Annotated in this window: 101 protein-coding genes and 2 pseudogenes (2 of these 103 cut by a window edge); 62 read left to right on the forward strand and 41 right to left on the reverse strand. The window is 52.9% G+C overall.

What is annotated here, in order from left to right; translation table 11 throughout:
* Positions 1 to 603, reverse strand: the 5' portion of a protein-coding gene (locus DBZ16_RS05395; RefSeq protein ID WP_107813229.1) for a sugar MFS transporter. It extends 621 nt beyond the left edge of the window; 603 of the gene's 1224 nt are visible here — the first part of the coding sequence; the start codon lies at positions 601 to 603; the stop codon falls past the left edge of the window.
* A gap of 257 nt (positions 604 to 860) precedes the next feature.
* Between DBZ16_RS05395 and DBZ16_RS05400 the strand changes: the two genes are divergently transcribed.
* The 3 genes from DBZ16_RS05400 (at position 861) to DBZ16_RS05410 (ending at position 3481) form a co-directional block, all read left to right on the forward strand.
* Entirely contained in the window at positions 861 to 1277 is a 417-nt protein-coding gene (locus DBZ16_RS05400) for a YqaA family protein (RefSeq protein ID WP_107813230.1), read from the forward strand.
* A gap of 103 nt (positions 1278 to 1380) precedes the next feature.
* On the forward strand, positions 1381 to 2574 hold the full coding sequence (locus DBZ16_RS05405) for an amino acid aminotransferase (RefSeq protein WP_107813231.1): 1194 nt from the start codon (positions 1381 to 1383) through the stop codon (positions 2572 to 2574).
* Positions 2575 to 2677: 103 nt separating this feature from the next.
* Entirely contained in the window at positions 2678 to 3481 is an 804-nt protein-coding gene (locus tag DBZ16_RS05410; protein WP_070514142.1) for a glycosyltransferase, read from the forward strand.
* Between the two features lie 275 nt (positions 3482 to 3756).
* Here the strand turns inward: DBZ16_RS05410 and pip are convergent, their stop codons facing one another.
* The gene (pip, locus tag DBZ16_RS05420; RefSeq protein ID WP_107813232.1) at positions 3757 to 4704 is read right to left on the reverse strand and encodes a prolyl aminopeptidase; all 948 of its coding nucleotides are present in this window, start codon (positions 4702 to 4704) and stop codon (positions 3757 to 3759) included.
* 159 nt (positions 4705 to 4863) lie between these two features.
* Between pip and lptE the strand changes: the two genes are divergently transcribed.
* From lptE to DBZ16_RS05440, 4 genes are all read left to right on the forward strand, one after another.
* Positions 4864 to 5343 (forward strand): LPS assembly lipoprotein LptE, encoded by a 480-nt coding sequence (lptE, locus tag DBZ16_RS05425; RefSeq protein ID WP_107813233.1) that lies wholly within the window; start codon positions 4864 to 4866, stop codon positions 5341 to 5343.
* Entirely contained in the window at positions 5343 to 6344 is a 1002-nt protein-coding gene (gene holA, locus DBZ16_RS05430) for a DNA polymerase III subunit delta (RefSeq protein ID WP_107813234.1), read from the forward strand. The genes lptE and holA overlap by 1 nt, the downstream gene beginning before the upstream one ends.
* 285 nt (positions 6345 to 6629) lie before the next feature.
* On the forward strand, positions 6630 to 7049 hold the full coding sequence (locus DBZ16_RS05435) for a hypothetical protein (protein WP_107813235.1): 420 nt from the start codon (positions 6630 to 6632) through the stop codon (positions 7047 to 7049).
* A gap of 97 nt (positions 7050 to 7146) precedes the next feature.
* Complete coding sequence (locus DBZ16_RS05440) at positions 7147 to 7671, forward strand: RDD family protein (protein ID WP_107813469.1); 525 nt, start codon at positions 7147 to 7149, stop codon at positions 7669 to 7671.
* A gap of 86 nt (positions 7672 to 7757) precedes the next feature.
* On the opposite strand, the gene DBZ16_RS05445 is transcribed toward DBZ16_RS05440, so the two are convergent.
* On the reverse strand, positions 7758 to 9401 hold the full coding sequence (locus DBZ16_RS05445) for a lactate permease LctP family transporter (protein ID WP_107813236.1): 1644 nt from the start codon (positions 9399 to 9401) through the stop codon (positions 7758 to 7760).
* 381 nt (positions 9402 to 9782) lie between these two features.
* Between DBZ16_RS05445 and DBZ16_RS05450 the strand changes: the two genes are divergently transcribed.
* A complete protein-coding gene (locus tag DBZ16_RS05450) occupies positions 9783 to 10562 on the forward strand; it encodes a FadR/GntR family transcriptional regulator (protein WP_107813237.1) in 780 nt (259 codons plus the stop codon).
* Between the two features lie 118 nt (positions 10563 to 10680).
* On the forward strand, positions 10681 to 13533 hold the full coding sequence (gene gcvP / locus DBZ16_RS05455) for an aminomethyl-transferring glycine dehydrogenase (protein ID WP_107813238.1): 2853 nt from the start codon (positions 10681 to 10683) through the stop codon (positions 13531 to 13533).
* Positions 13534 to 13636: 103 nt separating this feature from the next.
* Here gcvP and DBZ16_RS05460 read toward each other — a convergent pair whose 3' ends face one another.
* Positions 13637 to 13795, reverse strand: a complete 159-nt coding sequence (locus tag DBZ16_RS05460) for a DUF1328 domain-containing protein (RefSeq protein WP_003744611.1) — start codon at positions 13793 to 13795, stop codon at positions 13637 to 13639.
* A 517-nt stretch (positions 13796 to 14312) separates the two neighbouring features.
* On the opposite strand from DBZ16_RS05460, the gene DBZ16_RS05465 reads away from it, so the two are divergent.
* From DBZ16_RS05465 to DBZ16_RS05485, 4 genes are all read left to right on the forward strand, one after another.
* On the forward strand, positions 14313 to 15143 hold the full coding sequence (locus DBZ16_RS05465) for a carbon-nitrogen hydrolase family protein (RefSeq protein WP_107813239.1): 831 nt from the start codon (positions 14313 to 14315) through the stop codon (positions 15141 to 15143).
* A gap of 242 nt (positions 15144 to 15385) precedes the next feature.
* Positions 15386 to 16288, forward strand: coding sequence for a ribokinase (gene rbsK, locus DBZ16_RS05470; RefSeq protein WP_107813240.1), 903 nt, complete (start codon positions 15386 to 15388; stop codon positions 16286 to 16288).
* Between the two features lie 388 nt (positions 16289 to 16676).
* Entirely contained in the window at positions 16677 to 17237 is a 561-nt protein-coding gene (locus DBZ16_RS05480) for an adenine phosphoribosyltransferase (protein ID WP_107813470.1), read from the forward strand.
* A 170-nt stretch (positions 17238 to 17407) separates the two neighbouring features.
* The gene (locus DBZ16_RS05485) at positions 17408 to 19255 is read left to right on the forward strand and encodes a lytic transglycosylase domain-containing protein (protein ID WP_107813241.1); all 1848 of its coding nucleotides are present in this window, start codon (positions 17408 to 17410) and stop codon (positions 19253 to 19255) included.
* Between the two features lie 317 nt (positions 19256 to 19572).
* Here the strand turns inward: DBZ16_RS05485 and accD are convergent, their stop codons facing one another.
* The 7 genes from accD to pmbA all read right to left on the reverse strand — a co-directional run bounded on the left by accD (position 19573) and on the right by pmbA (position 25293).
* A complete protein-coding gene (gene accD, locus DBZ16_RS05490) occupies positions 19573 to 20448 on the reverse strand; it encodes an acetyl-CoA carboxylase, carboxyltransferase subunit beta (protein WP_107813242.1) in 876 nt (291 codons plus the stop codon).
* Between the two features lie 59 nt (positions 20449 to 20507).
* On the reverse strand, positions 20508 to 21293 hold the full coding sequence (gene trpA / locus DBZ16_RS05495) for a tryptophan synthase subunit alpha (RefSeq protein ID WP_070540385.1): 786 nt from the start codon (positions 21291 to 21293) through the stop codon (positions 20508 to 20510).
* Positions 21294 to 21503: 210 nt separating this feature from the next.
* Positions 21504 to 21974 (reverse strand): FxsA family protein, encoded by a 471-nt coding sequence (locus DBZ16_RS05500; protein ID WP_107813243.1) that lies wholly within the window; start codon positions 21972 to 21974, stop codon positions 21504 to 21506.
* 240 nt (positions 21975 to 22214) lie between these two features.
* Positions 22215 to 22748: a glutathione peroxidase gene (locus tag DBZ16_RS05505; protein WP_205836781.1), complete on the reverse strand. Its 534-nt coding sequence runs from the start codon at positions 22746 to 22748 to the stop codon at positions 22215 to 22217.
* Positions 22749 to 22814: 66 nt separating this feature from the next.
* Positions 22815 to 23216 (reverse strand): ankyrin repeat domain-containing protein, encoded by a 402-nt coding sequence (locus DBZ16_RS05510; RefSeq protein WP_107813245.1) that lies wholly within the window; start codon positions 23214 to 23216, stop codon positions 22815 to 22817.
* Positions 23217 to 23477: 261 nt separating this feature from the next.
* The gene (gene rpsO / locus DBZ16_RS05515; protein WP_003679932.1) at positions 23478 to 23747 is read right to left on the reverse strand and encodes a 30S ribosomal protein S15; all 270 of its coding nucleotides are present in this window, start codon (positions 23745 to 23747) and stop codon (positions 23478 to 23480) included.
* A 214-nt stretch (positions 23748 to 23961) separates the two neighbouring features.
* Positions 23962 to 25293, reverse strand: a complete 1332-nt coding sequence (gene pmbA, locus DBZ16_RS05520; RefSeq protein WP_107813246.1) for a metalloprotease PmbA — start codon at positions 25291 to 25293, stop codon at positions 23962 to 23964.
* Positions 25294 to 25621: 328 nt separating this feature from the next.
* Here pmbA and yjgA point away from each other — a divergent pair, with 328 nt between their 5' ends.
* From yjgA to DBZ16_RS05545, 4 genes are all read left to right on the forward strand, one after another.
* Positions 25622 to 26155 (forward strand): ribosome biogenesis factor YjgA, encoded by a 534-nt coding sequence (yjgA, locus tag DBZ16_RS05530; protein ID WP_107813247.1) that lies wholly within the window; start codon positions 25622 to 25624, stop codon positions 26153 to 26155.
* A gap of 160 nt (positions 26156 to 26315) precedes the next feature.
* Positions 26316 to 27020 (forward strand): hypothetical protein, encoded by a 705-nt coding sequence (locus DBZ16_RS05535; RefSeq protein ID WP_107813248.1) that lies wholly within the window; start codon positions 26316 to 26318, stop codon positions 27018 to 27020.
* A gap of 68 nt (positions 27021 to 27088) precedes the next feature.
* A complete protein-coding gene (gene recJ, locus DBZ16_RS05540; protein ID WP_107813249.1) occupies positions 27089 to 28789 on the forward strand; it encodes a single-stranded-DNA-specific exonuclease RecJ in 1701 nt (566 codons plus the stop codon).
* Between the two features lie 408 nt (positions 28790 to 29197).
* A complete protein-coding gene (locus DBZ16_RS05545; protein WP_107813250.1) occupies positions 29198 to 30079 on the forward strand; it encodes a carbohydrate kinase family protein in 882 nt (293 codons plus the stop codon).
* A gap of 130 nt (positions 30080 to 30209) precedes the next feature.
* Here DBZ16_RS05545 and DBZ16_RS05550 read toward each other — a convergent pair whose 3' ends face one another.
* The 4 genes from DBZ16_RS05550 to yajC all read right to left on the reverse strand — a co-directional run bounded on the left by DBZ16_RS05550 (position 30210) and on the right by yajC (position 34216).
* On the reverse strand, positions 30210 to 30767 hold the full coding sequence (locus tag DBZ16_RS05550) for a nitroreductase family protein (protein ID WP_107813251.1): 558 nt from the start codon (positions 30765 to 30767) through the stop codon (positions 30210 to 30212).
* Between the two features lie 314 nt (positions 30768 to 31081).
* Positions 31082 to 32017 (reverse strand): protein translocase subunit SecF, encoded by a 936-nt coding sequence (secF, locus tag DBZ16_RS05555; RefSeq protein WP_049231119.1) that lies wholly within the window; start codon positions 32015 to 32017, stop codon positions 31082 to 31084.
* A gap of 3 nt (positions 32018 to 32020) precedes the next feature.
* Positions 32021 to 33874, reverse strand: coding sequence for a protein translocase subunit SecD (secD, locus tag DBZ16_RS05560; RefSeq protein ID WP_107813252.1), 1854 nt, complete (start codon positions 33872 to 33874; stop codon positions 32021 to 32023).
* A 75-nt stretch (positions 33875 to 33949) separates the two neighbouring features.
* Positions 33950 to 34216, reverse strand: coding sequence for a preprotein translocase subunit YajC (gene yajC, locus DBZ16_RS05565; protein WP_049228571.1), 267 nt, complete (start codon positions 34214 to 34216; stop codon positions 33950 to 33952).
* Between the two features lie 231 nt (positions 34217 to 34447).
* On the opposite strand from yajC, the gene DBZ16_RS05570 reads away from it, so the two are divergent.
* Positions 34448 to 35545, forward strand: coding sequence for a histone deacetylase family protein (locus tag DBZ16_RS05570; RefSeq protein ID WP_107813253.1), 1098 nt, complete (start codon positions 34448 to 34450; stop codon positions 35543 to 35545).
* 150 nt (positions 35546 to 35695) lie between these two features.
* Here DBZ16_RS05570 and rpmG read toward each other — a convergent pair whose 3' ends face one another.
* The 3 genes from rpmG to DBZ16_RS05590 all read right to left on the reverse strand — a co-directional run bounded on the left by rpmG (position 35696) and on the right by DBZ16_RS05590 (position 37771).
* A complete protein-coding gene (gene rpmG, locus DBZ16_RS05575; protein WP_003684373.1) occupies positions 35696 to 35851 on the reverse strand; it encodes a 50S ribosomal protein L33 in 156 nt (51 codons plus the stop codon).
* Between the two features lie 28 nt (positions 35852 to 35879).
* On the reverse strand, positions 35880 to 36113 hold the full coding sequence (rpmB, locus tag DBZ16_RS05580) for a 50S ribosomal protein L28 (RefSeq protein ID WP_002216391.1): 234 nt from the start codon (positions 36111 to 36113) through the stop codon (positions 35880 to 35882).
* Between the two features lie 335 nt (positions 36114 to 36448).
* Positions 36449 to 37771, reverse strand: coding sequence for a M23 family metallopeptidase (locus DBZ16_RS05590; RefSeq protein WP_003776564.1), 1323 nt, complete (start codon positions 37769 to 37771; stop codon positions 36449 to 36451).
* A 354-nt stretch (positions 37772 to 38125) separates the two neighbouring features.
* On the opposite strand from DBZ16_RS05590, the gene DBZ16_RS05595 reads away from it, so the two are divergent.
* Positions 38126 to 39106 (forward strand): hypothetical protein, encoded by a 981-nt coding sequence (locus DBZ16_RS05595; RefSeq protein ID WP_107813255.1) that lies wholly within the window; start codon positions 38126 to 38128, stop codon positions 39104 to 39106.
* An 88-nt stretch (positions 39107 to 39194) separates the two neighbouring features.
* Positions 39195 to 40127 (forward strand): bifunctional riboflavin kinase/FAD synthetase, encoded by a 933-nt coding sequence (gene ribF / locus DBZ16_RS05600; protein ID WP_107813256.1) that lies wholly within the window; start codon positions 39195 to 39197, stop codon positions 40125 to 40127.
* A 294-nt stretch (positions 40128 to 40421) separates the two neighbouring features.
* Here the strand turns inward: ribF and DBZ16_RS05605 are convergent, their stop codons facing one another.
* Positions 40422 to 40709 (reverse strand): late embryogeneis abundant protein, encoded by a 288-nt coding sequence (locus DBZ16_RS05605; protein WP_167390266.1) that lies wholly within the window; start codon positions 40707 to 40709, stop codon positions 40422 to 40424.
* Positions 40710 to 40964: 255 nt separating this feature from the next.
* Here DBZ16_RS05605 and DBZ16_RS05610 point away from each other — a divergent pair, with 255 nt between their 5' ends.
* Both DBZ16_RS05610 and DBZ16_RS14865 read left to right on the forward strand, forming a co-directional pair.
* Positions 40965 to 42023 (forward strand): AI-2E family transporter, encoded by a 1059-nt coding sequence (locus DBZ16_RS05610; RefSeq protein ID WP_107813257.1) that lies wholly within the window; start codon positions 40965 to 40967, stop codon positions 42021 to 42023.
* Positions 42024 to 42814: 791 nt separating this feature from the next.
* Positions 42815 to 42958 (forward strand): hypothetical protein, encoded by a 144-nt coding sequence (locus tag DBZ16_RS14865; protein WP_159070304.1) that lies wholly within the window; start codon positions 42815 to 42817, stop codon positions 42956 to 42958.
* A 146-nt stretch (positions 42959 to 43104) separates the two neighbouring features.
* Here the strand turns inward: DBZ16_RS14865 and DBZ16_RS05620 are convergent, their stop codons facing one another.
* Both DBZ16_RS05620 and DBZ16_RS05625 read right to left on the reverse strand, forming a co-directional pair.
* Positions 43105 to 44670 (reverse strand): SulP family inorganic anion transporter, encoded by a 1566-nt coding sequence (locus DBZ16_RS05620; protein WP_107813258.1) that lies wholly within the window; start codon positions 44668 to 44670, stop codon positions 43105 to 43107.
* Between the two features lie 117 nt (positions 44671 to 44787).
* Complete coding sequence (locus DBZ16_RS05625) at positions 44788 to 45462, reverse strand: carbonic anhydrase (protein ID WP_107813259.1); 675 nt, start codon at positions 45460 to 45462, stop codon at positions 44788 to 44790.
* Between the two features lie 381 nt (positions 45463 to 45843).
* Between DBZ16_RS05625 and DBZ16_RS05630 the strand changes: the two genes are divergently transcribed.
* The 6 genes from DBZ16_RS05630 to DBZ16_RS05660 all read left to right on the forward strand — a co-directional run bounded on the left by DBZ16_RS05630 (position 45844) and on the right by DBZ16_RS05660 (position 51726).
* Positions 45844 to 47085, forward strand: a complete 1242-nt coding sequence (locus DBZ16_RS05630) for an aromatic amino acid transporter (protein ID WP_107813260.1) — start codon at positions 45844 to 45846, stop codon at positions 47083 to 47085.
* A gap of 101 nt (positions 47086 to 47186) precedes the next feature.
* The gene (locus DBZ16_RS05635) at positions 47187 to 47651 is read left to right on the forward strand and encodes a cell surface protein (RefSeq protein WP_107813261.1); all 465 of its coding nucleotides are present in this window, start codon (positions 47187 to 47189) and stop codon (positions 47649 to 47651) included.
* On the forward strand, positions 47648 to 48226 hold the full coding sequence (gene gmhB / locus DBZ16_RS05640) for a D-glycero-beta-D-manno-heptose 1,7-bisphosphate 7-phosphatase (RefSeq protein ID WP_049230207.1): 579 nt from the start codon (positions 47648 to 47650) through the stop codon (positions 48224 to 48226). Before DBZ16_RS05635 ends, gmhB begins: the two co-directional genes overlap by 4 nt.
* An 83-nt stretch (positions 48227 to 48309) precedes the next feature.
* Complete coding sequence (locus DBZ16_RS05645; protein WP_107813262.1) at positions 48310 to 49044, forward strand: lysophospholipid acyltransferase family protein; 735 nt, start codon at positions 48310 to 48312, stop codon at positions 49042 to 49044.
* 30 nt (positions 49045 to 49074) lie between these two features.
* Positions 49075 to 49770 carry a M48 family metallopeptidase gene (locus DBZ16_RS05650; RefSeq protein ID WP_107813263.1) on the forward strand — a complete coding sequence of 232 codons (696 nt, stop codon included), beginning with the start codon at positions 49075 to 49077 and terminating at the stop codon, positions 49768 to 49770.
* Positions 49771 to 50325: 555 nt separating this feature from the next.
* Positions 50326 to 51726, forward strand: coding sequence for an L-serine ammonia-lyase (locus DBZ16_RS05660; RefSeq protein WP_049222663.1), 1401 nt, complete (start codon positions 50326 to 50328; stop codon positions 51724 to 51726).
* 339 nt (positions 51727 to 52065) lie between these two features.
* Here the strand turns inward: DBZ16_RS05660 and DBZ16_RS05665 are convergent, their stop codons facing one another.
* Entirely contained in the window at positions 52066 to 52497 is a 432-nt protein-coding gene (locus DBZ16_RS05665) for an EamA family transporter (protein WP_003776540.1), read from the reverse strand.
* Positions 52498 to 52692: 195 nt separating this feature from the next.
* On the opposite strand from DBZ16_RS05665, the gene DBZ16_RS05670 reads away from it, so the two are divergent.
* The 3 genes from DBZ16_RS05670 to DBZ16_RS05685 all read left to right on the forward strand — a co-directional run bounded on the left by DBZ16_RS05670 (position 52693) and on the right by DBZ16_RS05685 (position 56302).
* A complete protein-coding gene (locus tag DBZ16_RS05670; protein ID WP_107813264.1) occupies positions 52693 to 54369 on the forward strand; it encodes a formate--tetrahydrofolate ligase in 1677 nt (558 codons plus the stop codon).
* Positions 54370 to 54653: 284 nt separating this feature from the next.
* A complete protein-coding gene (gene orn / locus DBZ16_RS05680; protein ID WP_107813265.1) occupies positions 54654 to 55211 on the forward strand; it encodes an oligoribonuclease in 558 nt (185 codons plus the stop codon).
* 41 nt (positions 55212 to 55252) lie between these two features.
* Positions 55253 to 56302, forward strand: coding sequence for a metallophosphoesterase (locus tag DBZ16_RS05685; RefSeq protein ID WP_107813266.1), 1050 nt, complete (start codon positions 55253 to 55255; stop codon positions 56300 to 56302).
* Between the two features lie 172 nt (positions 56303 to 56474).
* Here the strand turns inward: DBZ16_RS05685 and DBZ16_RS05690 are convergent, their stop codons facing one another.
* Both DBZ16_RS05690 and aroG read right to left on the reverse strand, forming a co-directional pair.
* Entirely contained in the window at positions 56475 to 56690 is a 216-nt protein-coding gene (locus DBZ16_RS05690; RefSeq protein WP_003761681.1) for a glycine zipper 2TM domain-containing protein, read from the reverse strand.
* 233 nt (positions 56691 to 56923) lie between these two features.
* Positions 56924 to 57973: a 3-deoxy-7-phosphoheptulonate synthase AroG gene (gene aroG, locus DBZ16_RS05695; RefSeq protein WP_107813267.1), complete on the reverse strand. Its 1050-nt coding sequence runs from the start codon at positions 57971 to 57973 to the stop codon at positions 56924 to 56926.
* Positions 57974 to 58513: 540 nt separating this feature from the next.
* On the opposite strand from aroG, the gene DBZ16_RS05705 reads away from it, so the two are divergent.
* The 6 genes from DBZ16_RS05705 (at position 58514) to asd (ending at position 66513) form a co-directional block, all read left to right on the forward strand.
* The gene (locus tag DBZ16_RS05705) at positions 58514 to 59578 is read left to right on the forward strand and encodes a 2,3-butanediol dehydrogenase (RefSeq protein ID WP_107813269.1); all 1065 of its coding nucleotides are present in this window, start codon (positions 58514 to 58516) and stop codon (positions 59576 to 59578) included.
* A gap of 536 nt (positions 59579 to 60114) precedes the next feature.
* Positions 60115 to 60756 (forward strand): spore coat protein U domain-containing protein, encoded by a 642-nt coding sequence (locus tag DBZ16_RS05710; RefSeq protein ID WP_107813270.1) that lies wholly within the window; start codon positions 60115 to 60117, stop codon positions 60754 to 60756.
* 41 nt (positions 60757 to 60797) lie between these two features.
* Complete coding sequence (locus tag DBZ16_RS05715) at positions 60798 to 61523, forward strand: fimbrial biogenesis chaperone (RefSeq protein ID WP_107813271.1); 726 nt, start codon at positions 60798 to 60800, stop codon at positions 61521 to 61523.
* A 37-nt stretch (positions 61524 to 61560) separates the two neighbouring features.
* Entirely contained in the window at positions 61561 to 63978 is a 2418-nt protein-coding gene (locus DBZ16_RS05720; protein WP_107813272.1) for a fimbria/pilus outer membrane usher protein, read from the forward strand.
* On the forward strand, positions 63969 to 65096 hold the full coding sequence (locus tag DBZ16_RS05725; RefSeq protein WP_107813273.1) for a Csu type fimbrial protein: 1128 nt from the start codon (positions 63969 to 63971) through the stop codon (positions 65094 to 65096). The genes DBZ16_RS05720 and DBZ16_RS05725 overlap by 10 nt, the downstream gene beginning before the upstream one ends.
* Positions 65097 to 65397: 301 nt before the next feature.
* Entirely contained in the window at positions 65398 to 66513 is a 1116-nt protein-coding gene (gene asd / locus DBZ16_RS05730) for an aspartate-semialdehyde dehydrogenase (protein WP_107813274.1), read from the forward strand.
* A gap of 242 nt (positions 66514 to 66755) precedes the next feature.
* On the opposite strand, the gene dapD is transcribed toward asd, so the two are convergent.
* The 4 genes from dapD to DBZ16_RS05750 all read right to left on the reverse strand — a co-directional run bounded on the left by dapD (position 66756) and on the right by DBZ16_RS05750 (position 71318).
* On the reverse strand, positions 66756 to 67577 hold the full coding sequence (gene dapD / locus DBZ16_RS05735) for a 2,3,4,5-tetrahydropyridine-2,6-dicarboxylate N-succinyltransferase (RefSeq protein ID WP_107813275.1): 822 nt from the start codon (positions 67575 to 67577) through the stop codon (positions 66756 to 66758).
* Between the two features lie 271 nt (positions 67578 to 67848).
* Positions 67849 to 68379 carry a DUF4189 domain-containing protein gene (locus DBZ16_RS05740; RefSeq protein ID WP_107813276.1) on the reverse strand — a complete coding sequence of 177 codons (531 nt, stop codon included), beginning with the start codon at positions 68377 to 68379 and terminating at the stop codon, positions 67849 to 67851.
* Positions 68380 to 68729: 350 nt separating this feature from the next.
* Entirely contained in the window at positions 68730 to 70061 is a 1332-nt protein-coding gene (locus DBZ16_RS05745; protein WP_107813277.1) for an MFS transporter, read from the reverse strand.
* A 219-nt stretch (positions 70062 to 70280) separates the two neighbouring features.
* Positions 70281 to 71318 (reverse strand): LacI family DNA-binding transcriptional regulator, encoded by a 1038-nt coding sequence (locus DBZ16_RS05750; protein WP_107813278.1) that lies wholly within the window; start codon positions 71316 to 71318, stop codon positions 70281 to 70283.
* A gap of 291 nt (positions 71319 to 71609) precedes the next feature.
* Here DBZ16_RS05750 and pgi point away from each other — a divergent pair, with 291 nt between their 5' ends.
* Positions 71610 to 73238 carry a glucose-6-phosphate isomerase gene (gene pgi, locus DBZ16_RS05755; protein WP_107813279.1) on the forward strand — a complete coding sequence of 543 codons (1629 nt, stop codon included), beginning with the start codon at positions 71610 to 71612 and terminating at the stop codon, positions 73236 to 73238.
* 221 nt (positions 73239 to 73459) lie between these two features.
* On the opposite strand, the gene DBZ16_RS05760 is transcribed toward pgi, so the two are convergent.
* Positions 73460 to 74188: a YebC/PmpR family DNA-binding transcriptional regulator gene (locus DBZ16_RS05760; protein WP_107813280.1), complete on the reverse strand. Its 729-nt coding sequence runs from the start codon at positions 74186 to 74188 to the stop codon at positions 73460 to 73462.
* Between the two features lie 371 nt (positions 74189 to 74559).
* Here DBZ16_RS05760 and DBZ16_RS05765 point away from each other — a divergent pair, with 371 nt between their 5' ends.
* Both DBZ16_RS05765 and DBZ16_RS05770 read left to right on the forward strand, forming a co-directional pair.
* A complete protein-coding gene (locus tag DBZ16_RS05765; RefSeq protein ID WP_107813281.1) occupies positions 74560 to 75978 on the forward strand; it encodes an alanine/glycine:cation symporter family protein in 1419 nt (472 codons plus the stop codon).
* A gap of 155 nt (positions 75979 to 76133) precedes the next feature.
* Positions 76134 to 77729 (forward strand): peptide chain release factor 3, encoded by a 1596-nt coding sequence (locus DBZ16_RS05770; RefSeq protein WP_107813282.1) that lies wholly within the window; start codon positions 76134 to 76136, stop codon positions 77727 to 77729.
* Between the two features lie 68 nt (positions 77730 to 77797).
* Here DBZ16_RS05770 and gap read toward each other — a convergent pair whose 3' ends face one another.
* Positions 77798 to 78829 (reverse strand): type I glyceraldehyde-3-phosphate dehydrogenase, encoded by a 1032-nt coding sequence (gene gap / locus DBZ16_RS05775; protein ID WP_107813283.1) that lies wholly within the window; start codon positions 78827 to 78829, stop codon positions 77798 to 77800.
* Positions 78830 to 79364: 535 nt separating this feature from the next.
* Between gap and DBZ16_RS05780 the strand changes: the two genes are divergently transcribed.
* The gene (locus DBZ16_RS05780; RefSeq protein WP_107813284.1) at positions 79365 to 80264 is read left to right on the forward strand and encodes a metal ABC transporter solute-binding protein, Zn/Mn family; all 900 of its coding nucleotides are present in this window, start codon (positions 79365 to 79367) and stop codon (positions 80262 to 80264) included.
* Between the two features lie 211 nt (positions 80265 to 80475).
* Here the strand turns inward: DBZ16_RS05780 and DBZ16_RS05785 are convergent, their stop codons facing one another.
* A complete protein-coding gene (locus DBZ16_RS05785; RefSeq protein ID WP_107813285.1) occupies positions 80476 to 80637 on the reverse strand; it encodes a cell division protein in 162 nt (53 codons plus the stop codon).
* A 463-nt stretch (positions 80638 to 81100) separates the two neighbouring features.
* Here DBZ16_RS05785 and DBZ16_RS05795 point away from each other — a divergent pair, with 463 nt between their 5' ends.
* The 3 genes from DBZ16_RS05795 (at position 81101) to DBZ16_RS05805 (ending at position 83420) form a co-directional block, all read left to right on the forward strand.
* Complete coding sequence (locus DBZ16_RS05795; protein WP_070496431.1) at positions 81101 to 82636, forward strand: sodium-dependent transporter; 1536 nt, start codon at positions 81101 to 81103, stop codon at positions 82634 to 82636.
* Positions 82633 to 82725, forward strand: a complete 93-nt coding sequence (locus DBZ16_RS05800) for a methionine/alanine import family NSS transporter small subunit (protein WP_016687493.1) — start codon at positions 82633 to 82635, stop codon at positions 82723 to 82725. The genes DBZ16_RS05795 and DBZ16_RS05800 overlap by 4 nt, the downstream gene beginning before the upstream one ends.
* Positions 82726 to 82985: 260 nt before the next feature.
* Positions 82986 to 83420 (forward strand): YMGG-like glycine zipper-containing protein, encoded by a 435-nt coding sequence (locus tag DBZ16_RS05805; RefSeq protein ID WP_107813287.1) that lies wholly within the window; start codon positions 82986 to 82988, stop codon positions 83418 to 83420.
* A 126-nt stretch (positions 83421 to 83546) separates the two neighbouring features.
* On the opposite strand, the pseudogene DBZ16_RS05810 reads toward DBZ16_RS05805, so the two are convergent.
* Positions 83547 to 83709 (reverse strand): annotated as a pseudogene (locus DBZ16_RS05810) (IS30 family transposase); the annotation flags it as partial.
* A gap of 228 nt (positions 83710 to 83937) precedes the next feature.
* On the opposite strand from DBZ16_RS05810, the gene DBZ16_RS05820 reads away from it, so the two are divergent.
* The 9 genes from DBZ16_RS05820 to DBZ16_RS05860 all read left to right on the forward strand — a co-directional run bounded on the left by DBZ16_RS05820 (position 83938) and on the right by DBZ16_RS05860 (position 92106).
* Positions 83938 to 85200: a putative DNA modification/repair radical SAM protein gene (locus DBZ16_RS05820; protein WP_107813288.1), complete on the forward strand. Its 1263-nt coding sequence runs from the start codon at positions 83938 to 83940 to the stop codon at positions 85198 to 85200.
* Between the two features lie 19 nt (positions 85201 to 85219).
* Positions 85220 to 85990, forward strand: a complete 771-nt coding sequence (locus tag DBZ16_RS05825) for a TIGR03915 family putative DNA repair protein (protein ID WP_107813289.1) — start codon at positions 85220 to 85222, stop codon at positions 85988 to 85990.
* A 176-nt stretch (positions 85991 to 86166) separates the two neighbouring features.
* A complete protein-coding gene (gene rfaE2 / locus DBZ16_RS05830; protein ID WP_070514307.1) occupies positions 86167 to 86670 on the forward strand; it encodes a D-glycero-beta-D-manno-heptose 1-phosphate adenylyltransferase in 504 nt (167 codons plus the stop codon).
* Positions 86667 to 88466, forward strand: coding sequence for a bifunctional biotin--[acetyl-CoA-carboxylase] ligase/type III pantothenate kinase (locus DBZ16_RS05835; protein WP_107813291.1), 1800 nt, complete (start codon positions 86667 to 86669; stop codon positions 88464 to 88466). Before rfaE2 ends, DBZ16_RS05835 begins: the two co-directional genes overlap by 4 nt.
* A gap of 182 nt (positions 88467 to 88648) precedes the next feature.
* The gene (locus DBZ16_RS05840) at positions 88649 to 89536 is read left to right on the forward strand and encodes a cell division protein (RefSeq protein ID WP_107813292.1); all 888 of its coding nucleotides are present in this window, start codon (positions 88649 to 88651) and stop codon (positions 89534 to 89536) included.
* A 172-nt stretch (positions 89537 to 89708) separates the two neighbouring features.
* The gene (locus tag DBZ16_RS05845; RefSeq protein ID WP_107813293.1) at positions 89709 to 90206 is read left to right on the forward strand and encodes a sel1 repeat family protein; all 498 of its coding nucleotides are present in this window, start codon (positions 89709 to 89711) and stop codon (positions 90204 to 90206) included.
* A 242-nt stretch (positions 90207 to 90448) separates the two neighbouring features.
* Positions 90449 to 90682 carry an RNA-binding S4 domain-containing protein gene (locus DBZ16_RS05850; RefSeq protein ID WP_002221492.1) on the forward strand — a complete coding sequence of 78 codons (234 nt, stop codon included), beginning with the start codon at positions 90449 to 90451 and terminating at the stop codon, positions 90680 to 90682.
* Positions 90660 to 90878, forward strand: coding sequence for a hypothetical protein (locus DBZ16_RS05855; RefSeq protein WP_107813294.1), 219 nt, complete (start codon positions 90660 to 90662; stop codon positions 90876 to 90878). The genes DBZ16_RS05850 and DBZ16_RS05855 overlap by 23 nt, the downstream gene beginning before the upstream one ends.
* A 391-nt stretch (positions 90879 to 91269) precedes the next feature.
* The gene (locus DBZ16_RS05860) at positions 91270 to 92106 is read left to right on the forward strand and encodes a PHP domain-containing protein (RefSeq protein WP_107813295.1); all 837 of its coding nucleotides are present in this window, start codon (positions 91270 to 91272) and stop codon (positions 92104 to 92106) included.
* A 200-nt stretch (positions 92107 to 92306) separates the two neighbouring features.
* Here DBZ16_RS05860 and DBZ16_RS05865 read toward each other — a convergent pair whose 3' ends face one another.
* Positions 92307 to 93881, reverse strand: coding sequence for an inorganic phosphate transporter (locus DBZ16_RS05865; RefSeq protein WP_107813296.1), 1575 nt, complete (start codon positions 93879 to 93881; stop codon positions 92307 to 92309).
* A gap of 161 nt (positions 93882 to 94042) precedes the next feature.
* Here DBZ16_RS05865 and DBZ16_RS05870 point away from each other — a divergent pair, with 161 nt between their 5' ends.
* The gene (locus tag DBZ16_RS05870; RefSeq protein ID WP_107813297.1) at positions 94043 to 95143 is read left to right on the forward strand and encodes an anhydro-N-acetylmuramic acid kinase; all 1101 of its coding nucleotides are present in this window, start codon (positions 94043 to 94045) and stop codon (positions 95141 to 95143) included.
* Between the two features lie 273 nt (positions 95144 to 95416).
* On the opposite strand, the gene DBZ16_RS05880 is transcribed toward DBZ16_RS05870, so the two are convergent.
* Entirely contained in the window at positions 95417 to 96217 is an 801-nt protein-coding gene (locus tag DBZ16_RS05880; RefSeq protein ID WP_107813299.1) for a factor H-binding protein, read from the reverse strand.
* Positions 96218 to 96556: 339 nt separating this feature from the next.
* On the opposite strand from DBZ16_RS05880, the gene dnaE reads away from it, so the two are divergent.
* Entirely contained in the window at positions 96557 to 99991 is a 3435-nt protein-coding gene (dnaE, locus tag DBZ16_RS05890) for a DNA polymerase III subunit alpha (RefSeq protein WP_107813300.1), read from the forward strand.
* A 184-nt stretch (positions 99992 to 100175) separates the two neighbouring features.
* Positions 100176 to 100721, forward strand: coding sequence for a cytosine permease (locus DBZ16_RS05895; protein ID WP_107813301.1), 546 nt, complete (start codon positions 100176 to 100178; stop codon positions 100719 to 100721).
* Between the two features lie 213 nt (positions 100722 to 100934).
* Here DBZ16_RS05895 and DBZ16_RS05900 read toward each other — a convergent pair whose 3' ends face one another.
* Both DBZ16_RS05900 and DBZ16_RS05905 read right to left on the reverse strand, forming a co-directional pair.
* Positions 100935 to 101645: an SAM-dependent methyltransferase gene (locus DBZ16_RS05900; protein ID WP_107813302.1), complete on the reverse strand. Its 711-nt coding sequence runs from the start codon at positions 101643 to 101645 to the stop codon at positions 100935 to 100937.
* Between the two features lie 57 nt (positions 101646 to 101702).
* Complete coding sequence (locus DBZ16_RS05905; protein ID WP_107813303.1) at positions 101703 to 102293, reverse strand: Maf family protein; 591 nt, start codon at positions 102291 to 102293, stop codon at positions 101703 to 101705.
* Positions 102294 to 102347: 54 nt separating this feature from the next.
* Between DBZ16_RS05905 and DBZ16_RS05910 the strand changes: the two genes are divergently transcribed.
* The 5 genes and pseudogenes from DBZ16_RS05910 to DBZ16_RS16705 form a co-directional block, all read left to right on the forward strand.
* On the forward strand, positions 102348 to 102848 hold the full coding sequence (locus tag DBZ16_RS05910) for a YceD family protein (RefSeq protein ID WP_070682498.1): 501 nt from the start codon (positions 102348 to 102350) through the stop codon (positions 102846 to 102848).
* Positions 102849 to 102882: 34 nt separating this feature from the next.
* Complete coding sequence (gene rpmF / locus DBZ16_RS05915; protein WP_003744026.1) at positions 102883 to 103062, forward strand: 50S ribosomal protein L32; 180 nt, start codon at positions 102883 to 102885, stop codon at positions 103060 to 103062.
* Between the two features lie 159 nt (positions 103063 to 103221).
* Complete coding sequence (locus tag DBZ16_RS05920) at positions 103222 to 103749, forward strand: phosphoribosyltransferase (RefSeq protein ID WP_107813473.1); 528 nt, start codon at positions 103222 to 103224, stop codon at positions 103747 to 103749.
* A gap of 289 nt (positions 103750 to 104038) precedes the next feature.
* Positions 104039 to 105112, forward strand: a complete 1074-nt coding sequence (gene plsX, locus DBZ16_RS05930) for a phosphate acyltransferase PlsX (RefSeq protein ID WP_107813304.1) — start codon at positions 104039 to 104041, stop codon at positions 105110 to 105112.
* A gap of 178 nt (positions 105113 to 105290) precedes the next feature.
* Positions 105291 to 105541, forward strand: a pseudogene (locus tag DBZ16_RS16705) (hypothetical protein); the annotation flags it as partial.
* A 584-nt stretch (positions 105542 to 106125) separates the two neighbouring features.
* Here DBZ16_RS16705 and DBZ16_RS05945 read toward each other — a convergent pair.
* The 3 genes from DBZ16_RS05945 to DBZ16_RS05955 are packed head-to-tail and all read right to left on the reverse strand — an operon-like array spanning position 106126 to position 112119.
* Positions 106126 to 107544, reverse strand: coding sequence for an efflux transporter outer membrane subunit (locus DBZ16_RS05945; protein ID WP_107813306.1), 1419 nt, complete (start codon positions 107542 to 107544; stop codon positions 106126 to 106128).
* Between the two features lie 58 nt (positions 107545 to 107602).
* Positions 107603 to 110818, reverse strand: coding sequence for an efflux RND transporter permease subunit (locus DBZ16_RS05950; RefSeq protein WP_049230399.1), 3216 nt, complete (start codon positions 110816 to 110818; stop codon positions 107603 to 107605).
* An 11-nt stretch (positions 110819 to 110829) separates the two neighbouring features.
* Positions 110830 to 112119 carry an efflux RND transporter periplasmic adaptor subunit gene (locus DBZ16_RS05955; RefSeq protein WP_060975499.1) on the reverse strand — a complete coding sequence of 430 codons (1290 nt, stop codon included), beginning with the start codon at positions 112117 to 112119 and terminating at the stop codon, positions 110830 to 110832.
* 237 nt (positions 112120 to 112356) lie between these two features.
* On the opposite strand from DBZ16_RS05955, the gene DBZ16_RS05960 reads away from it, so the two are divergent.
* Positions 112357 to 112992, forward strand: coding sequence for a TetR family transcriptional regulator (locus tag DBZ16_RS05960; protein WP_107813307.1), 636 nt, complete (start codon positions 112357 to 112359; stop codon positions 112990 to 112992).
* 195 nt (positions 112993 to 113187) lie between these two features.
* On the opposite strand, the gene ettA is transcribed toward DBZ16_RS05960, so the two are convergent.
* Positions 113188 to 114864: an energy-dependent translational throttle protein EttA gene (gene ettA, locus DBZ16_RS05965; protein ID WP_002260074.1), complete on the reverse strand. Its 1677-nt coding sequence runs from the start codon at positions 114862 to 114864 to the stop codon at positions 113188 to 113190.
* A 202-nt stretch (positions 114865 to 115066) separates the two neighbouring features.
* Positions 115067 to 115343: the end of a DUF4209 domain-containing protein gene (locus DBZ16_RS05970; RefSeq protein ID WP_107813308.1), read on the reverse strand. 1514 nt of this gene lie beyond the right edge of the window; 277 of the gene's 1791 nt are visible here — the last part of the coding sequence; its start codon lies beyond the right edge, outside the window; the stop codon is at positions 115067 to 115069.

Here is a 115343-nt window from a genome sequence, read left to right on the forward strand (position 1 = left end):
GCGGATCATCTTCACGAAGACGGCAAGGATAATCAACAGGCCTGCCAAACCCAAGTAAGGGATTTGAACGGAGGAAATCTGTTCGGCTTTGCTGGCGGTCTGCGTTGCATCTGCCAGAATCAGGAATGCGCCGATTTGCGGGGCAATGGTCGTACCCAGTGAGTTGAACGCCTGCACCAAAGTCAGCGTAGCGGATTCTTTGCCCGGTTTCGCCAACAAGGTTACATACGGGTTGCCTGCAACCTGCAATAGGGTTACGCCTGAAGCAAGAATGAAGAGCGCGCCCAAGAAAGTCGGGTAAGAGTGACTGCCCGCAGCGGGATAAAACAGCAAGCATCCGACGGCGGTCAGCAAGAAGCCGCCGATGACGCCGTTTTTATAGCCGATTTTACCGACGAGATGCCCCATCGGAATCGACATGATGGCATAGGCGGTAAAAAAACAGAATTGAATCAGCATCGCCTGAACATAAGTCAGCTCGAAAATTTCTTTCAGATGCGGAATCAGGATGTCGTTCATGCAGGTGATGAAACCCATCATGAAGAAGAGCGTGGTCAGGACAACCAGCGCGGGATTATGGTTTTGTTGTGATGGCGTAGACATGATTTGCCTTTCGATTTAGATTTATTGGAATTGACCGTACAAACAGTTAATATCCGTTAATAACGGGCTGAATCATACTGGCTTTTGCTATTCTTGCAAACACTGAAAACACGTCGACTACATAGCGTTTCAGCAAGATTCTGTCCGATAAAGCATTTTATAGACAGAATCAGTCTGAATTTCACAAAAAAACCTACCCGCAAACGACTTAAAATCTTATTTCAGACGACCTTTAACCTGACGCAAACTTCTCCGCCATGCCCCTCATTTACGCCTACCTCGGACTCGCCGCCTCCGCCTTCACCTCCGCCACCATCCTGCCGGGCACATCCGAAGCCGCCTTCGCCGCGTTCATCTATACCTATCCCGAACAGGCATACGGCGCGTGGTTGTGCGCCGGACTGGCAAACGGCTTGGGCAGCATGGTTTCCTATTGGATGGGGCTGCTGATTCCGTCTAAGAATAAGAAAAGGTCGTCTGAAAAGACCCTGCACCTGCTCCAACGCTGGGGAACCCTGCCCCTTTTGTTTGCCTGGCTGCCCGTTATCGGCGACGCGCTGCCCATTGCCGCAGGCTGGCTCAGGCTCAACCCCTACACCTCCGCACTCATGCTCCTGACCGGAAAAATCCTGCGCTACGGCATCATCCTCGCCTGCATCAAAGGCATGATGTAGCACGTTGCGACAAAACCTGCCGCATTCATTTTCAGACGACCTGAAACAGCGTAAAATCCCAAAGGAAATATCCCGTCCCTTCATTTTTGCAAAGCGAGAGATCATGTTCTTCAATCACATCGAAGCCGCCCCCGCAGATCCCATCTTAGGCTTGGGCGAAGCATTCAAAGCCGAAACCCGTCCCGAAAAAGTCAACCTCGGCATCGGCGTTTATAAAGACGCATCCGGCGCAACCCCCATCGTCAAAGCCGTCAAAGAAGCCGAAAAACGCCTGCTCGAGAGAGAAACCACCAAAAACTACCTCACCATCGACGGCGTTGCCGACTACAACGAGCAAACCCAAATCCTTCTTTTCGGCGCAGACCACGAAATCGTCGCCAGCCGCCGCGCCAAAACCGCCCAAAGCCTCGGCGGCACAGGCGCGTTGCGTATTGCCGCCGAGTTCGCCAAACGCCAGTTGAACGCGCAAACCATCTGGATTTCCAACCCCACATGGCCCAACCACAACGCCATCTTCAAAGCCGTCGGCATCCAAGACAAGCCCTACCGCTACTACGACGCCGCCAAACACAGCCTAGACTGGGACGGCATGATTGAAGACCTCAGCCAAGCGCAAAAAGGCGACGTCGTCCTTTTGCACGGCTGCTGCCACAACCCCACCGGTATCGACCCCACGCCCGAACAATGGGAAACCCTCGCCAAACTCTCCGCCGAAAAAGGCTGGCTGCCCCTGTTTGACTTCGCCTACCAAGGCTTCGGCAACGGCCTCGAAGAAGACGCATACGGCTTGCGCACCTTCCTGAAATACAACAAAGAATTGCTCATCGCCAGCTCCTATTCCAAAAACTTCGGCATGTATAACGAACGCGTCGGCGCATTCACCTTAGTCGCAGAAGACGAAGCCACCGCCGCCCGCGCCCACAGCCAAGTCAAAACCATCATCCGCACCCTCTACTCCAACCCCGCCTCCCACGGCGCGAACACCATCGCCCTCGTGTTGAAAGACGCGGATTTGAAAGCACAATGGATTGCCGAACTCGACGAAATGCGCGGCCGCATCAAAGCCATGCGCCAAAAATTCGTCGAGCTTCTCAAAGCCAAAGGCGCGACTCAAGACTTCGACTTCATCATCGAACAAAACGGCATGTTCTCCTTCAGCGGCCTCACGCCCGAACAAGTCGACCGCCTGAAAAACGAGTTCGCCATCTACGCCGTGCGCTCCGGCCGCATCAACGTCGCCGGCATTACCGATGACAACATCGACTACCTGTGCGAAAGCATCGTGAAAGTGTTGTAATCCGCATCAGGCAATACCAAAAGGTCGTCTGAAAACCCGAAATACCGTTTTCAGACGACCTTTCCCCACCGTTTGACACAACAACCCCTTAAAGCATCACATTATGAGACCCACACTAGACGTCATCATCCCCTGCTACAACTCCGCCGCCACCCTTCAAGCGGCTGTCGAAAGCGCCGTTTCCCAACCCGCCGTCGAAAACGTCTGGCTGATTGACGACGCCTCCTTCGACGACACACGCCTCATCATGAGCGACCTCGCCGCCATCCATCCCAAAGTCCGCTGCGAATACATGCTCGAAAACGGTGGCGCAGCCAAAGCCCGCAACTGGGGCGCCATGCAAAGCCAAGCCGATTTCATCGCCTTCCTCGACGCCGACGACGTCTATGAAAACAACGTCCTCAACGCCGCCTACCTCGGCTTGGAAGCCTATTCCTACCTCAGCCTGGTCCGCCTCAAACTGCGCCCGATCGGCTTTCCCGAACACTACCTCAACCACCCGCAATTCCCTACCGCATGGGAACGGCTTCAAATGACCGTCGGCGGCAACACCGTATTCCGCCGCAGCATCTTTCTCGCCTGCGGCGGCTTTCCGCAAGACGAACTCTTCCGAATCTTCGGCGGCGAAGATGCCGCACTCGGCATCGCACTGACCCGCGACAGCGTCGTCGGCTACCTCTTTGAAGAACGCGACCCCGCCGTCAGACACAACTACCGCCCCGGCATCCACGCCGAGCGCCTGCTCGATGCCGAACTTTTCGGCAAAACCATCCCCGGACTGACCATAGACCACCAAAACGAAGCCGAAGCCGTCACCCGCCGCATCAGCCGCCGCCTGCAAGAAGTCAAAGCACACTCGACCTTCGAAGAAGCCGGCACCATGCCGCTCTACCCCGAGTACGAATAAGCGGGCATAAGCGCAAAGCCCTGCCCGACCGCTTGCATCACATTGCTTGCAGCAAAAAAGGTCGTCTGAAATTTTGTTTTCAGACGACCTTTTCTATATTTATAGTGGATTAACTTTAAACCAGTACGGCGTTGCCTCGCCTTAGCTCAAAGAGAACGATTCTCTAAGGTGCTGAAGCACCAAGTGAATCGGTTCCGTACTATCTGTACTGTCTGCGGCTTCGTCGCCTTGTCCTGATTTAAAGTTAATCCACTATAACGGCAGTATGGCGTCAACTATACCTTATCTTCCCACGCTGCACGTTCCCTCATGTCTTCCACCGCTTCCACCAATGCCGCCGCCAAAGGCGGATCAAACGACGAGTGTCCCGCCTGAATCACGCGCAGTTCGGCATCGGGGAGCGCCTGCGAAAGTTCCCACGCGCTTTGCATGGGGGTGCATAAGTCGTAGCGGCCTTGCACGATGATGGTCGGAATATGGCGGATTTTGTCGGTGTTCGCCAAAATCGCTTTGTCGCCTTTCAGCCAGCCTTCGTTGACGAAATAATGGTTTTCCAAGCGGGCGATGGCGAGCGATTGGTAGGCGTCTTCATCGACGTCTTGCGGCTCGAAGCGGATCAGGTAGCTTTCCCAGTCCGCCCATGCTTTGGCGGCTTTCAGACGACCTGCTTCGTCTTCGCCGAACAGCATTTCGTGATACGCCGCAATCAGGCTGCCGCGTTTTTCTTCGGCGACGGGCGCGAGGAATTTTTGCCATTGTGCGGGATAAATCTGGCTGACGCCGCCCGCTTCGTCGAGCCACGCCATTTCGGACGGACGGCACAGGAATATCCCGCGCAATACGAGTCCGGCAACGCGTTCGGGATGGGTTTCGGCATACGCGAGCGACAAGGTGCTGCCCCACGAGCCGCCGAACACCAGCCATTTCTGGATGCCCAGCATTTCGCGGACTTTTTCGATGTCGGCAACCAAGTCCCAAGTCGTGTTGTCATCGGTGCAGGCGTAAGGCAGTGAACGACCGCAGCCGCGCTGGTCGATGATGACGATGCGGAACACGTCGGGATTGAAAAAGCCGCGGCAGGCAGGCGATGCGCCCGCGCCCGGGCCGCCGTGCAGGAAGATGACGGGCAGGCCGTCGGGATTGCCGGATTCTTCCCAATAGATTTGATGGATGTCCGATACGGGCAGCAGGCCGCTGCGGATGGATTCGCGGATGGGGTGCATGATGTTTCTCTCCTGTTGTCTGACGTTTGGATTGTACCCATCGTGCCGGTAAACGACAAACGGCAAGGGGTCGTCTGAAATCCCCTTCTGCCGCCGCGTTTCCCGACCGCCCGACTATCCGCTATAATTCCCCGATACCCGCGCAACAGAAAGAATGAAATGAACAAAATCCTGATGACCGCCGCCGTACTGCTTCTGTCCGCCTGCGGCTTCCACCTCAAAGGCATGGGCGACCCCGCACGCACGCTGCCGTATCCCGCTTGGCACATCCAAAACGCCTCCGTCATGCAAAAGGCTTTGGAAAACGCCCTGCGCCGCGCCGACGGCAAACCCGTTTCCGCCGCCGAAGCGCAAATGACTTTGCACATCAAGAACATTGAAACCCGTCAGGACATCTACACCATCACCCGCGCCGCGCTGGTCAACGAATACCTGCTGACGCTGCGCGTCGAAGCCCAAGCCATGCGCAACGGCGAGCCTGTGGGCGAACCGATGACCATCCTCGTCAACCGCACGATGGACTACAACGACAGCGAAGTGTTGGGCAAACAGGAAGAAAGCGAAACCATCTGGGCGGAAATGCGCGCCGACGCTGCCGACCAAATCGTCCGCCGCCTGACGTTCCTGAAAGCATATTGATGGCGGTCATGAATATCGAACAGATCAACGCGGATATGCCGCTTTCGCCATTGTACATCATTCATGGTGAAGAAGACCTGTTGCGCATCGAAGCCCTCGACACCCTGCGCGCCGCCGCCAAAAAACAAGGCTATCTCAACCGCGAAGTCTTTACGGCGGACAACGGCGCCGACTGGGACGAACTGCTGCAAAGCGCAGGCAGCGCGGGGCTTTTCGCTGATTTGAAACTTTTGGAAATCCACATTCCGAACGGCAAGCCCGGCAAAAACGGCGGCGATGCACTGCAAACCTTCGCCGAACGCCTGCCCGAAGACACCGTTTCCCTGATTCTGCTGCCCAAGCTCGAAAAAGCCCAAACGCAGGCAAAATGGTTCACCGCGCTCGCCGCCAAAGGCACGGTACTCGAAGCCAAAGCCATTAGCACGCAAGCCTTGCCGCAGTGGATAAAGGGTCGTCTGAAAAAGGTCGGACTCGACATCGAACCCGACGCGCTCGCCCTGTTTGCCGAACGCGTCGAAGGCAACCTGCTCGCCGCCCGCCAAGAAATCGACAAACTCGCCCTGCTGCACCCGCAAAACCATACCGTCAACATCGCCGATGCCGAAGCCGCCGTCGCCAACGTCGCCCGTTTCGACGTATTCCAGCTCTCCGGCGCATGGATGAAAGGCGATGCCCTGCGCGTCGCCCGCCTTCTGGACGGACTCGAAGAAGAAGGCGAAGAACCCGTCTTGCTGCTGTGGGCGGTTGCCGAAGACATCCGCACCCTCATCCGCCTGACCGCCGCGCTCAAACAAGGGCAAAGCGTACAATCCGTCCGCAACAGCCTGCGCCTGTGGGGCGACAAACAAACCCTCGCGCCGATTGCCGTCAAACGCATTCCCGCCGTCCGCCTGATCGAAGCGCTCAAAACCTGCGCCAAAATCGACCGCATCATCAAAGGCACAGAAGACGGCGACGCGTGGACGGAATTTAAGCAGTTGGTGACGGGGCTGGCAGTCTGATTTCATTGGGCATGGATAGGCGCTTTTCGCGACAAGGGCGCGCCTGTTCAAAAAGCGTGGAAGTTTGTATGCCGCATCGCTTCTGTACGCGCCCAAACGGCAAAAATACTGTAAAATACCGTTAAACATAAAGTTATGATATTTGAGGTCGTCTGAAATCCGTCCACAACCCGATGCAGCGGATAGACAAGTATTCGGCGCGTTCAGAGATGCACCGCCGCTTGCCCGTCCACTGCAAACCTTTTTTCAGACGACCTCCCACCCTTAATAAGGAACTGCAACTTCATGGACAACCAAACCAAACTCCGCATCGGCGGTCTGCTTGTGCTGACCACCGCCGTTTTAAGCCTACTCATCGTCTTAATCGTCGATTCATGGCCGCTCGCCATCCTGCTCGCCGTCATCATCGTCGCCGCAGCCGCCGGCGGCTTTGTCTGGTCTTCGCGCCGCCAACAGCGCCAGTTCATCGAGCGTCTGAAAAAATTCGACATCGATCCTGAAAAAGGCCGCATCAACGAAGCCAACCTGCGCCGTATGTACCACAGCGGCGGTCAACACCAAAAAGACGCGATAACGTTGGTCTGTCTGTCGCAAAAATGTTCAGCCGACGAAGCGCACGCCATGTTCAAAAAACGCCCGACCCGTCAGGAAATGAACCAAATGGCAGCCCAGCAGGCGCGCGGACAAAAACGTCCCCACCGCTGATTCCTCCCACACAAAGGTCGTCTGAAAACGGATGCGGCGGTTTCGCCCGAACCAAGCATTCCGTTTTTCAGACGACCTTTTTACCGAGCAGACCGCCATGACCGCCCTTCCCCCCGCCCCCGTCAAACGCCGCCTTGCCGCCCTGATGTACGAATTGCTGCTGACCGGCGCCGTGACCGCCATCGCCGCCCTCCTTGCCGGCATCGCCGCGATTTTCCTCAACCCCGTCTCCCAGCTCCTTTCCAGCTTGGCTACCTGCATTATCTTCGTAGGAGGCTGGTGGCTCTATTTCAAAACCAACTGGACGAAAACCGGCCGTACCCTCGCCATGCAGACTTGGAAAATCGGGCTGCACGGCCGCAACGGCACGCTGCCGCCATTGTCGCAACTGCGCATCCGCTTTATTTGGTCGTGTATCTTCGTCGTCTTCATCCCCCTGCTCGCCTACGCCGGCCTGCGCCACCTGCTCGCCATCCCGCCCATACCCGCCTTCGGCGCCGCCCTTATCTGGCTCATCCTGCCGTGGGGCTTCGCCCTGCTGAACCCCGACCGGCAGTTTTTATATGATTTCTTGGCGGGAACGCGATTGGTCGATTTGAAACAGGAAACATCCGAAAACTGAGTGTTCCACTGTTTCGCCACACAGACAAAAGGTCGTCTGAAACCCAAATTGGATTTCAGACGACCTTTTATTTCAAGCCGATAGGCTTATTTATTGAAGAAAATCAGCGTCCACGGCAAAACGTAGGCTTGCAGCAGGGTCAACAGGCCGACGAAGGTACAGAAAATCAAGCTGTGTTTCACGGTGAAGCGGAACAGGTTGGATTCTTTGCCTTCCAGACCGACCGCCGCGCAGGCGATGGCGATGGATTGCGGCGAAATCATTTTGCCGGTCACGCCGCCGGTGGTGTTGGCAGCAACGGTCAACTCGGGCACGACGCCGATTTGATGCGCGGTGCTGGCTTGCAGCGAGCCAAAGAGCGCGTTGGCGGAGGTGTCCGAACCGGTCAGGAATACGCCCAACCAGCCGAGGAACGGCGAGAAGAACGGGAACACGGCGCCGGTAGCGGCGAGGACGAGTGCCAATGTAGATGACAGCCCTGAATAGTTTGCCACGAATGCGAAGCCGAGTACCAAACCGATAGACAGGATGGACAGGCGTAGTTCTTTAAGCGTTTCAAAGAAAGTGCCGACGGCTTCGGAAGGTTTCATTTTCAGCAAAGCGGCGGAAACGATGGAAGCAAACAAGATTGCCGTACCGACTGCGCCGAGGAAGTCGATTTTGAACACGGCGGCGTATGGTGCCGGTTCGCTGACGATGGGCGCGGCTTTTTGTACCAAGTTGTGCAGCATCGGCCAGTCGAATTTGATGGTGGCAACGCCCAAAGCCTCTTTAACGCCCTTAATCGTCCACACGCTGACGAAAACGGTCAGGATGGCGAAAGGAGACCAGGCTTTGATGATTTGTCCGGCAGTGTATTCACCCGCTTTGCGCTCGGACGGTTTTTTCATGCCGTTGAAGGTGAAGATTTCTTTAGGCTGCCATTTTTTCAGGAAGGCAGACAGGCAGACCAGGCTGACCAATGCGGAGGTCACGTCGGGCAATTCCGGGCCGATGAAGTTGGCGGTAATGAACTGGGTAGTGGCGAAAGATACGCCCGCCACCAATACGGCAGGCCAAGTTTGGCGTATGCCGCGCATACCGTCCATCATGGCGACCAACCAGAAAGGAACGATAATCGACAGAATCGGCAGTTGGCGGCCTGCTACTTGACCGATGTGGTAAGGATCGAGGTTGGACACTTGACCGGCAACCAGGATTGGGATGCCCATCGCACCGAAAGCCACGGGCGCGGTATTGGCAATCAAACACAAACCTGCTGCGTAGAGCGGATTGAAGCCCAAGCCCACCAGCAAAGCGGCGGTAATCGCCACCGGCGCGCCGAAGCCTGCCGCGCCTTCGAGGAATGCGCCGAAAGAGAAGCCGACCAGCAGCATTTGCAGGCGTTGGTCTTCGGTAATCGAAATCACGGAAGCGCGGATGATGTCGAACTGCCCTGTTTTCACGGTAATTTTATACAGGAACACGGCAGTAACGATAATCCATGCAATCGGCCACAAACCGTAAGCAAAGCCGTACAGCGCGGAAGAAACCGCCATGCCCGCAGGCATTCCGAAGCCTAATATGGCAACGCCAAGTGCAATCAGCAGCGTATAAAGCCCCGCCTGATAACCCTTGAGCTTCAGGATGGTCAGTGCAACAAAGAAAAAGATAATGGGCAGGAGGGCGACGGCTGCCGTCAAATACAGGCTGCCGCCCACTGCGGTATAGTTTTGAATCCAAGTATCCATAGGGAAAATCTCCGAATATTTTTCTAATATATTTTCTTAAATTGGTAAAACCAATTTTGAGAACGGAGGACACTTTACGAAACTTTAATATGGCGGTCAATTATTTTTTCAGACGACCTTGCTGCGTCGGCGCAAAATTGTTGTTTAATTTTAAATAAAACAAATCATTATACGAAGTGTAAAAATGTAGCCCGATGTAATTTTGAAACACATTCGGGTAGAACCGTCCATATTGACGGGATAGGGGGCGGTAATTAGAATACGGCGACATTGGTCATGCCAATTTTGACGCAGGTTGCCATTTCAGACGACCTGCCACACCACATTATCGGATTTGAGTCTTCTCCATACAGAAAACATGAGGGAAATGAGGGAATTAAAATGACAAAACTGGTTCGACCACAAAAAATCAGCGACCAAATATTGTCGATATTAGAAGAGAGGATTGCGACGGGCGTTTACGAAGAAGGCGGCAAAATCCCGCCCGAACGCACGCTCGCGGAAGAATTCGGCGTATCGCGCCCGTCGGTCAGGGTCGCGCTGAATATCCTGATTGCGCGGCAGGTTTTGGAAGCGCGACAGGGCGACGGCTATTACGTTTCCGTCAAACCGCAGCAGGATTTCCTCCAAAGCTGGCAGGAATTGCTCGGCAAACATTCCAACTGGGAAACCGATGTTTTCGATTTCAGCTGCCACATCGAAGGCTGCATGGCGTCGCTGGCTGCCGAACGGCGCACCGATGCCGATTTGAAGCGGATTGATTTTTGGCGGCAAAAATTCGAATCCGCCTGCGAAAGCGGTCATTTGGAACACCAAACCGAAGCTGACGTGAGCTTTCACCAAACCATCGCCGACGCCGCACACAACATCCTCTTCAGCCATCTCTCCGGCGGCCTGCTCAAAATGCTCTACCGCCAGACGCGCAGCAGCATCATCTACTTCAACCAAACCGAAGACCCGCGCCCCAAGCTGATTGCCCAACACCGCGCTATCTACGAAGCCATACTCGAACGCCGCCCTGCCGACGCCGCCGAAGCAGCCAAAATACACTTAAACTACGTCGCCAACAGCATCTTGCAAAACAGGGAATACAAAAGCCGCAACGAACACGCCGACACGCTGGCGCAGAACGACTTGAAGCGGGTGCAGGACTGGAAGTAGTTTCCTGCCTGACGGAAATGGTAAGCAGACACAAAACCCGATTATCCGCCCGCAAGGTCGTCTGAAAACCCAAATACCTGCCTTCGCGGCAGATTCCTACAACAAAAAAGGAGTAGAAATGAAACTATCCGAACTGTTCAACCCCAACGAATTTGCCGCGCGTCATTTGAGTTTCGGCGACGAGGCTGCGCTTTTGGAAGCGCTCGGCGAGAAGAGTATGGACGACTTTGTAGGCAACACCGTGCCGCAAAGCATCCGTATGCCGTCCGAACTCGACCTGCCCGCAGCACTGACCGAGGCGGACGCTTTGGCGAAGCTGAAAGCCATTGCGGCAAAAAACGTGATCAACAAATCCTATATCGGCTTGGGCTATTATCCGACCCGCGTGCCGAACGTGATTTTGCGCAACGTGTTGGAAAATCCGGGCTGGTACACCGCCTACACGCCGTATCAGGCGGAAATCGCGCAGGGGCGTTTGGAAGCGTTGTTGAACTTCCAGCAGGTGTGTATCGATTTGACCGGTTTCCCCGTGGCGGGCGCGTCTTTGTTGGACGAAGCGACCGCCGCCGCCGAAGCGATGGCGATGGCGCACCGCGTGGGCAAGGTGAAATCCGAACGCTTCTTCGTGGACGAGCGCGTTTATCCGCAGACTTTGGACGTGATGAAAACCCGCGCCAAATATTTCGGCTTCGAGCTGGTGGTCGGCGATTTTACCAAAGCCGATGACGGCGAATACTTCGGCGCACTGTTCCAATACGTCGGCAAAGACGGCGACGTACAAGACTTGCAGGGCGTCATAGGTCGTCTGAAAACCAAAGGCACGATTGTTGCCGTTGCCGCCGACATCATGAGCTTGGTCTTGCTGAAATCGCCTGCCGAGTTGGGCGCGGACATTGCGTTGGGCAACACCCAACGCTTCGGCGTGCCGATGGGCTTCGGCGGGCCGCACGCCGCTTATTTTGCGTTTAAAGACGAGTTCAAACGCTCCGCCCCGGGCCGCATCATCGGCGTATCCAAGGACGCATCGGGCAAACCCGCGCTGCGCATGGCGTTGTCCACCCGCGAACAACACATCCGCCGCGAAAAAGCCACGTCCAATATTTGTACCGCGCAGGCATTGCTGGCGAACTTAGCGGGCATGTACGCCGTCTATCACGGCCCCGAAGGCGTGAAACGCATCGCCAACCGCATTCACGCGCTGGCTTCCGCCTTTGCCGACGCGCTGGTTTCAGACGGTCTCAAAGTGGTTCACGAAGTCTTCTTCGATACCGTTACCGTCGATTTCGGCAGCAAAGAAAAAGCGGACAAAGCGTTCCAAACCGCTTTGGAACTGGGCTACAACCTGCGCCGCGTCAGCGACACCCAAATCGCCGCCGCCTTCCACGAAACATCTGTGCGCGAAGACCTTGCCGTGTTGTACTATGCCTTCACCGGCAACAACACTTTCACGCTTTCAGACGACGTCAAAGGTCGTCTGAAAACCGAATTCCTGCGCCAAGACAATATCTTGCAACATCCCGTGTTCAACCGTTACCACACCGAACACGAAATGCTGCGCTATCTGAAAAAACTCGAAGACCGCGACTTGGCAATGAACCGCAGCATGATTTCGCTGGGCAGCTGCACCATGAAGCTCAACGCCACCGCCGAAATGCTGCCGATTACTTGGGTGGAGTTCTCCGACATCCACCCCTACGCCCCCGAAACCCAAACCGCAGGCTACCGCGAACTCTTGACCGACATGGAAAACAGCCTGAAAGCCATCACCGGCTTTGACGCGATTTCCTTCCAGCCCAACTCCGGCGCGCAGGGCGAATACAGCGGTATGCTCGCCATCCGCCGTTATCAGGAAGCCCAAGGCGAAGCGCAGCGCAACATCTGCCTGATTCCCAAATCCGCCCACGGCACCAACCCCGCCACCGCCGCCATGCTCGGTTTGAAAGTCGTCGTCGTCGATACCGACGAACACGGCAACGTCAACATCGACGATTTGAAAGCCAAAGCCGAACAACACAGCGACGCCTTGTCCGCCATCATGATTACCTACCCGTCCACCCACGGCGTGTACGAAGAAGGCATCCGCGACATCTGCCGCATCATCCATGAAAACGGCGGACAGGTTTACATGGACGGCGCCAACCTCAACGCCCAAATCGGCATCATGCAGCCTGCCGAAGTCGGCGCGGACGTGTTGCACATGAACCTGCACAAAACCTTCTGTATCCCCCACGGCGGCGGCGGCCCGGGTATGGGTCCCATCGGCCTGAAAGCCCACCTCGCTCCGTTTGCACCGGGACACGCCTTGACCGACACGCACAGCGCCAGTGCCGGGCAAACCGCCGTTTCCTCCGCCGCCTTCGGTTCCGCGTCCATCCTGCCGATTACCTGGATGTACCTGACCATGATGGGCAAACAAGGCATGGAACAGGCAACGCGCTGGGCATTGCTCAACGCCAACTACGTCGCCAAACGCCTGAGCGAAGACTATCCCGTCCTTTACACAGGCAAAAACGGCCGCGTCGCGCACGAATGTATCGTCGATTTGCGCCCGCTCAAAGCCGAAAGCGGCATCACCGAAACCGACATCGCCAAACGCCTGATGGACTACGGCTTCCACGCCCCGACCGTCTCCTTCCCCGTTGCCGGCACGCTGATGATCGAACCGACCGAAAGCGAAAGCAAAGCCGAACTCGACCGCTTCATCGCCGCCCTGAAACAAATCAAACAGGAAGTGCTGAAAGTCGAGAGCGGCGAATGGCCGAAAGACGACAACCCGCTGGTCAACGCCCCGCACACCGCCGCCGACGTAACCGGCGAATGGGCGCATCCGTACTCCCGCGAAGAAGCCGTCTTCCCGCTGCCTTTCGTGCGCGAAAACAAATTCTGGCCGAGCGTCAACCGCGTGGACGACGTGTACGGCGACCGGAATCTGGTCTGCTCCTGCCCGCCGATGGAAGCGTATGAAGATTAAGGTTTGACATGAAGAAAGGTCGTCTGAAAATTTCAGACGACCTTTGTTTTAAAAAACGTTCATTCAGAAGGTAGCGAGGTTACGCCTTATCTGTTTGTCAGTTTTATTTTTTCTTGCCAAAAATCAGGGACAACACTGACAAAATCAGGAAACCGACAAACAGGATTTTAGCGATACCTGCCGCGCTGCCTGCAATACCGCCAAAGCCCAGTACGGCTGCAATAATGGCGATGACGAAGAAAACAACTGCATAATGAAGCATGGTTTTTTCCTTTCTGTTTGGTGTGCAAACGGTTTGATGTGCAAACGGTCGGAGGAGAGCCTTCCGTTTGTTGTGAGATGTAACAGTTTTATATTGGATCAACTATCTTATTGATTAATTTAATACTCACGGATGTAACCGCTTGTAGTACACCTTATCGGATAACTTCCAACTTAGCAAACCGTAACAATACAAATTTTCAAGAAATCTGCCCAATTATGAAATAACCAAACAAAGAATCAACGGCTTATATACAGACGTTAAGTTTTGAAAACATTTATATTTTATCGATTTATTAGCATTTAAAAATTTCTTTTTTAAAATCAACAAAAAATAAAAAATAATATTTACATAAAAAGTAATACTAAATCTGCCGTTTGAATCATCATGAAACGGCTCAGAAAAATAAAAGGTCGTCTGAAACGTTACCTTCCTTATTGATTGTTTTTTTGGAACGATTTCGTTATAAAACTAACCATCCCTTGCCCTTTTCAGACGACCTAACAGAAAAACCGCCATGCAAAACATCCGCGCCGCCGCCGTGCAAATGATTTCGTCCACCGACCCCGATGCCAACATTAACACCATGAAACGCCTTGTGCGCCAAGCTGCCGAGCAAGGTGCGGATTGGGTGCTGCTGCCCGAATATTGGCCGCTAATGGGGCGCAAGGATACCGACAAACTCGCTTTTGCCGAACCTTTAATCAACGGTCGTTTTGACGAAACTCGCTACACTCGTTTTCAGACGACCTTGAGCGAGACGGCGGCGGAATGCGGCGTGGTACTTTTTGGCGGCACGATTCCGCTGCAAAGCCCTGATGCGGGCAAAGTGATGAACACTATGTTGGTGTACGACCGCGACGGCACGCAAATCGGGCTGTACCACAAAATGCACCTGTTCGGTTTCTCAGGCTTGGGCGAACGCTATGCCGAGGCGGACACCATCAGCGCAGGCGGCGATGTGCCGAAATTGACTGCCGACGGCGTGCCGCTTGCCGTGGGCGTGTGCTACGACTTGCGCTTTCCCGAGTTTTTCCGCGCCCAGCAGCCGTTTGACGTTTTACTGCTGCCCGCCGCCTTCACTTACACGACGGGCAAAGCGCATTGGGAGCTGCTGCTGCGCGCTCGCGCGGTGGAAAACCAATGCTACGTCATCGCTTCGGCGCAAGGCGGCGAACACGAAAGCGGCAGGAAGACGTTCGGTCATAGCATGATTATCGACCCGTGGGGAGAAATCTTGGACGTATTGCCCGAAGGCGAAGGCATCGTCATTGCCGACTTGGACGGCACAAGGCTGCAAAGCGTGCGCACCAGACTGCCCGCGTTGCAACACAGATTATTAAAATAAAAACAATTTCTCCCCAAGCACCGCCATTCCCGCCTTAAATCCTATGATATGTTGATTTTATCGCAACAAAATTAATCCAAAGTAATATGAATTTGACAATTAATTTTGCATTTATAATATTAGCAGGTACAATTTCAGACTATCTTGTCCATTATTTCAAACTATGATTGATATTTGGGGACAGCAGACAAAATAAGACCGTTTCAAACGGTCTATTGCATTTCATAAAAGGGATATCAAGGATGCTCCAAGCTAAAATTGTCGTTATCGGCAGTATTAATATGGATTTAGTCACCCGCGCTTCAAAATTTCCCAGAGCGGGTGAAACATTACTGGGAAGCTCGTTTCACCGCTTCATGGGCGGCAAGGGCGCAAACCAAGCGATTGCAGCGGCGCGTTTGGGTGCGGACGTCTGTATGATCGGCGCGGTCGGCGATGACGATTTCGGCTATGAAATGACCACCAACCTCAGCCGCGAAGGCGTCTTTACCGAACACATCCAAACCCTCCCAGGCTTGCCCAGCGGCATGGCAAACATCACCGTCGCCGACGATGAAAACTCCATCATCGTTATCGCCGGAGCCAATATGGGGCTGACGGTTGCCGATGTCGAAAACGCCGAGCAGCAAATCGCCTCCGCCGATGTGGTTTTGAGCCAGCTCGAAATCCCGATGGACTGCGTCATCGCCGCCGCAAAATTGGCGAAGAAATACGGCAAACCCTTTATCCTCAACCCGGCTCCCGCCCAATTCCTGCCTTCGGAATTATGGGAATTGGTCACCCTTCTGACGCCCAACCGCTACGAACTTGCCGACTGTCTCGACCTGTCGCAAGATTTGAATCCCGAAGAGCTGATTCTAAAAGCCCCCTGCCCCGTCCTGATGACCATGGGCGACAAAGGCGCAGTTTATAAAGACGGCAAAGACGGCTTGCGTTATGTTTCCAGCTTTAAAGTGGACACCGCCGATACCACCGGCGCCAGCGACGCATTCAACGGCGCGTTGTCCGTCTTCTGGAATCAAGGCATCGAAACCGCCGTCCGTAAGGCATGCGCTGCTGCCGCGCTTTCCATTACCAAAGATGGCGCGCAAAACGGGATGCCTTTCAAAGAAGAATTGGAACAATTCCTCGCCGCGCACAGCTAAATCCATATTCACGTTATCAAACAGTCAAAAGGTCGTCTGAAAACCATCTTCCGGCGTTTCAGACGACCTTTATTTGCCTTTTATATCTTAAAGACAATTGAGCCGCATTATAGTGGATTAACTTTAAACCAGTACGACGTTACCTCGCCTTAGCTCAAAGAGAACGATTCTCTAAGGTGCTGAAGCACCAAGTGAATCGGTTCCGTGCTATCTGTACTGTCTGCGGCTTCGTCACCTTGTCCTGATTTAAATTCAATCCACTATACCGTGTCGTGCGCCAAGTCATGAATGCGTCGGGGAATGGTTAAACCGCCCTGATGGATTTGGCAACCGGCAGTCTGACGGCTACAATATCATGTTAAAAACTTTTCATTTGGGAACGCGCAAAATGTTGGTTCATCCTGAGGCGATGGGCGTCGCCGCATTGGCGGAAAAAATCCGCAAAATCGAAAACTGGCCGCAAAAAGGTATTTTATTTCACGACATTACACCGGTGCTGCAAAGCGCGGAATATTTCCGTCTTCTGGTGGACTTGCTGGTCTATCGCTATATGGGTCAGAAAATCGATGTCGTGGCAGGTTTGGACGCGCGCGGCTTCATCATCGGCGCGGCGCTGGCGTATCAGTTGAACGTCGGCTTCGTCCCCATCCGCAAAAAGGGCAAGCTGCCTTTTGATACCATCTCGCAAAGCTACGCGCTGGAGTACGGCGAAGCAACGGTCGAAATCCACAAAGATGCGGTCAAACCCGGCGCGCGCGTGCTGCTGGTCGATGACTTGGTCGCAACCGGCGGCACCATGCTGGCGGGTGTGGAATTAATCCGCAAACTCGGCGGCGAAGTCGTTGAAGCGGCTGCGATTTTGGAATTTACGGACTTGATCGGCGGCAGCAAAATCCGCGAAAACGGCGTTCCCCTGTTCACCCTGCTGCAAAACGAAGGCTGCATGTAAACTGTGCTCATGCACCAAAGGTCGTCTGAAACAGCCATCCTGCTTTTCAGACGACTTTTTTGTTGTCCCTGATTACGCGGTTAATGTAAATATCGGCTTCAGATTCGGAGAATGCCGCCAAATCGTTTAAAATGCGGTTCTAATTGATTCTAATAAAGATACGGTACGTAATGAACGCACAACGCATATTTTCTCTCTCACTCAGCCTGATCGCCACCGCGATTTTGTCGGCGTGTGCCTCCGAAAACGACACGACTTCATCCAAAGAGCCTGGCTCTTCCCTGACCGAACCCGCCTCCATCCCCGCCCGCCGCGCGGAAGGCGAATCCAAAGTATTGTCCGATTACGGTCAATATCAAGGCGCGCTGGATGCTGCCAAACGCGGCGACGATATGTGGGTGCAACAATTCTTGGCGCAGGCAGGTGACAGCGCGATGGCTGAAAACGTCCGCAACGAATGGCTCAAAAGCCTCGGCGCACGCGGACAATGGGATACGTTCCGCCAAGAAAACAAAAAGCTGAATGCGGCGGGTCGGGTGCAGGAAGTGCAATGTTATGCCGAATTGAGCAGCGGCAGCTACAACATGGCGGCAGAGCTTGTGCGCGTTACCAATAAACTGCCCGCAGGCTGTACCCGCCTGGTCGAAAGCGCGGCATCGGCAGGTCGTCTGAACAGCAACGACGCATGGCGCCGCGTACGCGGATTGTTGAGCAACAGCCAAACCAGCGACGCACGCAGCTTGGCAGCCGCATTGGGCAGCCCGTTTGAAGGCGGCTCGCAAGGTGCGCGCGAATACAGCCTGTTGAACGTCATCGGCAAAGACGCGCGTAAATCCTCTTCCGCAGCTTCTACCTTGTCCGGCATGGAATCCGGCTTAAGCCGCGAACAAAGCAGCTTCGCATGGGGTGTATTGGGACATCACCACGCACAAAACCAAAACATGTCGACTGCGTTGAGCTACTACAACCGCGTTTCCGACCGCAAGCAACTGACCGACGAGCAGTTTGAATGGTACGCCCGCGCCGCCCTGCGCCTGCAACGCTGGAACGAATTGTCCGGCATCATCCAACAAATGCCCGACAAGCTGCAAAAAGACCCGACTTGGCAATACTGGCTGGGTCGCAGCTACGCCGCACAAGGCAACCAAAGCCGCGCTAAAGACATGTACGAAAAAGCCGCCGCAAGCGGACGCAATTTCTACGCCGTCTTAGCAGGCGAAGAACTCGGCCGCCGCGTCAATACCAAAAACAACGTTTCCGACGCCGATAAAAAAGACGTCCGTCGCATGGCAGAAGACGGCGCCATCAGACGCGCGCTGGTTCTGTTTAAAAACAGCCAAAGCAGCAACGATGCCAAAATGCGCCGTCAGGCACAGGCAGAATGGCGTTTCGCCACCCGCGACTTCAACGAAGACAACCTCCTGACTGCCGCGCAAGTCGCCTTTGAAAACCAGTTCTACGATATGGCGATCAACAGCGCCGACCGTACCGAGCGCAAACTCAACTACAACCTGCGCTACCTCTCTCCGTTTAAAGAGACCACCGTCCGTTACGCCTCACAAGCAGGCGTCGATCCTGCTTGGGTTTACGGCCTGATCCGCCAAGAAAGCCGCTTCGTCATGGGCGCGCAATCCAGCGTCGGCGCGCAAGGCCTGATGCAGGTTATGCCCGCCACCGCCCGCGAAATCGCCGGCAAAATCGGCATGAGCAGCAGCGAACTCTACACCATGGACGGCAACATCCGCATGGGTACTTGGTACATGGCAGATGCCAAACGCCGCCTGCAAAACAACGAAGTGATGGCAACCGCAGGCTACAACGCCGGTCCCGGCCGCGCCCGCAACTGGCAGGCTTCTACACCTCTGGAAGGCGCAATTTACGCCGAAACCATCCCCTTCACCGAAACCCGCGACTACGTCAAAAAAGTCATGACCAACGCAACCTTCTACGCCTCCCTGTTCAACGAGCCGCAAACCTCGTTGAAACAGCGTATGGGAACCGTTCCGGACCGTTATTGATTGGTGCGGCTGTATCTGACCAGATTGTTTGACAGATACGGAAGCCAAACTTGAAAAGGTCGTCTGAAAATGTGTTTTCAGACGACCTTTTTAGTGTGGATGCTGATGAAAACTGCAAATCGAAAGCTTAAATCTTCATCGCCCGCTCGCATTCTTGGCAATAGGTCGGTTGCATTGCCCCACCCCAATCCTTCACTGTTACTTGCTGCCGTGTATCAAGCGTTTAGCCACTGAGCGGGAAACACATCACAAAAGGTCGTCTGAAAACCGAAAAATCAATTTTCAGACGACCTTTTGTTATTTCAAACCTTCTCGGTTTAAGCGGCGTTGACTTTGTCTTGGCGGCGCAGCAGGGTAATCAGGTCGCTGATGCGCTGTTTCATGTTGCGGCGGTCGACGATTTGGTCGATAGCGCCTTTCTCCAGCAGGAATTCTGCGCGTTGGAAGCCTTCGGGTAAGGTTTCGCGGACGGTTTGTTCGATAACGCGAGGGCCGGCAAAGCCGATAAGGGCGTTGGGTTCGGCAAGCACGACATCGCCGAGGAAGGCGAAGCTGGCGGATACGCCGCCCATGGTCGGGTCGGTCAGGACGGAGATGAACGGCAGGTGTTTTTCAGTCAGAAGATGCAATGCCGCGCTGGTTTTGGTCATCTGCATCAATGAGTTGACACCTTCCTGCATACGCGCACCGCCTGATGCGGCGACGCAGATAAAAGAGCAGTTGTCGGCTACGGCACGGCGCACGCCTTGGACGAAGCGTTCGCCGACAACGGAACCCATAGAGCCGCCGATAAAGCGGAATTCGAATGCGGCAATCACGACGGGCAGGCCATTCATAAAGCCTTTCATGACGACCATCGCGTCGTCTTCGCCGGTGGCTTTACGCGCGGCGGTCAGGCGTTCGGGGTATTTTTTGCTGTCTTTGAATTTCAGCGGGTCGGTCGGTTTGATATTGGCGGCGATTTCTTCGCGGCCCTCTTCGTCCAGAAGCAAATTGAGGCGTTCGCGCGCAGAAAGCGGGTTGTGATGGTTACACTTTGGGCAAACTCGGTCGTTTTGTTGAAGCTCGGTCGAGTAGATGGTTGCCGAACAGGACGGGCATTTGTGCCACAAACCTTCTGGGACGTTGGACGAGCCTTCATCTTTGCTGCGGTTTTTGATTTTGGGCGGTAGGATTTTGTCTAACCAACTCATGGATGACTCCTTGAAATTCGGGATTCAGACGACCTTTGCGTATGTTTTCGGAAAAGGTCTTAACGGATTGCGTCTTTTAATTCTTTCGCCAACGCGCCGACGGCTTCTGCTTCGCGGCCTGCGTTGTTTTCAATTTCTTTGACGATACGGCTGCCGACGATGACTGCATCGGCAACGGCACCGATTTTGCGCGCGCTTTCGGCGTTGCTGATGCCGAAGCCGACGCCGATCGGGATGTCGATATACTTGCGCAAAAGCTCTATTTTACGCGAAACTTCTTCGGTATCCAAACTTGCCGCGCCGGTAACGCCTTTGAGCGAAACGTAATAGACAAAGCCGCCGGCAACGCGGGCGATGGTTTGGATACGCTCTTCGGTCGTGGTCGGGGCAATCAGGAAAATGCAGTCGATGCCGCGCGCCTTGAGTGCGTCGTGCAGCGGGGTGATGGTTTCGACAGGGGAATCGACGGTCAGTACGCCGTCCACGCCGGCTTCAGCCGCCGCTTGGGCAAATGCTTGATAACCTATTTTGTGAATCGGGTTCAGGTAACCCATCAGGACGACGGGCGTGTTGCCGTTTGTTTCGCGGAAGCGGCGTACGATATTCAATACGTCGTTGAGGGAAACTTTGTTTGCCAACGCACGCTCGGCGGCGCGCTGGATGGTCGGGCCGTCCGCCATCGGGTCGGAAAAAGGAACGCCCAATTCGAGGATGTCGGCGCCGTTTTCAACCAAACTGTGCATCAGCGCAAGCGTGGTGTCGAGATTGGGATCGCCTACGGTGATATAGGGAATCAGGGCTTTTGCGCCGTCAAGTGCGGCAAAGGTTTGCTGGATTCTGCTCATCTTGATTTCTCGTTTCCGTAACGGCTGCTTCAAGCCGGTTTTCATCGAAATAAGTTGGCAAGTATAGCATTGACTGTCTGTTTCGGGCGAAACTGCATGACATTTTCAGTCATTTTTTCATATAGATAAAAGGTCGTCTGAAAATCTTTTCAGACGACCTTTCAAAAACTGGGCAGTCAGACTGCTGCCGCCATGCCGTTTTTCAACCGTTTAATCGCGTTTGTGCTCGATATAGTCTTGGTGTTTGGTTTGCGGATCGGCGCGGGTCACCGTGTATTCGCCTTCGATAATATCACCGTCGTCCTGAGTATGGCGCGCAAAGGTTTGCTGACGGAAAGACTGCATATCCATTTGAGCCGCCGGACGGCCTTTGATCGGCAAAAGCAACAGCAAGGCGATAATGGTGGACACAAAGCCCGGACTTAACAGCAAAATTGCAGCGACGGTATAGCGTATCGGCCACAGCAGCTGATACATGGAAACGTTTTCACCGCTGCGGATGGTCGCACCCGCCAGCAAAATACCGGACAGCCCCGTATGGCGCAGCATCATCGTGCCGCCGATAAAGCTGACAATCATCAGCAGGAAAGCGAATCCGCCGCCCAGCCAATCCGCCACCCAAACGATAGACATAATTTCCAAAAACAATAATATTAAAAAACCCACACCGAAATACTGCATTTCTGCTCCTTTAAATTCCAAACCCGCTTCATGCCGCGCAAGCCGACACGTTTAGTCGCAATTTCAATATATCTTATTGAATCTTTTTGGATATCACAAACCGACATTTTACGCTTACCGAATAGCCGGTTTCCCTTAACATAAAGATAATGCGCCCTACTTTCAAGGCGGCGGAATGTGAAAAACCGTAAGGTTTCGACACATTTTTTCAGACGAGGTCGTCTGAAACGGCTCGCGCCTTTATAGCAACTTCTTGATATCGTTTTCGATTTCTTTCGGCGCTACGCTGGGTGCAAAACGCGCTGTCACTTCGCCTTCACGATTAATCAGGAATTTGGTGAAATTCCAGCGGATATCGCCCGCTTGATGTTTGCTGCCCAATGCCGCTAGCCGCAACACTGCTTCTTTCAGCATATGCCCGCCCCTGTCCTGCGGCTGCTGCGCTTTCAAATACGCATAAAGCGGCGATGCGGATGCACCGTTTACATCGATTTTTTCAAAGATTTTGAACGCAGTACCAAATTTTGTCTGACAGACGGAAACAATTTCCCGACTGCTCTCCGGCGCCTGTCCGCGAAATTGGTTGCACGGAAAATCCAATATTTCCAAACCTTGCCCGCAGTACCGCTCATAAAGCCGCTGCAATGCCGTATATTGCGGCGTCAATCCGCAGCGCGTGGCGGTATTGACGATCAGCAGCACTTTGCCGCGGTAAACACTCAGGGAAACCGGATTACCCTGCGCATCGTTTAATGTAAAGTCGTAAATATTCATCTTGTCCATTCGATAAGTTCAGGGAAACAAGTCAGGAGACATCATCTGAAATTTGAGCTATATCTTTCATTTTGATCGATGATTTTTATAGTATTTCAATAAAGACATCATTTCTTTTGCCCTCTTTTTTCCATGCCGTTCGTCAGTGACAAAATCTTCTGCCTTATTGCCCAATTCATTTTTGATGTTCGGGTTTGCGCCGTTTGCCAAAAGTATTTCGAGTATCGCTACATTGCCGTTGAAACAGGCGTTTTGGACGGGCGTAAAACCCATTTCGCCCTGTTTGTTGACATCCGCGCCATGTTGAATCAGCAATAAGATATCTTCGTAGGCTTGGTTGATGACTGCCAAATTCAGCAATGTTTCGTCCATAGTACCCACATCATGCACGGAGGCAATACAGGAACGCGAGGAGAAAGCCAAGTGATTTTGATATTTGGCGAACAGATTGGTCAGTTTTTGATCCATTATTTATCCTGAAACGATGTTGCTTGAGATACGGATATATAGTGGATTAAATTTAAATCAGGACAAGGCGACGAAGCCGCAGACAGTACAGATAGTACGGTAAGGCGAGGCAACGCCGTACTGGTTTAAAGTTAATCCACTATATTTTCAGACGACCTTTTTCAGACGACCCCTATAAACCTGCGCTATTGTTTTTATGATTTATCGTCAACCCATATGAAAAAACACCGCTTTCGCAAGCGGTGTCCGGTAAAGCAGCAATTATTTGCGCAGACCCAAGCGGGTGATCAGGGTGCGGTATGTATCAGGTTGAGTACGGCGCAAGTAAGACAACAGACGGCGACGTTGGCTGACCATTTTCAACAGGCCGCGACGGCTGTGGTGGTCTTTAGGGTTGGCTTTGAAGTGGGGAGTCAGGTCGTTGATACGGAAAGTCAACAGAGCGACTTGTACTTCAGAAGAACCGGTATCGCCTTCTTTACGTTGGAAATCTTTAACAATTTGTGCTTTTTGTTCTACGGTCAATGCCATGATGGATAACTCCGAAAAATAAAAGAACCGTCATTCGTAAAAACTCGGGCTCGGACAAGTTTGACGAGCCAAAAACCCGTTCAAACTCCTGAAGTCTTTTTGTAAAGACGGGCGGATTATGCCACAGTTTGGACGGTTTTGCACGATTAAATCCCGCCTTCAGGCTTTGTTTTATCAAGACTGTGGTTTTCAGACGACCTTGCCGCCCTAGAAACTACTCCCCCGCCACGGTCATGCTCTCAATCAGCACCGAACCGATTTTGTTGGAAGAGCGGCGTAGCGCATCGTTGGCAGTGCCGACGATGCCGAGGTACATATCCTGCAAGCGACCGGCGATGGTGATTTCTTGGACGGGGTGGCTGATGATGCCGTTTTCCACCCAAAAACCCGCCGCGCCGCGCGAGTAGTCGCCCGTGATGGTGTTCACGCCCTGCCCCATCAGTTCGGTAACCAACAATCCGGTACCCATTTCTTTCAGCAAATCAGACTGCGTTTCATGTGTATGGTTCAAATAAAGGTTGTGCGCGCCGCCGGCGTTGCCCGTGGTCTGCATACCGAGTTTTCTCGCGCTGTAACTGCTGAGGAAATAGCCTTCAACAATGCCGTCTCGGATGACGAAACGCGGCTGCGTGGCGACGCCTTCGGAGTCGAAATAGGTGCTGCCGAAGGCGCGGGGAATGTGCGGCTCTTCGCGCAGGCTGAGGAAATCGGGCAGGACTTTTCTGCCTATGCTGTCAATCAGGAAACTGCTTTGGCGGTAGAGCGCGCCGCCGCTAAGTGCGCCGACGAGGTGTCCGATAAGGCCGCCTGCGACGGTGGTATCGAAGAGGATGGGATAGCTGCCCGTCGGGATGCTGCGGCTGTTCAGACGACGTAAGGTGCGTTCGGCGGCGGTTTTGCCGATTTGCTCGGGGCTGTCCATATCTTGATGGCGGCAGGCGGCATCGTACCAGTAGTCGCGCTGCATGCCGTTTTCATCGGCAGCGACGATGCTGCACGAAATGCTGTGGCGCGTGCCTTGTTGGTGGGCGGTGAAGCCGTGGGTGTTGCCGTAAACGTATTGGTAATGTCCGGTCTGAACGCCTGCGCCTTCGGAATTTTCGATGCGTTCATCTGCGCTCAGGGCAGCTTGTTCGCATTGTTTTGCCAACTCAATGGCGGCTTCCGTGCTTAAATCCCATTCGTGGTAACGGTCGAGGTCGCCGACGTGTTGCGCCATCAGTGAAGCATCTGCCAGACCTGCACAATCGTCTTCGGCAGTGTAGTGGGCGATGTCGATGGCAGCTTTGACGGTGTCTTGCAGAGCTTGTTCGGAGAAGTCGGCGGTGCTGGCGCGACCTTTGCGCTTGCCGACATAAACGGTAATATCCAGCGATTTGTCTTGCTGGAACTCGATTTGTTCGATTTCGCCCAGCCGTACGCTGACGCTTTGTCCGATGGATTCGCTAAAGTCGGCTTCGGCAGCCGCTGCGCCCATGTTTTTTGCCAAATCCAAGGCGTGTCCGCATAAGCCGGTCAGCTCGGAGGCAGTGTGGTTAAACAGCATAAAAGGTTTCCTGACAGAGGTTTGCGGCATTTTAACCGTTTTCAGACGACCTCGGCAAAAATACCGCCACAGAAGATATAGTGGATTAAATTTAAATCAGGACAAGGCGACGAAGCCGCAGACAGTACAAATAGTACGGAACCGATTCACTTGGTGCTTCAGCACCTTAGAGAATCGTTCTCTTTGAGCTAAGGCGAGGCAACGCCGTACTGGTTTAAATTTAATCCACTATAAAAGGTCGTCTGAAAACGCCGTTTCAACAGGGCGTTGACGTGAAACCTGCTCGAACGTGCTAAAATACCCGAAACAAAATTAAAGGTTTATCAAAATGTTTGAAAACGAAGACGAATGGGTCAGCAAAACCCAAATGAAAAAGCAGATGAACGATTTGCAGGCTTTGGGTATGGAGTTGACCAAACTCTCGACCGATACGCTGAAAAAAATCGGCTTGGACGAAGACTTGTACGAAGCCGTCGTTACCTACAAAAAAATCACCTCCAACGGCGCGCTCAAACGCCAAAGCCAATTCATCGGCAGGCTGATGCGTGACACCGACCCCGCACCCATCGAAGCCTTCCTCGCCAAACTGCGCGGCGAAAATACCGCCCACAACGCCTTCTTGCAACGCGTCGAACAAGCCCGCACGCGCCTCTTGGCAGACGACAACGCGCTTACCCAGTTTATGGCGGACTTCCCCCACGCCGACGCAGGCAAATTGCGCACCTTAATCCGCAACACGAAAAAAGAGCAGGAACAAAACAAACCGCCGAAAAACTTCCGTGCCCTCTTCCAAGAAATCAAATCCGTCATGGAAGGCGGTCAGCCTGACGATTCGGAAGAAATGCAGGACTGGGAAGAATAAATATCGAGGTCGTCTGAAAACAGGGTTTGGGTTCTGCAAATCCTACCGCCTGTTTTCAGACGACCTTTTCAAATTTCATATAATCTTATTAAAATATATCGTCATTTTTCAGACATCCCTTTAACAATAAAACAAACCAACCTTTTCAAGGACTACACTTATGAAACTTCGCCTTACCCTCACTGCCCTCCTCGTCTTATCATTAAACGGCTGCCTAACTGAACAACTGTGGCAAGAGGATAAAAAAGTAGAAAAAATCACTTTTCATCCGATTACTTCCGACCAAGTACATTCTTTCGGTATCGTCAACAAAGACAATGACCAACTTGAAAAAGGCAGCATCGTCATGATGGGCGAAAAATACTGGTTCGTCATTAATGCCAAAGATTCAAAAGACCTGACGCCCATCCTCAATGTCAAACTCGACAAAAAATTCCAAATTGCCGATGCTAAAAAATACAAAAAAGACCTCAAAGCCCTGCCTGTTGTGGTCAACAATGAAAAAGAAGCCGATTTCACTACCGATTTCTGCCTACGCTACGATACTCAAAAAGCTGATGAAATCGCCAAACTGAAAAACCTGTCATTTGAAACCGGCAAAGGTAAAAACAACACTGTCTACCACCGCTGTGTTCACGCCAAAGGCAAATACTACGCCACCCCGAAAAACCTGCCTGCTGACTACAAATTTGAACAAAGCATTCCTGTCTCCATCGGCTATACCACTTCTCGCGTATACACCAGTCCGGTGAAAGTAGTAGGTACTCTGTTGATAACGCCGCTGACGCTCACTGTTGACGCCCTTACCCCAGTACTGTTCATTCCTGCCATGATGACAGGCGGCGGCTTTACCCCAAGCTTTTAATAAACTCGTTACGCCTGTTTTCAGACGACCTTTCCGTCCTTGAATACATAAAATATATTCCACACACCATGCCCGTCAAAATCCAAACCCGCCCCGTCAACCAAAACGTCCTCGATGATTTGCTCACCGCCGGTGCCGATCCTTTAATCGCCCGGCTGTGCGCCTCGCGCGACGTGCAGAGTCCTGCCGAGTTGGACGACAAACTCGCCGGCCTCCTGCCTTATCAATCGCTGACGAATTGCGAAGCCGCCGCCCGCCGTCTGGCGGATGCCATCGAGCGCAAGGAAAAAATTCTGATTGTCGCCGACTATGATGCCGACGGCGCGACCGCGTGTTCCGTCGGCATAAGCGGCTTGGCGGCGATGGGCGCGGCGGTGGATTTCCTCGTACCCAATCGCTTCGAACATGGCTACGGCTTGACGCCCGAGCTTGCCGAAATCGCCGCCGCGCAAGGCGTGGATTTGCTGATTACAGTCGACAACGGCATCGCCAGCATCGCAGGCGTGGCGCGGGCGCAGGAATTGGGTTTGGACGTGATCGTTACCGACCACCACCTGCCCGCTGAAACCGTACCCGACTGCATCATCGTCAATCCGAACCAAAAAGGCTGCGGCTTCCCCAGCAAAAGTCTGGCGGGCGTGGGCGTGATTTTTTATGTATTGATGGCGTTGCGTGCCGAATTGCGCCGCCGCGATTATTTTTCAGACGACCTTAGAGAACCGAATCTGGGCGAACTTTTGGATTTGGTCGCACTCGGCACCGTCGCCGATGTCGTTCCCCTCGACCACAACAACCGTATCCTCGTGTCGCAAGGTTTGAAACGGATGCGTTCCGGCAAAATGCGGCCCGGCATCCGCGCCTTGTTTGAAGTGGCGCGGCGCGACTGGCGCAAAGCGCAGCCTTTCGATATGGGTTTCGCACTGGGTCCGCGCATCAACGCCGCCGGACGGCTCGACGATATGTCGGTCGGCATCGCCTGCCTGTTGGCGCGCGACGACGCAGAAGCGCAGACATTGGCGGCGCAGTTGAACGACCTCAATATCGAACGCCGCGAAATTGAGCAATCCATGCTGCAAGACGCGCTGAACGCCTTTCCCGAAACACTCCCTTCAGGTCAGACGACCCTAGTCGCCTACCGCGACGACTTTCATCAAGGCGTGGTCGGCATCGTCGCCAGCCGCCTCAAAGACCGCTTCTACCGCCCGACCATCGTGTTCGCCCCCGCGGACAACGGCGAAGTGCGCGGTTCGGGGCGTTCCATTCCCAATCTGCACCTGCGCGACGCTTTGGATTTGGTGTCCAAACGCCACCCCGATTTGATTTTAAAATTCGGCGGACACGCGATGGCGGCGGGCTTGAGCATACTCGAACACAACATTCCCGCGTTTCAGACGGCCTTTGAAGAAGCCGTGCGCGAAATGGTGTGCGAAGACGATTTGTCGCAAACTTTCATCACCGACGGCAGCCTGAAAGCCTGCGACATCACGCTGGAACAGGCGCAAAACCTCGCCCGCCACGTTTGGGGACAAGGCTTCGCGCCGCCGAGCTTTACCGACGAGTTTCACGTCATCCGCCAGCAGCCTTTGGGCGCGGAGGGTAAACACAAAAAAGTCTGGCTGCAAAAAGATGGCTACGAATTTGAAGCCATGTTCTGGCGGTGCAGCGAAGACATCCCCGAATACATCCGCACGGTTTACCGCCCCGTGGCAAACGAGTGGCGCAATCAGATGGAATTGCAGCTTTACATCGACTATTGGGAAGCCGCTTAAGGTTTATACAAGCAAAGGTCGTCTGAAACCGAAAATCGGGTTTCAGACGACCTTTTATTTAGGGCAGATAATTGTGCATTAATTTGAAATATTATCCGTTTCCGATGATAGCTCACCCGCACAACTTGTATTTAAATTTCAAAAAAGCAGCTTTATCCGCATGATCAAAACCAGCCGACCGAAAGAAAACAAAATCAAAAATCACCCTTCTATTCAAACACTTTAGACGCAATTTGTGATGAATCAAACTTCCTGACAGATAAACCCGCGATTGCTTGTCAGTCGGTAGATTTTAAAACATAATGCTTACGCGCCTAAGTATTGGAGTTTTACTACAAATAAATGATGGGTAAACCGTACGCAGCGCAGCAGTTCCAACCGATCAACTCAAAGCAAGGAAGGCCTAAAATGAAAGTAACCAGTTTCGGCGAAGTGTTGTGGGACGATTTTCCAAGCGGCAAAGTGTTGGGCGGTGCGCCGCTGAACGTTTTGGTCCGTTTGCAATCCTTCGGAGTCGATACCGCCATCATCAGCCGTCGCGGCGATGATGCCGACGGAGAAGAGCTGCTGCGACAAATCAAAGCGAAAAACGTCAATACCGACCTGCTGCAAGTGTGCAAAGAATGTGATACCAGCCTTGTCAAAGTCATCTTGGACAAATGCGGCAGCGCGTCATACGAAATCGTATATCCCTGCGCTTGGGACCGCATCGTCATCGAAGATGCCGCCTTGCAACGTGTCGCCGAATCCGATGCCTTCGTGTTCGGCAGCCTCGCCACCCGCGACGAGATTTCCCGTGCGGCATTAGACAAACTGATGGAAAAAGCCAAATTCAAAATCTTTGACGTCAATCTGCGCAAACCCCACTACGACACCGACCGCCTGCTTGCCACCATAAAGCGTGCGGATATGCTCAAACTTAATGACGACGAATTGTACGAACTGTCCGCAGTTTACGGCTCGCCCTACCACAGCATCGAACAAAACATTACCTACCTCACTCAGCTGACCGGCGCAAAAATCATCTGCGTCACCTTGGGCGGACACGGCGCGGTTTTATACAAAGACGGCGAACTCTACCGCCACTGCGGCTTCCGCATCAAAGTTGCCGATACAGTCGGCTCAGGCGACAGCTTCTTGGCAGGACTGACTTACAAACTGCTCAACAATGCCGAGCCGCAAGAAGCCATTACCTTCGCCTGCGCACTCGGCGCCCTAGTCGCCTCCAGACACGGCGCGACGCCCGACATTTCCTTACAGGAAATCGAAAGCTTCATGAATCCGGCTTGATGTTTGCCATCAAAGGATGTCACAACGAAAGGTCGTCTGAAAACGGAAAATCTATTTTCAGACGACCTTTTATATAGCCAATTTACTCTTCAAAATAAAGGCTTACGTTTAAGCCTGTTCTTCAGGCTGTTTACCAAACCGTCACAAACTGGTTCAAATCGGTATTCTTTGCGCCGCCACCCTCTTCAGTCGGCGAACCGACCATCATCAGCCCGATGATTTTATCTTTGTCTTCACAACCAAACGCTTCGCGTAAGAGCGGGCTGTTGACCCACATTCCAGTAATCCACACATTGTCAAAGCCTTGTGCGGACGCGGCAAGCTGCAGCCCGTAAGCAGCGCAGCCCGCACTCAGCATTTGTTCCCACTCGGGCTTGGGTTTCGCCACTTCGCGGTTGGGCACAAAAGTCACGCCGATCACCATAGGCGCCATATTGCCGACTTTCTCGGCTTTTTTCATCGCATCATCGCCAAAATTCAACTCGGTAACCGTTTGGCGCAACAATTCGCGGAAACGTTGCAAGCCTGCCTCGCTTTGAATGACGGTAAAACGAAACGGACGCATATTGCCATGGTCGGGAACCTGCGTAGCCGCTTGCAGCATATATTCGAGCTGTTCCGCATTCGGCGCGGGGGCGGTAAGTTTTTTAGACGAGCGACGTGTGGTCAAAAGTTGTAAAGCATCCATATTTTATCTTTCAATTCATTTGAAACAACGGAATCCATCTTATTAAACAGGATTCCTTGTGGAACCATCAAAACGATACAGGCTATATTCGGAAAATACTGCGACAGACGGTGCAAACCGATTGGCTAATACTTAACGCTTTTGCAAGCCATTTTCTTCAACCCGGCACAGAGCAAAGCCGTACCTGCTCGAAACAAACCCTCTATATAGCACAAAGCCGGTTTGAATGCCATGTTTGATGGCTCAACAAAAAGGTCGTCTGAAAACCTGTTGCCAAGTTTTCAGACGACACCTTTAAATCGCAATCATAACCATCAGACCACGACTTCTTCTTTCTTCTTCACTTCCTTCGCGATATTGTCGCGGCTCAGGCCGAACATCAGCAAGAGCGGGCTGGCGACCAATACCGAAGAGTAAATACCGAACACAATACCGATGGTCAATGCCATTGAGAAACCGTGCAACGCTGCGCCGCCGAACACCAGCATGGAAACGACCATTGCTTCGGTAGAGCCGTGGGTGATGATGGTACGGCTCATGGTGGCGGTAATCGCATTGTCGATGACTTGCGGAACGGTGTGTCCGCGCATGCTCGGTTTGCGGAAGTTTTCACGGATACGGTCGAAGACGACGACGGATTCGTTCACGGAATAACCCAATACGGCAAGGATACCCGCCAAGACGGTCAGTGAAAATTCCCATTGGAAGAAGGCGAAGCAGCCCAAAATAATCACGATGTCGTGCATATTCGCGATAATGGCGGATACGGCGAAACGCCATTCAAAGCGCATCGACAGGTAAACGATGATACCCGCCACGACGAAGCCCAATGCCATCAGACCGTTGGTGACCAACTCTTCACCGACCTGCGGGCCGATAAATTCAACTTGGCGCAGAGTAACGTCAGGCTGCTCTTTTTTCAGCAAGTCCATCACTTGATTGGAAAGCTGCGCTGAAGTTACGCCTTCTTTGTTGGGCAGACGAATCATAATGTGTTTGTTCGTACCCAACGCCTGAACTTGAACCTCACCCATTTTCAGGGTATCGAGTTTTTCACGGGTTTTATTGACGTCCACGCCCTGTTGATATTGCACTTCCATCACGGTACCGCCGGTAAATTCGACGGAGAAGTTCAAACCTTTGGTAACGAGGAAGAATACGGCGGCAATAAAGGTTACCAACGAAATAAAGGTCGTCAGTTTGCCGTAGCTCATAAACGGGATGTCGCGTTTGATTTTAAAGAGTTCCATGTCTTACTCCTTGCCAGCCGCTGTTTCGGCTTTGGGTTTCCATACTGCGCCGATGGAAATATTCTGCAATTTGCGGCGGCGTCCGTACCATAAGTTAACCAAGGCGCGGAAGACTACGACGGATGAGTACATCGAAGTCAGGATACCCAGACAGTGTACGACGGCAAAACCGCGGACCGGGCCGGAACCGAATACCAAGAGGGCGATACCGGCAATCAGCGAGGTCAGGTTGGAGTCGACGATGGTTGCCCATGCGTGTTGGAAACCGAGGTTGATTGCCTGTTGAGGCGGCACGCCCTCGCGCAATTCCTCACGGATACGTTCGTTAATCAATACGTTGGAGTCAATCGCCATACCCAGAGTCAACGCCAATGCGGCAATACCGGGAAGCGTCAGCGTTGCCTGCATGGCAGACAAAATACCGACCAAGAACAAGATGTTGGTACTCAGGGCGATGGTCGAGAAGAAACCCATCAAGCGGTAGTAAACCACCATAAACAAGGCAACGGCGGCAAAGCCCCACAAGGTGGAATTGAAACCTTTTTCAATGTTTTCTTTACCCAAAGACGGGCCGATGGTGCGCTCTTCCACGATTTGCATCGGTGCAGCGAGCGAACCGGCACGCAGCAACAAAGAAGTATCATTGGCTTCCGCCTGCGTCATGCTGCCGGAAATTTCCACGCGTCCGCCGGTAATGGCAGAGCGGATAACTGGTGCGGTAACCACTTCGGATTTGCCTTGATCGATCAACACCATCGCCATGCGTTTGCCGACGTTGGCGGCGGTCAATTCACCAAAAATACTGCCGCCTGCGCTATCCAAGCTCAGACTGACTGCTGGAGCACCCATTTGGTCGAAACTTGGTTGTGCGTCGTTAATATTGTCACCGGTCAGTTCAACTTGTTTGTTGATCAGCAAGGTTTGTGGATGATCACCACTACTGGACAACAGCTCGAAACCGCTCGGAACATTGCCTTCCAAAGCCTCGCGCACTTTGACAGGGTCGTCTTCTACCATACGCACTTCCAAAGTCGCGGTACGGCCGATAATATCTTTTGCTTTAGCAGTATCTTGCACACCCGGCAGCTGCACGACGATGCGGTCGAGGCCGGATTGCTGGATGACAGGTTCAGCCACGCCCAGCTCGTTGACACGGTTATGCAAGGTGGTGATGTTTTGTTTCACCGCATCAGAGCGTACTTTGTTAATCGCTTCTTCGGATAATGTCAGCGTGATGTTATTGCCATCAGCGTTCAAATTTGCCTCAGGGAAAAGCTGACGCAGCTTAGGCATGGCTTTTTGTACGTCGGCAGCGTCCTGCATCGGAACAATCAGACCGTTTTCAATCTGACGGACGGTACCGGTACGGATTTTTTCACGGCGCATTTCGCGACGGATGTCGCCTGAATAACGTTCAAACGTTTTCTGCATCGCAGCTTTCATGTCCACCTGCATGGTGAAATGAACGCCACCGCGCAAGTCCAAGCCTAAGAACATCGGATTGGCGCCGATTTTGGCCATCCATTCGGGGCTGTCTGCCAGCAGGTTGAGCGCAGTAATGTAGCCATCGCCCAAAGTGTTTTCGATGACATCGCGGGCTTTAAGCTGGGTTTCAGTATCTTTGAAACGTACTTTCAGCGAGTTGTTCGCGACAAACATCCCGTCGGTCTGAATACCTGCCTGCTTCAGCGCGGCATCGACTTTGGACTGGGTCTGTTCGTTGATAACGATGGCTTGTCGGTTGGTTGATACCTGTACTGCAGGCGTTTCACCGAAAAGGTTGGGCAGCGAATACACTACAGCAACCAAAATCGAGCACGCAATCAGCAGGTATTTCCATAAAGGATAACGGTTCATGGTAAACCTTCGATTTATTATGAAGACAAACAGCCGCGCTCAGTTTTCCGAGGCGGCTCTTGGCAAAAATACGGATTACTCAGCTTTGGCGGCAATCGCGTTACGTTCCACTTCGACTTCGATTTTTGCACCTTGACCGATGTCTACGGTGAAAAACTGTTCGCCGACTTTGGTAACACGGCCTTTGAAGCCTGCTGCCAAAACAACCTTATCACCGACTTTCAGATCGGCAAGCATGGCTTGGTGTGCTTTGAATTTCTTTTGTTGGGGACGCATGATCAGGAAGTAGAACACCACCATAATCAGCACTAAAGGGGCAAATTGGGCCACAGTTTGATTCATAATTCGTCCGTTTTCTAAGAGATTAAAATTAAGTAAAACACCGCTTGCGGCAGAAAAAAGCATTGGTACAGCCGCAAAATTAAGCTATTCTAAAGGTCGTCTGAAAAATTTCCAAGCCTTTCCCTATTTATTAACCATATTTATCATGTCAGGTCGTCTGAAAATGAAGTTTCAACGACATTCAAAACCTGACTCCTTCCCACCAACGACAGGCCCCGCGCCCTTTTCCTCATGAAAAAACTCATTCGACGACTGCGTACGCGCCTACGCCGCCTTTTGGGTAAAAATGCGCGCACGGTCTGGATTTCTCATCCCGTTTTTGCGCAACACCAACCCGGTGCAGGTCATCCCGACTCACCCGAACGCACTGCCGTTATCGAGGCGGAACTCAAACGCCAGGATATTTGGCGGCATCTGCAAACTGCCGAAGCCGAAGAAATCAGCGATGCCCGCCTCGCCTTGGTTCATCCGCGCAAATACCTGCGCTCACTCGAAGCCTGCCTACCCCAGCCGGACAAAATCTACCGTCTCGACGGCGACACCGTCATGAGTCATGGTTCGCTCAAAGCTGCCCGTCACGCCGCAGGTGCTGTCGTTCAGGCGGTGGACATGGTAATGAATAAGAAAGCATGGCACGCCTTTTGCGCCATCCGCCCCCCCGGACACCACGCACACAGCGACAAAGCCGGCGGTTTCTGCCTACTGAACAATGTCGCCGCAGGTGTCATGCACGCCATCGCCGAATATCGACTCCAACGCATCGCCGTCATCGACTTTGACGTCCATTACGGCGACGGCACAGCGGAAATCTTCAAAGACGATCCGCGCGTCCTGTTTATGAACCTTTTTGAAACCGACCTCTTCCCATTCCCTGAAACCAACCATTCTGCCAACAGCACCAATATGTTGCACCTGCCTTTTGCATCCAATACCGGCAGCCGCGTCTTTCGTACCACCGTACGCGAACAATGGTTGAACAAACTGACCTCATTCAAACCCGAACTGGTCTTCCTGTCCGCAGGTTTCGACGGACACAAACAAGACGAAACAGGTCGTCTGAACTTGCACGAAGCCGATTTCGCTTGGTTGACACACAAAATCATCCAAGCCGCTCCAAGTTGTCCCGGCAGAATCGTTTCCGTACTGGAAGGCGGCTACACGCTCGAGCCTTTGGCAAAATCCGCTGCAGCCCATATCGGTGTCTTAGCAGGATTACCCAAAGCGGACTATGTTGCTGCCTATCAAAAGCATTTGAAACGTGGGCAAAAGAAAGAAAATACAGGCACTGTAAGCACCAAAGGTCGTCTGAAAACAGAAATCAGGTTCTAACTTGGTTTAAGGCACACTTTAGAAATATGAATAAATCGGTCTAATCGATCCGAACGTTCAACGCTTTCGACCTTGACACTAAATCAGATATGGCAAACCAAGAAAAAAACCTCTGTCAGACAGAGGTTTTTTATTTTTTCAGAAACCGGATTATTTCAATTTGGTTTCTTTGTAGATAACGTGTTTACGGGCAACAGGGTCAAATTTTTTGATTTCCAGTTTGCCGGGCATAGTGCGTTTGTTTTTGGTAGTGGTGTAGAAGTGACCAGTACCTGCACTTGACTCCAGTTTGATTTTATCGCGCATTGCAGTAATCCTTAATTAACAGTTTAAATTAAGCTTCGCCGCGAGCACGCAAATCAGCCAATACGACATCAATGCCTACTTTATCAATGGTACGCAATGCAGCGTTAGAAACGCGCAGGCGAACCCAGCGGTTTTCACTTTCTACCCAGAAACGACGTGATTGCAAGTTAGGCAAAAAACGACGTTTGGTTTTGTTGTTGGCGTGTGATACGTTGTTGCCAGACATCGGGCGCTTACCGGTCACTTTGCAAACTCGTGCCATGGTTAGTCTCCAAACTTCTAAAATAGTAAAACGTGATTTATACCATAAAAAGCAGCGTTCATTCAAGCTGTTTGATGAAAAAACGATTGTTTTCGAGAATGAGCCTCTCCAATGTTGTTTTCAGGGAACGCTGTTTCTTAAAACGTAATGGGTGCGAATTATAGCGGATTTTTCCATCGAATACATTTATTTATCCCCCCTCCCCCAGCAATATCAAGCATGGGGCAAAAGCAAGTTGTAAAAATGTTGATGCAGATAGTCCGTATCAATTCCACCAAACATCAAAAAAGGTCGTCTGAAATTTTTCAGACGACCTTTTTTTCAAGCAAATCCCATCAGTCCAACTGTGCAACGGATACCGGCAAACCGCGTATTGCGGCAAGCATGGTATTGGCAGTTTTCTGCTGTTGGCGGAACGCTGCCATATTGGTAGGCGTCAGTTTCGGAGTCGGCAATGCAACTGTCGTCGGATTGACCGGCTGACCGTTCACGCGTGCTTCGTAGTGGAGGTGCGGGCCGGTCGAGCGTCCGCTTGTACCGACGAAGCCAATCACTTCGCCTGCCCGGACATTACCTTCCGCCGGCGTAAATGCACTCATGTGGCCATAAAGTGTCTCGACGCCATTAGAGTGTCTAATCATGACGGTATTACCATAACCGCCTTTCCAGCCTTTGAAGGTAATCACACCGTCGGCAGAGGCTTTAATCGGTGTGCCTGTTGGTGCGGCATAGTCAATACCTGTATGCATACGGACGGTATGCAAGACGGGGTGAACTCGGTAGCCAAACGGCGAGGAAATACGGGTATAGACAACCGGCTCGATGTTGAATCCCTCTTTCTGCTGGAGCGATTTACCGTTTTGATCATAATAGCTGCCGCTCTCTTCGTCGCCTTTGCCTTGGCTGTAATAATAAGCCTGATAGGTTTTTCCGCCTTTGACAATTTCAGCCGCCAGAATATCGCCGGTACCCATTTGCTGGCCGCGGAAATACATATTGTTGTACAGAAGACGCACAACATCGCCTTCCTGCAATTCTTCCAAACTCAATACGTCAGAGAAAATTTCGCTTAGCGACTCGCGGATTTCAACCGGTATTTCAGCCTGCGCCATCGCGCCGCGTGCGGAAGTTCGCACAACAATAGAGCGCAAAGTCGGCATGACTTTCATGTCTACTTCAGAAGTAGACAGCTGCCATTTGCCTTTGACTTTTTCCAACGCGACAAGGTTTCGTTCCAATTCTTCATCGGTAAAGAATTGCACGTCCGTTACCTGACCTGATGAATCGACACGGATGTTGACGGATTGGTTGGCGCGCAAATGCTGCATATTTTGATCTGCGCTGTTTTTCGCCATGATTTGTTTGATGTCGGTCTGCGCTACGCCCATACGCGCCAAAACGTCGGCAAGGGAGTCGCCCTGTTGGACAACTTCCTGCGCCCAATAGCTGGACTGGAAATTATTGGTTTCAACATAAACGGCGGGCAATTCCTCAGAAATCCGCTCCAACGCAATGCCTTGAGGATTGGAAACCGGCTCAGTGACCGCATAGGCAGTCATTACTCCTGACACAGGCAGCAGGATGCCCAACAACGACCAACGTACGGGTTTGTTGTGCCAGAAACGGCGCATGAATGAAAATCGAGTTGTTTTAGTCACGCATTATCCTTCGATGCGGTAATAATCACTCTACCACCGCATTTCTTATGTCATTTGAAATTATTGAGTTTAATTGTTTATCTTATCAACCGTGTTTACGGTCTCTCCCAGACAATATATATACCAAGTGAATAAAATAAACAATCAAATTTACTCAGAACCGAGCATGATTATCGGGGCTATTCTTTTGATTTACACCCCTTTTTTCTGAAATTTACGAGAACTTGATTATAACATATGCACACTTCCAACTCAAAAACGCTATCCATCATCCTGCCTGATAATGACATTGGTTATTTTGAGTATGTTGTATTTTCTCGCGTAAAATAAGCTTTTTCCGTTCTGACGACTGCCATGAATCTGACGCTTGCCCTCCCCTCTCTCAACCGTCAAAAAGATGAGACACTTCCTCCTCTCCCGCTTCCTGCGTTTAACCAAATCTTGCGATATGGATTATTACATAAACAAGAAATGAAGCCGTCTGATTTTTATCGCCGATATTTATGGAAGGGAAGCTTGTTGGCGCAAGTCAAAGAGCTGATGGGGATTTCACCGCATCAGGCGGCTGCGTTTGCCAGCCCGATATGGCAGCAAATGGGATTGCACCAAGTCAGCGTAGTCAACGGCGAACATCTGCACATCACTAAAGAAGAAGCGGCTCAATTATGTTTGGAGCTGTCTGAGTTTTACAGCAAAGAAGGTTGGCAGTTTTTAGCGGTACGTCCTGATTTATGGTTGCTCACTCTGCCATCGGAATGCGATTGGGGGATTGCGCCGGTCTTGGATATCTACGGGCAAATCGGATCGGCTGACCAAGCGAATGGAAAAGATACTTTGCAATGGCTGGGAATGCAGACTGAAATTCAAATGTGGCTGCATCAACACCCACTCAACACCGTCCGCATTCAAAACGATACACCCGCAATCAACGGCCTTTGGCTGTGGCAGGATTTGACGGGGCTGCGTTCTGCGGACTTAATCGCTTCCGACAGCATCTGGGCGCAATTTTCAGACGACCTCAGCTTGGATGCGCCTTATGATTTTCAGGCTTGGCTGGATGCGGTTGATGAATCGGGTATTCGCCCTGCCAACCCTGTTATCTTTCTAGACGACTTGGCAATTACGGAACAAACGGGCGATATTCAGACATACCAAGAGATTTTAGAAAGTTGGGAAACCCGCTGGTTTGCCCCACTTTGGCAGGCAGTCTCTGAAGGTCGTCTGAAAAAACTATCTATCAGTACCGACGGAGAAAACGGTGGCACTTTACACATCACGCCGTTTTCAAAATGGAAATTCTGGCACCCGAAAAAAACATTTACCGGCAGATGGTGACGAGCCCGCACTACCTCGCCGCCCTGTTTATAGAAACACCAATAACGTTTACAATACGCGACCATTCCACTACTCGCACCAACCGCCCATGAAAATCCGACTCGGTCAGCACAATGCACCTGATTTTCCGCAAGGAGCGACCGTCACCATCGGTAATTTCGACGGCGTACACCTCGGTCACAAACACATTCTGCAAAAACTCAAAAACGAAGCCGATTCGCGCAACCTTCCCGTTATCGTCGTCATTTTCGAGCCTCAACCCAAAGAATTTTTCTCCCGAAAAGCAGGCTTTACGCCCCCATGCCGCATTGCTCCCTTGCGCACCAAACTCGAGCTTCTGCGCGATACCGGCTGCATCGACGCCGTATGGGTGTTACGCTTCAGTCAAGACTTCGCCAACATGAGCGCACAGGATTTCATCGACAAACTGCTGCGCCAAACACTCCACACCCGCTACCTGCTTATCGGTGACGATTTCCGCTTCGGCGCAGGACGCGAAGGCTGTTTCGACTTATTAAAGCAGCAAAGCGATATACAAACCGAGCGCACACCTTCCGTCATCGTCGAAGACATCCGCACCAGCAGCACGGCCGTGCGCAACGCCTTGACAGACGGCAACTTGGCGTACGCAAAAAAGCTTTTGGGTCACGATTATGTTTTGAGCGGCAAAGTCAAACACGGCAAAAAACTCGGCAGAACCATCAACGCCCCCACCGCCAACATCCAACTTCCGCCCCACCGCTATCCCCTGCGCGGCGTATTCGTCGTCGAAGCAGACGGCGCATTCGGCACACGGCGCGGCGTTGCCAGCTTCGGTCTCAACCCGACCGTCAGCAACAACAATTCGCAAAAACTCGAAGTCCATTTATTCGATTTCGACGGCAATCTCTACGGTCAACGTTTGAAAGTGCGCTTCCTACACAAGCTGCGTGACGAACAAAAATTCAGCGATATCGAAACATTAAAACGTCAAATCGAACAAGATATAGAAGACGCAAAGAAATGGCAGCAAGCGTATTGAAAATATAGTGGATTAACTTTAAACCAGTACGGTGTTGCCTCGCCTTGCCGTACTATCTGTACTGTCTGCGGCTTCGTCGCCTTGTCCTGATTTAAATTTAATCCACTATATAGCCACAATCACCAGATACGAATTGAAAAAGGTCGTCTGAAAATCTTTTCAGACGACCTTTTTCCCAATATGCAGACATCAGCCTGCGAGATTTCTAATGGCCTAAATTCAAAAAGGACGACAGCCGTCAAAACGGTGCGCGGGAGCAGAATCCCTCTTTTAATTCAGTCCACTATATCCTACTTATTTAGCAGCAGGAGCCTGTTCTTGGGCGGCAGCAGGTGCAGTTTCGGTAGTAGTTTTACCTTGCTCGGTCAGCGGGCTAGTAGCTTCAGCTTCCGGTGCAACAGTCTCAGCAGCTTTGTCTTGTTTCAGATCGTTGGCTTGTTTTTTAGCTTTGTTGGCTTTTTTGTGAACATGTCCTGCTTTAGTAGCGGCTTTACCGGAAGCAGGTTGAGCCATAGCCACAGGAGCAGCGATCAAACCGGCAGAAACAAGAACGAGAGAGGTCAATTTAGACAATGTTTTCATGTGTAATATCCTTTCGGGAAATTTGTCTGATAAAATAATTCCGTCAAATGCCAAATGGCAATTTGCGTAAAAACAACCGCATAACTACTTGGTGCGATTGAGTTTTTATTGTAACGGTTTGTTTGTAAACCGAAGTCAGGTCAAGCGAAATTGAAATAAAGTTTCAAAAGGCGGGTTAACCCCCTTGTCCTGCTTTATTAATCGCACCTCATAGCTTGATTGTTTAAATTTATATATTTCATGGCATTACATCCAATGATTTTCGAACATTCCCGCTTTCGCAATGCATCCTACATCTTGATGGGGCTTGCCCTGTTTGTGGTGCTGTACTTCCACTTTTTGCCCCTTTTGCTCGCCGTCATCCTAACCTACGTCTTCATCACCAAGACCAACGGTCTGATTCTTTGGTTGCGCCGCCGTATGCTCACGCGCAATACGTTTCTGCACAAATCGCTCAACGCGCGCAATATCAACCTGATTTCGACCACGCTGACGATAGGCATCGTATTGACGGTTATCCTATTGATGTCGCTAGGGATTTACCACCTGATTCACGGCGGGCATATCCCCGTGATGCTGACCAAGCTGGCGGCGATTTTGGAAGACACGAAAAACAGCAGCAGCCTGCCGCCATCGATTTTGAACATGCTGCCCAACAATACCGCCGAAATCAAAGCCTCTGCGGTCAAATTGATTGAAGAATACAGCGCCGCGCTGACGCGCATCAGCAAAAACAGCTTCACCTCGTTCGTGTACATCCTTATCGGCATCATCATCGGCGCGATGCTCAGTTTCCACCGCCTCAATATGCGCAAAAACCGCCGCAAAATGCCGCCCTTCAAGGCAGAGCTGGTGCGGCGGATTGTGAACTTCGAAACCAGCTTCGAACGCGTGTTTCTGGCACAGGTCAAAATCTCGCTGATCGATACCGCTCTGACGGGCGTGTACCTTTATCTGATCCTGCCGCTTTTCGGCGTGGAGTTGCCGTTTAAACTAACCGTGTTGGTTATCGCCTTCATCGTCGGGCTGATTCCCGTCGCAGGCAACCTGATTTCCAACACCATCATTATCATCTTGAGCCTCGGCGCGTCTTTATATGTGGCGGTCGCCTCGCTGGTGTTTCTGGTCGTCATCCACAAGCTCGAATACTTCCTGAACGCGAAAATCATCGGTTCGGAAATCGAATCAAGCGCATGGGAACTGCTGGTGGCAATGGTCGTATTCGAACGGATTTTTGGCGTCGGCGGCATCATCGTCGCGCCGGTTTATTATGCGTATCTGAAGAATGAATTGAAACAGCAAAAGCTGATTTGAGTGTTGACGCGGTAATATGGAAAGGTCGTCTGAAATCTATTTTCAGACGACCTTTTGATTTGTTTTTCATAGGATTCTCGCGGGCAAAGCCCACGAATCCTGTCGTATTGAGGCGATAATGGATTTAAAGTATCAGAATGCAGAAAGGTCGTCTGAAAAACCCGAAATAAGTTTTTTTCAGACGACCTTTTTCAGTTACAGCAACCTTATCCCTTCCCCCGTCTAGTGAGGGGAAGGTTAGGATGGGGGGTAGGCTTGCAGATATACGGCATAAAGGACAAGAGCCACCCTCTCCCCAACCCTCTCCCGCCAGACGGGAGAGGGGGGGCGGATTACTGAATACCGCCGTTACTGTTTTTTAGTATCGTATTGAGGCGATAATGGATTTAGAGTATCGGAATGCAACGAGGTCGTCTGAAAATCCCCCAAATAGGTTTTTCAGACGACCTCTTTCAGTTACAGCAACCTTATCCCTTCCCCCTATCCGGCGGGGGAAGGTTAGGATGGGGGTAGGCTTGCAGATATACGGCATAAAGGACAAGAGCCACCCTCTCCCCACCCCTCTCCCGCCAGACGGGAGAGGGGGCGGATTACTGAATGCCGCCGTTACTGTTTTTTAGTATCGTATTGAGGCGAGAATGGATTTAGAGTATCGGAATGCAACGAGGTCGTCTGAAAATCCCCAAAACAGGTTTTTCAGACGACCTCTTTCAGTTACAGCAACCTAATCCCTTCCCCCGTCTGGCGGGGGAAGGTTAGGATGGGGGTGGCTTACGGATATACGGCATAAGGTGCAAAGCCCCTCTTCCGACTCCTCTTCCACCAAACATGAGAAGGGGCGGATTCTCGTGGGCAAAGCCCACGCTACGGTTATCCCACAAATCAACACAACACCTCCCGCTATGGGCTTTCCACCAACTTTAGGCATTGCCTAACAGCGTAGCGTGGGCTTTGCCCGCGAATCCTATCGTATTGAAGCGATAATGGATTTATAGTTTCGGAATACAAAAAGGTCGTCTGAAAATCCCCAAACAGGTTTTTCAGACGACCTTTTCTTCTCCTACGAATTCCAACCCGACTTCTAAATACTCGCGCTATGCCCCACCCGCACATGGCTGTGGTGGTCGCGGCCTTCGTGGTCGTAGTCGGATTTGAAGCCTTTGAGTACAACGTCTATGTCGTTTTCCTTGGCAAAGACGTTGGCGAAGTCTTCAATCAGTTCCAATACGTCGCCGGCGATGTAGGACGAGCGTTCGGCGTTGATGGTTACTTTCGAACCCGGACGGATGTTTTTCAGGGTTTTCTTGATGGCGGCTTTGTTCAGGAACGAGACTTCTTCCGCCAGTTCCAAGCTGATTTCGTCGGCTTCGGCGAGTTCTTCGCGGCTGAGGTAGTAGGCGCGTTTCATGTTGCCCTGAAGGATGAAGATGATGCTGATGGCCAGCCCGATGCCGACGCCTTTGAGCAGGTCGAGCGCGACGACGGCGACGAGGGTGGCGGCGAAGGGGATGAACTGGTACAACCCTTTATGCCAGAAATGCAGGAGAGTGGCGGGTTTCGCCAGTTTGTAGCCCACCAGCAGCAAGACGGCGGCGAGGGTGGACAAGGGGATGATATTGAGGATAAAGGGAATCGCCAAAACGCACACCAGCAACAGGACGCCGTGGATAACGGCAGACAGTTTGTGCGTCGCACCTGCATTGGCGTTGGCGGACGAGCGCACGACGACGGAGGTGATGGGCAGGCCGCCGATAAGCGAGCTGACGATGTTGCCTGCGCCCTGCGCGCGCAATTCGCGGTTGGTGTCGGTGATGCGGCGGCGGGTGTCGAGGCGGTCGGCGGCTTCGATGCAGAGCAGGGTTTCAATCGAGGCGACGATGGCGATGGTGATGCCGGTCATCCAAACGTAGCTGTTGCCGAAACCTGAAAAGTTGGGCAGCGTGAGCATACCTGCGGCTTCGCGCCATGTGTCGGGAACGGGCAGTTGGACGAGTTGTCCGGCGGGAATGGCAAGGCTGCTGCCGCTGGCAATAAACCATTGGTTCATCAGTATCCCTGCGCCCACGGCAACCAGCGCGGCGGGCAGGGCTTTGATGTTTTTCAACGCGGGGATTTTGTCCCATACGATTAGGATGGCCATCGACACGCCCGCTACCAAAAGGGAGCCTGTATGGATGTCGGCGAACAGGGCGGCAGGGTCGGCGAGGCTGCCGCTGCTGCCCAAGGCAAACGGAATCTGTTTCATGACGATAATCACGCCGATGCCCGCCAACATGCCTTCGATAACGGACACGGGGATGTATTCGGCAAGGCTGCCGGCGCGGATAAAGCCGAGTAAAAGCTGGATGGCACCGGCAATTAAACCCGCGCACAGAAACAGCTCGAACGAACCGAGTTCGGTAATCGCGGCAAGGATAATCGCCGCCAAGCCCGCGGCAGGGCCGGAAACGCTGATGTGCGAAGTGCTGAGGGAACCGATGACGATGCCGCCGACGATGCCCGCCAATACACCGGATAACGGCGGCGCGCCGGAAGCTAGCGCGATGCCGAGGCACAACGGCAGGGCGACGAGGAAGACGACCAGTCCGGAAGCGAAATTAGACTTAAACAGGCTGCCCAAAGGCTGTTTTTTCTGATGGGGTTTCATGGTGAGGGGTACTCCTGATGTGTGTGTTTTTGTATTTGATAGGATTGGGGCAAATCAAGGTCGTCTGAAAAGTCAGAATGCTTGTCCAAACTGCATTTTCAGACGACCTCCGAGCCATCAACCCACTTTCTTACGCGCGTTGACCACCCATTCTGAATCGGTGAGGTCGTAGATTTTTTGAATGTCGGCGAGGATGTTTTTGAAGTCGATATTCAAATCGATAAGGCCGCCGGTGCGCAGGTCGAAGACCCAGCCGTGCACAATCGGGTAGCCGTCGAGCAGGTAACGCTCCTGCACGCACGCCATTTTGATGACGTTGAGGCACTGCTCCTGTACGTTCAATTCGACCAAGCGGTCGTAGCGCAGATGTTCGTCTTCGATTGCGTCCAGTTCTTCCTGATGCAGGCGGTACACGTCGCGGATGTTGCGCAGCCACGGATTCATCGCGCCCAAATCTTCGGGCAGCATCGCCGCTTTGATGCCGCCGCAGTTGTAATGGCCGCAGATGATGATGTGTTTGACTTTCAGATGCGAGACGGCGTATTCGATGGCGGAAGCGGCATTCATGTCCAAACCGTGAACAAGGTTGGCAACGTTGCGGTGTACAAACACGTCGCCCGGTTCAAAACCCATCAACTCTTCCGCCGCGACGCGGCTGTCGGAGCAGCCAATGTAGAGGTATTCGGGATTTTGTCCGTCGGCGAGGTCTTTGAAGTAATCGGGGCATTGCTGCCTCTTCGTTTCCTGCCATTTGCGGTTGTTTTCAAAAATGACTTCGTATGATTGGCTCATGCGGGCTTCCTTTCTGCTTGATGTGTCGTATGTTTTTTGTTATCGCACCCTGTTTCGGATGCGACCTCTGTAAGGGTTGCGCATTCTAGGAAGGCAAAATTAGAGAAAAATTAGCCATAAAATGCCGTATAAATATGTAAATACAGCATTTTCAAGCAAGAGGTCGTCTGAAAACCCTTTTTCAACCCAATCGGACAAAAAAAGGAGAAACCGCAGTTTCTCCCTATCTTTCAAAAAATTAAATCGTCCTCATCCACACGCCGCCGCCCCGTCCGAAAAGTTCCCTACTGCCTATCATGCCCCTGCAATTTTCAGACGACCTCCTTACCAATCCTTACACTTTACGGCATAATGGCGGACTGTTTTTCCGAGGAGAATTCCATGTCCGTCAAAACCCCGTCGCTATTCGGCGGCGCCATGATTATCGCCGGTACGGTTATCGGCGCAGGTATGCTTGCCAACCCGACCGCCACCTCCGGCGTTTGGTTTACAGGCTCGCTGATTGTGTTGCTCTACACTTGGTTTTCCATGCTCTCCAGCGGTCTGATGATATTGGAAGTCAACACCCACTATCCGCACGGCGCGAGCTTCGACACCATGGTCAAAGACCTGCTCGGACCGACTTGGAACGCCATCAACGGCATCGCCGTCGCCTTCGTTTTATACCTGCTCACCTACGCCTACATCTTCGTCGGCGGTGACTTGACCGCCAAAGGGCTGGGCAGCACGTTCGGTGTAAACATCCCTCTGACCGTCGGACAACTCGCCTTCTTCCTGATTTTCGCCACCTGCGTGTGGGCATCCGCCCGCCTGGTAGACCGTTTCACCTCCATCCTCATCGGCGGCATGGTGCTGACTTTCATCTGGGCGACCGGCGGGCTGATTGCCGATGTCAAACTGCCCGTCCTCTTCGACACCCAAGCCCCCGCAGGCACCAGCTACTGGATTTACGCCGCTACCGCCCTACCCGTCTGCCTCACGTCCTTCGGCTTCCACGGCAACGTCTCCAGCCTGCTCAAATACTTTAAAGGCGATGCGCGCAAAGTCGCCAAATCCATTTGGGCAGGTACGTTGGTCGCGCTGGTGATTTACGTCCTGTGGCAAATCGCCATCCAAGGCAACTTGCCGCGCAGCGAGTTCGCCCCCGTGATTGCCGCCGAAGGGAAAGTCTCCGTCCTCATCGAAGCCCTGTCCAAGTTCACACAAACCGGCAGCATGGACAAAGTGTTGACCCTCTTCTCCTATATGGCGATTGCCACTTCCTTCCTCGGCGTAACGCTCGGCCTGTTTGACTACATCGCCGACATCTTCAAATGGAACGACAGCGTGTCCGGCCGCACCAAAACCGCCGCCCTCACCTTCCTGCCGCCCCTGATTTTCTGTCTGTTGTATCCAACAGGCTTCGTTACCGCCATCGGCTACGTCGGTCTGGCGGCAACCATTTGGACTGGCATCATCCCCGCCATGCTGCTCTACCGTTCGCGCCAAAAATTCGGCGCAGGTAAAAACTACAAGATTTACGGCGGATTCGGACTGATGGTTTGGGTTTTCCTCTTCGGCGTCATCAACATCGCCGCTCAGATATTGAGCCAAATGGAACTCGTTCCCGTGTTCAAAGGCTGACAATCAACTACCCCAAGAGGTCGTCTGAAAACAGATTTCAGACGACCTCTCCCGTTTTCCGTTACAATAAACACCCTCCGAATCACAGCACACAACCGTCCATGTACGACAACATCCGCTTCCACCTAGACGAAGAATATCCCGAAGGACTGCCGTCCGAGAACGCCGCCACGCATATCGGCATGTACTGGATATGGGCGGCGCAGGCAGGGCTGGCGAATCCCGTTTGGCAAACCGCTCCTGAAAGCGCGGAAGATTTCGCCAATATGCTCAAAGGCAGAACCAGCGGCCGCCGCTTCCTGCTCAAACACATGGACGGCGCGCTTACGCCCGACGACTTCACCGAACAAGGGCAGAAATTCACCTCCTACTACTACGACAATGAAGAAGACGGCTACGGTGCATTTTTAGAAGACTACGTCCGCACCCTCGATACCCCGTCGCTCGGCGGCTTCTACCACGTCCCCAACACCCCCGAAATCTACAAACGCCTCAAACCCGTTTTCCAAGCAGCGTTTGAGCAATGGAAAAACCATTTGGAATCCCCTGTCGGAGAGCAACAGTGAAACTCATCATCCTCGACCGCGACGGCGTCATCAACCAAGACCGCGACGACTTCGTCAAATCCGTAGACGAATGGATACCCATCGAAGGCAGCATGGACGCCATCGCCTTCCTGACGCAGGCAGGCTACAACATCGCCATCGCCACCAACCAATCCGGCATTGGACGCAAATATTTTACCGTCCAAGACCTGACCGAAATGCACGCAAAAATGCACCGCCTTGTGCGTCAGGCAGGCGGCGAAATCGACGGCATCTGGTTCTGCCCGCACACCGCCGCCGACAACTGCGACTGCCGCAAACCCAAGCCCGGCATGGTTTACGACATCCTTGAACGCTTCAAAGCCAACCCTGCCGAAACCTGGCTGGTCGGCGACAGCCTGCGCGATCTGCAAGCCATGCACGAAGCGGGCGGCAAAACCGCGCTCGTCCTGACCGGCAAAGGCAAAAAAACCCTGTCGCAACAGGAAAAAGAATTGCCCGAAAACACCCAAATTTTCGACAACCTGCTCGCCTTCTCCCAATACATCATGCACGAAACCGCACAAGATTGTGCAGACGGACAGGCAAACCCATAAATACACGAGGTCGTCTGAAACCCTGTTTTGCCCCGTTTCAAGCCCGAACAAGATTTCAGACGACCCATCCGACAGGTAAAAACATGCTCCTCATCCGCAACCTGACCTACTGGTTCATCCTCAGCACCAGCCTGATTTTACTTTTCCCCTTCATGCTCCTCGCCCTGCCCGTCCAAGGCGGCGCGCACAAAATGGCGCAAATCTGGGTACGCATCCTCAACTGGTCGCTCAAACACATCATCGGACTCAAATACCACCTTATCGGTGCCGAAAACATCCCCGACCGCCCTTCCATCATCTGCGCCAAACACCAAAGCGGCTGGGAAACCCTCGCCCTGCAAGAAATCTTCCCGCCGCAGGTTTACGTCGCCAAACGCGAGCTGTTCAAAATCCCCTTTTTCGGCTGGGGTCTGAAACTCGTCAAAACCATAGGCATAGACCGCAGCAACAGCCGCGAAGCCAACAAACAGCTGATGGAACAAGGCATGGCGCGCAAAAACGAAGGCTACTGGATCACCATCTTCCCCGAAGGCACACGCCTGCCGCCCGGCGAAAAAGGCCGCTACAAACTCGGCGGCGCGCGCATGGCGAAAATGTTTGAAATGGACATCGTCCCCGTCTCCCTCAACAGCGGCGAATTTTGGCCGAAAAATTCCTTCCTCAAACACCCCGGCACCATCACCGTCGTCATCCACCCCGTTATCCCCCACAGCAGCGGGACGGAGGTCGAATTGATGGCGGAATGCGAAAAACGGATTGAAACGCAACAACCCCTGATTGAAGGAAAAGGACCGTTTGCCGTCGCAAAGGTCGTCTGAAAACGCATCTCCTCGACACCAGCCCAATCCATGCCCCAACACTACGCCCACACCCTTTCTGACGGTCAGTCCATCCGAATCCGACTCCTACGCAGCGCCAAGAAAAACCTCATCCTGCGCCCCGTATCACACGACACCGTCAGTATCAACGTTCCCCCATTTATCAACCATCGCTTTCTCGCCCAATGGCTGACCGACAACGAACCCCTGCTGCGCCGCACCCTCGCCAAAACCCCGACCGCCGCCGCATCCGCCGACACCCTCCCCGAATGGATTTGGTATCAAGGTGTTCAGACGACCCTGTCCGTCCACAGCGGCAGCCACATCCAAATCAGGTCGTCTGAAATCCTACTGCCCGACAAAGAACCCGCCACCCAACTGACCCACCTGCGCCGCTTCCTGCACGAACGCGCCGGCGAATACCTGCTGCCGCGCCTCGAACACCATGCCCGCGCCACCGCCCTCATTCCCGCCGCGACCGCCCTCTCCAACGCCAAAACCTTCTGGGGCGTCTGCCGCCACACCACCGGCATCCGCCTCAACTGGCGGCTCATCGGCGCACCCGATTACGTCGCAGACTACATCTGCATCCACGAACTCTGCCACCTGCCCCACCCCGACCACAGCCCGCAATTTTGGGCAACCGTCAACCGCCTCACCCCGCACACCCAAGCCGCCGAAAAATGGCTGAAAGCCCACGGGCGCGAATTGTTTACATTAGGCTGAACCGTACAACGTGCCGATACACCAAGGTCGTCAGAAACCCTGTTTTGCCCTGTTTCAAGCACAAACAAGGTTTCAGACGACCTCATCGATTCTTTCTACGCTCGGCAAACCACACAAATCCGTTATAGTGGATTAACAAAAACCAGGACAAGGCGACGAAGCCGCAGACAGTACAGATAGTACGGAACCGATTCACTTGGTGCTTCAGCACCTTAGAGAATCGTTCTCTTTGAGCTAAGGCGAGGCAACGCCGTACTGGTTTAAATTTAATCCACTATACAAACCATCTTCCCCACTATCCGCCCACCCTGCAAAGCAGGATAATGCCGTATACTTTTGCGACAGCAAGAGTGCGTGGTATTAGCCGAAGAAGAATCTTTCAGACGACCTTGTACGCAACGGCAGCATTGTTCATCATCCGTCCGACAAAAAAGGCTAAAATACGCAGACTTTCAATCGCTTAAAACACCCGACAAACCAACAACAGCAGACACGCAACTCGACCGGTTTTTGCGCCAACATCAGCACGCTAGCCAACATCAGGGAAAACACATCATGATCAGCATTTTCGACATTTTCAAAATCGGCATCGGTCCTTCCAGCTCCCACACCGTCGGCCCTATGAAAGCCGCCGCCGCCTTTTCAGACGACCTCAAACAATCAGGGCTGGACGTACAAACCGAACGCATCGTCATCGACATTTACGGCTCGCTGGCTCTGACAGGGCGCGGACACGGCACATTCGACGCCCTTCTGCTCGGCTTGGAAGGCAGCCTGCCACACGACATCCCCCTCGCCGACATCCCCGACCGTCTCGAACGCATCCGCACGCAACACATCCTCCGCCTCAACGGACGCGAAATCAGCTTCACCCCCGACCGCGACCTGAACATACGCGGCGACCAAGTGTTGCCTAAACACCCGAACGGGCTGAATTTCACCGCCTACGGCAAAGACGGCGGCAAACTCAAAGAACAAATTTACTACTCCGTCGGCGGCGGCTTTATCGTTACCGATCAAGAGTTTGACCAACAAGCCGAACAAACGCGCCAAGTCCCCTACCCCTACACCAGCTGCGCCGAACTGCTCGCCCAATGCCGCATGAACCAGCTCGACATTTCCGAAGCCGTATTGGCAAACGAAGCCGCGCTTGTCGGTTGCAGCGAAGCCGAAATCCGCCGCCGCGTCGCCGGCGTTGCCGACGTTATGGAAGGCTGCATCAAACGCGGGCTGGCAGCGGACGGCGAACTACCCGGCGGCTTGAACGTCCGCCGCCGCGCCCCGCAGCTTGCCGCCAAACTCAAAGCCCTGCGCGAAACCGAAATCGTCAACACCCAACTTTGGCCGATGGTTTACGCCATGGCAGTCAACGAAGAAAACGCCGCCGGCGGACGCGTTGTGACCGCCCCAACCAACGGTGCCGCCGGCATCATCCCCGCCGTTCTGCACTACTTCCGCAAGTTCAACCCGCACGCCACACAAGAGCGCGTCGAAAATTTCCTGCTCACCGCAGGCGCCATCGGCATCCTCTACAAAACCAACGCCTCCATCTCCGGCGCAGACGTAGGCTGCCAAGGCGAAGTCGGCGTCGCCTGCTCGATGGCGGCGGGTGCATACGCCGAAGTCATCGGCGGCACGCCCAAACAAGTGGAAAACGCCGCCGAAATGGCGATGGAACACCATTTGGGCCTGACCTGCGACCCCGTCGGCGGATTGGTGCAAATCCCCTGCATCGAACGCAACGGCATCGCCGCCGAAAAAGCCCTAAAACTCGGCACCCTCGCCCTGCTGGAAGACGGCACGGACAAAAAAGTCTCGCTCGACGAAGTCATCCAAACCATGCTGCAGACAGGGCGCGACATGAAGTCCACCTACAAAGAAACCTCGCTTGCCGGACTCGCCATCACCCTCCAGAAAAAAGCCGTCCCCGTCTCCGTCCGCGTTGTGGAATGTTGAAAACGGAGCAGACAAAAAGGTCGTCTGAACATTTTGTTTTTCAGACGACCTTTTGTTTGACTCGATTCATTTTATAGTGGATTAACAAAAATCAGGACAAGGCGACGAAGCCGCAGACAGTACAAATAGTACGGAACCGATTCACTTGGTGCTTCAGCACCTTAGAGAATCGTTCTCTTTGAGCTAAGGCGAGGCAACGCCGTACTGGTTTAAAGTTAATCCACTATACACAAAACCATCGCCGCAAATGACAACAAGTCTTCAGCAGCCCTATTTTTGCAACGCAATATTTTCAGACGACCTCTCGGCTTAAAAGGTCGTCTGAAAAATCATTCAGCCCTACCGCTTCAAAGCCAACGTCAACACGCCCGCCGTAACCAGTCCCAAGCCTACCCATTCCTGCGTGCTGGGGCGTTCGTCCAGAAAGACCACCGCCATCAGCGCGACCAAAACCAGGCTGAATTTATCGACGGGGGCGACTTGCGAGGCGTTGCCCAGTTGCAGGGCTTTGAAGTAGGCGAGCCAAGATGCGCCGGTAGCGAGGCCGGAGAGAATCAGGAATGTCCAGTTGCGACCGGTAAACCCGTTCACGCCCTGCCATTTGCCGGTATAGGTCAGGAACAAGACCAGCGCGGCGAGGATGACCAGCGTGCGGATGAAGGTGGCGAAATCCGAATCGATGCCCTGCAAACCCATTTTGGCGAAAATCGCCGTCAGCGAGGCGAAGCCTGCGGAAGCCAATGCCCAGAAAAGCCATGCGTTGCTGCCCATGTTTGTCCGTTTCTCTTGTGGATTGTCAACAATATGAACCGTATTTTTGTTGAATTATCGAATTTTTCACTGCGATTCATTCTCAGATAACGCTATAATATGCCTAATATTCTTTTGAATCCATCAGCGTTTGTCTTTCCGATGGGCTTTCAGACGACCCTCCTCTTTTTCTTCTCCATTCAGTAAAGGAAAATCATGAGCTTCAAAACCGATGCCGAAATCGCCCAATCTTCCACCATGCGTCCGATTGGCGAAATTGCCGCCAAGCTGGGTTTGAACGTGGACAATATCGAACCCTACGGCCATTACAAAGCCAAAATCAATCCTGCCGAGGCGTTCAAACTGCCGCAAAAACAAGGCCGTCTGATTTTGGTTACCGCCATCAACCCGACTCCGGCGGGCGAAGGCAAAACCACCGTGACCATCGGTTTGGCGGACGCGTTGCGCCACATCGGCAAAGACGCCGTTATCGCCCTGCGCGAACCTTCTTTGGGGCCTGTGTTCGGCGTCAAGGGCGGCGCGGCGGGCGGCGGCTATGCCCAAGTTTTGCCGATGGAAGACATCAACCTGCACTTCACCGGCGACTTCCACGCCATCGGTGCGGCGAACAACCTGCTCGCCGCCATGCTCGACAACCACATCTACCAAGGCAACGAATTGAACATCGACCCCAAACGCGTCCTGTGGCGGCGCGTGGTCGATATGAACGACCGCCAGTTGCGCAACATCATCGACGGTATGGGCAAACCTGTTGACGGCGTGATGCGTCCTGACGGCTTTGACATTACCGTCGCCTCCGAAGTGATGGCGGTATTCTGTCTTGCCAAAGACATCAGCGATTTGAAAGAGCGTTTGGGCAACATCCTCGTCGCCTACGCCAAAGACGGCAGCCCCGTTTACGCCAAAGATTTGAAAGCCCACGGCGCGATGGCGGCATTGCTCAAAGACGCCATCAAGCCCAACTTGGTACAAACCATCGAAGGCACGCCCGCTTTCGTACACGGCGGTCCCTTCGCCAACATCGCCCACGGCTGCAACTCCGTTACCGCCACCCGACTGGCGAAACACCTTGCCGATTACGCCGTAACCGAAGCAGGCTTCGGCGCGGATTTGGGTGCGGAAAAATTCTGCGACATCAAATGCCGCCTTGCCGGATTGAAACCCGACGCAGCAGTCGTCGTCGCCACCGTCCGCGCCTTGAAATACAACGGCGGCGTAGAACGCGCCAACCTCGGCGAAGAAAACCTCGAAGCCTTGGCAAAAGGCCTGCCCAACCTGCTGAAACACATTTCCAACCTGAAAAACGTCTTCGGCCTACCCGTCGTCGTCGCCATCAACCGCTTCGTGTCCGACTCCGATGCCGAGTTGGCAATGATTGAAAAAGCCTGCGCCGAACACGGCGTCGAAGTTTCCCTGACCGAAGTGTGGGGCAAAGGCGGCGCGGGCGGCGCAGATTTGGCACGCAAAGTCGTCAACGCCATCGACAACCAACCCAATAACTTCAGCTTCGCCTACGATGTCGAATTGAGCATCAAAGACAAAATCCGCGCCATCGCCCAAAAAGTGTACGGCGCGGAAGACGTCGATTTCAGCGCGGAAGCATCCGCCGAAATCGCCTCGCTGGAAAAACTGGGCTTGGACAAAATGCCCGTCTGCATGGCGAAAACCCAATATTCCCTCAGCGACAACGCCAAACTCTTGGGCTGCCCCGAAGGCTTCCGCATCACCGTGCGCGGCATCACCGTTTCCGCCGGCGCAGGCTTCATCGTTGCCCTGTGCGGCAACATGATGAAAATGCCCGGTCTGCCCAAAGTCCCCGCCGCCGAGAAAATCGACGTGGACGCAGACGGAGTGATCCACGGCTTGTTCTGATTTGAATCTGAAGTGAAGTAAACAGCAAAAAGGTCGTCTGAAAACGGGTTTCAGACGACCTTTTTATGTTTTGCATCCAATTAAACTCAACCACGACCACCCGTAGCGTGGGCTTTGCCCACGAATCTGCCCGATGAAATAGTCGTCTGAAAAACCGAATGAAACCTGCCGCATTGGTTTTCAGACGACCTTTGATTCACACCGTCGCTTTGCCTTATCCTGATTTGAAGTTAATCCACTATAATACCGCCCATTGTTTTTAAACCGACGAAAGGTCGTCTGAAATGACTCAAAACGCAAGCAACCTCTGCTGGCTCGATATGGAAATGACCGGGCTGGATCCCGAACGCGAACGCATCATCGAAGTCGCCATGATTATCACCGACTCCGATTTGAACGTCTTGGCTCAGTCCGAAGTTTATGTCGTCCACCAAAGCGACGAACTGCTCGAGAACATGGACGCATGGAACACCGCCACCCACGGCCGCACGGGGCTGACGCAGCGCGTGCGTGAATCGCAACTGACCGAAGCCGAAGTGGAACAAAAACTGCTGGACTTTATCGCGCAATGGATTCCCGAAAAAGCCACGCCGATGTGCGGCAACTCCATCCACCAAGACCGCCGCTTTATGGTCAAATACATGCCGCGCCTCGAAGCGTATTTCCACTACCGCAATCTGGACGTGTCCACCTTGAAAGAACTCGCCAAACGTTGGAATCCGCCTGTTGCCAAAGGCGTGGTGAAACGCGGTTCGCATCAGGCTTTGGACGATATTCTCGAAAGCATTGAGGAAATGCGTTACTACCGCGAAAACTTCTTGAAACTGCCTGAGGTCGTCTGAAAACACCGTCAGCACACTTTTTCAGACGACCTCCCACCATCATGTCCTACCGATACCGCCAATCCCTGCCTGATACGCCGCTGGACATCGTCGGCGACGTTCACGGCGAATTTGCCGCCTTCCAATCGCTGCTGCACCGGCTCGGCTACCGCGACGACGGTTTCCATCCGCACGGGCGGCGGCTGGTGTTCGTCGGCGATTTGTGCGACCGCGGCCCCGACAGCCCCGCGATGCTGTCGTGGTTCAAACAGGCTTATGAACGCGGATGGGCATGGATGGTTTTGGGCAACCACGAATTGAACATCCTTGCCGACGACCCGAAAGACGGCTCCGGCTGGTTTTTCGATGTCCGTGCCGAAAAAGACGCCCATTACGCGCCGTGGCATTGTGTGGAAGAGAAAGAAAAAAACGAATTGCGCGCATGGCTTGCCGAACAGCCGCTGCTGCTGGAGCGCGAAGACCTGCGCATCGTCCACGCCGCCTGGCTGCCGCCGCAAATCGAACGCCTCGAAGAAGCAAAAGGCGAAAGCCTGACCGCGCAATATCGCCGCTTCGATGCCGAGTTGAAACACCGCCTTCAGACGGCCTCTTGGTATCCCGACTACCTCTACGAACAGGCGCATTACGCCCCGCAGGCGGAAAATCCCGACCATGCGCTGCCACCCATGCCCGCCACGGCGCAATACGAACTCGAACGCAGCCGCCTGCATCCGATACGCGCCCTCACCAGCGGCGTGGAGCGTTTGGCGGACAAGCCGTTTTACGCCGGAGGACGCTGGCGCGGTACGACCCGTTGCGCGTGGTGGGACGACTACCGCGATGATACGCCCGTCGTTATCGGCCATTATTGGCGCAGTTGGCAGCCGACTCCCGCCACCGTTGCCGCCGAACGGCTGTTGCTGCCGCCGCAGCCAGATGTGTGGCACGGGGCGGGGCGCAACGTGTTCTGCGTCGATTTCTCGATAGGCGCAAGCTGGCGGGCAAGGAAATTCCCGCAAAAATACCGTCCCGAACAGTTCAGGCTGGCAGCATTGCGCTGGCCGGAGAAGGTGTTGGTGTTTGAGAACGGCGAATGCGCGGCGACGCGTTAGCCCGACCACAAACTTTCATACTCCCCCAAGCTTTTTAAAACAAAGCAATCAATAAGTTTGAACCCCAATCAACCCCTACCCTTTCGCAAGCATTCTTCTGATTCAATCACGCCAAATAAAAAAAGCCGACCGAACCCGTTTAAGGTTCGACCGGCTTTTATCGTTTTAAAAATTAACGATGTCTGTGGACTTGGCTGCCGATGACGCCGCCTAATGCAGCGCCGCCCAAAGTAGAGCCGGTATCGCCGCCGATCAGGTTACCCGCCACACCGCCCAATACCGCGCCAGTAGCAGTATTGCGTTGTGTTTGGGTCATACCTGCACATGCACTCAGAGAAGTAGCAATGGCGATCAAGGTCAAAGTTTTAGTCAAGAAAGACTTGCTCATGGTGTGTTCTCCGTTGTGGGTTAACTCTGTAACGAAAGTATGTCACACCAAGTCATTAATATTTATTCCAATAAGTAAAGTCATTTTAAACTAAGATAATTTAACAGGCGGACAGTTAGAAAAAACCATAATCCGATAAATCAGACAAATTAAACAAAAGGTCGTCTGAAACTGTCTGTTTTTGTTCACACACAGCCTTTTCAGACGACCTCTTTTTTGCCGCTCAAACCGGCTTAAGGCGCGACCCGTTTACGGTTTGCCGCAGCCAAAAGCGCGAGCATTTCTTCGGTAGTGTCCCAGCCGATACAGGCATCGGTAATGCTTTGCCCGTAAACTTCGGGCTTGTCCTGTCTGCCTTCGACCAAATGGCTTTCAACCATCACTCCCATAATGTTGTCTTCGCCGTTTTCGAGTTGCGCGGCAACATCTTGGGCAACTTCCATCTGCCGTCTGTAATCTTTACGGCTGTTCGCGTGGCTGCAATCGACCATCAGCTTGGGCGACAAACCGACTTTTATTAATTGTTCCGCCGCCGATTTGACGTGTTCGGTGCTGTAATTCGGCTCTTTGCCGCCGCGCAGGATAACGTGGCAGTCGGGATTGCCGCTGGTATGCACAATGGCGGAATGCCCTGCTTTGGTTACAGACAGGAAGTGATGCGGATGACTTGCCGCACCAATCGCGTCGATGGCGATTTTCAGATTGCCGTCTGTACCGTTTTTGAAACCGACCGGACAAGATAGACCGCTGGCGAGTTCGCGGTGTACTTGACTTTCCGTCGTCCGCGCGCCAATCGCGCCCCAAGAAATCAAGTCCGCGTAATATTGCGGCGTAATCATGTCGAGGAACTCCGTCGAAGCCGGCATGCCCATATTGTTCAGCGTCAGCAGCAAGCTGCGCGCCTGACGCAGGCCGTAGTTGATGTCGAACGTACCGTCCAAGTGCGGGTCGTTAATAAGACCTTTCCAGCCCACCGTCGTGCGCGGTTTTTCAAAATACACGCGCATCACAATCAGCAATTCTTTTTCATATTTCTTGCGCAACACCAACAAACGTTCGGCGTATTCCAACGCAGCTTTGGTGTCGTGGATGGAACACGGACCGATAATCACCAGCAGACGGTTGTCCTTGCCGTGAACCAAATCGGCGATTTCATGACGTGTACGGTGTACCAGTCCCGCCGCTTCATCAGAAATCGGCAGCTCGTACAAATGGGCAATCGGTGGCAGCAGCTCTTTGACTTCTCTAATCTTAATATCGTCGGTAGGGTATTGTTGGGTCATTGTTATTGCTTTCAAATTCAGATAAATCGAGGCATAGATTACCTTCTTTACCTGTTTTAAACAAGTCTTTCGCCAACCACACGGCAATTTTATTTCAAAAATTTAATTTTTTACTATTTTTATATATTTAAATTTCTAATATTTTAGATTTTTCGCAATAAAATTTTGAACAAATCAATAATCAATACCTCCGTTGTCAACAATTTCCATCCCACTATCCATATAGTTAATCCCGCCTTCAAACAACATACTTTTGACGAATACTTCAAGACCATTCCGCCCAAAACTTGACCACGAACAAGCCCCGCTTTGTTTTTACGCAAGCCAACACATCATTCACATCGAAATGTAGTAAAATAACAAAATATCAAAGCAATATCGCGCAGTCTGTGTTGCTTATCCTACACAACCCGCCCTGCCGCAGCATTAAAATAACCATATACTCGTCGCACATCCCACACATCCTTCCCGCCCTTACTGAAAAGCCGTCCTACCTTTCAGACGACCTTTCTTTTCAACCTCAAAACAAGGAGCGTTACAATGAAAGCAGCACGTTTTTACGATAAAGGCGACATCCGCATCGAAGACATCCCCGAACCGACCGTCGCCCCCGGCACCGTCGGCATCAACGTCGCCTGGTGCGGTATCTGCGGTACCGACCTGCACGAATTTATGGAAGGCCCGATTTTCATTCCGCCCTGCGGTCATCCGCACCCGATTTCCGGCGAGTCCGCACCCATAACGATGGGACACGAGTTCTCCGGAGTGGTTTATGCCGTCGGCGAAGGCGTGGACGACCTCAAAGTCGGACAACACGTCGTGGTCGAACCCTACATCATCCGCGATGACGTACCGACCGGCGAAGGCAGCAACTACCACCTCTCCAAAGACATGAACTTCATCGGCTTGGGCGGCTGCGGTGGCGGTCTTGCCGAAAAAATCGCCGTCAAACGCCGCTGGGTGCATCCAATTTCCGACAAAATCCCGCTAGACCAAGCCGCTTTGATTGAGCCTCTGTCCGTCGGTCATCACGCTTATGTCCGCAGCGGCGCGAAAGCAGGCGACGTCGCATTGGTCGGTGGCGCAGGTCCGATCGGTTTGCTGCTTGCCGCTGTATTGAAAGCCAAAGGCATCAAAGTCATCATCACCGAATTGAGCAAAGCGCGCAAAGATAAAGCCCGTGAATCCGGCGTTGCCGACTACATCCTCGACCCGTCCGAAGTCGATGTCGTCGAAGAAGTGAAAAAACTGACCAACGGCGAAGGCGTGGACGTCGCATTCGAATGCACCAGCGTCAATAAAGTGCTGGACACCATGGTTGAAGCCTGCCGCCCGACTGCGAAAGTCGTCATCGTATCCATATGGAGCCACCCCGCCACCATCAACGTCCACAGCGTCGTGATGAAAGAGCTGGACGTGCGCGGCACCATCGCCTACTGCAACGACCACGCCAAAACCATCAAACTGGTGGAAGAAGGCAAAATCAACCTCGAACCTTTCATCACCCAGCGCATCAAGCTGGACGAGCTGATTTCCGAAGGCTTCGAGCGTCTGATTCACAACAACGAATCCGCCGTCAAAATCATCGTCAATCCCAACCTGTAAACGCCTGACGGATTGATAGAAACACAAAGGTCGTCTGAAAACCTCAAATCGAGATTTTCAGACGACCTTATATATTGCGCTCCATCAGGGGCGCATATTTTTAATTCTTTTTAGATGCGAAGACAAGGCAAGCCCATCATCGACAATACCTGTCAAACCATTTCATTGTCCATCACTAATTCCCAAACCCCACCCTATCCGAAATAGTCTATTGCAAAACATCTGCAAAGGTCGTCTGAAAGCCAACTTCAAGAAACTAAAGCTTCTTTTAAACGCTTTCAGACGACCTCTTATCTAATTTAAATACCGAATAAAATATAATCTTTGCAAAAACACAACAAAAAATAATACAAAAATTTACAAAAAACACAGGAACTTATAAAATACCAAACAATAACAGTTGCAACAATAATCACAAATCATAATAATGTCATATATACCGTTCAGGCATAAAAGCCTGCCGTATATCAGTTACACAGAAATATTACGGAGACTGTGTCAATACACACCTAAACTCACATACAAGGATAAATCCGATGAAAACACGTTTTACTTTAACTTCTCTGGCTCTGGCTTCTCTCATGATGATGGGCAATACTGCAATGGCCGAAACTAAAGAAGGCAATTTCAACGTACACCTGAAATTGACCGGCACTTGCGAAGTTCTAACAACAAACAGCGCATTGAATAGTACAAAAATTACTACCGAAGACCCAAGTCTGGCTGGAGCGGACATTGATTTCAGCACACGTGTCGCATCATCAAATTCAACCGCTATTACCCAAAAAAACGTTGGTGGTATGGCTACTGGTCTGAATATCCGTTGCAGTAAAAACACACTTTTCACAGTAGGTTTGGAACCTCAAAACGTAACAAGCAACAATGGTGAAGGCACAATGTGGGGTATCTCTCGCACATCAAAACAAAATAATGACACCATCAGCTATCAACTTCAAAAACCTGTCGTAAGCGGCTCAGGTATAAATCAAACAGTCCAAGAGACCAACAGCAACACTCCTTGGGGTAATTCAGGTACTGACCTTCTTTCATTGACAGGACAAGGTTTAAGTGATTCCGAAGCAGTCAAACTCCCTGTATATGCAACTGTTAAAGCAGGTGAATTAAACAAATTCATCGACACCTACCAAGACCAAGTCAAAGTAACCCTGAGTTACTAATCTGAGTCACTTCCTCAAAACAAAACAACTAAAAAATACTCATGCAAAAAGCAATCAGCACACTTGTCGGTATGCTGACGGCGGCAGCGGTTTTACCAAGCCATGCCGCCGGTTTGCAAGTCAATCCGACGTCTTTGTCCCTGCCCGCCAAACAGCGGGCGGGTATTTTTACTTTGGGAAATAAGGGTACAGAGCCGTTGACGGCGCAAGTGCGCGTGTTCCGCTGGACGCAGGACGCAAACGGTGGCGAGATACTCGAACCCACCGATGCCGTCATTGCCAGTCCGCCTATGGTCAAACTGGAAGCAGGTGCGCAACAGCAGTTCCGCGTGATGCGTGTCAAACCGTCCGACAAACAGGCAGAAGAAGCCTACCGCTTGATCGTGGACGAGCTGCCCGCTCCCAATGCGAAACCGCAAAAAGGCATTCAGTTGGTAATGCGCTATTCGCTGCCGCTGTTTGTCAACGTTCAAAACAATGCCGAACCGAAGCTGCAATGGCGTGCGGAAAAAACCGCGAACGGCAAAACGGTTTTGGTTGCCGAAAATACGGGCAATGCCTATGCGCAACTGAGCAATATTACTTTTCAGACGACCGCTGCCAAAGACGCATTGACGCTGGCAAGCGGTCTGGCGGGCTACGTCCTGCCGGGCAATACTTGGAAACGCGAATTGGAAGTTTCCCCCGTCTCTCTGAACCAAGGTCGTCTGAATGCCACGGTAAACGGTATGCCGATCCAAACGGAGGTAAGGTTTGCCGCCCCATGATCTAAGGATACGGCTGACGCGGCTGAGTGCCGCGTTGATGCTGTGTTTCTACGCCCTGCCCTCTCCTGCTCAAGACATCCTGACGCAGGCGGCACCTGCTGCCTACGAGCAGGCATGGCTGACCGTTTACCCGCAGGTCAAAGTCAACGGCAGCATACGCGACGGTATCGAACCCTTCATGTCGCGTAACGGCGTCCTGTATGCGCGCCCCGAATCTCTGCGCGCCTACGGCATTGCCCTGCCCGACGCAGAAGCTGCCGAGGCAGGCAAAAACGGCGTCGTGCCTGAAATACAGGACGGCGCTTCCACACCCGGCGCGGGCGTATGGTTCGAACTCTCCGCCATCCCCGGTTTGCAGGTGAAATACGATGCCGCCGCGCAAACCCTTGATCTCACCGCCCCCCTCGAATGGCAGCCCGACCTGAAAACCGCCCGAATCGGCGCACCGCAGGAAAACCGCTACGCCATCGCCAAACCCGGCTTTGCCGCCGTTCTGAACTACGACACCAATATCTCGCGTAACAATTCCGGCAGCGGCACGCAGGGCGTTTTCGGTGAAATGCGCCTGAGTACGCCTTGGGGCTACCTGAACCACACCCAATTTGCCAACCGAAGCCACAACAAAGAAAGCGGCTCCCGCAGCAACACCGCCCGTCTGGATACCTACTGGCGCACCGTCTGGCCCGAACAAGGCATATCGCTGACCGTGGGCGACACCCTGACCGGACAAATCGGCTCATGGGGCGGTACGCGCATCGGCGGCATCAAAATCTCCCGCACTTACAACACCCGCCCGTGGAAACAAACCACCCCGCTGCGTTCCTACCTCGGTAAAAGCACCCTACCCGGCACGGTCGATCTCTATATTGACGGTGTCAAACAAATGAGCCGCGACGTCGAAGCGGGCGAATACGAACTCATCCTACCGCCGTCCATCAGCGGCCGCAGCAACGCCCAAGTCGTCGCCACCGACGTACTGGGGCGCACCGTCGTCGTCGATATGCCGCTTTACGGCGGCAACGGACTTTTAGCAAAAGGCTTGAACGAATGGTCGTTTGAAGCAGGCTACGTCCGCCGCGATTACGGCATCCGTTCCGCAAAATACCAATCCGACCCCGCCGCCTCCGGTACGTTGCGTTACGGCGTCAGTAATACCCTGACCGCCCAAATTCACGGCGAAGCCGCGCGTGGTTACCGTCAGGCGGGCATTGCCGCCGATACCGTATTGGGTTCGCTCGGACAACTCAATCTTACCTATGCTGAAAGCCGCTTCGCAGGCAAAACAGGACGACGCGGCAGCGCGTTTTTCAGTACCCAATGGGACAAACTCTCCCTCAGCGCAGGCGCAAGCCGCACCAACGGACAATTTGCCGAACTGGGCGACACCGCATACGGCGCAGACTTTTTCAAAGCCACACGCCATCCCGCCACCTCCGCATCCGCATCTGCAGGCTGGAGCAGCGACAAACTCGGCTCATTCAGCCTATCCTACGTCCATTCCCACACCGAAGGCAGTCCCGCCGACGGCATAGGCTCGTTCGGCTGGAGCCGCAGCTTCAAAAACCGCACCTCGCTCTACGCCGGTGCCAATAAAAACTTCCGCAACAAGCGAGAACTGAGTTTCCACGCAGGTCTTTCCGTCAGCCTCGACAACGGCTATTCAACCTCCGCAGGCATCAGCAGAAACAAACACAACAACAGCTACCAAGCAACCCTGAACAAAACCAGCAGCGGCATGGGCAGCACCAGTTGGGGCATAGGCTGGCAGCAAAACGACAACGCAAACGGCAGCCGCAGCAATACCTTTAACGGCAACATCCGCCATCAAAACACCTACGGCGACGGCTGGGCAAACGTTTACAGCCAAAGCGGCAACAGCAACTGGAACGCAGGCTGGAGGGGCGGCCTCGTCCTCATGGGCGGCAGCATCTTCGCCACCCGCCAAGTCAACGACAGTTTCGCCGTCGTCAGCACCGGCGATATGGCGAATGTTCCCATCCGCGCAGGCGGCATGCCTGTGGGCAAAACCAACCGCAAAGGGCTGGCACTGATCCCCAGCCTCTCCGCCTACCAAAAAAACACCGTCAGCGTCGATATTGCCGAGTTGCCGCTGGACGTTCAGCTTGAACACACCGTCGCCGAAATCGCCCCGCCCGAACGCTCTGGCATGCGCGTCGAATTCAAGATACAGCGCACCCGCGCCGCCACCATGACGCTGAAAGACGCACAAAACCAATTGCTTCCGAGCGGCGGCAGCATTACTGCCGAAGACGGCACACCGGCAGCCGTAACCGGCTTCGACGGCAAAACATATATTGAAAACATGAAAGAAGGTAGAAACCGCTTCACCGTCACCCTCCCCGAAAACGGCGGCACTTGCACCTTCGAAGCGGACTACCCTGAAACATACAATCCGGATTCCATCCCGGAACTGGGAGACATCATATGCAGATAAACATAAAGAGAGGTCGTCTGAAAATAAACCCTGCAGGTTTCATTCAAACTTCGCGACTACTCCCTAAAACCATATTCGCCGCAGCCTTATGGCTGATGTTTGCGCCTGTCCAAACATGGGCTCACAATGGAGAGGTAGGCAACTATATGAAATGTACCGCGTCTGTCAGCAGCATCTCAGGCACAGGTGGCAACGTCTTGTCCTTTGGTACGCCTACCCAAGGCATCAATCTGCTCGAAGGACAGATTCCTGAAGTACAAGCTACCATCAACTATGAATGCAAAAGCTTCCTGAAAAGCACCACTCATACCCGCCTGTGTTTCAACATCGATGGCGGCAATAATTCTCCCTCACAAAACACCCCAAGGTTGCTTGCGCATCCCAAGCGCCCCACCAATACATTGCAATTTCAACTTTACAAACCCGACGGCACCGTCTGGGGTAGCAATGCACCCAACAGCAACGCCAAGCCCTATATGACGGAGAAGCTGGTAATCGGTCCCGACGGTACCAAATCAGGTCAAATTACCCTCACCGCCAAACTCCTCAACCATCAGGAAACCGCCGCACCTTACGCTGACGGAAGCCCGTATGAAGCTGTCTTCAACGGCATATCCGCCTCATTAAACTGGAATACGACTTATTGGGGACAACATCCTGCCAACTGCGGTGCATATTACTCATCCAACGACAGTTTCCCCTTTACGGTACAGGCACACGCCAGCCCCGTCTGCGAATTCATCTCCGCCGACGACATCGACTTCGGCACACACACCGCAGGCAGTACCAACCTGAAGCAGTCGGGCAACCTCAGCGTCCGCTGCACCAACGGCACGCCCTACACCGTCGGTCTGATTCCTTCCAACAACAATCAGGAAGGCAGGGGCGAGATGAAATCCACCAATCCCGCCAACACCGACAAAGTCCCCTACCGCCTCCGAAAAGGTACCTATGCAACTGCTCCTTTTTGGGGCAATAAGCCATCTGCTCCGGGCAAGGCGCAAGAGTTTACCGGCGACGGCAGCAGCCAGACACACACCATCTCGGCAGAAGTCCAAAACACCGACTACACCCCGGGCGAATATAAGGATAAGGTAACCGTCGATATCCGATACTGATCCGAAAGGTCGTCTGAAAAACAGTGCGGCATTTCGGTTATCAAAATGCTGGCAAACGGTACGTCATCGCTCTCAGCGTTCCTGCGAAACCTTGGATGCTTCTTGAATGCGAGCCTGCAACTTTGCATCAGGTTTGCTTTCGGAACATTCCGGTTTGGCAGGAACGCTGATTTTTCAGACGACCTTCCCTCTTGCTCCCGAAACAGCATAAAAAACTTTACATTTACCTCAAACAGGTTTAAAACTCTTCCTTTTCCCCTATTCAGAAATTTGTTAACAATTTCCCCCTAAGGAGCTCAACATGAAAGTAGGTTTCGTCGGCTGGCGCGGCATGGTCGGTTCGGTTTTGATGCAGCGTATGAAAGAAGAAAACGACTTCGCCCATATTCCCGAAGCGTTCTTCTTCACCACATCCAACGTCGGCGGCGCGGCACCTGATTTCGGTCAGGCGGCTAAAACATTATTGGACGCGAACGACATTGCCGAGCTGGCGAAAATGGACATCATCGTAACCTGCCAAGGCGGCGATTACACCAAATCCGTGTTCCAACCCCTGCGCGACAGCGGCTGGAACGGCTACTGGATTGACGCGGCGTCATCCCTGCGCATGAAAGACGACGCGATTATCGTCCTCGACCCGGTCAACCGAAACGTCATCGACAACGGCCTCAAAAACGGCGTGAAAAACTACATCGGCGGCAACTGCACCGTCTCCCTGATGCTGATGGCGCTGGGCGGCCTGTTCCAAAACGATTTGGTCGAATGGGCGACCAGCATGACCTACCAAGCCGCATCCGGTGCGGGCGCGAAAAATATGCGCGAACTCATCAGCGGCATGGGCGCGATTCACGCCCAAGTAGCGGACGAGCTTGCCGATCCTTCCAGCGCGATTCTCGACATCGACCGCAAAGTGTCCGATTTCCTGCGCAGCGAAGACTATCCGAAAGCCAACTTCGGCGTACCGCTCGCCGGCAGCCTGATTCCGTGGATTGACGTAGATTTGGGCAACGGTCAGTCCAAAGAAGAATGGAAAGGCGGCGCGGAAACCAACAAAATCCTCGGCCGCAGCGACAATCCGACCGTAATCGACGGCTTGTGCGTCCGCATCGGCTCTATGCGCTGCCACAGCCAAGCCATCACCCTGAAGCTGAAAAAAGACCTGCCCGTTTCCGAAATCGAAGCGATTTTGGCAGGCGCGAACGACTGGGTGAAAGTCATCCCCAACGAAAAAGAAGCCAGCATCCACGAGCTGACCCCCGCCAAAGTAACCGGCACGCTGTCCGTCCCCGTCGGACGCATCCGCAAACTGGGCATGGGCGGCGAATACATCAGCGCGTTCACCGTCGGCGACCAGCTCTTGTGGGGTGCAGCCGAACCCCTGCGCCGCGTGTTGCGCATCGTGTTGGGCAGTTTGTAAGATTCGCAGGTCAAACAAAAAGCAACGGTTTATCCGTTGCTTTTTTTATGGCAAAGAAAACAGCATCAAACAAAACGACAATGCCGTCCTGACTTAACCGACTTACCCTATGAAGAGGTCGTCTGAAAACCCGAAATCCGGTTTTCAGACGACCTCTTGCCATTCAAACAGGGAAACCGTTTGCCTGAAGCCCATTTATGTTTCGGGCTGTTTCAGACGACCTCCCCTTTTCTGTTCGCCGATTAAATACCGCGCAGCAATTCGTTGACGCTGGTTTTGGCGCGGGTTTGCGCGTCCACGCGTTTGACGATGACGGCGCAGTAGAGGCTGTGGCTGCCGTCTTTGGAAGGCATGCTGCCGGATACAACAACCGAGCCTGCCGGTACGCGGCCTTGGTAGATTTCGCCGGTAGTACGGTCGAAGATTTTGGTGGATTGTCCGATGAACACGCCCATGGAAATCACGCTGCCTTCTTCAACAATCACGCCCTCAACGATTTCGGAACGCGCGCCGATGAAGCAGTTGTCTTCAATAATGGTCGGGCTGGCTTGCAAGGGTTCGAGTACGCCGCCGATGCCGACGCCGCCGCTCAAGTGGACGTTTTTACCGATTTGGGCGCAAGAGCCGACGGTCGCCCAAGTATCGACCATCGCGCCTTCGTCAACGTATGCGCCGATGTTGACATAAGACGGCATCAAAACGACGTTTTTGGCAACAAAGCTGCCGCGGCGCGCAACGGCACCGGGTACGGCGCGGAAACCGGCGGCGCGGAATTCGTCTTCAGACCAGTCGGCAAACTTGGTCGGCACTTTGTCGAAGTATTTGTTTACGCCGTCGTTGAGGACTTCGTTGTCTTGGATGCGGAACGACAACAACACGGCTTTTTTCGCCCATTCGTTGACTTTCCATTCGCCCACGCCCAAGCGTTCGGCGACGCGCAATTTGCCTGAATCGAGTTGGCGGATGGTTTCCAACACGGCTTCTTTGACTTCGGAGGTAACGGTGGTCGGGGTGATGTCCGCACGGTTTTCAAAGGCGGTTTCGATGATGTTTTGCAAAGACATGGGGATTCCTTTTGAAGAGGGTAAAAGGTCGTCTGAAAAATTCGGATGACCTGCAAACAGGCGGTATTTTGCCATGTAAACGCTTTGCCGTCAGCTTTTGCGGGAATGCGGCGATATTCCTATCCAATCCGAGCTTCCACAAACCGTCCCCGCCCGCTTAAAACAAATCGGCACAATCAAATAAAAAGGTCGTCTGAAAACTTTAATTCCGGTTTTCAGACGACCTTCGGGATGAATGGCAAGATTAATCAAGGCGACGGACTACGTTCGGTCAAAAATCTTTATCTTTCAGTTCCGGAGGTAGTGAACAGCGTTCGGTTAGTACAATTTTACAATCTTTTGCACCACGAGCAATGCAGCCATTCAGTGCTTCGGGTTCCGCTTCACCAACTTTACCGGCTCCAGAAATGATAAGATATTTGTTTCCCATTTTACCTTGAGCAGCTGCCAAACAACCGTTCCTAGTCCATCGAAAAATTATGCAGTTGTTATCACCGCTTTTTTCCCTACAAGCTTTTAAAGCTTTTCTTTTAGCTTCTGCTAATGAGTCTTGCTCTAAAGCACCTGTCAAGTAATTTTTTTTTGTATTGTATGACAACGCCCCATATTTTGGAGGGACTTGGATGACAATATGTTCAACTCTGACCGGAGGAGTATAGTAACCTCCCCCACCTCCCCCGCAGTTTGAATTGTAACCGTAGGAGCATAATGCAGGATTATTCTGCAAAGCGCCTTGGGTCACATCGTTGGAATAGGCGTTCATACTTGCCAATCCGAGTAAAACAAACATCAGTTTTTTCACTGTATCTTCCTTATAAGGTAAACATTAAAACGCCCAGATTTTGCTTTGAGCAGATTTAGGGATGGGTTGATGATTTATAAAAGACGTAGCGTTCTGCTTTTTGCACCTATGGTTGATGATCGGTGTAGTTTGACGGCATTGAGGCAATGAGCGGGCGGGATGACTGCTTTTCGAACCATTTCATTACCCAATTGGATTATAGCCGTTAAAGCTAACTTTTGCTCTATCAAACCAAGCTCCAATCATCGGTATCAGGTCATTAATTACTGTCTGGACAACCAAATCAAACAACAAGGTCGTCTGAAAACCTTAATTCCGGTTTTCAGACGACCCCTTGGCAAATGCCTGAATCAGCTTGCCGATTCTACGCCATAAGGTTTGTTTGACGTTTTGATGGTCAGGGTCAGTACGGCGGCGATGATAAGGAGGACACCGGCAAAAGTCATGGCATGTCCCGGGTCGGCGCCGAGCAAGTTCTCATAGATTTTACTGAAGGTAAGGGTTTGGATCAGCATCGGAATCACAATCATCATGTTGACGATGCCCATATACACGCCGTAGCGTTCTTTCGGGATGGAATGCACGACAATCATAAACGGCACGCCCATCATACTTGCCCAGCCGATACCGAAGCCAATCATCGGAGCGAGCATCATGTTTTTATCGGTAACATGCGGAATCGCCAAAAGGGCGAGTGCGGCAAGGGTAACGGCAAAGGCGTGGACGTATTTGGCGGCGTATTTGCGCGCCATCCACATCAATCCGAAAGCGGAAACGAAGGTCACGACGTTGTAAAAACCATTGACCACACCGGTCCATGCCACTGCTTCCTCATATGCGACTTTGTTGGCAGAGGTAGCATTCCATATAGATTTGGCGAGACTGTGGGAGATGAATTGCCAGTAGATGAAGAGCGCGTACCATTGGAAGAGGTAAACCGAAGCGAGCTGCCACAAGGGTTTCGGCATATCTTTAATGGCATGGTAAATTTCTTTAACGGCTTCAACAGGACCGCCGGATTGGGCTTTAATCGCCGCCAGCTCTTCAGGAGACGGCTCATGTTCGGGGGTGGACAATACGGTCACTAAAACAGAGCCAATGGAGCAGACGGCGCCAATATAGAACGAGCCGAATACCCAGTAGGGGATGCCTGCTTCGGAGGTTTGGTTCAACCAGTCGATTTGCTTGAAGATATAGAGCGATACGTTGGCAAGGGTAATGCCCAAGCCGGTAAACACGGACTGCATCAAGAAGCCGGTGGATTGCTGGCGTTCGGGAACGGTATCGGCGATGAAGGCGCGAAAAGGCTCCATGGCGGTATTGTTGCTGATGTCCAAGAGCCACAGCAGCAATACGGCAACCCACAATGCGGTAACGTGCGGATAGAAGAACAGACACAAGCTGCAACCGATGGCGCCGAGCAGGAAATACGGACGGCGGCGGCCGAGTCCGGGAATCCATGTACGGTCGCTCATGGCGCCGATAAGGGGCTGCACCAGCAGACCGGTAATCGGTCCTGCCATATTGAGGTAAGGCAGTTTTGCAGGGTCAGCTTGTAAGAAACTGAAAATCGGATTGATGGCGGTTTGCTGCAAACCGAAGCTGTATTGGATGCCGAAGAAGCCGAAGTTCATCAGCATAATCTGGCGAAGCGTCAGGGATACTTGTGGGGAAATCTTCATTTTGAAGCGACTCCTGGACTTTATAAGAAGAAAACATGGAACAACAAACTGCGGGAAACACTGCATAGTCGAAGCGGTTGGGCCGCTTTCTTTATTCTTTGGCGTATCGTGTTGATACGTTGCAAATGGATAGCGTGATGTGTTGTTTGTGTTTTCAGACGACCTTTTATTGTCGTATTGTGTCTGCTTCATGATGCAGACGTCGTCTGAAAGGATGTTTTACTTCAATGCCGTGACCGACTGCCGCCAAATCGTTTCCCCGACAACCCGAACGGGCGGACGGACGGTTTCTTTGGTCTCGATAATGTCGAACAGGATTTCCGCCGCCAGCGCGCCCATGCGCATATAGGGCAGCTCGGTGCTGGTCAGCGGTGGGAACAGGGTTTCGGCAATCGCGCTGTGGTTGTCGTAACCTGCCACCGATACCTGCTCCGGAACGCGCACGCCGCGCGTCCTCAAAATGCCGTAAACGCGGACCGCCATTTCGTCGTTACCGCAGCAAATGACCGTCGGCGGGTCGGCAAGCGACAATAGTTTCAACACTGCCGCAATCAAAGGTTCGCTGCCGTTGGCAAAGTCAGTGATGCCGGTTTGCACCAAGTCGGGATCGAACACCATGTCCGATTCGTCCAAAGCGCGGCGGTAGCCCGCCAAACGCAGCCGCGTCGCTTCTGCGCCCGCCTGCAAAGTAATGTAGGCGATACGGCGGTGTCCGTGACGGATGATGTTGCGCACCAAATCGTATTGCCCGCGCTCGTCGTCCGGCAAAACCGACGGCGTACCCGCCGCGTCGAAACAGTTGACCAAAACCATCGGGCAGCGGTTGGGCATTTCGGGCAGGACGATTTCGCGGTGCGACTCGGTTACATACAAAATGCCTTCCGCGCGGTGCTCCATAAACGTCCTGACCAAAGGGTCGATTTGCTCGTAGCGGTTGTCCGTATCCGCAATCATCAGCGTTTTGCCCGCTTCGCGGATTTTCTGCTGTATGCCTTTGATTAAAAACATGTCCGGCAGACCGTGTACCCCGCTGTGTTCGCCCGTGCGCGAGATTGCGCCGGTAATCAGTCCGACCAAGTCCGAGCGGTTCGACCGCATCACCCGCGCCGCCGAAGACGGGATATAACCCAAAGCCGCAATCGCTGTTTCGACTTTCGCACGCGTTTTATCGCTGACCGGCGCATCGCCATTGATGACGCGGCTGACCGTTTTGGGTGAGACGCCCGCATAAGCAGCAACATCATAAATTGTAGCCATCTTACGACTCCCGCCTCAGCCCTGTTTCATTTGATTACGTAGCATAGCACACCAGACATCGGTGTCATACCGAAAATTTTAAAAAACCTTGATAAAAATCAAGCATATAAATTGCAAATTGCATACAATTCCTAAGCCATTTGACTACCCATATTCGCCAAACCCGCGCCCCTTTGTTAAACTACATATGACTACATAAATATTCACCGTATCGAACCAATCACTACAACGACAATCTATAACTGAATCACATCCCGCCGAATGAGCGGACCCAATCCCGAAGGAAACCCGATGACCGCATTTACCGAAGCATGGCAAGCCCTTGAACAACACCGGCTCGACACACAACACATCCACCTGCGCGACCGCTTCGCCGCCGAACCCGACCGCTTCGGCAATATGCACGAAACCCTCGACGGCCTCCTCTTCGATTACAGCAAAAACCGCCTCGGCGAAGACACTTTGCAACTTTTGTGCCGCCTTGCCGAAACCTCGCCCCTTGCCGGACAAATGCACGCCATGCAAAACGGCGAAAAAATCAACCTCAGCGAACACCGCGCCGTCCTCCATACCGCTCTGCGCCTGCCGCCCGACGCAGCACCCGTTTACGTTGACGGCGAAAACATCCTCCCCAAACTCCACCGCGAACTCGACCGCGCCCTCGCCTACGCCGAAGCACTCAACAACGGCAGCCACAGAGGCATCACCGACAAACCCATTACCGACTTCGTCCACATCGGCATAGGAGGCTCCGACCTCGGTCCCAGAATGTGCGTAGAAGCCCTCAAAGCCTACCGCCAAAACATCCGCGTCCACTTCGTCAGCAATTCAGACGACGCCGACATCAGCCGCACACTCGCCCACCTCAAGCCCGAGACCACCGTATTCAGCATCGCCAGCAAATCCTTCCGCACGCCCGAAACCCTGCTCAACGCCTACGCCGCCCGCGCATGGTATCGGGATGCAGGTTTGCCCGAATCCGGCATCTACCGCCACTTCTGCGCCATCTCCTCCGACGTTGCCGCCGCCCGAAACTTCGGCATCGCACCCGACAACGTCTTCGCCATGTTCGACTGGGTCGGCGGACGCTATTCCGTCTGGTCGACCATCGGCCTGCCCGTCATGGTCGCCGTCGGCACAGACCGCTTCCGCGAACTCCTCGCCGGCGCGCACGCCATGGACACCCACTTCTTCCAAACCCCCTACCGCCGCAACATCCCCGTCCTCATGGCGCTCATCAGCATCTGGTACAACAACTTCCAGCATGCCGACGGACAAACCGCCGTCCCATACAGCCACAACCTGCGCCACCTCCCCTCGTGGCTCAACCAGCTCGACATGGAAAGCCTAGGCAAAAACCGCACCGCCGACGGACAACCCGTTCCCCATACCACAGGCGGCATCGTCTTCGGCGAAGAAGGCGTCAACTGCCAACACGCCTATTTCCAACTCCTCCACCAAGGCACACGGCTCATCCCCTGCGACTTCATCGTCCCCATGACCACCGCCTACGGCATCAACCGCCAACACCGCTTCACCGTCGCCAACGCCTTCGCCCAAGCCGAAGCCCTGATGAAAGGCAAAACCCTCGAAGAAGCCCGCGCCGAACTTGCCGACCTGCCCGAAGCCGAACGCGAACGCCTCGCCCCGCAAAAAGAATTCCCCGGCAACCGCCCGAGCAACAGCCTCCTCCTCAGTGCCACCGACCCCCGCCGCCTCGGCATGCTCATGGCGGCATACGAACACCGCACCTTCGTCCAAGGCGCAATTTGGGGCATCAACCCCTTCGACCAATGGGGCGTCGAATACGGCAAAGAACTCGCCAAAACCATCGAACCCGAACTCGACCGCGGCAACCCACAGCACGACAGTTCCACCAACGGCCTCATCGCCTTCTACCGCGCCAGCCAAAACCGATAGGCAGTTCAAACACAAAGGTCGTCTGAAAACCTACATTAAGTTTTCAGACGACCTTTGTGTTAATGGTTTTCGTGGACAAAGTCCACGCTACGGCGTTAGTGTTACCAGCAGGCACCGTAGCGTGGGCTCCGCCCGCGAACCATTTAAGATTCCAGTAAACAGCCCAAAAATCTCAGACGCAAAAAAAGCAGACCCATCAGGTCTGCTTTCAATCTTTCCGATTAATCCAGATTCAAAACGGCGGAGGTGTAAACGTCCTGTACGTCGTCCAAATCTTCCAGAGCGTCAATCAATTTCTGCATTTTGACGGCTTCGTCGCCGGAGAGTTCGGTTTCGTTTTGGGCGCGCATGGTGACGTCGCCGTCAACGGATTTGTAGCCTGCGGCTTCCAATGCTGCTTTCACGCCCGCCCAATCGTTCGGGGCGGTGATGACTTCGATGGAGCCGTCGTCGTTGGCAATCACGTCTTCCGCACCGGCTTCCAGAGCGGCTTCCATCAGCGCATCCTCGTCAACGCCGGGTTCGAACACCAAATAACCCTGATGCACGAAGTTGAACGCTACGCAGCCGTCGGTGCCCAAATTGCCGCCGTTTTTGGTGAACGCGTGGCGCACGTCGGCAACGGTGCGGGTTTTGTTGTCGGTCAGGCAGTCCACCATCAGCGCTGCGCCGCCGATGCCGTAGCCTTCGTAGCGCAACTCGATGTATTCCACGCCTTCCAAGTTGCCCGTACCTTTGTCGATGGCGCGTTGTACGTTGTCTTTGGGCATATTGTTTTCGGCGGCTTTTTCCAAAGCCAGGCGCAGGCGCGGGTTGGCGCCGGGATCACCGCCGCCCATGCGGGCTGCAACGGTGATTTCTTTAATCAAACGGGTGAAGATTTTGCCGCGTTTGGCATCTTGACGGGCTTTTTTATGCTGGATATTCGCCCACTTACTGTGACCTGCCATGATAAATCCTTTCGATTTTCCGCCTTATCCGGCGGGCTTTTGCTCATTTTCAAAGTGCGCATTTTAACATAGGTTGGATATGCCTAAAATATTTCAGACGACCCCTCATCCTGCCAAAGGGTCGTCTGAAAACGCTGCCTGCGCCTGAAAAAACGCAAAAATCTTGTCTTTGCCCAAACCTGATCCTTTTTTTCGTTTGCCTCACAAAAGGTTTACGGTATCATGCAGACCTGCTTCAGGATTGTTGACAACTTGGGGCAAAACGGACGAAAACGGCCTGCTCGCCGCGCCGTCCGACACAACGGCATTCAACGGAGTAACCGCCGCAGAATGCCGTCATCTGTTCATTTTTCAATATAAGGTTTGTAATTATGGAAGAAACATTGTCTGCACTGGTGGGCGCAGTCAATCTGATTCTGTGGGATTACATGCTGATTTACGCCCTTTTGGGCATCGGCCTGTTTTTCACACTCTATCTGGGCGCGCCGCAGATTACCAAATTGGGGGCGGGGTTTAAATCCGTTTTCGGCGGTTTGTTTTCCAAAAAAGACAAAGACGATAAATCTTTGTCGCAATTCCAAGCGCTCGCCGTCGCCGTCTCCGCCCAAATCGGCACGGGCAACGTCGCCGGCGTGGCAACCGCCATTACCGCAGGCGGGCCGGGCGCGATTTTTTGGATGTGGCTTTCCGCCGTTTTGGGGATGTCCACGATTTTTGCCGAAGCCCTGCTCGCGCAAAAATACCGCGTCGTCAGCCACGGCAAATACATCGGCGGCCCCGCGTTCTACATCACGCATGGTCTGACTCCGAAAATCGGGCGCGGTGCGGCGCGTTTCTTATCGGGCTTCTTCTCCATCGCCCTGATTATCGCGCTGGGCTTTATCGGCAACGCCACGCAGGCGAACTCCATCGCCTCCTCCGTTACCATCGCCTTTAACGTACCGGCTTTGGCAGTGGGCATCACCCTCGCCGTCCTCGCGGGCATGATTATCGTCGGCGGCGTCAACCGTATCGCCAACATCGCCCAATTCATCGTACCGTTTATGGCGATTATCTATATTTTGTGTGCCGTCGTTATCCTGTTCAAATTCTCCGACCACATCATACCGATGTTCAACCACATCTTTACTGCCGCCTTCAATCCCGAAGCCGTATTAGGCGGCGCAGCGGGTATCGGTATGCGCGAAGCCGTCCGTTTCGGCGTGGCACGCGGGCTGTTCTCGAACGAAGCGGGTATGGGTTCGACACCGCACGCACACGCTACCGCCGACGTGAAACACCCTGTTCAACAAGGCTTGGCGGCATTTATCGGCGTGTTCATCGACACCATATTGGTCTGCACCGCCACCGCGCTGATTATCCTCCTGACCGATGCCAACCTTTCCGGCGAACAAGGCGCGGCGGTTACCCAATTCGCCTTCAGCAAAGCCTTCCCCGGCTTCGGTTCGCAACTGCTCGCCGTCTGCCTGACCTTCTTCGCCTTCACCACCATCATCGGCTGGTACTACTTCGGCGAATCCAACATCCGCTTCCTCTTCAGAGGAAAACACTTGGGCATCTACCGCGCGCTCGTGCTGCTGGCCATCGTGTTGGGTACGCTGGGCAAGGTCGATTTGGTTTGGAGCCTGTCCGATATGTTCAACGGCTTCATGGTCATCCCCAACTTAATCGCCCTATTCCTCTTGCGCAAGGAAATCCGCGCCGTTTACGACGATTATCTGGCGCAGAAAAAAGCAGGCAAAGACTTGTCCTACCAATATGAATTCCACGAATTCCACGACAAGGCTTAATCCGCCATCGTGAAAAGGTCGTCTGAAAATTTTCAGACGACCTTTTTATCCCCTAATCATTGAACCGATTAATGTTTTTTTGTACAATCCCCGCCATCTCAACCTTTTCTCAGGCCGTCGCAAAAGCGGCCTGAACCTTTTTGCAAAGAAAGCCCATGTCCCAAGAAATCCTCGACCAAGTGCGCCGCCGCCGCACGTTTGCCATCATCTCCCACCCCGACGCGGGTAAAACCACGCTGACCGAAAAGCTCTTGCTGTTTTCAGGCGCAATTCAGAGCGCAGGTACGGTAAAAGGCAAGAAAACCGGTAAATTCGCCACTTCCGACTGGATGGAAATCGAGAAGCAGCGCGGCATTTCCGTGGCATCAAGCGTTATGCAGTTTGACTACAAAGACCACACCGTCAACCTTTTGGACACGCCAGGACACCAAGACTTCTCCGAAGACACCTACCGAGTATTGACCGCCGTGGACAGCGCGTTGATGGTCATCGACGCGGCAAAAGGCGTGGAAGCACAAACCATCAAACTCTTGAACGTCTGCCGCCTGCGCAATACGCCGATTGTTACCTTCATGAACAAATACGACCGCGAAGTGCGCGATTCTTTGGAATTGCTGGACGAAGTGGAAAATATTTTAAAAATCCGCTGCGCGCCCGTTACTTGGCCGATCGGAATGGGCAAAAACTTCAAGGGCGTGTACCACATCCTGAACGACGAAATCTATCTCTTTGAAGCCGGCGGAGAACGCCTGCCGCACGAGTTCGACATCATCAAAGGCATCGATAATCCCGAATTGGAACAACGCTTTCCGCTGGAAATCCAGCAGCTGCGCGACGAAATCGAATTGGTGCAGGCTGCTTCCAACGAGTTTAATCTCGACGAATTTCTCGCCGGCGAACTCACGCCCGTGTTCTTCGGCTCGGCGATTAACAACTTCGGTATTCAGGAAATCCTCAATTCATTGATTGACTGGGCGCCCGCGCCGAAACCGCGCGACGCGACCGTGCGCATGGTCGAGCCGGACGAGCCGAAATTTTCCGGATTTATCTTTAAAATCCAAGCCAATATGGACCCGAAACACCGCGACCGCATCGCCTTTTTGCGCGTCTGCTCCGGCAAATTCGAGCGCGGCATGAAGATGAAACACCTGCGCATCAACCGAGAAATCGCTGCCTCCAGCGTGGTTACATTCATGTCGCACGACCGAGAGCTGGTGGAAGAAGCCTACGCAGGCGACATCATCGGCATCCCGAACCACGGCAACATCCAAATCGGCGACAGCTTCTCCGAAGGCGAACAACTGGCGTTCACCGGCATTCCCTTCTTCGCGCCCGAACTGTTCCGCAGCGTCCGCATCAAAAACCCGCTGAAAATCAAGCAACTGCAAAAAGGTTTGCAACAACTCGGCGAAGAAGGCGCGGTTCAAGTATTCAAACCGATGAGCGGCGCAGATTTGATTTTGGGCGCGGTCGGCGTGTTGCAGTTTGAAGTCGTTACCTCCCGCCTCGCCAACGAATACGGCGTGGAAGCCGTGTTCGACAGCGCATCCATCTGGTCGGCGCGCTGGGTATCGTGCGAAGACAAGAAAAAACTGGCGGAGTTTGAAAGAGCCAATGCAGGCAATCTGGCGATAGACGCAGGCGGCAACCTTGCCTACCTCGCCCCCAACCGCGTGAATCTGGGACTCACGCAAGAACGCTGGCCGGACATTGTGTTCCACGAAACGCGCGAGCATTCTGTGAAGCTGTAATTGGTTATAAAGAAAAGGTCGTCTGAAATTATTTCAGACGACCTTTTTAGTATCTTTGGCAATCCGTTTTATTCAAACGGGCGCACTTCCAAACCGAACATACGGCGGGCGGTGTTCAGCATTTGGCAGCTGAAGCCCCACTCGTTGTCGTACCAAGCGAACACTTTGACCATGTTGCCGTCAATGACTTTAGTCAGCGTTGCATCAAAGGTGCTGGCTTGAGGGGTGTGGTTGAAATCCATAGACACCAGCGGCAGCGTGTTGTAGCTCAATACGCCTTTCAGACGACCTTCTTCCGCAGCGGCTTTCATCAGCGCGTTGATTTCTTCGACGCTGGTATCGCGCGCGGCTTGGAAGCTCAAATCGACAATGGAAACATTAACGGTCGGCACGCGGATGGCGAGGCCGTCGAGTTTGCCTTTCAGCTCGGGCAATACCAAACCGACAGCTTTTGCCGCGCCGGTTTTGGTCGGAATCATGTTTTCCACACCGCTGCGGGCGCGGCGCAAGTCTTTATGACGCACGTCGGTAACGGTTTGGTCGTTGGTCAAAGCGTGGATGGTGGTCATCACGCCTTTGACGATGCCGATGTTTTCGTTCAACACTTTGGCAACGGGAGAGAGGCAGTTGGTGGTGCAGGAAGCGTTGGAGACGACGGTCATGTCGTCGGTAATTACATCGTCGTTCACACCGTAAACAACCGTTGCGTCAACGTCGGCTTCGCCCGGTGCGGAAATCAGCACTTTTTTCGCGCCGCTTTCCAAATGCACGTTGGCTTTGGATTTGCTGGTGAACGAGCCAGTGCATTCCATCACCAAGTCCACGCCCAAGTCGCGCCATGGCAGTTCAGCGGGGTTGCGGGTGGAGAAAAATGGGATTTTGCGACCGTTAATGATGAGATGGGTTGCATCGTGGGAAATGTCGGCATTAAAGCGACCGTGAACGGTATCGAATTTGGTCAGATGGGCGTTGGTTTCGAGGCTGCCGCTGGCGTTGACGGCGACAACTTCAAGTTGGTCTTGCAGGTTGTAATCGTAAATAGCGCGTAATACTTGGCGGCCGATGCGGCCATATCCGTTAATGGCAACTTTAATGCCCATGTTTTCTTCCTTTTTGGATGTAAGGTGGGGTTGTAAACTAATTCGGGCATTATTATAACAAAATTGTAGTGTGATGTAATTAACATTTTATCAAACAAAACCTGTTTAATTACATCTGCTTATTTTTATCTTGAAACCTCAAATTCCTATTTTGTTCCATCATTAATAAAATCACAAAATTTATATTTCAATTTTGTTTGAAATTTAAGCATTTAATCTTGGTTTTTCATTTCCTCGAAAAAGGAAAAAACCGCGCTTTTCTGATTTTATTTATTTAGAAAGGATAATCCCCAATCCCAACCTGCTACATCGCGCAACAAAAATTCCTCGCCATTCCCCCTCTTTTATCTTAAAAATCAACAAATACCATCCCATATCCGATTTCATAACACATTAATAAAACCCTGCCCTCTTCCTCAAACCTCCCGTTTTCAAGGTACAAAGCGCGTTCTCAACTGGGGGGCGGCTTGAAGATTCCGTCCTACTGTTTTAAAATAAAAAGATGTTACGTTATATCAACTGGAGAGAGAAAAACATGAAACATTGGAAACTCGGCGTCATCGCTGCATTAATGTCCGGCGCAGTTTACGCAGCACCGATGAACGTCGTCACCAGCTTCAGCATTTTGGGCGACGTTACCAAACAAATCGGCGGTGACCGTGTTGCCGTGCAAAATTTGGTCGGTGCCAACCAAGACTCCCACGCCTACCACATGACCAGTGGCGACATCAAAAAAATCCGCGGTGCGAAATTAGTCCTGCTCAACGGCTTGGGTTTGGAAGCGGCTGATGTTCAGCGCGCCGTCAAACAAAGCAAAGTTCCCTTCGCCGAAGCAACCAAAGGCATACAGGCGCTTAAAGCCGAAGAAGGCGAACATCATCACGACCATGAAGGCCACCACCACGACCACGGCGAATTTGACCCGCACGTCTGGACCGACCCCGTCTTGATGACGACCTACGCCCAAAACGTCGCCAACGCCCTGATTCAGGCAGACCCCGAAGGCAAAGCCTATTACCAACAACGCTTGGGCAACTACCAAGTACAGCTGAAAAAACTGCACAGCGACGCTCAAGCTGCGTTTAACGCCGTTCCCGCTGCCAAGCGCAAAGTCCTGACCGGACACGATGCCTTCTCCTACATGGGCAAACGCTACAATATCGAGTTCATCGCCCCACAAGGCGTGAGCAGCGAAGCCGAACCGTCCGCCAAACAAGTGGCTTCCATCATCCGCCAAATCAAACGCGAAGGCATCAAAGCCGTGTTCACCGAAAACATCAAAGACACGCGCATGGTTGACCGCATCGCCAAAGAAACCGGCGTCAACGTCAGCGGCAAGCTCTACTCCGACGCACTCGGCGGCGCACCTGCCAATACTTACATCGGCATGTACCGCTACAACGTCAAAGTCTTGACTGATGCGATGAAAAAATAAAACCGCTTGATACGCGCAAACTGAAAAACCCAAAGGTCGTCTGAAACCGGCTTGGCAAACTAAGCCAAAACCCGTTTCAGACGACCTTTTATCATTCGTTTTGAAAGCGCCGCATCATTGTATATCGACAACGACCGCAGCATTGACACTCACTTTACTCGTCGTCTTCCAATTCTTCTTGCGCACCTTTTTCGGCAAAATGACCCAGCAGCTAAATCAAAGCGCCGCCACCGGTAACACCTGCTTTAATCCACATTGCAGTATCTTCTCCCCAGTTATAAATCCATGCTAAAACTTTCGGCACAGCATTCATATAATTCAAACCGAACGCTAAAAGACCTAGGATAAACAAAGTGCTGCCAAAACTTTTCATGAAGATTCCTTTCGATGAAAATCAGAGGGTTATAGGAAATACAACTTGTTAAAAAGATTACTTTCTACTGAATACAAATGTAAAACGATATCATTATAATCGAAATAAATTAAAAAATATATTTTTAAACAAAATAAATACTTGATAACGTTATTAATTTTTTACATCCAAGAACGATGGACGCTCCTCTTCAAAAGAAGGGGCGTCTGAAAAGCCTTAAATCCTGTTTTCAGACGACCCATACTCCCTCATCTTCCCCAAACTGCCTGAAATACAGCTAAAAATCCGTTTTTCCCACTTGCCAAGCCTGTTAAATTTTTTTACGATACAGCCATAGATTGTAAACAAAGGCCACAAGCCGACTGTTTTTTTCAGACGACATTACCCCTGTCAGACCTCATTTCTATAACCGTAAGCCGCCAAGCGGCTGTTTTCATACCACATCAAAGCAAGAGGTATCAACGTGTCTGATTCCAAAACAAACGAACGCGCGACGTTTAGCAACCGCCGCGCGTTTATGGTTGCCGCTATCGGCTCTGCCGTCGGCCTGGGCAACATTTGGCGTTTCCCCTACATCGCCTTCGAAAACGGCGGCGGTGCGTTCCTCCTACCCTATCTGGTCGCGCTCTTGACCGCCGGCATCCCGCTGCTGCTGCTCGACTACGCCATCGGCCACCGCTACCGCGGCTCCGCTCCGCTAGCTTTCCGCCGACTCGGCCGCTGGTTCGAGCCTGTGGGCTGGTGGAACGTGATGACCAACGTCATCATCTGTATCTACTACGCAGTCATCATCGGCTGGTCGGCAAGCTATGCCTACTACTCGCTGAACGCCGCATGGGGCGCGGATCCTCAGGCGTTTTTCTTTAAAGACTTTTTGAACATGGCAGGTCCTGAAGCTTTGGGCTTGGATTTTGTCGGCAAAGTCGTTGGCCCGCTGATCGGCGTATGGCTGTTTACCTGCATCATCATGGCTTTGGGCGTACAAAAAGGCGTGGCAGGCGCATCTTCGTTTTTCATGCCGCTGCTGTTGATTATGTTCATCATCATGGTCGGCATCTCGCTGACGCTGCCGGGCGCGGCTAAGGGCTTGGACGCGCTGTTTACGCCCGACTGGTCGAAACTTTCCGATCCTAGAGTCTGGGTTGCCGCATACGGTCAGATTTTCTTCTCGCTCTCCATCTGCTTCGGCATCATGGTGACTTACTCTTCCTACCTGAAGAAAAAAACCGACTTGGGCGGTACCGGCTTGGTTGTCGGCTTTGCCAACAGCAGCTTTGAATTGCTCGCCGGTATCGGCGTATTCGCCGCGCTGGGCTTTATAGCACAAGCCAATGGACAAGCCGTCAGTCAAGTTGCTTCCAGCGGCATCGGTTTGGCTTTCATCGCCTTCCCGACCATCATCAACCAAGCTCCGATGGGGGCGCTGATCGGCGTATTGTTCTTCGGTTCTCTGGTATTCGCAGGCATTACCTCGATGATTTCCATCGTTGAGGTCATCGTCGCCGCCATTCAGGACAAATTGAACATCGGCCGCGTCAACGCTACCCTGCTTGTCTGCATTCCGATGGGCATTATCTCCACCCTGCTCTTCGGCACGACCACCGGCCTGCCCGTTTTGGACGTATTGGACAAATTCGTCAACACCTACGGCATCGTCGCCGCCGGCTTCGTCTATGTTTTGGCCATCATCGCCCTGCGCAAACTGCCCGAACTGCGCAACCACCTGAACGCGCTCTCCTCCGTCCGCGTCGGCGCGATTTGGACTGCCTGCGTCATCTTTACCGTCGCCATGCTCGGCTATATGTTGTACCAAGACACAATCGGCCTGCTTAAAGAAAACTACTCAAAATATCCCAGCGATTTCCTCAATATCTTCGGCTGGGGCATGTCGATCGGTCTGATTGTCATCGCCGTGTTGCTGTCGCTTCTGCCTTGGAAACATGGTCAAAACTTCAACGTCAAAGACGAACACGAACATGAACAAGGAGACAAAGAATGAGTACTTCAGCCATCATCATGATGATTATCGCACTCGTCGTCATCTGGGGCGGATTCATTCTGTCCGTATGGCGGCTGCCTGAAGAATAGGCTTTTTCCAACAAGTGTTGCAGACACCGCACAGGTCGTCTGAAACCCAAACGCCCCGAAACCGCATACCGGCTTCGGGGCGTTTTGTTACCGCCAAATCCAAGACAGATAAGGCTTTCCATCTATCAGCCGAGTAACCGTACCGCACAAAAGCAACATTTGTTTACGCTAATTTTCCACAGGCGGGCGAAGGTAAACAAAGGGCTGATTATAATGAAAATAACTCCGGCATCTGCCGTGTTTCACGAAAGGAAGAAACAATGACCATGAAACCACTTATGGCGGTATTGCTCGCCGCCAGCCTCAGCCTCCCCGCCATCCACGCGGAAGCGCGAGGCACGGCAAACCAGAAAAAAGCCACCCTCGCCGGCGCGGCAGCAGGCGCAGCCTTGGGCGGTCTGTTGGGCAACGACGGACAAAGCGCAATCATCGGCGCAGTGGCAGGTGGTTTGGCAGGCAACGCCTATGCCTACCGTAATAAAAAATTGAATCAAAAAGACAGAGAGAGATACGAAGACCGTTATCGCGACTACGACTACTACCACTACGACCGTGATGACGACTACTACTACGGTCGTGATCGCGATGACTACGACGATTACTACCGTTATGAGAAACGTTACAAAAAAAACAAACATTACTATCGCAAATACCGCGACTGGGACGATGATTACTATGATTACGACGACGATTAAACCCATCGTCTGAATATCTGAACGAAAGGTCGTCTGAAAACCTGAAACAAGGTTAAAACACCTTCAAATCTCGGCTATGTCCAAGCCGTTTTCAGACGACCTTAGATTCGGATTTCAAGTGCAGCACTAGCGCACTAGCGGTTGAAGCCGATTCAAAAATAAAACACTTGGCGTTTCATAGCCAAGTGTTTTTTCTTGGTCGGCAGTTCACCTCATCTTGAACCCTGCGTCTCTCCCGATTACTCATGTTTCGGAAATCGGTTGGTTTAGTGAAGTATTGTCGGATGATTCACTATGCACCTTTGTGTGTAACTAATGGCAATCTTTCTTGCAGGAAGGGTCGTATGCTAGCGCATACTGACCTTTTTCGGTGATGGAAAGTTGCACGTCAAACCCAAATCCGCTAGGCATCATGCCTGCTGAATCATTCCTCACATACTAAGAAAAAATTTAGCTGACTAAATAAAATCTAACAATTATAATAAAAAATATTATTCCACTTAATAAAAGTTCAGCTATGGATTATCAAAAAATCAGTCGCAAACTCGAAATTTTAGCCGATGCCGCCAAATATGATGTTTCCTGTTCATCAAGCGGAGGTAAGCGCGGCAACGACGGGCAAGGCTTGGGCAACTCTTCGCGTGCGGGCATCTGCCACAGTTTCACCGAAGACGGCCGCTGCGTATCGCTGCTGAAAATCCTGCTGACCAACCATTGCATCTACGACTGCGCTTATTGCGCTTCCCGCCGCAGCAACGACATCCCGCGCGCGGCGTTTACGGTCGATGAAGTGGTGGATTTGACCATGAGCTTTTACCGGCGTAACTATATCGAAGGGCTGTTTTTGAGTTCCGGCATCTTCAAAAACGCTGACTACACCATGGAGCGCTTGGTGCGGATTGCTAAAAAACTGCGCGAAGAACATCGATTTAACGGCTACATCCATCTCAAAACCATTCCGAAAGCGTCTGCCGAAATCCTGCACGAAGCCGGACTGTATGCCGACCGCCTCAGTGTCAACATGGAAATCCCCACCGTTTCCGGCCTCAAGCTGCTCGCGCCCGAAAAAAACCACAGCGACATGACGCAGCCGATGGCGTTTGTCCGCAACGAAATCGTTTCCTTTGCCGACAGCCGCAAAACCATCAAATCCACGCCCAAGTTCGCCCCTGCCGGACAAAGTACGCAGTTCATTATCGGCGCTGCAGGCGAAACCGACCGTCAAATCATCCGCGCCGCAGGCGGGTTTTACCGCCATTACGGTCTCAAACGCGTGTATTACTCGGGCTATGTACCGGTATTAGAAGACAAACGCCTGCCGCCTTTATCGACGCAAGTGCCGCTGCGGCGCGAAAACCGGCTCTATCAGGCAGATTGGCTGATGCGTTTTTACGGTTTTTCCGATCATGAAATCTTAGACGAACAGCAACCTTTCCTCGACTTGGATTTCGACCCCAAGCTCGCTTGGGCGCTGCGCCACCGCGAATGGTTTCCCGTGCCGTTGCAACACGCGCCGCTTGAAACCATCTTGCGCGTACCCGGCATCGGCGTGAAGTCCGCCCGCAAAATCGTGCAGGCGCGCCGATTCCGCATAATCACCATGGCACAACTGAGCAAAATGGGCGTGGCGCTAAACCGCGCACGCTATTTCATCACCCTGCCCGAACCCAACCGCTACGCCGACCTAATCGACAGCCCGCAATTGCGCAGCCTGCTTTTGCAAAACACACGCTCCAAATTCAGCCAAAGCGATGCCGTGCAAACCGATTTGTTCGGCTGATAACGAAAAGACCCACATTATGCAAATCACTTTGCACTACGACGGCAGCTTCGACGGCCTGTTAAGCACCGTGTTTCATGTTTACGCCTGCAAATACGCTCCTGAAAACGTACACATTACCCATGATGCGCAGGATACAGATTTATTCAGCCGCAGCGAAACTGTTGCCACCTCCCCCGAACGCGCCCACCGCGTTTTCAAGCGGCTCGAACAGCAAATCGGGCGCAGCGGCATGGTCAAACTACTGTATGGTTTTTTAATCGCCCTACCTGAGATGCCCGACACTTTTCTGCGCATTGTCAACCTGATGCTTGTCCGCCCGATGCGCAAAGATGTGCTCTGCGATTACGGTCTTTACGATGTGATGCAATGGGCGCAATGGGTTAAAACCGTCGGACATGAAAAACACCGGATGGAAGCGTTTGTCCGTTTTGAAGAGCTGACAGATGGTCTGTATCTCGCGCGTATCGAACCTCAATACGATGTATTGCCCTTGATTGCACGCCATTTCCGCAACCGTTATCCGCAACAGCAATGGGCAATATTCGATATGCAGCGCCTTTACGGCATCTTAAGCGGCCCAAACGGACTGCACGCAATCAACGGGCTGGAAGCCCACCGCATCCAAACATCCTATGCCCCGAACGAACGCAGTTACCAAGCCCTTTGGCAGGACTATTTCAACAGCAGCAATATTCCATCCCGACGTAATCCCCGGTTGCACCGCCAACAAATGCCGCAACGCTATTGGAAATACCTTACTGAAAAGCAACCTGCTGTTTTCGATTAAAAATACCTGTCTGAAAACAGGTTCAGACAGGTATCAGCCCGTTCATCACATAAAAGTCGCAATTTTGCCCAAACCCACCTTTTCAGACGACCCCTTTCCCCTCCCCTCAAATTTACCTTTTCCGTCCGCTTCGGTATCATACCGCCTGTCTGTTTATCCCCAACGGAATCCCGATTATGTCTGACTGGTCCCTCCCCGATTTCGAACGCAAAATCTGCCCGCCCGAAGAATTGGCGCAGCGTTTGCACGAGCTTCCCCGTCCGCTGGTGTTTACCAACGGATGTTTCGATATTCTGCACAGGGGGCATGTTACCTATCTGGCGCAGGCGCGGTCGGCGGGGGCAGCGTTGGTATTGGCTTTGAACACGGATGCGTCCGTGCGCCGTTTGGGCAAAGGAGACGACCGTCCCGTCAATTCGCTGGAAAACCGCGCGGCGGTAGCGGCGGCATTGGCGAGCGTGGATTTGGTTACTTGGTTTGACGAAGACACGCCCGCCGAGTTGATCGAGCAAATCAAACCCGACATCCTGATTAAAGGCGGCGACTGGCCGGTCGAAAAAATCGTCGGCGCACAAGAAACGCTGGCGCGCGGCGGCAAAGTGTTTTCCATTCCGTTCTTGCACCAGACTTCCACCACGAAAACGCTGGAAAAAATCCGCGCAGCCGAGGGCGGCAAATGACCGCGCTGAAACTGCCGCACAGTCGGGTTTTGGCAGAACTTGCCGACGGTCTGCCGCAACACGTTTCCCATCTCGCGCGTATCGCGGGCGTGAAGCCGCACCAGCTCAACGGCTTTTGGCAACAGATGCCCGCACACATCCGCGGACTGCTGCGCCAACACGACGGACAATGGAGGCTCGTGCGCCCGCTTGCCTTGTTTAACGAAGAAGCCTTGCAGCATTTGGGCGCGGAACGCGGTTTTCAGACGACCTTAAAGCAAGAATGCACGTCCAGCAACGATGAAATCCTAAATCTGGTGCGCACTTCGCCCGAACAAGCCCATAAAGCGCTTTGCGTCGCGCATCTGCAAACCAAAGGCCGCGGGCGGCAAGGACGCAAGTGGACACACCGATTAGGCGAATGCCTGATGTTCAGCTTCGGCTGGGTATTTGACAAACCGCAGCACGAACTCGGTTCGCTCGCCCCCGCCGTCGCACTCGCCTGCCGCCGCGCCTTGGCTGCCTCGGGGTTGGACATACAAATCAAGTGGCCGAACGATTTGGTCGCCGGCAGGGACAAACTCGGCGGCATCCTGATCGAAACCGTCCGCAACGAGGGCAAAACCGCCGCCGTCATCGGCATCGGCATCAACTTCGTCCTGCCCAAAGAAGTTGAACACGCCGCCTCCGTCCAAGCCTTATTCCACAATATGCAGCTTGCCCGCGGTGCAGCCTCCGCACACTGCATCCCCGTCTCAACGCTATTAGACAAACTCTTGGGCGAACTCGATACCGTCCTGACGCAATACGCGCAAAACGGGTTCGCCCCCTTCCTCGGCGAATACCAAACCGCCCACCGCGACCACGGCAGACCCGTCCTGCTCCTACGCGACGGGCAAACCGTAAGCGAAGGCACCGTACTCAACGTCGATGCGCAAGGCGCGTTGCACCTGATGACATCGGCAGGCGAACAAACCGTCGTCAGCGGCGAAATCAGCCTGCGCCCCGACGACACGCCCCGCGCCGCCACGCCGCGTGCGCCCGAACGCCTGCTCCTGCTCGACGGCGGCAACAGCCAGCTCAAATGGGCATGGGTGGAAAACGGCGTGTTCAACGAAGTCACCCGCGCGCCCTACCGCGACTTGAGCAGGCTCGGCGAAGAATGGGCAGAGCGTTCAGACGACCGCACCCGCATCGTCGGCTGCGCCGTGTGTGGCGACCTCAAAAAAGCCCTCGTCGAAGCCCACCTGACCGCGCCCGTCCGCTGGCTGCCCTCGATGCCGCAGGCACTCGGCATCCGCAACCACTACCGCAACCCCGCCGAACACGGTTCCGACCGCTGGTTCAACGCCTTGGGCAGCCGCCGCTTCAGCCAAAACGCCTGCGTCGTCGTCAGCTGCGGCACCGCCGTAACCACCGACGCACTCACCGAAGACAACCACTACCTCGGCGGCACCATCATGCCCGGCTTCCACCTGATGAAAGAAGCCCTCGCCGCCAAAACCGCCAACCTCGACCGCCCCGCCGGCAAAGTGTACCCCTTCCCCACTACCACGCCCAACGCCATCACCAGCGGCATGATGGATGCCGTTTGCGGAGCCGTCATCATGATGCACGGGCGGCTGCAACAAAAAACGGGCGAAGGCAAACCCGTTGACGTCATCATTACCGGTGGCGGCGCAAGCAAAGTCGTCAACGCCCTGCCCAAGCAGTTTGTTTTGGACAATACGGTAAAAATTGTAGATAATCTCGTCATTTACGGTTTATTGAACTGGGTCGCGCACGAGCAGGAACAGACCGACACACTGCCCGAATAAGCAGCAACGCCGTAGCGCAGATTTAAAAAGGTCGTCTGAAAACATCAAACCGGGTTTTCAGACGACCTTCAGACGCAGCAAACTTCAGCCGATTGGTTTTGATGCCAATTCGCCACAAAATAACAACACAAAATCGTCCGCACACCACAACGGCACCCGAACACAAAAAAGGAAAACAACTCATGAAATGGCTTTTCGCCGCCCTCGTGGCACTCAACATCATCGTCTTCGGCGGCATGATTACGCACCGCCTCAACAACGCCAAATCCCCCGCCGCCACGCCCGTAGAAGGCGGCGCCCACGAACTTGCCCAACCCGAATCCCTGCGCCCGCAGCAAGCCCCCGCGTCTGCCGACAACGCGCAACCCGACTGGCTGCAAACCGACGAAACACAAGCCGACCTGCCCGAACCCGAATCCGAAGAAGCCATAGCCGAACGCAAGAAGAAAGAAGAAGAGGAACAGGCGCGCCGCGAAAAAGAAAAAAAAGAACGTGAAGAAAAAGCCCGCCGCGAAAAAGAAAAAGCCGCCGCCGAAAACACCAATCCGGCTGCTGCCACCAACGAAAATCCCGCCGCCAAAAACGCATCCGCCGCCCGCCAATGTACGTCCAACGCCAGCGTTACCCTTGACGAAGACGACTACCACCGCATCAAAGGTCTGCTGACCCGTTGGCCGCACGCCGCCAGCCGCACCGTAGAAAAACGCGGCGCATCGAAAGACCAAGCCGCCAAAACCTTCCGCGTCGTACTGCCCGCCGACAGCGAAGCAATGAACCGCCTCGAAGCCCTCGGCAACAAAGGCTTCAACGGCACGCTTCACAACGGCGAAATCAGCCTCGGCGTCATGAAAAGCCGCTCCTCCGCCCAAGTCCTCATCTCACGCCTGTCTGCAGCAGGTTTCGGCGGCGGACGCATCGTCGAACAAGACGACAAAGGCAACGCCGCCGACAGCACCCTCAGCGTTTCCCGCATGACCGTCATCTTCATGTCGGTCGATGAAAAAGACGCACAGGAAATCCGTAACATCGTCGGCCGCTACGGCAGCCTGAATATGAAAACCTGCAAATAAAACCCAAAGGTCGTCTGAACGTTTTCAGACGACCTTTTGCAAAGATGCAACAGATTAGGCGGCAGTCAAATCCCGTTTGGAAAACCGAATAGGTTAACGTTGATATCGCTCCCGCCTTTACGCTGCGAAACCGCCGACAAACCCTTATCCGCACAAAGGTTCTTGAGAAACCATGAAACCCGCCCAAACCTCCCTACTGTTCGCCCTTCTTCTCGGACTGCTGCCGGCGGCATACGCCGATGACTATGACGACGAAGCCTATCAAAACCTGATCACGCAATGCACGCGCAACCAGCTCGACAGTTGCGTCACACTCGGCATTTGGACCCGCGACTATCTGGAAAGCCCCGCCGATGCCTACCTGCCGCTGAAAAAAGCCTGCGACGGCAAAAACATGAAGGGCTGCAACGTATTGGCAAACCTCTATTTAGACCCATACAGCGGTCTGGGCATGGACTACCCCAAAGCCCTCGAACTCTACCGCAAAGCCTGCAAAGGCGGCTATGAAAACGCCTGCCGCAACGCCAAAGAAACCGAAGAGGAAATGCGCAATCAAACAGCGGAAGACCGCACAGCCAAACGGCAAGAGCGGCTGGAGGCATTGCAACGTTCCTGCATGGGCGAAAACGATGCCGCCTGCAGAGCCTTGCAACGCGAATTGCAACGCTGATATATAGTGGATTAACTTTAAACCAGTACGGCGTTGCCTCGCCTTAGCTCAAAGAGAACGATTCTCTAAGGTGCTGAAGCACCAAGTGAATCGGTTCCGTACTATCTGTACTGTCTGCGGCTTCGTCGCCTTGTCCTGATTTTTGTTAATCCACTATAGAAGTCGTGGTCGTCTGAAACGGCTTTCAGACGACCTATGCTACAATTTCACACATTCAAACCTTCCCCATTACAGGAAACCTCATGGAAGCCACCGTCTATCTCGAAGACAACGAATACATCGCCTTATGCGACCTTCTGAAGCTCGCTGGACTTGCCGAAAGCGGCGGGCAGGCGAAAGCGTTTATTGCCGAAGGGCTGGTGTTGCGCAACGGTGAAACCGAAACCCGCAAAACTGCCAAAATACGCGGCGGCGAAGTCATCGAGTTTGACGGCGCGCGCTTGGAAATCGCCGATGGATACGACCCAGAAGAATAAAGCCGAAGCGCTCTTGGGCGAGCCGCTTTTAGACGAACCCGTCCGCCCCGAATCGTGGGAATGCTGCGGCAGCGACTGCGGCGATGCCTGCATCCAGACGATTTATTGGACGGATAAAGCCCGCTACGACGCGCAACAGCGGAAATTGAAAGAAGCGGGTTGGTCGAACGACGGAGATAACGAAAAGGTCGTCTGAAAACGGTTCGGCTGGATAAAACCGCGTTTTCAGACGACCTTTTATAATGGATTAACTTTAAACCAGTACGGCATTGCCTCGCCTTAGCTCAAAGAGAACGATTCTCCAAGGTGCTGAAGCACCAAGTGAATCGGTTCCGTACTATCTGTACTGTCTGCGGCTTCGTCGCCTTGTCCTGATTTAAATTTAATCCACTATAATTTTCAAAAGCCGCAGGTCGGATACTTATTATCCGACAAAACGTTTAATGTTCCGCTGATTCAAATCATTACGGCAGGATTTGAAATGTCGGATTCAAGAATCCGAACTACTGGATTTCAGACGACCTTTGTCCGACTCGGTTTTCAACATGACCGTCCCCATCCTTCATTCACCACACACATAACGCCCCATGATAGACCTGCACTGCCATTCCACCGTTTCCGACGGTATGCTCTCTCCTGCCGAAGTCGTGCGCCTCGCGCATCAAAACGGCTGCACGCTGCTGGCGTTGACCGACCACGACCACACCGGCGGCATCGCTGAAGCGCGTGCCGAAGCCAATGAGCTCGGGCTGCGTTTCGTCAACGGCGTGGAAATCTCCGTAACTTGGCGCGGGCGCACCATACACGTCGTCGGTTTGGATTTTGACGAGCAGGACGAAAACCTGCAAAACCTGTTGGCACAAGTACGGCAAGGTCGTCTGAAACGCCTTGAAGCCATCGCCGCCAAGCTCGAAAAGAAAGGCATCGGCGGCGCATACGACGGCGCGCTCGCGCTGGCGGCAAACAAAGAAATGGTCAGCCGCACCCACATTGCCGAGTTCCTCATCCAAGCGGGACACGTCAAAAACAAGCAGCAGGCGTTCACCAAATACTTGGGCGACGGCAAATCCTGCGCCGTCCGCCACGAATGGGCAACGCTGGAAGACTGCGTATCCGCCGTCAACGGCGCGGGCGGCATGGTGGTCATCGCCCACCCGATGCGCTACGATTTGTCCGCCACCGCCAAGCGCAATCTGTTTGAAGAATTTAAAAGCCTCGGCGGTGTGGGCATCGAAGTCCACAGTGGCAACTGCTGCAAAAACGACCGCCTCAACTACGCGCTGCTGGCAGAACGCTTCGGCATGCTCGCCAGCGCGGGCAGCGATTTCCACCGCTTAAACGACTTCAGCGGCGGTATCCTCGGCGCGTGTCCCGAACTGCCGGAAAACTGCAAACCGGTTTGGGAGCATTTCAAAAAGGTTTGAGCCGACAAACTTCAAGAAAATATCTAAAAATTGCGTCCCATCATCCTTCTTTTCGTTTAGACGCCAACGTCCTACGTTCCAAACCCATTCACAACCAAACATCTTATCTTGCCTCATTTTTATCTTGATTTCGCCATAAAAAAGGTCGTCTGAAAGCGGGAACGGTACTTTCAGACGACCTTTTGTGTGGAAATCCGATATTAGAACAGTGCCTGCAGAATCAGGTAGCAGGTCACGGACAGGATAGCGGCGGCGGGTAAGGTGATGACCCATGCCAAGCCGATGGGTTTCATCAGCTTCCAGTTGGCGTTGCGGTTGACCAAGCCGATGCCGAGTACCGCGCCAACCAAAATATGGGTACTGGATACGGGCAGCCCCATAAAGGAGGCTGCCATCACGACGGCGGCGGCGGAAAGTTCGGCGGTAAAGCCTGAAGCGGGGTGCATTTCCGCCAAGCTGCTGCCGACGGTTTTAATCACTTCTTTGCCGACAAACCACAAGCCGACAATCAATGCGATACCGAATGTCAGCATGGCAATCGGCGGAACGGCGTTTTGTGAGGTAATGCTGTTGGTACGCAATGCGTCCATGATGGCGGCAAACGGGCCGATGGCGTTGGCAATATCGTTCGCGCCGTGGCTGAAGGCGAAGCCGCAGGCGGTAAACACCTGCATCCATGAGAACATTTGAAAGGTGGATTTATCCAAATCTTTGCGCTTCAGGCTTTTGGCGAATACAAACGTACCCATCCATACTGCCGCGCCAATCATGAAGATGGTCAGGAAGCTGTTGACGTTGCTCATGCCCAAGTGAAGGTTGTTCAAACCTTTGAAAATCAGCATGGCGGCAATCATCATCCCGCCGAAAGAGGCAATGAAGGGAACCCAAGAATGGAGTGCTTTATAGGAATCGACGTTGTTTTTGCGGTTGTCCAAGTCGTACAGACCGCGGTAGTACTCGGATTGCAGCTCGGAGGGATCAAAATCCGGCTCGTCGTAGATTTGCGCGTCGTGCGCCATTTTGGTGGCGTATTCGACTTTTTCGCTTTCGCTCAAGGCTTCAAAAAACAGGCGGTGCTGTTCTTTGTAAGCCTTTTTTTCTTGTTTGATGCCCTTGAGCGTACCTTCCGCCCAAGCGTTGTAATCCAAGACGTTTTTCTTGACTCGGGAAAACAATAAATAGGAAACCGTACCGCCCAAAACGGGCGACAAGACCCAAGACAAGGCGATTTCGCCCAATTTGCCCCACTGAATCAGCTCGCCCGCATTCATATTGTTCATGACCGCCATACACACCGCGCTACCGACGATACCGCCGATAATGGCGTGGGTAGTGGAAACAGGCAGGCCTTTGCGCGAGGCGAACAGAAGCCACAATGCCGCTGCGAGCAGCGCGGACATCATGATAAAGACAAACTGCATGGGTTGAAGGTCGATGCCGTTCAGATCCACAATGCCTTTACGTATGGTATCGGTCACTTCGCCGCCCGCAATCACCGCGCCACTGACCTCAAACACCGCCGCAATCAGCAAAGCTTGGGGAATCGTCAGCGTACCGGAGCCGACGCTGGTACCGAAAGAATTGGCGATATCGTTACCGCCCACGTTAAACGCCATGAAAACGCCGAACATGGTAGCGATAATGAACAATATAGAATGGTTGTAATGGGTATAGCCCAAGCCCCAGTAAATAAAATAGCCGACCATGCCCACCAGCATAGCGGCAAAGACAGCATTAATCAGCTTCAAGTTGGCACTCATCTGAGTTTGAGCCATAGGATCAGCTTCCTTAAGAATTGCGGATGTGTTTCGGACTATTGTAACCTTTTTGCAATCTTTCTTGAAACATTTATTTACCTGCGCCGCGCCAAATACCTGACAAAGCGCAAAACCGCGTTAAAATGTTTTTCTTTACGGCTTAATCCGAACCACGACCCATGAATACCCAACTTTATATCGGCATCATGTCCGGCACCAGCATGGACGGTGCAGATGCCGTGCTTATCCGTATGCAGGGCAATCAATGGCAGGGCGCGCTGGCTCATGCCTTTACCCCGTATTCAGACGACCTCCGTCAGGAGCTGCTTGACCTTCAAAATATCGGCTACAACGAATTGCACCGCAGCAATATCCTATCCCAGACCCTCAGCCGCCTTTACGCGCAAACCGTCCACACCCTCCTCTCAGAACAAAACCTGCCCGCCGAAGCCGTTACCGCCATCGGCTGCCACGGACAAACCGTCCGCCATGCCCCAGAACACGGTTACAGCATCCAGCTTGCCGACCTGCCCCTACTGGCGGAACTGACCGGCATTTTTACCATCGGCGATTTCCGCAGCCGCGATTTGGCTTCGGGCGGACAAGGCGCGCCGCTGGTTCCCGCCTTCCATCAAGCCCTGTTCCAGCATCCGCAGGAAACCCGCGTCGTCCTCAATATCGGCGGCATCTCCAACATCAGCGTCTTACCGCCGCAGCAAGCCGCTTTCGGCTTCGATACCGGCCCCGGTAATATGCTGATGGACGCGTGGATGCAGCACAACTGGCAGCAGTCATACGACCGCGACGGACAACGCGCCGCACAAGGCACTATCCTGCCTGATTTATTGAACAACCTACTCGACCATCCCTATTTCAGACGACCCCATCCCAAAAGTACGGGCAGGGAGCTTTTCTCCCTAAACTGGCTTCAAGGTCGTCTGAAAGGCAGTGAAAAGCCCGAAGATGTTTTAAGAACCTTGGTTCGCTACACCGCACAAACCATCCGCGACGCCGTCGATACAGCCGCCCCCGACACGCGCAATCTCTATGTCTGCGGCGGCGGCATCCGCAATCCGGTTTTGATGCAGGATTTGGCAGACCTGTTCTCCCCCGCTGTCGGATTGAACAGCACCGCAGCACTCCACCTTGACCCGCAATGGGTCGAAGCCGCCGCTTTCGCCTGGCTCGCCGCGTGCTGGATAAACCGAACGCCCAGCAGCCCGAACCATGCGACAGGCGCAGCCAAAGCCTGCATCTTGGGCGCAGGCCACTACGCCTGATGTCCGGTTTCAGACGACCCTTTCAAGACCGTCTGCAATCACCGAACAATATAGTGGATTAAATTTAAATCAGGACAAGGCGACGAAGCCGCAGACAGTACAGATAGTACGGCAAGGCGAGGCAACGCCGTACTGGTTTAAAGTTAATCCACTATAAGGCTTCCTTCCAATATCCGCCCCATCAAAAAAGGTCGTCTGAAAAGCAGCAAACTAGGCTTGAAACCTGGTTGAACCGCGTTTTCAGACGACCTTTTAACACGTCTCTTTCAATTATTATTCTTTTTTACCGGCAAGTCCGATATCTTTCTCTTTATCGCCGACTTTCACTTGCGCCTTACCGGCAATCTCTTCAGCCTTGCTGCCGAAAATGTTCAAACGGTAGCTGCCTTTGTCTTCATTGTTGAGCGTCGCGCGTCCGTTGATTGCCGAACCTGCCCCTGCTGCGGCAATGTTGGCGGCAGCCAAGTCGACATTGTAATCAGGTGCCATGCCGCTGATTTTGCCCTGACCTTGTTTTTTCTCAAAATCGATGGTGTACGTCAGGCGGCCGCTATTATCGTCGCCGTTGAACGCAATGCCGCGGTAGGTATAGCTGCCCAGTTGCGGCAAGTCTTTAAAGGCAACTTCCTTACCTTGCACTTCGCCAACTTTAAATTCATACGCTTGCAAGTCTTTCAGCTTGTTGCCGTCGGTAGGATCGGCTTTCTGCTTGATATATTTGGCAGCGACCGCCGAATTGTCTTGCTTGTAAACCATAAAATCGCCGCTTTCCAAATCGATGACCTGTCCGTTGACATTGATTTTACCGACGTAGTCATAATAGGAAATCTTGTCGCGCTTCAAAAAGGCAGTGTCCAAATTGTCGCCTTTTTTAAGCGTTTGTACCTTATTGTTGGCATTCAACTGCATCGTGCCGTTTTCGGGAACGCTCTCGAAAACGGTAATGTATTTCACGCCCTTAGCCTTAGGATCAAAGCCTTTACTGATTGCATCGGACAGCGCGGAAGAGGAGCTGCCGCAAGCGGCAAGCGTAGAGACCAAAGATGCAGCAAGAACCAAGCGGACGGCTTTCATAGTTTTCCTTTCGTTTAAAGCTGTTTAATAACATGTTCATATTATAGTATTCATCGTTAGATGACGCATGATTTAAATCAATATTCATCATCACTATTTCACCGTTTTGCCTGCCTTTGCAGTTCATACCGTTGTCTTTTCATTTTTGTGAAACCGTTTCACATTTTCATTGATTGCCAAACAAACCGATACCATGATGCTTCCGCCATCTACCCCTACCGTTGAGGTCGTCTGAAACCCCGCTACGCTCCTTTTGGCGAAACTCGCTTCACTCGTTTTCAGACGACCTTTTTCCAACCCTGCTACAATACGCCTTTTATTGTTCACGCCGATTTTGCCATGACCGAGCCGACCTACATCCCGCTGCGCCTGCATACCGAGTTTTCGATTACCGACGGTATGGTGCGGATTAAAAAACTGATTGCCAAAGCGCAGGAATACGGTTTGCCTGCTTTGGGCATCAGCGATTTGATGAACGAATTCGGTTTGGTGAAATTCTATAAAGCCTGCCGCAGCGCGGGGATTAAGCCCGTCGGGGCGGCGGATGTGTGGATAGGCAATCCGAATGCGCCCGACAAGCCGTTCCGTGCCATGCTGATTATCCGCAACGATGCGGGCTATCTGCGCTTGAGCGAGCTTTTGACGGCGGCTTATGTCGGCAAAGACCGCAATGTCCATCACGCAGAACTCAATCCCGAATGGCTGGAAAACGGCGACAACAGCGGCTTGATTTGTTTGAGCGGCGCGCATTACGGCGAAGTGGGCGTGAATCTGTTGAACGGCAATGAAGACGCGGCGCGTGCGGCGGCGTTGAAGTATGCGGCTTGGTTTCCCGATGCGTTTTATCTGGAGCTGCAACGCCTGCCCGAACGTCCCGAATGGGAGGCTTGCGTTTCGGGCAGCGTGAAGCTGGCGGAGGAACTGGGTTTGCCGGTGGTGGCGACGCATCCGACGCAGTTTATGAGCCGCGACGATTTCAACGCGCACGAGGCGCGGGTGTGCATCGCAGGCGGCTGGGTGCTGACGGACAAGAAACGTCCGCGCGATTTTACGCCGAGCCAGTTTTTCATTCCGCCGGAAACGATGCTGGAGCGTTTCGCTGACTTGCCCGAAGCCTTGGAAAACACGGTGGAAATCGCCAAACGCTGTAATCTGCACATCACATTGGGCAAAAACTTCCTGCCCCTGTTCCCGACGCCCGACGACCTGTCGCTCGACGATTATCTGGTGAAGCTATCCAACGAGGGCTTGCAGGAACGCATGGTTCAGCTTTATCCCGACGAGGCGGAGCGGGCGGCGAAAATGCCGGAATATCAGGAGCGGCTGGATTTTGAGTTGAACATCATCATCCAGATGAAATTCCCCGGCTATTTCCTTATCGTACAAGACTTTATCAACTGGGCGAAAACGCACGGCTGTCCGGTGGGGCCGGGACGCGGTTCGGGCGCGGGTTCGCTGGTGGCGTATTCGCTGAAAATTACCGACCTCGACCCGCTGAAATACGCGCTGCTGTTCGAGCGTTTCTTAAACCCCGAACGCGTTTCCATGCCCGACTTCGACGTGGACTTTTGTCAAAGCAACCGCGGCCGTGTGATTGAGTATGTGCGCGACAAATACGGCGCGCAGGCGGTGAGCCAGATTGTGACCTTCGGCACGATGTCGTCCAAAGCGGTGATTCGCGATGTGGGGCGCGTGCTGGAGCTGCCGTTTACCCTGTGCGACAAACTGTCGAAGCTGATTCCGCTGGAGGCCAACAAACCTTTGGGTTTGGACGACGCGATGAAGGCGGAGCCGCAGATTCAGGAATTGATTGAAGCGGAAGAAGCGGACGAACTGATTACGCTGGCGAAAAAGCTGGAAGACCTGACGCGCGGTTTGGGTATGCACGCGGGCGGCGTGTTGATTGCGCCGGGCAAGATTTCCGATTACAGCCCCGTGTATCAGGCGGACGAATCCGCCTCGCCCGTATCCATGTACGACAAGGGCGACGTGGAAGACGTGGGTTTGGTGAAGTTCGACTTTTTAGGCCTGCGCAACCTGACCATTATCGAAATGGCGCAGAACAACATCAAAAACACCACCGGCGATATTGTCGATGTCGGCAAAATCCCGCTCGACGACCAGGCTGCCTACAAAATCTTCCGCGACGCGAACACCACCGCCGTATTCCAGTTCGAGTCAACCGGCATGAAAAAAATGCTGAAAACGGCGCACACCACCAAGTTTGAAGAACTCATCGCCTTCGTATCGCTCTACCGCCCCGGCCCGATGGACAACATCCCCGACTTCGTCGCGCGTATGAAGGGACAGGAATTCCAATACATCCACCCGCTGCTCGAAGGCATCCTCGCACCGACCTACGGAATTATGGTGTATCAGGAACAAGTGATGCAGGCGGCTCAGATTATCGGCGGCTACTCGCTCGGCGGTGCGGACTTGCTGCGCCGCGCCATGGGTAAGAAAAAGCCCGAAGAGATGGTGAAACACCGCGAAATCTTCGCCGAAGGCGCGGCAAAACAAGGCATTTCGCGCGAAAAATCCGACGAAATCTTCAACTACATGGAAAAATTCGCCGGCTACGGTTTCAACAAATCCCACGCCGCCGCCTACGCCCTGATTTCCTATCAGACCGCATGGCTCAAAGCCCACTACCCCGCCGAATTTATGGCGGCAACCATGTCGTCTGAATTGGACAACACTGACCAGCTCAAGCATTTCTACGACGACTGCCGCGCCAACGGCATCGAGTTCCTGCCGCCCGACATCAACGAATCCGACTACCGCTTCACACCGTATCCGAACATGAAAATCCGCTACGCGCTCGGCGCGATTAAAGGCACGGGCGAAGCCGCCGTCGAATCCATCATCGCCGCGCGGCAAAGCGGCGGCAAGTTTACCGGCCTGTTGGACTTCTGCGAGCGCGTCGGCAAAGAACACATGAACCGCCGCACCCTCGAAGCCCTGATACGCGGCGGCGCGTTCGACAGCATCGAACCCAACCGCGCCATGCTCTTGGCAAACATCGACCTCGCCATGAACAACGCCGACCAAAAAGCCGCCAACGCCAATCAGGGCGGGCTCTTCGACATGATGGAAGACGCCATCGAACCGGTGCAGCTTATCGACGCGCCCATGTGGAGCGAATCGGAAAAACTCGCCGAAGAAAAAACCGTCATCGGCTTTTATCTGTCCGGCCACCCGTTCGGCCCGTATGCCCAAGAAGTCCGCCAAATCGCCCCGACCAAATTAGGCCGTCTGAAACCGCAAGACAGCGTGCGCCTCGCCGGATTCGTTACCGCCGTGCGCACCATGATGGGCAAGCGCGGCAAAATCGCCTTCGTCAGCCTCGAAGATTTGAGCGGGCAGATTGAAATCATGGTCAGCGGCCAGACGCTGGAAAACTGCGCCGGCTACCTCAAATCCGATCAAGTGCTGATTATCGAATCCAAAGTCAGCCGCGACGACTACGGCGGCGGCGACGGGCTGCGCATCATGGCAAACCAAGTCATGACCCTGCAAATGGCGCGCGAACGCTACGCCCGCAGCCTCAGCCTCGCCCTCGCCCCCGGCCACGACATCGAACGCCTCGCTGCCATCCTCACCGCCCACCGCCTGCACGACACGTCGCACATCCCGCTGCAACTGTCGTACAGCAATCACAAAGCGTCGGGCAGGTTTCAAGTGCCGCCGAAATGGATGATTACGCCGAGCTCCGCGTTATTCGATGAATTGGAAAAACTGCTCGGCAGTCGGGCGGTACGCGTAAATTGGTAAGGCGCAGGGGTCGTCTGAAATCATGACGAAAAGCCGCCGAAGCGCATCGCCATAAAATGTAAAAACATACCCTTATTTTTCAGACGACGTTTGATAACTGTCTATCTAAAATGTTCAAAAACGTCGTCTGAAAACGCAAAACCACACCACATTACAACCAAATCATCACTCACCACACCACATCATGAACACATACCAAGAAGAACCTGACGGCTTCATCCTCTACGACGACAGGCCCGACCCCTTCGACAACCGCCGCGCCAGCCGTACGCGCTTTGCAGCAGTAAACCTGCCCATTTTGCTGGGCATCAGCGCAGTGTCCGCACTATTGCTGTGGATAACCCAATCATGTTTGGGTCAATGCGGCATCAACCGACAGGTCGGCGGCGCAGTGCATGTTTTTGGCATCGCCCTTTACGGTCTGCTGCACTATCAAAGTACCTGGCTGGAAAAGCGGTGCAATGATGCTGGAAAAGGACATTATCCGGCGATATGGATGTTCAGAATCAGCATCGTACTTGCCGCCATCAGCCTGATCTTGCCAGTATTTACCTTGCCTATGGTCGCGGGCGGACTGCTTCAATTCGTCTACGGCATGATATTGCCGTCCAACCCGTTGCCCAACCTGATGGGCTATCCCAAAACCAACTCAACAGCCCTGCAAATCTGCGCGCTCTTAGCATGTATCACGGCAGTGGTGATGGCTGTCGGATTACTGCATTGGTTTTAAGCTTTTCAAAATATAGTGGATTAAATTTAAACCAGTACGGCGTTGCCTCGCCTTGCCGTACTATTTGTACTGTCTGCGGCTTCGTCGCCTTGTCCTGATTTAAATTTAATCCACTATAAAACAAAGGTCGTCTGAAAACCTTGTACAGAAGGTTTTCAGACGACCTTTTTCAGTATGACGGGCGAGTCCGTCAAACCGCCCGCCCCTACTTTCCTAGCCCGCGTGCAACACAAATATCGTCGGGCGTTTTTTTAAATTCGGCAGCGTTTTCATTTTCCGCCAAGCGGCAACGGTTTGGCTGATGATTTCCTGTGTCGGCAAAGTCAGGTCGGTTGCGGTGCAGAGGCGGGTTTCAGGGTGCAGCGTTTCCAGTGCGTCGGCAAGCAGCGCGTCGTTGCGGTAAGGCGTTTCGATGAAAAGCTGGGTTTCGTTTTGCTGGCGTGAACGCTGTTCCAAGCTCTTCAAAGTGGCAATACGCTCGCTTTTCTCCGACGGCAGATAGCCTTTAAACGTGAAATTCTGCCCGTTTGCCCCCGAAGCCATCAGCGCCAGCAACAGGCTGGACGGACCGACCAGCGGACGGACTTCATAGCCGTGTCGGTGCGCCAATGCCACCAGATTCGCGCCGGGATCGGCAACTGCGGGACAACCTGCTTCGCTGAGAATGCCCATGCTGCGCCCTTCCTGCAAAGGTTTCAAAAGCTCGGGCAGGGTTTTCAGGTCGGTGTGTTCGTTTAAAGTTTGCAGGTTCAGCTCGCGGATGGGCGTCGTGATACCCAAATGTTTCAAATGGGCGCGGGCAGTTTTTTCAGCTTCGACGACGAAATCGGTCAAACCGGTAATCTGCGCCTGTTCGTGCGGCAGCAGGCAAGGCGTGTCGGGCGCGCCCAAAGGGGTGGGAATCAGGTAAAGAATCGGGGACATGATGGGTTTCCTATACGGAAGGTCGTCTGAAACCGTCAAACGGCTTTTTCAGACGACCTAAATGATTTCTACGCCTTCGTTTTTTAAAAACTCGACCAGTTTGAAGATGGGCAAACCGATAAGCGCGTTCGGGTCGCTGCTGTCTATACGCTCCAGCAACGCCGCACCCAAGCCCTCGCTCTTCGCCGCACCCGCGCAGTAAACCGCATCCGGTTCGCGCGCCAGATAACGTTCAATCTGCCCGTCTGTCAGCGTACGCATCACGACCGACGTGTTATCGACATGACGCTGAATGCGTCCCGAAGCAGTATTCAAAAGCACGATTGCGCTGTAAAATTCGATTTTTCTGCCGCTCAAATCCCTGAGCATTTGTTGTGCATTTGCGACGTTCATCGGTTTGCCCAACTGGCGGTCATTGCACCACGCCACTTGGTCCGCGCCGATCACCAGTGCGGCAGGAAATCGAGCCGCCAGCGAACGTGCCTTTCCTTCCGCCAAACGTAAGGCAGTATCCGCCGCGTTTTCACCCGCAGCAGGCGTTTCGTCGAAATCAGGCGCGGCAGTTTGAAAATCAATACCCAAACGCTCAAGCTGCGCGCGGCGGAACACCGAACCCGAACCCAATATCAAAGGCAGTTTTGCACTCATATTTTGCTTAAAAATATTGACGTTAGACTGTCGAAATTATATCATACCCTGTTTATGTCAGACCCTAATTTGATTGACCCAGAAGTTTTCGCCTCCGAAAAGCAGAGCCTGCAAGGCAGCTTTCTGCTTGAGGAATTGGACGAACGAGTCCGTTCACACGATTATCCGGCCGACAAACAGACCAAAGTGTCGTTTACGCTTAGCGGCGGACGCGACCGACTGCAGCGTTTGTTTCTCGATTTGAACGTCAAAGCCGATATGCCGCTGATTTGCCAACGATGTATCCGCCCCATGCCGTTTACGCTCGACGAAACCAGCCGCATTGTTTTGTTCGCCAATGAAGAGGACTTGGATGAAGCAATGCTTGCCGACGAAGAGTTGGAAGGCATGCCGATTGAGAAAGAACTCGACGTACGCGGGTTGGTGGAAGACCAAATCCTAATGTCGCTCCCCTTCTCCCCGCGCCACGAAAACTGCGACAATGCCGCGCTGGAACAAGTCAATCAGGACAAACCCAACCCTTTTGCTGTTTTAGCAGGTTTGAAAAGCAGTTAACCAGGACACAGTTTTATTTATCTAGGAGCTTGAAATGGCCGTTCAACAAAACAAAAAATCCCCTTCTAAACGCGGTATGCACCGCTCTCACGACGCTTTGACTGCGCCTTCTCTGTCTGTTGACAGCGTAACCGGCGAAGTACACCGCCCGCACCACATTTCCCCCAACGGTATGTACCGCGGTCGTAAAGTAGTGAAAGCCAAAGGCGAATAATCTTATTCGACTGACTGAAAAAGCCAGAATATTGCCATGCAATGCTGGCTTTTTTACATTACATCCGAACTGCCCGACTTCATGCCTGACCATGCTTCAAAATGCGGCACAAAATCCTTGCAGTTCAAACTGATACACCCCATTAAATCGGGAATCGCCATGAAACAGAAAATCTGGTACACCTACGACGACATCCACCGCGTTATCAAAGCGTTGGCGGAAAAAATCCAAAACTCCGGCGTCAAATACGATGCCATGATCGCCATCGGCGGCGGCGGCTTCATTCCCGCCCGTATGCTGCGCTGCTTTCTGGAAATCCCGATTTACGCCGTAACCACCGCCTATTACGACAGCGACAACGAAGGACAGGTAACGGAAGAAGTCAAAAAAGTCCAATGGCTCGACCCCGTGCCTGACGCGCTGAAAGGCAAGAACGTACTCGTCGTCGATGAAGTCGACGACAGCCGCGTAACCATGGAATTCTGCCTGACCGAGTTGCAAAAAGAAGATTTCGGCACCGTCGGCGTTGCCGTCCTGCACGAAAAAATCAAAGCCAAAGTCGGCAAAATCCCCGAAGGCATCCCCTACTTCAGCGGACTTACCGTAGAAGACTGGTGGATCAACTACCCTTGGGACGCGCTCGACATCGACGAACACAACCGCCACGCTGCCGAAGGTAAAAAATAAGCCCGCGACGGAGAAGCCCGCCTTCTCCCGAAACAGCAAAAGCGAAATCCGTAGAACACCGATAAAACGAGATTTTGCCTCTTTTCAGCGCATCTTCATAAAACGCATTAGAATGTGGAACGCAACACTTCAATCCGAAGCACCCGACCACACATACACCCTATTTTCAGACGACCCCCATACCGCATATTGCAAAAAGGTCGTCTGAAACCGATTGTGAAGCAGAACAAACCCACAGAGGCAGCCGACACCGCCCTCTTCCGCTTCACCGCACAAACCGGAGAACAACATGATTACATTGGCCGTAGATGCCATGGGCGGCGACTTAGGTCTCGCAGTTACCGTCCCCGGTGCCCTTGCCTTTTTGAAACAACAGCAAGACGTACACCTCATTATGGTCGGCGACGAATCCGCCGTCCGCCAAGCCCTCTCCGCAGCCAACGCGCCGATGGAGCGCATTACCGTACTCCATGCCTCCGAAGTCGTCGGCATGGACGAAGCCCCGCAGCTTGCCCTGAAAAACAAAAAAGACTCCTCCATGCGCATTGCCATCAACCAAGTCAAAGAAGGCACTGCGCAAGCCGCCGTCTCCGCCGGCAACACCGGCGCGCTCATGGCGACCGCCCGCTTCGTCCTCAAAACCATTCCCGGCATCGACCGCCCCGCCATCGCAAAATTCCTGCCCTCCGACAGCGAACACCTGACCCTCGCCCTCGATTTGGGCGCAAACGTTGACTGCACGCCCGAGCAGCTCGTACAGTTCGCCATCATCGGCAACGAACTCTTCCAAGCCCTCTACCCGCAAAAAGGCAGCCCGCGCGTCGGCCTGCTTAACGTCGGCACCGAAGACATCAAAGGCACGGACACCGTCAAACAAACCTTCAAACTGCTCAAAAGCAGCAAACTGAATTTTATCGGCAACATCGAAAGCAACGGCATCCTGTACGGCGAAGCCGATGTTATTGTCGCAGACGGCTTTGTCGGCAACATCATGCTCAAAACCATCGAAGGCGCGGTCAAATTCATGAGCGGAGCCATCCGCCAAGAATTCCAACGCAACCTGTTCAACAAAATGGCCGCCGTCGCCGCCCTCCCTGCCCTAAAAGGTCTGAAAAGCAAACTGGATCCGCGCAAATTCAACGGCGCGATTCTGCTCGGTCTGCGCGGCATCGTCATCAAAAGCCACGGCGGTACAGACGATATCGGCTTCAGCTATGCTTTAGAAGAAGCCTACCACGAAGCAAAATCCGCCAGCCTGTCCAAGATCGAGCAAGGCGTCGCCGAACAATTCGCCGCATTGGAAGCGATTAAAGCGGAACAAGCCGCTCAAGAAGAACAGCAAGCCGAAGAAACCAAAGTTTAAGGTCTCTGCGCAAATCCTCCAAGCGTGTTTGCTACATAGGCAAAGGGTCGTCTGAAAATGGATTTCAGACGACCCTTTTGAGTTTGAACCATTCAGTCCATCAACGTTTAATTAACCCGACGCAGCCTAGTCTCGTCCTAAAGCACCACCATATGCTTGATCGTCTCCACATCCTCATTATAGTGGATTAAATTTAAATCAGGACAAGGCGACGAAGCCGCAGACAGTACAGATAGTACGGAACCGATTCACTTGGTGCTTCAGTACCTTAGAGAATCGTTCTTTTTGAGCTAAGGCGAGGCAACGCCGTACTGGTTTAAAGTTAATCCACTATACAACGCTTCAAACCGATACAACTTAATACGCTTTTATCTCCATTGTCTCCGAACATCACCAACACCACTCATTAAATCTTATTATTTTTCATAGCATTAAGTGCAATTTACAATTTCTTATCTTTTTAGTATTGATAATTATTTCTATTAGCGTATAATCAAAACCACTCGGAAGCCGTCCGCTCCGAGCCATTAAACGACAGATTATCCCCTCTTCTTTTGTCTCATTACCTCTGGAGTGCGCATATACGAGAAATACCGTTCCCATTTATATCAGATACTCAAAACCGAAAAACACAAAACCCGCTATCTCGACAGCGGGTTTTGTGTTTGTATGGATAGCGAAACGGAATCCCCGTCAAACTGAGCATTGTATAGTGAATTAAATTTAAACCAGTACGGCGTTGCCTCGCCTTGCCGTACTATTTGTACTGTCTGCGGCTTCGTCGCCTTGTCCTGATTTTTGTTAATCCACTATAAAAAGCCAAACTGGCGAAAGCCCCTCTTCCGATGACACCTTTTCATTCATGGACAAAAGCTCGTCTGAAATGGAAATCTCCGATTTCAGACGACCTCTAACCAAACATCCAAAAAGCGAACCCTAATATAAAACGTCGTCTGAAAACCAGATATCCGGTTTTAAGACGACGTTTTTAATGCCGTTTATTTCAAACAGTCTTACTGCTGCGCGGCTGACTGGCCAACGGTTTCGCGTTTCAAACCGCCGCCGAGTGCTTTATAGAGGTCGGCGAGGTTTTCGAGGCGGGTAAGCTGGTTGGCAAGCAACGCGGTTTCTGCGCCATAGCTGCTGCGTTCTGCGTCAAGCAGGTCAAGGGCGTTGGATACGCCGTGTTTGTAGCGCAGATTGATGAGACGCAGGGTGTCGTTGTAGGCGCGGCTTTGTTTGTTTAGCGCGGCGTAGCTCTTGTCGAGTTGCTCGCGTGCGACCAAGGCGTTGGATACGTCTTGGAAAGCGGCTTGGACGGCGGCTTCGTACGCGACGATTTGCGCCTCTTTACGCAGCGTGGCTACGTCAAGATTCGCTTTGTTGCTACCCCAGTTGAAAATCGGCAGGGTAATGGAGGGGGCGAACGACCAAATGCCTGTACCGCTTTTGAAAAGACCGCTCAACTCGCCGGACGCTGTGCCGACCGAACCGGTCAGGCTGATGGTAGGGAAGAAGGCGGCACGCGCTGCGCCGATGTTGGCATTGGCTTGTTTGAGCAAGTGTTCTGCGGCGCGGATGTCGGGACGGTTCAGCAGCACTTCGGAACTCAAGCCGGCAGGCAGTCGGGTGATTTTGAACTGTTTGCTCAAAGGCAGCGCGGCAGGCAGGTCTTCCGGCAGGGGTTGGTTAATCAGGGTCGCCAAGGCATTGCGGGCCTGTTCGCGATTTTTGACGGCGTTCGCGTAATCGGCTTTGGCGGATTCAATCAGGGCTTCCTGTTGACGCAAATCGACGGCGGAAATCACGCCTGCTTTGTGGCGCATTTGGGAAAGTTTGTAAGTGGTTTCGCGGGTTTTAAGCACGCGCTGCGCCAATGCCATCGATTCTTGGGCGTACAGTTCGTTGAAATGGGCTTTAGCAACGGCGGCAATCAAGGCAAGGTGAGCGGCATCACGGTTCGCAGCTACGCTGAAATAACCTTGCAATGCGGCTTGGCTGTTGCTGCGGACACGTCCGAAAAGGTCCAGCTCGTAGGCTGCCGCGCCCAAACCGACGGTGTATTCGCTGCGGGTAACGCCGCCGCTCAAACTGCCTACCCGAGTTCCGGTACCGCTGGCGTTGATGCTCGGCAGCAGGTCGTTGCGGGCAATCATGTATTGTTTGCGGTAGATTTCGGCGTTCAATGCGGCGGTGCGCAAGTCGGTATTGCGTTCCAACGCGATGTCGATAAGGCGGTGCAGGCGCGGGTCGGCAAAGAAGTCCTGCCAGCCCAAGTCGGCGGCGCGGATACCGTCGTCGAAGGTGTCGTATTTGAAGGTTTCGGCAACTTCAACCTGCGGTTGTTCGTATTTCGGGATCATGGTACAGGCGGACAGCGCGACGGCTGCGGCGACGGTACTCAATACCGTTTTGAATGTCTTTTTGTTCATAAGGATTCCTTGAGGTCGTCTGAAATCCGTGTTTCAGGTTTTCAGACGACCTTTTTGCTTAGTGCTTGTTGTCCGTATTTTGATCTTCGAGGGAAATCATGCCCGCTTCGGCAGCGTGTTTTACTGCCATTTCATGTTCGCGCTGAGTTTCCTTGAAGAATTTACGCACGATGACATAAAAGAGCGGCACAAGGAACACGGACAAAATCGTACCGATCAACATGCCCCAGAACACAGTCGTACCGATAGCACGCTGGCTGGCAGAGCTGGCACCGCTGGCAACATACAGCGGAACCACGCCTAAAATGAAGGCAAACGAGGTCATGATAATCGGACGGAAACGCAAGTGTGCAGCGGCAAGCGCGGCTTCAATCGCGCTCTTACCCTGCGCTTGCAGGTCTTTGGCGAACTCGATAATCAAAATCGCGTTTTTCGCACTCAAACCCATCACCGTAACGAAACCGACTTGGAAGTAGATATCGTTGGCGTATGCCGGAATACTGCCCAGCAGCGCTTCAAACATATTGCGCCCCGTAACGCCCAATGCCGCGCCAATCAAGCCCAACGGAATCACAAGGATAACTGCCAACGGGATAGACCAGCTTTCGTACAAAGCAGCCAATACCAAGAATACAGCGGCAGCGGCCAATGCGTACAACACGACGGTTTGCGAGCCGCCTTTGGCCTCTTCACGAGACTGGCCGCCCCATTCCAGACTGTAACCGCCGCCCATGTCATCAACCATTTGCTGTACCGCAGCCATGGCCTGACCGGAAGATACGCCATTAACAGGCGAACCGGAAAGCTCCATTGCAGGATAACCATTGAAGCGGACGCTTTGTTCCATACCGTTTACCCAAGAAACAGTAGCAATGGTAGAAAGCGGTACGGCAACACCGGATTTATTCGGCACGGTCAAGTTCAGAATATCGGCAGGCTGCATACGGGCACTCGCATCAGCTTGTACCATCACGCGTTGCAGACGGCCTTGATTCGGGAAGTCGTTTACATAAGACGAACCCAAAGAAGAAGCCAAAGCAGTACGGATGTCAGAGAACGAAATACCTTGTGCAGCTGCGGCAGAGCGATTGATGTCGATTTTCAACTGCGGCGCATCTTCCAAACCGCTCGCACGAACGGTACTTGGGTTAAACAAACCGCTTTTGCGCATTTTGTCAATCAGCTCATTGCGCTTGGCCAACAATGCAGCATGGCCGCTGTTGTTACGGTCTTGCAGGTAAATCGTCAAGCCGGAACCTGTACCCAATTCCATAATGGCTGGAGGCACAATCGCCAAACCGAAACCGTCTTTCAGCGTAGCCATCATCATACCGGTCAACTTACCGGAAATAGAAGTCGCATCGCTGCCCGGAGCAGTACGTTCGCTCCAATCTTTCAGAATGACAAAGCCCAAAGCCATGTTTTGACCGGAGCCTGAAAAACTGAAGCCGGAAACGGTAATAATGTTCTCAATCTCAGGTATAGATTTTGCCAGTTGAGTGATTTGAGCCAAAGTTGCATCGGTACGCTCTTTGGTTGCACCGGCAGGCAATTGTACGCTCAACATCAAGTTACCTTGGTCTTCAGACGGCAAGAAGGAAGTCGGCAGACGCATAAACAGGAATACGCCCACAACAGTCAAACCAATATAGACAACCATCATGCGCAAAGTCTTGCGCAAGACTTTGGCAACCCAGCCTTCATAGCCGTGTGTCCAGTTGTCAAATTTTTTGTTAAACCAACCGAAGAAACCTTTTTTCTCTTCGTGATGACCCTTCTGAATCGGTTTGAGCATGGTGGCACACAATGCCGGAGTCAGCGTCAAAGCAAGGAATGCGGAGAAGCCGATCGATGCCGCAATGGTCAGGGCAAACTGTTTGTAAATGTTACCGGTTGCACCGCTAAACATCGCCAGCGGCACAAATACAGACATCAACACGGCAGTAATACCGATTACCGCACCGGAAATCTGACCCATCGCTTTTTTGGTTGCAGCCTTAGGCGACAGACCTTCGCTCGCCATAATACGCTCAACGTTTTCAACGACCACAATCGCATCGTCGACCACAATACCGATCACCAATACCATCGCAAACATGGTCAATACGTTAATCGACATACCCATGTATGAGATAAAGGCAAAACCGCCCAACAGGGAAATCGGTACAACAATGGTCGGAATCAGCGTATAGCGGATGTTTTGCAGGAAGAGATACATCACTAAGAATACCAAAACAATGGCTTCCAAAAGCGAATGGATCACTTTCTCAATCGAAATTTCCACAAATTTGGAAGTATCGTAAGGAACTTTCCAGCTCATGCCGTCTGGAAAATACTTCTGCAAAACCGCCATTTTTTCTTTTACTGCAGTCGCCGTTGCCAAAGCGTTACCGCTGTTAGACAGCATCACTGCCATACCGGTGGTGTTCACGCCGTTCAAGCGTGTAGAAGTAGAATAGTCCTGCATACCCAAGCTGACTTTGGCAACGTCTTTCAGATAGACGTTCGAGCCGTCAGTATTGGATACCAAAATGATGTTGCCGAACTCTTCAGCAGTGCTCAGCTGACCTTGCGCTGTAACGGTCGCCGAAATGGTCTGACCTGCAGCCGCCGGCAAAGAACCGATGGAGCCTGCTGAGATTTGAATGTTTTGTGTCGCAAGCGCATTGGTTACCGTTGCAAAAGACAGGTTGTAGTTTTGCAGTTTTTTCGGGTCAACCCAAATACGCATGGCGCGTTGCGCACCAAACAATTGTACCTGCCCTACCCCGTCGATACGCTGCAGTTCAGGAATGATATTGCGCTGGGCGTAATCGTTCATTTCCTCAATGGATTGCTTTTCAGAAGAAAGCATGACCACTTGCAAGAAGTTGGAACGCGCTTTAGATACGGTTACACCATATTGCTGTACGGTAGACGGCAATGTGGACAACACTTCCGACAATTTGTTCTGCACGTCCACCTGCGCCAAATCTTCATCGGTCTCAGGTGTAAACGTCAGACTGACGCTGCCGCTGCCGCTGGAATTGGCAGAAGTCGTCATATAGTCCAAACCTTCCACACCGTACATATTACGTTCGATAACGGCCAGTACGCTGTCTTCCATTACCTGAGCAGAAGCGCCCGGATAAGTAGCGCGCAAAGTAATGGTCGGTGCAGCAACGGACGGATATTGGGAAATCGGCAGTTTTTGAATGCCGAAAATACCCGCTGCGATGATAAAAATCGCAATCACCCATGCAAAAATGGGGCGGTCAATAAAAAACTTAGCCATGGATGCCTTCCTTATTTAGCCGCAGATGCCGGTTTGGCTTCAAAGGTCATCTGAACGTCTTTTTTCGCTTCGGAAGCAGCTTTCGGAGCAGCTCCGGCAGCAGATGCCGCCGCATTTTCAGGAGATGTCCATTCTTTAGGCGTTACCTTTTTCGCGCCACTCATGGCGGCGATACTGGTGCCGTCCACAACGACTTTGTCGCCGTCGTTCAGACCCGCAGTGATAATCCAGTTGGTTCCCTGCTGCTGGGTGACTGTTACCTCGCGCGGCTCCATTTCGCCTTTGGCGTTCACAATCGTTACAGTATCTTTCGTACCGCGCGTTACTGCCTGCTGCGGCACGACGAAGGCATTGTCGGCAGCCACTTGTTCCATCAAGACGCGCACATAAAGACCGGGCATCAGGATATTTTTGTCGTTCGGCACTGAAGCGCGCAGCGTGATTTGTCCGGTCGTTTCGTTAACAGACGGATCGGAGAACAGCAAACGGCCTTTATGAGGATAAACTTCGCCGTTGTCGAACTTGATGCCCACTTCAATCGCACCGTCCACGCCCGACAGCTTGCCCTCGGCAACCTGTTGGCGCAGCTTCATTACTTCGGTCGCAGATTGAGTGATGTTCACATACATAGGATTGGTTTGGCGGATGGTTGCCAGAACGGTCGTATCACCCGCGTTCAACAGCGTACCTTCGGATACTTTGGACTGCCCGATGAAACCTGAAATCGGCGCGGTAATGCGCGCCCTGTTCAGATTGATACCGGCAGATTTAATCGCCGCCTGAGCCGCTTTGACGCTTGCTTCGGCAGAACGTTTCGCCGTTACCGCCGCATCGTAGTCCTGTTTACTGATGGCATCGGCGGCAACCAGCGGCTTGTAACGCGCCAAGTCGGCATTGGCTTTGGCAAGGGTTGCCTGCGCGCTTGCCAACTGGGCGCGCGAGCTTTCCAGATTTGCTTCATAGGTGGAACTATCGATTTGGTAAAGCGGCTGTCCGGCGCGGACATAGCTGCCCTCTTGGAACAGGCGTTTTTGGATGATGCCACCTACTTGCGCGCGGACATCCGCCGTACGCAGCGACTCCAAACGGCCCGGCAATTCGGTCGTCAACGCAACAGTTTCAGGATGGACGGTAACGACACCGACCATAGGAGCAGGAGCTTGTTGTGCCGCTGCCTGCTGCCCTTTTCCATCTTTTGCACCCTGCGCCGCATCGGTTCCTTTGTTACACGCCGAAAGAGCCAATGCGGTAGCGGCAGCGATTGCCGCAATGCGCATCACCTTAGAAGCATCAAAAATCATTGATTTTCCTATCTAGATAATTGTTATGAAGTTTCACTATATACTTTGTTATTGTAGCCGATTTTTGGTTCCGAAAACAACAATCGCCTGCTTCAATATCTGAAGCAGGTCGTCTGAAAAAAGAGTTTATATTTGAGAGCCAATCTCAATTACAGGCGTCATTATACATACATGCTTGCATGGATACAAAGTATTTTTTATAATCCCCAACATTCCACTTAACTTGAAACAGGCATCATGCGGAAAACCAAAACCGAAGCCCTTAAAACCAAAGAACATTTAATGCTCGCCGCGCTGGAAACCTTCTACCAAAAAGGCATCGCGCGCACTTCCCTCAACGAAATCGCCCAAGCCGCCGGCGTCACGCGCGGCGCGTTGTACTGGCATTTCAAAAACAAAGAAGACTTGTTCGACGCCCTCTTCCAGCGTATTTGCGACGACATCGAAAACTGTATGCATCAGGACGCGGCTGATAGCAATGAACAAGAGTGGTCGCTCTTCCGCCGCACTTTGATGCACTTTTTCACGCGCCTGCAAACCAACGACATCCACTATAAATTCCACAGCATTCTGTTTTTAAAATGCGAACACACCGAACAGAACGCCGCCGTCATCGACATTGCAGCCAAACACCAAGCCATTTGGCGCGAAAAAATTACCGAAGTCCTGACCAAATCCATTGCCCAACATGCCTTATCCGAAGATTTGGATACCGACATGGCGGTCATCTTCATCAAATCGACGCTGGACGGTCTGATTTGGCGTTGGCTTTCGTCCGGCAAAAATTTCGATCTTGCCCAAACCGCACCGCGTGTGATTGACATCCTCTTGGATAATCTGAAAAACCACCCGCAACTGCGTAAACAGAAATAACGGAGCGCACGCAAAGAGGTCGTCTGAAAACACAAACATCACACGTTTTCAGACGACCTCTTCTTGATTTGGGCAGGCGTTTGACTATTGTGAATCCACTCGATAAACAAACAACGCCGGAACAATAGCCACTTAACAAAAACGTCGTCTGAAAACCCTTTTCAAGTTTTCAGACGACGTTTTCTTATTTTCCTATCAACGCGTTACCGGTTTGTATTTAATTCGTTTCGGTTTCGCGCCTTCTTCGCCGAGTCGGCGTTTCTTATCGGCTTCATATTCCTGATAGTTGCCGTCGAAGAACACCCATTTCGAATCGCCTTCGCAAGCCAGAATATGCGTAGCGATGCGGTCGAGGAACCAGCGGTCGTGCGAAATGACCATTACGCTGCCGGCAAATTCCAGCAATGCATCTTCCAGCGCGCGCAGGGTTTCCACGTCGAGGTCGTTGGACGGCTCGTCCAGCAGCAACACATTGCCGCCGCTCAACAAAGTTTTTGCCAAATGCAAACGTCCGCGTTCGCCGCCGGAAAGCTGCCCTGCGATTTTGCTTTGGTCGCTGCCTTTGAAATTGAAACGACCCAAATATTGGCGGGCGGGAATTTCAAACTGTCCGACCTGCAAAATGTCGCGGCCTTCGGCAATGTTGTCGAATACGGTTTTGTCGTTTTGCAAACCTTCGCGGCTTTGGTCAATCAGGCTCATTTTCACGGTTTGCCCGATTTTCACTTCGCCGGAATCAGGCTGCTCTTTGCCCGAAATCATTTTAAACAGCGTCGATTTACCCGCGCCGTTCGGGCCGATGATGCCGACAATCGCGCCCGCAGGCACTTTGAAGCTCAAATCGTCAATCAGCACTTTATCGCCAAATGATTTGGAAACGTTCACAAATTCAATCACTTCGTTACCCAAACGCTCGGCAACGGGAATGAAGATTTCCTGCGTTTCATTGCGTTTTTGGTATTCGTAGTTGCTCATTTCCTCAAAACGCGCCAAACGCGCTTTGGACTTGGCTTGGCGACCTTTGGCATTCTGGCGCACCCATTCCAATTCCTGCTTCATCGCCTTCACGCGCGCGGCTTCGGATTTCGCCTCGTTTTCCAATCGTTTTTCTTTCTGCTCCAGCCAAGACGAGTAATTGCCTTTCCACGGAATACCGTGTCCGCGGTCGAGTTCCAAAATCCATTCGGCAGCGTTGTCCAAGAAGTAGCGGTCGTGTGTTACCGCAACGACTGTGCCGGGGAAGCGCACCAAGAATTGCTCCAGCCATTCCACCGATTCCGCATCCAAGTGGTTGGTCGGCTCGTCCAGCAGCAGCATATCCGGTTTGCTCAACAAGAGTTTGCACAAGGCAACGCGGCGTTTTTCACCGCCGGACAGATTGCCGATTTTGGCATCCCATTCCGGCAGGCGCAGCGCATCGGCGGCGATTTCCAATTCGTGCTCCGCACCGCCGCCCGTGGACGAACCCGCCGCAATAATCGCTTCCAAGCGACCCTGTTCTTCCGCCAGCGCGTCAAAATCCGCATCGGGATTCGCGTACTCGGCATACACTTCTTCCAAACGTTTCTGCGCCGCGGCCACTTCGCCCAAACCGCTTTCCACTTCCTCGCGCACGGTTTTCTCAGGATCAAGCTCCGGCTCTTGCGGCAGATAGCCGATTTTAATGCCGCCCATCGGCACGGCTTCGCCCTCAAATTCCTTATCCACACCCGCCATAATCCGCAGCACGGTAGATTTGCCCGCGCCGTTCAAACCGAGCAAACCGATTTTCGCGCCGGGGAAGAAAGAAAGGGAAATATCTTTAATAATGGTTTTCTGCGGCGGCACAACCTTGCTCACGCGCAGCATAGAATAGACGTATTGTTGGGACATAGTATTCTCAATTCGGTCAAACAAATTTCAGACGACCCATTTTAACCGATTGCACCAATTGTTGCTTGCACGGATGATGTTTAGAGGGGAAATAGATGGAGTGGATTGATTTGTTCGGATTTGGAAGAAGGTCGTCTGAAATGGTGGTTTCAGACGACCTTCTTAAATATCCTCACTTAATAGGAGATGTTAAATTAAATAGTTAGTTTTCAAGTATGACACTAAGAATAACCAATCTCAAAACCATCCACCAAGCATAAACACTATATAACGAATTACTGGTCTCATCATCTAATAATCCATGCCCAACTTCGTTCCTCAAGTTAGCACTCAATGAATCAGTAAATACTGCTTGCAATTCAAACCAAAGATCATCTCCTAAAATTTCTCTAGCACCATCTAGATTAACCAAACTAGATAACCCTATTTCATTTTCAATATCATTTTGAGCCGTATGTGTTGTAACCAGTCCATTTTGT

Source organism: Neisseria sicca (assembly GCF_003044565.1).
GTDB classification, from domain to species: domain Bacteria; phylum Pseudomonadota; class Gammaproteobacteria; order Burkholderiales; family Neisseriaceae; genus Neisseria; species Neisseria sicca_A.

What these genes read in the sequence shown, in the direction of transcription:
- DBZ16_RS05835 (WP_107813291.1), top strand. Translation starts at nt 86,667, where the DNA reads ATGACCGCGCTGAAACTGCCGCACAGTCGGGTTTTGGCAGAACTTGCC.
- DBZ16_RS05800 (WP_016687493.1), top strand. Translation starts at nt 82,633, where the DNA reads ATGAGTACTTCAGCCATCATCATGATGATTATCGCACTCGTCGTCATC.
- DBZ16_RS05840 (WP_107813292.1), top strand. Translation starts at nt 88,649, where the DNA reads ATGAAATGGCTTTTCGCCGCCCTCGTGGCACTCAACATCATCGTCTTC.
- gap (WP_107813283.1), bottom strand. Translation starts at nt 78,829, where the DNA reads ATGGGCATTAAAGTTGCCATTAACGGATATGGCCGCATCGGCCGCCAA.
- asd (WP_107813274.1), top strand. Translation starts at nt 65,398, where the DNA reads ATGAAAGTAGGTTTCGTCGGCTGGCGCGGCATGGTCGGTTCGGTTTTG.
- rpsO (WP_003679932.1), bottom strand. Translation starts at nt 23,747, where the DNA reads ATGGCATTGACCGTAGAACAAAAAGCACAAATTGTTAAAGATTTCCAA.
- lptE (WP_107813233.1), top strand. Translation starts at nt 4,864, where the DNA reads ATGAACAAAATCCTGATGACCGCCGCCGTACTGCTTCTGTCCGCCTGC.
- DBZ16_RS05450 (WP_107813237.1), top strand. Translation starts at nt 9,783, where the DNA reads ATGACAAAACTGGTTCGACCACAAAAAATCAGCGACCAAATATTGTCG.
- rpmF (WP_003744026.1), top strand. Translation starts at nt 102,883, where the DNA reads ATGGCCGTTCAACAAAACAAAAAATCCCCTTCTAAACGCGGTATGCAC.
- DBZ16_RS05920 (WP_107813473.1), top strand. Translation starts at nt 103,222, where the DNA reads ATGAAACAGAAAATCTGGTACACCTACGACGACATCCACCGCGTTATC.
- DBZ16_RS05670 (WP_107813264.1), top strand. Translation starts at nt 52,693, where the DNA reads ATGAGCTTCAAAACCGATGCCGAAATCGCCCAATCTTCCACCATGCGT.
- rbsK (WP_107813240.1), top strand. Translation starts at nt 15,386, where the DNA reads ATGCTCCAAGCTAAAATTGTCGTTATCGGCAGTATTAATATGGATTTA.
- DBZ16_RS05785 (WP_107813285.1), bottom strand. Translation starts at nt 80,637, where the DNA reads ATGAAAAGTTTTGGCAGCACTTTGTTTATCCTAGGTCTTTTAGCGTTC.
- accD (WP_107813242.1), bottom strand. Translation starts at nt 20,448, where the DNA reads ATGAGTTGGTTAGACAAAATCCTACCGCCCAAAATCAAAAACCGCAGC.
- DBZ16_RS05500 (WP_107813243.1), bottom strand. Translation starts at nt 21,974, where the DNA reads ATGCAGTATTTCGGTGTGGGTTTTTTAATATTATTGTTTTTGGAAATT.
- DBZ16_RS05460 (WP_003744611.1), bottom strand. Translation starts at nt 13,795, where the DNA reads ATGCTTCATTATGCAGTTGTTTTCTTCGTCATCGCCATTATTGCAGCC.
- DBZ16_RS05900 (WP_107813302.1), bottom strand. Translation starts at nt 101,645, where the DNA reads ATGTCCCCGATTCTTTACCTGATTCCCACCCCTTTGGGCGCGCCCGAC.
- DBZ16_RS05685 (WP_107813266.1), top strand. Translation starts at nt 55,253, where the DNA reads ATGTCCTACCGATACCGCCAATCCCTGCCTGATACGCCGCTGGACATC.
- DBZ16_RS05905 (WP_107813303.1), bottom strand. Translation starts at nt 102,293, where the DNA reads ATGAGTGCAAAACTGCCTTTGATATTGGGTTCGGGTTCGGTGTTCCGC.
- DBZ16_RS05780 (WP_107813284.1), top strand. Translation starts at nt 79,365, where the DNA reads ATGAAACATTGGAAACTCGGCGTCATCGCTGCATTAATGTCCGGCGCA.
- DBZ16_RS05955 (WP_060975499.1), bottom strand. Translation starts at nt 112,119, where the DNA reads ATGATTTTTGATGCTTCTAAGGTGATGCGCATTGCGGCAATCGCTGCC.
- DBZ16_RS05595 (WP_107813255.1), top strand. Translation starts at nt 38,126, where the DNA reads ATGAATCTGACGCTTGCCCTCCCCTCTCTCAACCGTCAAAAAGATGAG.
- DBZ16_RS05865 (WP_107813296.1), bottom strand. Translation starts at nt 93,881, where the DNA reads ATGGCTCAAACTCAGATGAGTGCCAACTTGAAGCTGATTAATGCTGTC.
- DBZ16_RS05765 (WP_107813281.1), top strand. Translation starts at nt 74,560, where the DNA reads ATGGAAGAAACATTGTCTGCACTGGTGGGCGCAGTCAATCTGATTCTG.
- DBZ16_RS05850 (WP_002221492.1), top strand. Translation starts at nt 90,449, where the DNA reads ATGGAAGCCACCGTCTATCTCGAAGACAACGAATACATCGCCTTATGC.
- DBZ16_RS05665 (WP_003776540.1), bottom strand. Translation starts at nt 52,497, where the DNA reads ATGGGCAGCAACGCATGGCTTTTCTGGGCATTGGCTTCCGCAGGCTTC.
- DBZ16_RS05505 (WP_205836781.1), bottom strand. Translation starts at nt 22,748, where the DNA reads ATGAATATTTACGACTTTACATTAAACGATGCGCAGGGTAATCCGGTT.
- DBZ16_RS05630 (WP_107813260.1), top strand. Translation starts at nt 45,844, where the DNA reads ATGTCCGTCAAAACCCCGTCGCTATTCGGCGGCGCCATGATTATCGCC.
- DBZ16_RS05400 (WP_107813230.1), top strand. Translation starts at nt 861, where the DNA reads ATGCCCCTCATTTACGCCTACCTCGGACTCGCCGCCTCCGCCTTCACC.
- DBZ16_RS05950 (WP_049230399.1), bottom strand. Translation starts at nt 110,818, where the DNA reads ATGGCTAAGTTTTTTATTGACCGCCCCATTTTTGCATGGGTGATTGCG.
- DBZ16_RS05570 (WP_107813253.1), top strand. Translation starts at nt 34,448, where the DNA reads ATGAAAAAACTCATTCGACGACTGCGTACGCGCCTACGCCGCCTTTTG.
- pmbA (WP_107813246.1), bottom strand. Translation starts at nt 25,293, where the DNA reads ATGCTGTTTAACCACACTGCCTCCGAGCTGACCGGCTTATGCGGACAC.
- recJ (WP_107813249.1), top strand. Translation starts at nt 27,089, where the DNA reads ATGCCCGTCAAAATCCAAACCCGCCCCGTCAACCAAAACGTCCTCGAT.
- DBZ16_RS05760 (WP_107813280.1), bottom strand. Translation starts at nt 74,188, where the DNA reads ATGGCAGGTCACAGTAAGTGGGCGAATATCCAGCATAAAAAAGCCCGT.
- ettA (WP_002260074.1), bottom strand. Translation starts at nt 114,864, where the DNA reads ATGTCCCAACAATACGTCTATTCTATGCTGCGCGTGAGCAAGGTTGTG.
- rfaE2 (WP_070514307.1), top strand. Translation starts at nt 86,167, where the DNA reads ATGTCTGACTGGTCCCTCCCCGATTTCGAACGCAAAATCTGCCCGCCC.
- DBZ16_RS05635 (WP_107813261.1), top strand. Translation starts at nt 47,187, where the DNA reads ATGTACGACAACATCCGCTTCCACCTAGACGAAGAATATCCCGAAGGA.
- DBZ16_RS05620 (WP_107813258.1), bottom strand. Translation starts at nt 44,670, where the DNA reads ATGAAACCCCATCAGAAAAAACAGCCTTTGGGCAGCCTGTTTAAGTCT.
- secF (WP_049231119.1), bottom strand. Translation starts at nt 32,017, where the DNA reads ATGGAACTCTTTAAAATCAAACGCGACATCCCGTTTATGAGCTACGGC.
- pgi (WP_107813279.1), top strand. Translation starts at nt 71,610, where the DNA reads ATGACCGCATTTACCGAAGCATGGCAAGCCCTTGAACAACACCGGCTC.
- yjgA (WP_107813247.1), top strand. Translation starts at nt 25,622, where the DNA reads ATGTTTGAAAACGAAGACGAATGGGTCAGCAAAACCCAAATGAAAAAG.
- dapD (WP_107813275.1), bottom strand. Translation starts at nt 67,577, where the DNA reads ATGTCTTTGCAAAACATCATCGAAACCGCCTTTGAAAACCGTGCGGAC.
- DBZ16_RS05805 (WP_107813287.1), top strand. Translation starts at nt 82,986, where the DNA reads ATGACCATGAAACCACTTATGGCGGTATTGCTCGCCGCCAGCCTCAGC.
- DBZ16_RS05745 (WP_107813277.1), bottom strand. Translation starts at nt 70,061, where the DNA reads ATGAAGATTTCCCCACAAGTATCCCTGACGCTTCGCCAGATTATGCTG.
- holA (WP_107813234.1), top strand. Translation starts at nt 5,343, where the DNA reads ATGGCGGTCATGAATATCGAACAGATCAACGCGGATATGCCGCTTTCG.
- DBZ16_RS05650 (WP_107813263.1), top strand. Translation starts at nt 49,075, where the DNA reads ATGCCCCAACACTACGCCCACACCCTTTCTGACGGTCAGTCCATCCGA.
- DBZ16_RS05435 (WP_107813235.1), top strand. Translation starts at nt 6,630, where the DNA reads ATGGACAACCAAACCAAACTCCGCATCGGCGGTCTGCTTGTGCTGACC.
- rpmB (WP_002216391.1), bottom strand. Translation starts at nt 36,113, where the DNA reads ATGGCACGAGTTTGCAAAGTGACCGGTAAGCGCCCGATGTCTGGCAAC.
- DBZ16_RS05855 (WP_107813294.1), top strand. Translation starts at nt 90,660, where the DNA reads ATGGATACGACCCAGAAGAATAAAGCCGAAGCGCTCTTGGGCGAGCCG.
- DBZ16_RS05860 (WP_107813295.1), top strand. Translation starts at nt 91,270, where the DNA reads ATGATAGACCTGCACTGCCATTCCACCGTTTCCGACGGTATGCTCTCT.
- DBZ16_RS05440 (WP_107813469.1), top strand. Translation starts at nt 7,147, where the DNA reads ATGACCGCCCTTCCCCCCGCCCCCGTCAAACGCCGCCTTGCCGCCCTG.
- DBZ16_RS05535 (WP_107813248.1), top strand. Translation starts at nt 26,316, where the DNA reads ATGAAACTTCGCCTTACCCTCACTGCCCTCCTCGTCTTATCATTAAAC.
- DBZ16_RS05405 (WP_107813231.1), top strand. Translation starts at nt 1,381, where the DNA reads ATGTTCTTCAATCACATCGAAGCCGCCCCCGCAGATCCCATCTTAGGC.
- DBZ16_RS05645 (WP_107813262.1), top strand. Translation starts at nt 48,310, where the DNA reads ATGCTCCTCATCCGCAACCTGACCTACTGGTTCATCCTCAGCACCAGC.
- DBZ16_RS05910 (WP_070682498.1), top strand. Translation starts at nt 102,348, where the DNA reads ATGTCAGACCCTAATTTGATTGACCCAGAAGTTTTCGCCTCCGAAAAG.
- DBZ16_RS05625 (WP_107813259.1), bottom strand. Translation starts at nt 45,462, where the DNA reads ATGAGCCAATCATACGAAGTCATTTTTGAAAACAACCGCAAATGGCAG.
- DBZ16_RS05465 (WP_107813239.1), top strand. Translation starts at nt 14,313, where the DNA reads ATGCAAAACATCCGCGCCGCCGCCGTGCAAATGATTTCGTCCACCGAC.
- gcvP (WP_107813238.1), top strand. Translation starts at nt 10,681, where the DNA reads ATGAAACTATCCGAACTGTTCAACCCCAACGAATTTGCCGCGCGTCAT.
- orn (WP_107813265.1), top strand. Translation starts at nt 54,654, where the DNA reads ATGACTCAAAACGCAAGCAACCTCTGCTGGCTCGATATGGAAATGACC.
- DBZ16_RS05845 (WP_107813293.1), top strand. Translation starts at nt 89,709, where the DNA reads ATGAAACCCGCCCAAACCTCCCTACTGTTCGCCCTTCTTCTCGGACTG.
- DBZ16_RS05510 (WP_107813245.1), bottom strand. Translation starts at nt 23,216, where the DNA reads ATGGATCAAAAACTGACCAATCTGTTCGCCAAATATCAAAATCACTTG.
- DBZ16_RS05660 (WP_049222663.1), top strand. Translation starts at nt 50,326, where the DNA reads ATGATCAGCATTTTCGACATTTTCAAAATCGGCATCGGTCCTTCCAGC.
- DBZ16_RS05945 (WP_107813306.1), bottom strand. Translation starts at nt 107,544, where the DNA reads ATGAACAAAAAGACATTCAAAACGGTATTGAGTACCGTCGCCGCAGCC.
- DBZ16_RS05550 (WP_107813251.1), bottom strand. Translation starts at nt 30,767, where the DNA reads ATGGATGCTTTACAACTTTTGACCACACGTCGCTCGTCTAAAAAACTT.
- secD (WP_107813252.1), bottom strand. Translation starts at nt 33,874, where the DNA reads ATGAACCGTTATCCTTTATGGAAATACCTGCTGATTGCGTGCTCGATT.
- DBZ16_RS05960 (WP_107813307.1), top strand. Translation starts at nt 112,357, where the DNA reads ATGCGGAAAACCAAAACCGAAGCCCTTAAAACCAAAGAACATTTAATG.
- DBZ16_RS05770 (WP_107813282.1), top strand. Translation starts at nt 76,134, where the DNA reads ATGTCCCAAGAAATCCTCGACCAAGTGCGCCGCCGCCGCACGTTTGCC.
- DBZ16_RS05725 (WP_107813273.1), top strand. Translation starts at nt 63,969, where the DNA reads ATGCAGATAAACATAAAGAGAGGTCGTCTGAAAATAAACCCTGCAGGT.
- DBZ16_RS05485 (WP_107813241.1), top strand. Translation starts at nt 17,408, where the DNA reads ATGAACGCACAACGCATATTTTCTCTCTCACTCAGCCTGATCGCCACC.
- plsX (WP_107813304.1), top strand. Translation starts at nt 104,039, where the DNA reads ATGATTACATTGGCCGTAGATGCCATGGGCGGCGACTTAGGTCTCGCA.
- DBZ16_RS05870 (WP_107813297.1), top strand. Translation starts at nt 94,043, where the DNA reads ATGAATACCCAACTTTATATCGGCATCATGTCCGGCACCAGCATGGAC.
- DBZ16_RS05445 (WP_107813236.1), bottom strand. Translation starts at nt 9,401, where the DNA reads ATGGATACTTGGATTCAAAACTATACCGCAGTGGGCGGCAGCCTGTAT.
- DBZ16_RS05715 (WP_107813271.1), top strand. Translation starts at nt 60,798, where the DNA reads ATGCAAAAAGCAATCAGCACACTTGTCGGTATGCTGACGGCGGCAGCG.
- DBZ16_RS05880 (WP_107813299.1), bottom strand. Translation starts at nt 96,217, where the DNA reads ATGAAAGCCGTCCGCTTGGTTCTTGCTGCATCTTTGGTCTCTACGCTT.
- DBZ16_RS05820 (WP_107813288.1), top strand. Translation starts at nt 83,938, where the DNA reads ATGGATTATCAAAAAATCAGTCGCAAACTCGAAATTTTAGCCGATGCC.
- DBZ16_RS05480 (WP_107813470.1), top strand. Translation starts at nt 16,677, where the DNA reads ATGTTGGTTCATCCTGAGGCGATGGGCGTCGCCGCATTGGCGGAAAAA.
- DBZ16_RS05410 (WP_070514142.1), top strand. Translation starts at nt 2,678, where the DNA reads ATGAGACCCACACTAGACGTCATCATCCCCTGCTACAACTCCGCCGCC.
- DBZ16_RS05825 (WP_107813289.1), top strand. Translation starts at nt 85,220, where the DNA reads ATGCAAATCACTTTGCACTACGACGGCAGCTTCGACGGCCTGTTAAGC.
- rpmG (WP_003684373.1), bottom strand. Translation starts at nt 35,851, where the DNA reads ATGCGCGATAAAATCAAACTGGAGTCAAGTGCAGGTACTGGTCACTTC.
- DBZ16_RS05705 (WP_107813269.1), top strand. Translation starts at nt 58,514, where the DNA reads ATGAAAGCAGCACGTTTTTACGATAAAGGCGACATCCGCATCGAAGAC.
- DBZ16_RS05690 (WP_003761681.1), bottom strand. Translation starts at nt 56,690, where the DNA reads ATGAGCAAGTCTTTCTTGACTAAAACTTTGACCTTGATCGCCATTGCT.
- DBZ16_RS05710 (WP_107813270.1), top strand. Translation starts at nt 60,115, where the DNA reads ATGAAAACACGTTTTACTTTAACTTCTCTGGCTCTGGCTTCTCTCATG.
- DBZ16_RS05895 (WP_107813301.1), top strand. Translation starts at nt 100,176, where the DNA reads ATGAACACATACCAAGAAGAACCTGACGGCTTCATCCTCTACGACGAC.
- aroG (WP_107813267.1), bottom strand. Translation starts at nt 57,973, where the DNA reads ATGACCCAACAATACCCTACCGACGATATTAAGATTAGAGAAGTCAAA.
- DBZ16_RS05720 (WP_107813272.1), top strand. Translation starts at nt 61,561, where the DNA reads ATGCTGTGTTTCTACGCCCTGCCCTCTCCTGCTCAAGACATCCTGACG.
- trpA (WP_070540385.1), bottom strand. Translation starts at nt 21,293, where the DNA reads ATGAGCAGAATCCAGCAAACCTTTGCCGCACTTGACGGCGCAAAAGCC.
- dnaE (WP_107813300.1), top strand. Translation starts at nt 96,557, where the DNA reads ATGACCGAGCCGACCTACATCCCGCTGCGCCTGCATACCGAGTTTTCG.
- DBZ16_RS05610 (WP_107813257.1), top strand. Translation starts at nt 40,965, where the DNA reads ATGATTTTCGAACATTCCCGCTTTCGCAATGCATCCTACATCTTGATG.
- DBZ16_RS05750 (WP_107813278.1), bottom strand. Translation starts at nt 71,318, where the DNA reads ATGGCTACAATTTATGATGTTGCTGCTTATGCGGGCGTCTCACCCAAA.
- DBZ16_RS05545 (WP_107813250.1), top strand. Translation starts at nt 29,198, where the DNA reads ATGAAAGTAACCAGTTTCGGCGAAGTGTTGTGGGACGATTTTCCAAGC.
- DBZ16_RS05605 (WP_167390266.1), bottom strand. Translation starts at nt 40,709, where the DNA reads ATGAAAACATTGTCTAAATTGACCTCTCTCGTTCTTGTTTCTGCCGGT.
- yajC (WP_049228571.1), bottom strand. Translation starts at nt 34,216, where the DNA reads ATGAATCAAACTGTGGCCCAATTTGCCCCTTTAGTGCTGATTATGGTG.
- pip (WP_107813232.1), bottom strand. Translation starts at nt 4,704, where the DNA reads ATGCACCCCATCCGCGAATCCATCCGCAGCGGCCTGCTGCCCGTATCG.
- ribF (WP_107813256.1), top strand. Translation starts at nt 39,195, where the DNA reads ATGAAAATCCGACTCGGTCAGCACAATGCACCTGATTTTCCGCAAGGA.